General features: G+C 41.2%; 105 protein-coding genes, 2 tRNA genes and 1 riboswitch (1 of these 108 running past the window's edge). Of the genes, 69 read left to right on the forward strand and 38 right to left on the reverse strand.

Annotation, left to right across the window (positions count from 1 at the left end; translation table 11 throughout):
* The 3 genes from AAEZ18_RS06875 to AAEZ18_RS06885 all read left to right on the forward strand — a co-directional run bounded on the left by AAEZ18_RS06875 (position 1) and on the right by AAEZ18_RS06885 (position 2,800).
* A tRNA-Met gene (locus tag AAEZ18_RS06875) sits at positions 1-77 on the forward strand.
* A 563-nt stretch (positions 78-640) separates the two neighbouring features.
* Entirely contained in the window at positions 641-1,255 is a 615-nt protein-coding gene (locus AAEZ18_RS06880; RefSeq protein WP_011326851.1) for a trimeric intracellular cation channel family protein, read from the forward strand.
* A 33-nt stretch (positions 1,256-1,288) separates the two neighbouring features.
* Positions 1,289-2,800 (forward strand): YifB family Mg chelatase-like AAA ATPase, encoded by a 1,512-nt coding sequence (locus AAEZ18_RS06885; RefSeq protein ID WP_089367560.1) that lies wholly within the window; start codon positions 1,289-1,291, stop codon positions 2,798-2,800.
* Here AAEZ18_RS06885 and AAEZ18_RS06890 read toward each other — a convergent pair.
* Positions 2,797-3,516: a response regulator transcription factor gene (locus tag AAEZ18_RS06890; RefSeq protein WP_011326853.1), complete on the reverse strand. Its 720-nt coding sequence runs from the start codon at positions 3,514-3,516 to the stop codon at positions 2,797-2,799. The genes AAEZ18_RS06885 and AAEZ18_RS06890 overlap by 4 nt on opposite strands.
* 229 nt (positions 3,517-3,745) lie before the next feature.
* Positions 3,746-6,247 carry an alpha/beta hydrolase family protein gene (locus AAEZ18_RS06895; protein WP_350594287.1) on the reverse strand — a complete coding sequence of 834 codons (2,502 nt, stop codon included), beginning with the start codon at positions 6,245-6,247 and terminating at the stop codon, positions 3,746-3,748.
* A gap of 84 nt (positions 6,248-6,331) precedes the next feature.
* Between AAEZ18_RS06895 and AAEZ18_RS06900 the strand changes: the two genes are divergently transcribed.
* The gene (locus AAEZ18_RS06900) at positions 6,332-7,408 is read left to right on the forward strand and encodes a hemolysin family protein (protein WP_011326855.1); all 1,077 of its coding nucleotides are present in this window, start codon (positions 6,332-6,334) and stop codon (positions 7,406-7,408) included.
* A 13-nt stretch (positions 7,409-7,421) separates the two neighbouring features.
* Here AAEZ18_RS06900 and AAEZ18_RS06905 read toward each other — a convergent pair whose 3' ends face one another.
* Positions 7,422-8,651, reverse strand: a complete 1,230-nt coding sequence (locus AAEZ18_RS06905; protein ID WP_350594288.1) for an EAL domain-containing response regulator — start codon at positions 8,649-8,651, stop codon at positions 7,422-7,424.
* 176 nt (positions 8,652-8,827) lie between these two features.
* Between AAEZ18_RS06905 and AAEZ18_RS06910 the strand changes: the two genes are divergently transcribed.
* Positions 8,828-9,844: a metalloprotease gene (locus AAEZ18_RS06910; protein WP_011326857.1), complete on the forward strand. Its 1,017-nt coding sequence runs from the start codon at positions 8,828-8,830 to the stop codon at positions 9,842-9,844.
* Positions 9,845-9,902: 58 nt separating this feature from the next.
* Here the strand turns inward: AAEZ18_RS06910 and AAEZ18_RS06915 are convergent, their stop codons facing one another.
* Positions 9,903-11,213, reverse strand: coding sequence for a short-chain fatty acid transporter (locus tag AAEZ18_RS06915; RefSeq protein ID WP_350594290.1), 1,311 nt, complete (start codon positions 11,211-11,213; stop codon positions 9,903-9,905).
* A 179-nt stretch (positions 11,214-11,392) separates the two neighbouring features.
* On the opposite strand from AAEZ18_RS06915, the gene AAEZ18_RS06920 reads away from it, so the two are divergent.
* Both AAEZ18_RS06920 and AAEZ18_RS06925 read left to right on the forward strand, forming a co-directional pair.
* Positions 11,393-12,463, forward strand: a complete 1,071-nt coding sequence (locus AAEZ18_RS06920) for a potassium channel family protein (RefSeq protein WP_011326859.1) — start codon at positions 11,393-11,395, stop codon at positions 12,461-12,463.
* The gene (locus tag AAEZ18_RS06925; protein ID WP_011326860.1) at positions 12,460-12,663 is read left to right on the forward strand and encodes a PLDc N-terminal domain-containing protein; all 204 of its coding nucleotides are present in this window, start codon (positions 12,460-12,462) and stop codon (positions 12,661-12,663) included. Before AAEZ18_RS06920 ends, AAEZ18_RS06925 begins: the two co-directional genes overlap by 4 nt.
* A gap of 80 nt (positions 12,664-12,743) precedes the next feature.
* On the opposite strand, the gene AAEZ18_RS06930 is transcribed toward AAEZ18_RS06925, so the two are convergent.
* Positions 12,744-13,775, reverse strand: coding sequence for a hypothetical protein (locus tag AAEZ18_RS06930; protein ID WP_011326861.1), 1,032 nt, complete (start codon positions 13,773-13,775; stop codon positions 12,744-12,746).
* Positions 13,776-13,961: 186 nt separating this feature from the next.
* Positions 13,962-14,423 carry an EVE domain-containing protein gene (locus AAEZ18_RS06935; RefSeq protein ID WP_089367564.1) on the reverse strand — a complete coding sequence of 154 codons (462 nt, stop codon included), beginning with the start codon at positions 14,421-14,423 and terminating at the stop codon, positions 13,962-13,964.
* 76 nt (positions 14,424-14,499) lie between these two features.
* Here AAEZ18_RS06935 and tesB point away from each other — a divergent pair, with 76 nt between their 5' ends.
* Positions 14,500-15,357, forward strand: coding sequence for an acyl-CoA thioesterase II (gene tesB / locus AAEZ18_RS06940; protein ID WP_011326863.1), 858 nt, complete (start codon positions 14,500-14,502; stop codon positions 15,355-15,357).
* Positions 15,358-15,460: 103 nt separating this feature from the next.
* On the opposite strand, the gene plsB is transcribed toward tesB, so the two are convergent.
* Positions 15,461-17,899, reverse strand: coding sequence for a glycerol-3-phosphate 1-O-acyltransferase PlsB (plsB, locus tag AAEZ18_RS06945; protein WP_089367565.1), 2,439 nt, complete (start codon positions 17,897-17,899; stop codon positions 15,461-15,463).
* A gap of 438 nt (positions 17,900-18,337) precedes the next feature.
* Between plsB and rpsJ the strand changes: the two genes are divergently transcribed.
* From rpsJ to AAEZ18_RS07020, 15 genes are all read left to right on the forward strand, one after another.
* Positions 18,338-18,649 carry a 30S ribosomal protein S10 gene (gene rpsJ, locus AAEZ18_RS06950; protein ID WP_002957900.1) on the forward strand — a complete coding sequence of 104 codons (312 nt, stop codon included), beginning with the start codon at positions 18,338-18,340 and terminating at the stop codon, positions 18,647-18,649.
* 27 nt (positions 18,650-18,676) lie between these two features.
* Positions 18,677-19,312 carry a 50S ribosomal protein L3 gene (rplC, locus tag AAEZ18_RS06955; protein WP_011326865.1) on the forward strand — a complete coding sequence of 212 codons (636 nt, stop codon included), beginning with the start codon at positions 18,677-18,679 and terminating at the stop codon, positions 19,310-19,312.
* 17 nt (positions 19,313-19,329) lie between these two features.
* A complete protein-coding gene (rplD, locus tag AAEZ18_RS06960) occupies positions 19,330-19,935 on the forward strand; it encodes a 50S ribosomal protein L4 (RefSeq protein WP_002957897.1) in 606 nt (201 codons plus the stop codon).
* Complete coding sequence (gene rplW / locus AAEZ18_RS06965; protein ID WP_011326866.1) at positions 19,932-20,234, forward strand: 50S ribosomal protein L23; 303 nt, start codon at positions 19,932-19,934, stop codon at positions 20,232-20,234. Before rplD ends, rplW begins: the two co-directional genes overlap by 4 nt.
* Before the next feature lie 15 nt (positions 20,235-20,249).
* Entirely contained in the window at positions 20,250-21,074 is an 825-nt protein-coding gene (gene rplB, locus AAEZ18_RS06970; protein WP_011326867.1) for a 50S ribosomal protein L2, read from the forward strand.
* A 16-nt stretch (positions 21,075-21,090) separates the two neighbouring features.
* Positions 21,091-21,369, forward strand: a complete 279-nt coding sequence (rpsS, locus tag AAEZ18_RS06975; RefSeq protein ID WP_010376377.1) for a 30S ribosomal protein S19 — start codon at positions 21,091-21,093, stop codon at positions 21,367-21,369.
* Positions 21,370-21,382: 13 nt separating this feature from the next.
* Positions 21,383-21,715, forward strand: coding sequence for a 50S ribosomal protein L22 (gene rplV / locus AAEZ18_RS06980; RefSeq protein ID WP_002957892.1), 333 nt, complete (start codon positions 21,383-21,385; stop codon positions 21,713-21,715).
* 12 nt (positions 21,716-21,727) lie between these two features.
* Positions 21,728-22,429 (forward strand): 30S ribosomal protein S3, encoded by a 702-nt coding sequence (rpsC, locus tag AAEZ18_RS06985; protein WP_011326869.1) that lies wholly within the window; start codon positions 21,728-21,730, stop codon positions 22,427-22,429.
* Positions 22,430-22,441: 12 nt separating this feature from the next.
* On the forward strand, positions 22,442-22,855 hold the full coding sequence (gene rplP, locus AAEZ18_RS06990) for a 50S ribosomal protein L16 (RefSeq protein WP_011326870.1): 414 nt from the start codon (positions 22,442-22,444) through the stop codon (positions 22,853-22,855).
* Entirely contained in the window at positions 22,855-23,046 is a 192-nt protein-coding gene (gene rpmC, locus AAEZ18_RS06995; RefSeq protein ID WP_011326871.1) for a 50S ribosomal protein L29, read from the forward strand. Before rplP ends, rpmC begins: the two co-directional genes overlap by 1 nt.
* Positions 23,046-23,303, forward strand: coding sequence for a 30S ribosomal protein S17 (rpsQ, locus tag AAEZ18_RS07000; RefSeq protein WP_011326872.1), 258 nt, complete (start codon positions 23,046-23,048; stop codon positions 23,301-23,303). The genes rpmC and rpsQ overlap by 1 nt, the downstream gene beginning before the upstream one ends.
* A gap of 421 nt (positions 23,304-23,724) precedes the next feature.
* Positions 23,725-25,539: an assimilatory sulfite reductase (NADPH) flavoprotein subunit gene (locus AAEZ18_RS07005; RefSeq protein ID WP_350594294.1), complete on the forward strand. Its 1,815-nt coding sequence runs from the start codon at positions 23,725-23,727 to the stop codon at positions 25,537-25,539.
* Between the two features lie 48 nt (positions 25,540-25,587).
* Positions 25,588-27,285 carry an assimilatory sulfite reductase (NADPH) hemoprotein subunit gene (gene cysI / locus AAEZ18_RS07010; protein ID WP_350594296.1) on the forward strand — a complete coding sequence of 566 codons (1,698 nt, stop codon included), beginning with the start codon at positions 25,588-25,590 and terminating at the stop codon, positions 27,283-27,285.
* Between the two features lie 43 nt (positions 27,286-27,328).
* Positions 27,329-28,069 (forward strand): phosphoadenylyl-sulfate reductase, encoded by a 741-nt coding sequence (locus AAEZ18_RS07015; protein WP_350594298.1) that lies wholly within the window; start codon positions 27,329-27,331, stop codon positions 28,067-28,069.
* A gap of 136 nt (positions 28,070-28,205) precedes the next feature.
* Positions 28,206-28,709, forward strand: coding sequence for a DUF4124 domain-containing protein (locus tag AAEZ18_RS07020; RefSeq protein ID WP_011326876.1), 504 nt, complete (start codon positions 28,206-28,208; stop codon positions 28,707-28,709).
* A 21-nt stretch (positions 28,710-28,730) separates the two neighbouring features.
* Here the strand turns inward: AAEZ18_RS07020 and AAEZ18_RS07025 are convergent, their stop codons facing one another.
* The 9 genes from AAEZ18_RS07025 to glnA form a co-directional block, all read right to left on the reverse strand.
* The gene (locus tag AAEZ18_RS07025; RefSeq protein WP_011326877.1) at positions 28,731-28,982 is read right to left on the reverse strand and encodes a hypothetical protein; all 252 of its coding nucleotides are present in this window, start codon (positions 28,980-28,982) and stop codon (positions 28,731-28,733) included.
* A 141-nt stretch (positions 28,983-29,123) separates the two neighbouring features.
* On the reverse strand, positions 29,124-31,868 hold the full coding sequence (acnA, locus tag AAEZ18_RS07030; RefSeq protein ID WP_339684098.1) for an aconitate hydratase AcnA: 2,745 nt from the start codon (positions 31,866-31,868) through the stop codon (positions 29,124-29,126).
* 186 nt (positions 31,869-32,054) lie between these two features.
* Positions 32,055-32,489: a hypothetical protein gene (locus AAEZ18_RS07035; protein ID WP_350594300.1), complete on the reverse strand. Its 435-nt coding sequence runs from the start codon at positions 32,487-32,489 to the stop codon at positions 32,055-32,057.
* A gap of 106 nt (positions 32,490-32,595) precedes the next feature.
* Complete coding sequence (locus tag AAEZ18_RS07040) at positions 32,596-32,979, reverse strand: RNA-binding S4 domain-containing protein (RefSeq protein WP_011326880.1); 384 nt, start codon at positions 32,977-32,979, stop codon at positions 32,596-32,598.
* Positions 32,980-33,058: 79 nt separating this feature from the next.
* Complete coding sequence (locus AAEZ18_RS07045) at positions 33,059-33,517, reverse strand: Crp/Fnr family transcriptional regulator (RefSeq protein ID WP_011326881.1); 459 nt, start codon at positions 33,515-33,517, stop codon at positions 33,059-33,061.
* Between the two features lie 30 nt (positions 33,518-33,547).
* Positions 33,548-34,933 carry a nitrogen regulation protein NR(I) gene (gene ntrC / locus AAEZ18_RS07050; protein WP_011326882.1) on the reverse strand — a complete coding sequence of 462 codons (1,386 nt, stop codon included), beginning with the start codon at positions 34,931-34,933 and terminating at the stop codon, positions 33,548-33,550.
* A 15-nt stretch (positions 34,934-34,948) separates the two neighbouring features.
* Complete coding sequence (gene glnL / locus AAEZ18_RS07055; protein ID WP_011326883.1) at positions 34,949-36,019, reverse strand: nitrogen regulation protein NR(II); 1,071 nt, start codon at positions 36,017-36,019, stop codon at positions 34,949-34,951.
* Between the two features lie 92 nt (positions 36,020-36,111).
* Positions 36,112-36,633 (reverse strand): DUF4124 domain-containing protein, encoded by a 522-nt coding sequence (locus tag AAEZ18_RS07060; RefSeq protein ID WP_350550545.1) that lies wholly within the window; start codon positions 36,631-36,633, stop codon positions 36,112-36,114.
* Positions 36,634-36,748: 115 nt separating this feature from the next.
* Positions 36,749-38,155: a glutamate--ammonia ligase gene (gene glnA / locus AAEZ18_RS07065; protein ID WP_086993786.1), complete on the reverse strand. Its 1,407-nt coding sequence runs from the start codon at positions 38,153-38,155 to the stop codon at positions 36,749-36,751.
* Between the two features lie 509 nt (positions 38,156-38,664).
* Here glnA and typA point away from each other — a divergent pair.
* Together typA and AAEZ18_RS07075 are read left to right on the forward strand one after the other, a co-directional pair.
* Positions 38,665-40,488, forward strand: a complete 1,824-nt coding sequence (gene typA, locus AAEZ18_RS07070; protein ID WP_179807385.1) for a translational GTPase TypA — start codon at positions 38,665-38,667, stop codon at positions 40,486-40,488.
* 257 nt (positions 40,489-40,745) lie between these two features.
* Complete coding sequence (locus AAEZ18_RS07075; protein WP_350550549.1) at positions 40,746-41,330, forward strand: hypothetical protein; 585 nt, start codon at positions 40,746-40,748, stop codon at positions 41,328-41,330.
* A 165-nt stretch (positions 41,331-41,495) separates the two neighbouring features.
* On the opposite strand, the gene AAEZ18_RS07080 is transcribed toward AAEZ18_RS07075, so the two are convergent.
* Positions 41,496-42,575, reverse strand: coding sequence for an MBL fold metallo-hydrolase (locus AAEZ18_RS07080; RefSeq protein ID WP_350550552.1), 1,080 nt, complete (start codon positions 42,573-42,575; stop codon positions 41,496-41,498).
* A gap of 92 nt (positions 42,576-42,667) precedes the next feature.
* Positions 42,668-43,324 carry a DUF2959 domain-containing protein gene (locus AAEZ18_RS07085; RefSeq protein WP_011326888.1) on the reverse strand — a complete coding sequence of 219 codons (657 nt, stop codon included), beginning with the start codon at positions 43,322-43,324 and terminating at the stop codon, positions 42,668-42,670.
* 87 nt (positions 43,325-43,411) lie between these two features.
* On the opposite strand from AAEZ18_RS07085, the gene AAEZ18_RS07090 reads away from it, so the two are divergent.
* Together AAEZ18_RS07090 and dtd are read left to right on the forward strand one after the other, a co-directional pair.
* Complete coding sequence (locus AAEZ18_RS07090) at positions 43,412-44,314, forward strand: virulence factor BrkB family protein (protein WP_350594318.1); 903 nt, start codon at positions 43,412-43,414, stop codon at positions 44,312-44,314.
* Position 44,315: 1 nt separating this feature from the next.
* Positions 44,316-44,753, forward strand: coding sequence for a D-aminoacyl-tRNA deacylase (dtd, locus tag AAEZ18_RS07095; RefSeq protein ID WP_058372331.1), 438 nt, complete (start codon positions 44,316-44,318; stop codon positions 44,751-44,753).
* On the opposite strand, the gene AAEZ18_RS07100 is transcribed toward dtd, so the two are convergent.
* Positions 44,737-45,465: a spermidine synthase gene (locus tag AAEZ18_RS07100; protein ID WP_011326891.1), complete on the reverse strand. Its 729-nt coding sequence runs from the start codon at positions 45,463-45,465 to the stop codon at positions 44,737-44,739. The two genes, dtd and AAEZ18_RS07100, sit on opposite strands and share 17 nt — an antisense overlap.
* A gap of 162 nt (positions 45,466-45,627) precedes the next feature.
* On the opposite strand from AAEZ18_RS07100, the gene AAEZ18_RS07105 reads away from it, so the two are divergent.
* Positions 45,628-46,521 (forward strand): bifunctional GNAT family N-acetyltransferase/hotdog fold thioesterase, encoded by an 894-nt coding sequence (locus AAEZ18_RS07105; RefSeq protein ID WP_011326892.1) that lies wholly within the window; start codon positions 45,628-45,630, stop codon positions 46,519-46,521.
* Between the two features lie 88 nt (positions 46,522-46,609).
* Here the strand turns inward: AAEZ18_RS07105 and AAEZ18_RS07110 are convergent, their stop codons facing one another.
* The 5 genes from AAEZ18_RS07110 to dapA all read right to left on the reverse strand — a co-directional run bounded on the left by AAEZ18_RS07110 (position 46,610) and on the right by dapA (position 51,852).
* Positions 46,610-47,644: a phospholipase A gene (locus AAEZ18_RS07110; RefSeq protein ID WP_182684118.1), complete on the reverse strand. Its 1,035-nt coding sequence runs from the start codon at positions 47,642-47,644 to the stop codon at positions 46,610-46,612.
* Positions 47,645-47,838: 194 nt separating this feature from the next.
* Positions 47,839-48,957 carry a succinylglutamate desuccinylase/aspartoacylase family protein gene (locus AAEZ18_RS07115; RefSeq protein WP_089367575.1) on the reverse strand — a complete coding sequence of 373 codons (1,119 nt, stop codon included), beginning with the start codon at positions 48,955-48,957 and terminating at the stop codon, positions 47,839-47,841.
* Between the two features lie 49 nt (positions 48,958-49,006).
* Complete coding sequence (locus AAEZ18_RS07120) at positions 49,007-50,212, reverse strand: PLP-dependent decarboxylase (protein WP_011326896.1); 1,206 nt, start codon at positions 50,210-50,212, stop codon at positions 49,007-49,009.
* Positions 50,212-50,952: a 2,3,4,5-tetrahydropyridine-2,6-dicarboxylate N-succinyltransferase gene (locus tag AAEZ18_RS07125; RefSeq protein ID WP_011326897.1), complete on the reverse strand. Its 741-nt coding sequence runs from the start codon at positions 50,950-50,952 to the stop codon at positions 50,212-50,214. Before AAEZ18_RS07125 ends, AAEZ18_RS07120 begins: the two co-directional genes overlap by 1 nt.
* A 15-nt stretch (positions 50,953-50,967) precedes the next feature.
* Entirely contained in the window at positions 50,968-51,852 is an 885-nt protein-coding gene (gene dapA, locus AAEZ18_RS07130; protein ID WP_011326898.1) for a 4-hydroxy-tetrahydrodipicolinate synthase, read from the reverse strand.
* A 152-nt stretch (positions 51,853-52,004) separates the two neighbouring features.
* A riboswitch (Lysine riboswitch) is annotated at positions 52,005-52,202 on the reverse strand.
* A gap of 203 nt (positions 52,203-52,405) precedes the next feature.
* Between dapA and AAEZ18_RS07135 the strand changes: the two genes are divergently transcribed.
* The 6 genes from AAEZ18_RS07135 (at position 52,406) to AAEZ18_RS07160 (ending at position 60,944) form a co-directional block, all read left to right on the forward strand.
* On the forward strand, positions 52,406-53,104 hold the full coding sequence (locus tag AAEZ18_RS07135; RefSeq protein WP_011326899.1) for a DNA-3-methyladenine glycosylase I: 699 nt from the start codon (positions 52,406-52,408) through the stop codon (positions 53,102-53,104).
* Positions 53,105-53,113: 9 nt separating this feature from the next.
* The gene (locus AAEZ18_RS07140) at positions 53,114-54,523 is read left to right on the forward strand and encodes a protein adenylyltransferase SelO (protein WP_350550557.1); all 1,410 of its coding nucleotides are present in this window, start codon (positions 53,114-53,116) and stop codon (positions 54,521-54,523) included.
* A 385-nt stretch (positions 54,524-54,908) separates the two neighbouring features.
* Complete coding sequence (locus AAEZ18_RS07145) at positions 54,909-55,973, forward strand: OmpA family protein (RefSeq protein WP_011326901.1); 1,065 nt, start codon at positions 54,909-54,911, stop codon at positions 55,971-55,973.
* A gap of 296 nt (positions 55,974-56,269) precedes the next feature.
* Positions 56,270-58,867 (forward strand): bifunctional aconitate hydratase 2/2-methylisocitrate dehydratase, encoded by a 2,598-nt coding sequence (gene acnB / locus AAEZ18_RS07150; protein ID WP_011326902.1) that lies wholly within the window; start codon positions 56,270-56,272, stop codon positions 58,865-58,867.
* 199 nt (positions 58,868-59,066) lie between these two features.
* Positions 59,067-59,699, forward strand: coding sequence for a 2OG-Fe dioxygenase family protein (locus tag AAEZ18_RS07155; protein WP_011326903.1), 633 nt, complete (start codon positions 59,067-59,069; stop codon positions 59,697-59,699).
* Positions 59,700-59,708: 9 nt separating this feature from the next.
* Positions 59,709-60,944, forward strand: coding sequence for a cysteine desulfurase-like protein (locus tag AAEZ18_RS07160; protein WP_011326904.1), 1,236 nt, complete (start codon positions 59,709-59,711; stop codon positions 60,942-60,944).
* 19 nt (positions 60,945-60,963) lie between these two features.
* Here AAEZ18_RS07160 and AAEZ18_RS07165 read toward each other — a convergent pair whose 3' ends face one another.
* Positions 60,964-61,668: a 2OG-Fe(II) oxygenase gene (locus AAEZ18_RS07165; protein WP_011326905.1), complete on the reverse strand. Its 705-nt coding sequence runs from the start codon at positions 61,666-61,668 to the stop codon at positions 60,964-60,966.
* A 33-nt stretch (positions 61,669-61,701) separates the two neighbouring features.
* Here AAEZ18_RS07165 and AAEZ18_RS07170 point away from each other — a divergent pair, with 33 nt between their 5' ends.
* A complete protein-coding gene (locus AAEZ18_RS07170; RefSeq protein ID WP_011326906.1) occupies positions 61,702-62,100 on the forward strand; it encodes an acyl-CoA thioesterase in 399 nt (132 codons plus the stop codon).
* Positions 62,101-62,112: 12 nt separating this feature from the next.
* On the opposite strand, the gene glpD is transcribed toward AAEZ18_RS07170, so the two are convergent.
* The 3 genes from glpD to AAEZ18_RS07185 form a co-directional block, all read right to left on the reverse strand.
* Positions 62,113-63,618 (reverse strand): glycerol-3-phosphate dehydrogenase, encoded by a 1,506-nt coding sequence (gene glpD / locus AAEZ18_RS07175; RefSeq protein WP_089367585.1) that lies wholly within the window; start codon positions 63,616-63,618, stop codon positions 62,113-62,115.
* Positions 63,619-63,676: 58 nt separating this feature from the next.
* The gene (gene glpK / locus AAEZ18_RS07180; RefSeq protein ID WP_089367586.1) at positions 63,677-65,182 is read right to left on the reverse strand and encodes a glycerol kinase GlpK; all 1,506 of its coding nucleotides are present in this window, start codon (positions 65,180-65,182) and stop codon (positions 63,677-63,679) included.
* 202 nt (positions 65,183-65,384) lie between these two features.
* Positions 65,385-65,627 carry an HP1242/YdcH family protein gene (locus tag AAEZ18_RS07185; protein WP_011326909.1) on the reverse strand — a complete coding sequence of 81 codons (243 nt, stop codon included), beginning with the start codon at positions 65,625-65,627 and terminating at the stop codon, positions 65,385-65,387.
* Between the two features lie 271 nt (positions 65,628-65,898).
* On the opposite strand from AAEZ18_RS07185, the gene AAEZ18_RS07190 reads away from it, so the two are divergent.
* The 8 genes from AAEZ18_RS07190 to speD all read left to right on the forward strand — a co-directional run bounded on the left by AAEZ18_RS07190 (position 65,899) and on the right by speD (position 73,800).
* A complete protein-coding gene (locus tag AAEZ18_RS07190) occupies positions 65,899-66,480 on the forward strand; it encodes an anthranilate synthase component II (RefSeq protein WP_011326910.1) in 582 nt (193 codons plus the stop codon).
* Between the two features lie 45 nt (positions 66,481-66,525).
* Positions 66,526-67,686, forward strand: a complete 1,161-nt coding sequence (locus AAEZ18_RS07195) for an HDOD domain-containing protein (protein ID WP_011326911.1) — start codon at positions 66,526-66,528, stop codon at positions 67,684-67,686.
* Between the two features lie 368 nt (positions 67,687-68,054).
* Complete coding sequence (locus tag AAEZ18_RS07200) at positions 68,055-69,260, forward strand: aspartate aminotransferase family protein (RefSeq protein ID WP_011326912.1); 1,206 nt, start codon at positions 68,055-68,057, stop codon at positions 69,258-69,260.
* Positions 69,261-69,347: 87 nt separating this feature from the next.
* Positions 69,348-70,364 (forward strand): arginine N-succinyltransferase, encoded by a 1,017-nt coding sequence (gene astA, locus AAEZ18_RS07205; protein WP_086993843.1) that lies wholly within the window; start codon positions 69,348-69,350, stop codon positions 70,362-70,364.
* A gap of 16 nt (positions 70,365-70,380) precedes the next feature.
* Positions 70,381-71,850, forward strand: coding sequence for a succinylglutamate-semialdehyde dehydrogenase (gene astD / locus AAEZ18_RS07210; RefSeq protein WP_011326914.1), 1,470 nt, complete (start codon positions 70,381-70,383; stop codon positions 71,848-71,850).
* A 128-nt stretch (positions 71,851-71,978) separates the two neighbouring features.
* The gene (locus tag AAEZ18_RS07215; RefSeq protein ID WP_011326915.1) at positions 71,979-72,317 is read left to right on the forward strand and encodes a DUF3802 family protein; all 339 of its coding nucleotides are present in this window, start codon (positions 71,979-71,981) and stop codon (positions 72,315-72,317) included.
* A 169-nt stretch (positions 72,318-72,486) separates the two neighbouring features.
* Positions 72,487-72,900 carry an OsmC family protein gene (locus AAEZ18_RS07220; RefSeq protein WP_011326916.1) on the forward strand — a complete coding sequence of 138 codons (414 nt, stop codon included), beginning with the start codon at positions 72,487-72,489 and terminating at the stop codon, positions 72,898-72,900.
* An 87-nt stretch (positions 72,901-72,987) separates the two neighbouring features.
* Positions 72,988-73,800, forward strand: a complete 813-nt coding sequence (speD, locus tag AAEZ18_RS07225) for an adenosylmethionine decarboxylase (protein ID WP_011326917.1) — start codon at positions 72,988-72,990, stop codon at positions 73,798-73,800.
* 83 nt (positions 73,801-73,883) lie between these two features.
* On the opposite strand, the gene AAEZ18_RS07230 is transcribed toward speD, so the two are convergent.
* A complete protein-coding gene (locus tag AAEZ18_RS07230) occupies positions 73,884-75,143 on the reverse strand; it encodes an aromatic amino acid transport family protein (protein ID WP_011326918.1) in 1,260 nt (419 codons plus the stop codon).
* A 332-nt stretch (positions 75,144-75,475) separates the two neighbouring features.
* Here AAEZ18_RS07230 and AAEZ18_RS07235 point away from each other — a divergent pair, with 332 nt between their 5' ends.
* Complete coding sequence (locus AAEZ18_RS07235) at positions 75,476-75,982, forward strand: GNAT family N-acetyltransferase (RefSeq protein WP_341255590.1); 507 nt, start codon at positions 75,476-75,478, stop codon at positions 75,980-75,982.
* Positions 75,983-76,125: 143 nt separating this feature from the next.
* On the opposite strand, the gene cysQ is transcribed toward AAEZ18_RS07235, so the two are convergent.
* From cysQ to cysG, 6 genes are read right to left on the reverse strand one after another with little or no spacing between them, the layout of a single operon-like run.
* The gene (gene cysQ / locus AAEZ18_RS07240) at positions 76,126-76,896 is read right to left on the reverse strand and encodes a 3'(2'),5'-bisphosphate nucleotidase CysQ (RefSeq protein ID WP_350594302.1); all 771 of its coding nucleotides are present in this window, start codon (positions 76,894-76,896) and stop codon (positions 76,126-76,128) included.
* A 10-nt stretch (positions 76,897-76,906) separates the two neighbouring features.
* Positions 76,907-77,500 (reverse strand): adenylyl-sulfate kinase, encoded by a 594-nt coding sequence (gene cysC, locus AAEZ18_RS07245; protein WP_011326927.1) that lies wholly within the window; start codon positions 77,498-77,500, stop codon positions 76,907-76,909.
* Between the two features lie 34 nt (positions 77,501-77,534).
* Positions 77,535-79,259, reverse strand: a complete 1,725-nt coding sequence (locus AAEZ18_RS07250; protein WP_011326928.1) for an SLC13 family permease — start codon at positions 79,257-79,259, stop codon at positions 77,535-77,537.
* 31 nt (positions 79,260-79,290) lie between these two features.
* Positions 79,291-80,715 carry a sulfate adenylyltransferase subunit CysN gene (gene cysN, locus AAEZ18_RS07255; protein ID WP_011326929.1) on the reverse strand — a complete coding sequence of 475 codons (1,425 nt, stop codon included), beginning with the start codon at positions 80,713-80,715 and terminating at the stop codon, positions 79,291-79,293.
* Positions 80,715-81,614: a sulfate adenylyltransferase subunit CysD gene (cysD, locus tag AAEZ18_RS07260; RefSeq protein ID WP_011326930.1), complete on the reverse strand. Its 900-nt coding sequence runs from the start codon at positions 81,612-81,614 to the stop codon at positions 80,715-80,717. Before cysD ends, cysN begins: the two co-directional genes overlap by 1 nt.
* A gap of 55 nt (positions 81,615-81,669) precedes the next feature.
* Positions 81,670-83,091 carry a siroheme synthase CysG gene (cysG, locus tag AAEZ18_RS07265; protein WP_350594303.1) on the reverse strand — a complete coding sequence of 474 codons (1,422 nt, stop codon included), beginning with the start codon at positions 83,089-83,091 and terminating at the stop codon, positions 81,670-81,672.
* 267 nt (positions 83,092-83,358) lie between these two features.
* On the opposite strand from cysG, the gene deoC reads away from it, so the two are divergent.
* The 15 genes from deoC to tuf all read left to right on the forward strand — a co-directional run bounded on the left by deoC (position 83,359) and on the right by tuf (position 101,620).
* Positions 83,359-84,105 (forward strand): deoxyribose-phosphate aldolase, encoded by a 747-nt coding sequence (gene deoC, locus AAEZ18_RS07270; RefSeq protein ID WP_350594306.1) that lies wholly within the window; start codon positions 83,359-83,361, stop codon positions 84,103-84,105.
* Positions 84,095-84,595 (forward strand): hypothetical protein, encoded by a 501-nt coding sequence (locus tag AAEZ18_RS07275; protein ID WP_089367604.1) that lies wholly within the window; start codon positions 84,095-84,097, stop codon positions 84,593-84,595. Before deoC ends, AAEZ18_RS07275 begins: the two co-directional genes overlap by 11 nt.
* 175 nt (positions 84,596-84,770) lie before the next feature.
* Positions 84,771-84,847: transfer RNA gene (locus AAEZ18_RS07280), tRNA-Trp, on the forward strand.
* A gap of 132 nt (positions 84,848-84,979) precedes the next feature.
* A complete protein-coding gene (gene secE / locus AAEZ18_RS07285; RefSeq protein ID WP_011326934.1) occupies positions 84,980-85,357 on the forward strand; it encodes a preprotein translocase subunit SecE in 378 nt (125 codons plus the stop codon).
* 4 nt (positions 85,358-85,361) lie between these two features.
* Positions 85,362-85,919 (forward strand): transcription termination/antitermination protein NusG, encoded by a 558-nt coding sequence (nusG, locus tag AAEZ18_RS07290; protein WP_011326935.1) that lies wholly within the window; start codon positions 85,362-85,364, stop codon positions 85,917-85,919.
* Between the two features lie 211 nt (positions 85,920-86,130).
* Entirely contained in the window at positions 86,131-86,559 is a 429-nt protein-coding gene (rplK, locus tag AAEZ18_RS07295) for a 50S ribosomal protein L11 (protein ID WP_011326936.1), read from the forward strand.
* Between the two features lie 4 nt (positions 86,560-86,563).
* Positions 86,564-87,268, forward strand: a complete 705-nt coding sequence (gene rplA, locus AAEZ18_RS07300) for a 50S ribosomal protein L1 (RefSeq protein ID WP_011326937.1) — start codon at positions 86,564-86,566, stop codon at positions 87,266-87,268.
* 322 nt (positions 87,269-87,590) lie between these two features.
* Positions 87,591-88,085 carry a 50S ribosomal protein L10 gene (rplJ, locus tag AAEZ18_RS07305; RefSeq protein WP_011326938.1) on the forward strand — a complete coding sequence of 165 codons (495 nt, stop codon included), beginning with the start codon at positions 87,591-87,593 and terminating at the stop codon, positions 88,083-88,085.
* Between the two features lie 74 nt (positions 88,086-88,159).
* Entirely contained in the window at positions 88,160-88,522 is a 363-nt protein-coding gene (gene rplL / locus AAEZ18_RS07310) for a 50S ribosomal protein L7/L12 (RefSeq protein ID WP_011326939.1), read from the forward strand.
* A gap of 270 nt (positions 88,523-88,792) precedes the next feature.
* Complete coding sequence (rpoB, locus tag AAEZ18_RS07315) at positions 88,793-92,818, forward strand: DNA-directed RNA polymerase subunit beta (RefSeq protein ID WP_086995185.1); 4,026 nt, start codon at positions 88,793-88,795, stop codon at positions 92,816-92,818.
* Between the two features lie 104 nt (positions 92,819-92,922).
* On the forward strand, positions 92,923-97,095 hold the full coding sequence (rpoC, locus tag AAEZ18_RS07320; protein ID WP_011326941.1) for a DNA-directed RNA polymerase subunit beta': 4,173 nt from the start codon (positions 92,923-92,925) through the stop codon (positions 97,093-97,095).
* A gap of 192 nt (positions 97,096-97,287) precedes the next feature.
* Positions 97,288-97,662 (forward strand): 30S ribosomal protein S12, encoded by a 375-nt coding sequence (rpsL, locus tag AAEZ18_RS07325; protein ID WP_008165517.1) that lies wholly within the window; start codon positions 97,288-97,290, stop codon positions 97,660-97,662.
* A 98-nt stretch (positions 97,663-97,760) separates the two neighbouring features.
* Complete coding sequence (rpsG, locus tag AAEZ18_RS07330; protein WP_011326942.1) at positions 97,761-98,231, forward strand: 30S ribosomal protein S7; 471 nt, start codon at positions 97,761-97,763, stop codon at positions 98,229-98,231.
* 27 nt (positions 98,232-98,258) lie between these two features.
* A complete protein-coding gene (gene fusA, locus AAEZ18_RS07335) occupies positions 98,259-100,373 on the forward strand; it encodes an elongation factor G (RefSeq protein WP_011326943.1) in 2,115 nt (704 codons plus the stop codon).
* Positions 100,374-100,435: 62 nt separating this feature from the next.
* Positions 100,436-101,620, forward strand: coding sequence for an elongation factor Tu (tuf, locus tag AAEZ18_RS07340; RefSeq protein ID WP_011326944.1), 1,185 nt, complete (start codon positions 100,436-100,438; stop codon positions 101,618-101,620).
* A 380-nt stretch (positions 101,621-102,000) separates the two neighbouring features.
* On the opposite strand, the gene AAEZ18_RS07345 is transcribed toward tuf, so the two are convergent.
* The 3 genes from AAEZ18_RS07345 to hslR all read right to left on the reverse strand — a co-directional run bounded on the left by AAEZ18_RS07345 (position 102,001) and on the right by hslR (position 105,081).
* Positions 102,001-103,539, reverse strand: coding sequence for a phosphoenolpyruvate carboxykinase (locus AAEZ18_RS07345; RefSeq protein ID WP_089367606.1), 1,539 nt, complete (start codon positions 103,537-103,539; stop codon positions 102,001-102,003).
* A 261-nt stretch (positions 103,540-103,800) separates the two neighbouring features.
* On the reverse strand, positions 103,801-104,646 hold the full coding sequence (gene hslO / locus AAEZ18_RS07350) for an Hsp33 family molecular chaperone HslO (RefSeq protein ID WP_011326946.1): 846 nt from the start codon (positions 104,644-104,646) through the stop codon (positions 103,801-103,803).
* Between the two features lie 12 nt (positions 104,647-104,658).
* A complete protein-coding gene (gene hslR, locus AAEZ18_RS07355) occupies positions 104,659-105,081 on the reverse strand; it encodes a ribosome-associated heat shock protein Hsp15 (RefSeq protein ID WP_011326947.1) in 423 nt (140 codons plus the stop codon).
* A 209-nt stretch (positions 105,082-105,290) separates the two neighbouring features.
* On the opposite strand from hslR, the gene gspC reads away from it, so the two are divergent.
* The 10 genes from gspC to gspL all read left to right on the forward strand — a co-directional run.
* Entirely contained in the window at positions 105,291-106,232 is a 942-nt protein-coding gene (gspC, locus tag AAEZ18_RS07360; protein WP_350594309.1) for a type II secretion system protein GspC, read from the forward strand.
* A gap of 23 nt (positions 106,233-106,255) precedes the next feature.
* Positions 106,256-108,322 carry a type II secretion system secretin GspD gene (gspD, locus tag AAEZ18_RS07365; RefSeq protein WP_011326949.1) on the forward strand — a complete coding sequence of 689 codons (2,067 nt, stop codon included), beginning with the start codon at positions 106,256-106,258 and terminating at the stop codon, positions 108,320-108,322.
* Positions 108,315-109,880 (forward strand): type II secretion system ATPase GspE, encoded by a 1,566-nt coding sequence (gene gspE / locus AAEZ18_RS07370; RefSeq protein ID WP_350594311.1) that lies wholly within the window; start codon positions 108,315-108,317, stop codon positions 109,878-109,880. Before gspD ends, gspE begins: the two co-directional genes overlap by 8 nt.
* Before the next feature lie 2 nt (positions 109,881-109,882).
* Entirely contained in the window at positions 109,883-111,118 is a 1,236-nt protein-coding gene (gene gspF / locus AAEZ18_RS07375; protein WP_011326951.1) for a type II secretion system inner membrane protein GspF, read from the forward strand.
* Between the two features lie 65 nt (positions 111,119-111,183).
* Complete coding sequence (gene gspG, locus AAEZ18_RS07380; RefSeq protein WP_041454317.1) at positions 111,184-111,606, forward strand: type II secretion system major pseudopilin GspG; 423 nt, start codon at positions 111,184-111,186, stop codon at positions 111,604-111,606.
* Positions 111,607-111,655: 49 nt separating this feature from the next.
* Positions 111,656-112,240 (forward strand): type II secretion system minor pseudopilin GspH, encoded by a 585-nt coding sequence (gene gspH / locus AAEZ18_RS07385; RefSeq protein WP_011326953.1) that lies wholly within the window; start codon positions 111,656-111,658, stop codon positions 112,238-112,240.
* Complete coding sequence (gspI, locus tag AAEZ18_RS07390) at positions 112,240-112,617, forward strand: type II secretion system minor pseudopilin GspI (RefSeq protein ID WP_350594314.1); 378 nt, start codon at positions 112,240-112,242, stop codon at positions 112,615-112,617. Before gspH ends, gspI begins: the two co-directional genes overlap by 1 nt.
* On the forward strand, positions 112,618-113,292 hold the full coding sequence (gspJ, locus tag AAEZ18_RS07395; protein ID WP_011326955.1) for a type II secretion system minor pseudopilin GspJ: 675 nt from the start codon (positions 112,618-112,620) through the stop codon (positions 113,290-113,292).
* The gene (gene gspK / locus AAEZ18_RS07400) at positions 113,292-114,278 is read left to right on the forward strand and encodes a type II secretion system minor pseudopilin GspK (protein WP_011326956.1); all 987 of its coding nucleotides are present in this window, start codon (positions 113,292-113,294) and stop codon (positions 114,276-114,278) included. The genes gspJ and gspK overlap by 1 nt, the downstream gene beginning before the upstream one ends.
* Positions 114,275-115,343: the 5' portion of a type II secretion system protein GspL gene (gspL, locus tag AAEZ18_RS07405; protein ID WP_011326957.1), read on the forward strand. It continues 140 nt past the right edge of the window; 1,069 of the gene's 1,209 nt are visible here — the first part of the coding sequence; its start codon is at positions 114,275-114,277; its stop codon lies off the right edge, out of view. The genes gspK and gspL overlap by 4 nt, the downstream gene beginning before the upstream one ends.

A 115,343-nucleotide genomic window follows, 5' to 3' on the forward strand; every position in this document is an offset into this window, starting at 1 on the left:
CGCGGGATGGAGCAGTCTGGTAGCTCGTCGGGCTCATAACCCGAAGGTCGTCGGTTCAAATCCGGCTCCCGCAACCACTGAAATAAATAAGAATAAACAGACACTCTTTAAGAGTGTTTTTTTATGTCTAAAATTTAGTAAGTGACTCATAACCCGAAGGTCGTCGTCACTGCGTGATGCGTTCGCTCTTCATAAACTCTGGCTCCCGCAACCACTGAAATAAATAAGAATGAACAGACACTCTTAAGGAGTGTTTTTTTATGTCTAAAATTTAGTGAGTGACTCATAACCCGAAGGTCGTCGTCACTGCGTGATGCGTTCACTCTTCATAAACTCTGACTCCCGCAACCACTGAAATAAATAAGAATAAACAGACACTCTTAAAGAGTGTTTTTTTATGTCTAAAGTTTGGCGAATGACTTACAACCCAAAAGCCGTCGCTTTACTGTTTACCACGCTCAATTGGCTAATCAGGAAGGAGCAATAAACGGCTATAAAGGTTAATTTAACTCATAGGGTTTATAGGTTAGTTTTGAATATAAAAGGAACTTAGCAGCTTAATTAGTGCTAAAAGTAGTTATTTTTTTAAACTTAGCGTAGCTTATGTAGCAGTAACGTAAATATTTTAGCAAGAGTAGGCATGACAGAACTTTACCACTGGTTTGATTTAATAGGTGTTGCAGTATTTGCCATATCGGGCACCTTGGTAGCGTATGAAAAGAAGATGGATGGCTTTGGTGTTGTTGTACTTGCTACCGTAACCGCTATTGGCGGAGGAACTGTTCGCGATGTGATATTAAATGTTCCGGTATTTTGGCTGCACGACCAAAGTTATTTTGCTGCAATTTTAGCTGCAATACTACTAACAACGCGGCTAATAAATAAGCAAAGAACCATACCCCACTATAATTTACAAATTGCCGATGCGTTTGGTTTAGCTTTTTTTGCTGTAATGGGCACGCAAAAAGCATTGCTCGCCGGTATGCCAGATATGACAGCAGTGATTATGGGGGTTATTACCGGATGTTTTGGTGGCCTAATTCGTGATGTACTTGCCCGGGAGATCCCCATGTTGTTAAAGGGCGAGCTTTATGCAACCACCTGTATAGCGGGGGGAATAGTGTACACCTTGTGTATTAACTTTTCGCTTATCGTTGAAGTTGCGATGATTTTGAGTATGTTGATGACTCTGTTACTGCGTTTTGCTGCCATAAAATGGGGTATTGTATTACACGTTTTTAAATATCCCGACTAAACTAAAGCTAAAGGGTATTTATTAGGATAGGGAATGTCGTTAGCTCGCATATATTCTCGTGCTCAGGTGGGCATAAATGCCCCCGAAGTGATTGTTGAGGTGCATTTAGGTAATGGTTTGCCTGCTTTTCATATTGTAGGTTTGCCCGAGGCCTCGGTAAAAGAATCTAAAGACAGAGTGCGTAGCGCACTTGAAAATTCTAAGTTTGGTTTTCCCGATCAACGTATTACTGTTAATTTAGCCCCTGCCGATTTACCAAAAGACGGTGGCCGATTCGATCTTGCTATTGCCGTAGGTATTTTAGTCGCCTCAGGGCAAATAGTGTGCTCAGACATTCATAAATATGAGTTTTACGGGGAGCTGGCACTTAACGGTGAAATACGTGGCGTAAATGCTATTTTGCCCTCGGTGCTTGCTGCTAAAGAGCAGGACCGCTGCTGTTTTTTACCACTGGCAAATGATAGCTTAGCTAGTTTAGTTAACGGGGTTAAACGCAAAGCCGTAAGCTCTATTGCAGAAGTGTGGGGCGATTTACTTAATCAGCAACCACTACCGTTAAATATACAATACCCAGATTGCACGCAAGCTCCTGATTTTTTGCTCGATTTAAGTGATGTGAAAGGCCAGCCTGGGGCAAAACGAGTACTCGAAATTGCCGCTGCAGGAGGCCATAACTTACTATTTTTGGGCCCCCCTGGTACGGGTAAGTCAATGCTGGCTCAACGTATGGCAACCATTATGCCGACCATGTCAGATGATGAAGCAATTGCTACTGCAGCGCTTTATTCTATTATTGGCCAGTCGATTGATTTAACTAATTGGCGACAACGGCCATTTCGTAACCCTCACCATACCTGCTCTGCCGTTGCATTAGTCGGTGGCTCGTCAAACCCTAAACCAGGGGAAATTTCATTGGCGCATAATGGCGTGCTTTTTTTAGATGAGTTGCCAGAGTTCGAACGTAAAGTGCTCGATTCGCTGCGTGAACCTATGGAAACTGGTACTGTCACTATTTCGCGTGCGGCAAGGCAAATGGAGTTTCCGGCGCAGTTTCAGCTTATTACGGCGCTAAACCCCAGCCCTACAGGTTGCCATAATGATAAGCGGGCAACGCCTGATCAAGTAATGCGTTATTTGTCGCGTGTTTCGGGGCCGTTTATTGACCGTATTGACTTACAAATTGAATTACCAAGGCTAACGAGTGTTGAGTTACAAAGTAGCAAACCCGAAGAAACCAGTGCAGTAGTAAGAGCGCGAGTAGAGGCTGCTTATTATTTGCAGCTAAAACGCCAAGGTAAAGTGAATGCGCGGTTAAACAATAAAGAAATGAGTATACATTGTGATCTCGCTTCCACAGAGTTGCAGTTTTTAGCCAGAGCGAGTGAAAAACTGGCATTATCGCCACGCTCATACCATAGAATAATTAAAGTAGCGCGTACTATTAGTGATTTAAAAGGGGCGGAGCGTATTAGCTTAAATGAGCTAAAAGAAGCACTTAACTACCGCGCCTTTGAGCGCTTACTAGCGCAATTAACTAAGTACTAAATAGAGAGCATATAACCTTTGCCGCGTACGGTAACAATGCGCTTTTGATCTTTTTCATCATTTAATTTTTTACGCAAACGGCCAATTAACACATCAACAGTACGATCGTTTGGGCTCCAATCAGGCTGGCCTATTTCTTCAGATATTTTTTCGCGAGAAGTTGCTTTACCTGCGTTACCAATTAAACAAATAAGTACTTTATGTTCCGCTTCGGTTAAGCGCGATTCAGCACCTGTAGCTGTAATTAGTGTGCGGTTGTCGGGGTGTAATTTAAAGTCGGCATATTCTATAAACTCTTCGCCGTTATCATCGTTTTTATCATTGTCTGAATTTAAGTGTGCAATGCGTTTATATAAAGCACGCATGCGCAGCTCTAGTTCAAGTAAGTCTACGGGTTTGCATATGTAGTCGTCTGCGCCTTGGGCAAGGCCAGCAATGCGATCGGCCTGTGAATCACGGCTCGATAATAAAATTACGCCAATATCGGTAAGAGTATTTAGCTCTTTTGCAAGTTGTAAGCCGTCGCGCTTTGGTAAAACAATATCAATAATGGCTAATGAAAAAGCACCGCGCAAATTAACTCGCGACCTTATAGTGCTCAGTGCATCGGCGCCAGTAGGGTCAACTTCTATTGTAAACTCGGTATTTGTAAAATGATTTTGGATGCGTTTAACGAGTAATTCGTCGTCCTCAACCAATAAAACATGAATAGTCATAATACTTTATTGTTAATGCTTATAGTTTTCTATGGTAGCACCATTAAGTAAAGGCTGAGAAGGGCGTTTATTGTTTTTAAGTAAGCTAATGTTTCAAAAGTAGTTAATAAGTTTACAGTTTAGAAAATTTAGCACCTTTAGGGTTTTATTAAAGGTGCTATTTAGCCTGCTGTACTCAGAATAAATATCTTAATCTAAGTTCACTTAATTATTAAAAACAATTTAGCGACTAGTCGTTAGGGTAAAGATAATCCCACCATTGTGGCTCATTTTTAAGTTTTTTATCAAAATAAGCTAGCATGGTATTCCACCAATCAAAACGTTTGTCGCGGGCAATAATTTGATGGTTCGCACCTTTGTATTCTATTAACTCTACATCTTTATTAAGTAATTTAAGTGCAGTGTACATAGTTAAGCTTTCGCCAACGGGTACGTTAGTATCACTGTCACCATGAATGAGTAGCATAGGCGTGGTTACTTTATCGGCATTAAATACCGGGCTATGTTTACTATAAAGCTCGGGGTTATTCCACGGAAAGCTGTTTTTAGACGCTTCGCCAGAATATAAGTAGCCCCACCATCCTTCACCCCAGTAAGATGTGAGGTTAGAAATACCAGCATGAGAAATCGATGCGCTAAATAAGTCGGTTTTAGTTGCTAAATGCATAGTCATAAAACCACCGTAAGAGGCACCTAGGTTGCCTACCTTTTCGCTATCTACATAGTTGTATTTATTTAAAAATGCCTGCGTGCCTGCAATTATATCGTCGCTGGTGTAGTTGCCCCACGCATTAACGTGCTGCGCCGAAAACTTTTGCCCAAAGCCGGTAGCGCCTGTTGGCTGTATTACATAAACCACATACCCGTTTGCCGCCCATAAATTAAACGGATAACGTCCAGTAAAGCCTCGTGTCACTGGCGATGTGCCGCCATAGTAATAAACCAGCGCTGGGTGTTTTTTAGTTTTATCAAGGTTATTTGGGATATAAACACGCCCTGAAATTTCAACGCCATTTTTATTAGTGAAATTAAATTCTTCGAGAGTTGGAATTTGTGTATTTGCATAGCTAAGTGGCTTTGAATCCCAGACTATTTTAGCGGTGTTTTTACTTATATTAAATCGCTTTAATTGTTGTGGACTAGAAGCCGTGGTGCCACTGAGTAATATTTCAATGTTGCGCTCGTTTGAGTAGCTAAACTGCTCAACAATATCTAAACCGGTATTTAATTTTTTAAAGCGCTGCTTACTTAAATCAAATAGGTAGAGCGGTTGGGTGTCGTGCTCAGTAACCTTTAGTAATGCGTCGCCATTGTTTAATACATTCAGGCTTCCAATTGCCGGATCAAACTGTTTACTGAGTGCTTTAACGTTTTTTCCGCCGTCTGTAAGCAGGTAAAGTTGACCGTCGTAGTTATTCGCTAGCATTTCTTTTGGCAATGCTCTACCTGCCCCATTTTTAAAGTCGGGACCTGCAACAACATACACATCTTTATTGGCGTATTTGGCCTGATTAAAAGTTTTAAATTTACCCAAAGAAGTAAGCTTATTTGATTTTAAATCAAGCTCTACTAGTTCTGTTTCTGGATGAGTTGACGCTTGCATAGCGACTACAGGGCGGCTCATTAATAGTTTACCGCGCTTATTGTTAAAGTCTTCAAAGCTATGCGAAAGCGGCCCTTGGCTGAGTGTTTTTATTAAACCACTTTGTGTATCAAGCATATAAACTTGGCTTACTGAGCGTGCGTATGACCAGCGATCTTGTAACCCTTTATAATGCTTTGTAAGCTTGTCATTACCCTTGTCTGATGCAGGGTTAGACCAACTAAATATTACACTGTGCTCGTTATAAAAGGTAAAACCGCTAGCGCCTTCTAAGCGAGTAGAGAGGGTTTTTATTGATAAGTTTTTACGGTTGAGTTGTTTTAATTCACCGTTTAGTAAATACACTAAAAAGCGATTGTCTGGGCTCCAAATAAGGTTGCTTGGTTGTTCTGCCTCAAAGCGATACAGCGTTTGATTGTCGGTGTTTTTAAGCTCAGTAATATTGTTTGCTTGATTTAGAGTTTTATCATTAAAGCGGCGCGTTGTCGTAATATAGTGCTCTGAGTTTGGTGCTAATGATAAGCCGCTAATAGTGGGGGCATCAAATAACTGCTTTGCCGATAAACGCTTAGTTTGTGAAGTGCTAAGGGTAATGTTATCGCTCGGTGTTTTTGGTGCAAAGTCGAGTGTTACATCGTGCCAATTTGCAACTTGTTGCGCAACAATAATAGCAGTATGACTACCATTATTTAAGGCGAGTTTGTAGCTGCTGTTGTCTGCCTTTTGCAACTCGCCATTTATAAACAATTGCCCTTGTTCAATGCCTTTTAAGGTTAACGTACCTTGGCTAAAACGCGTGGTTTCTATATTAAACTTTAGTGCCTGTAAGCCGCCTAAAGTGAGTGCATTTATTTTATTAAATGGCTGCCAGCTGTGTTTTTTGTCAAACACCGAAAAGTTAGCTATGGGGAGTTGTAGCTGGGGTAATAAGTTACTAATTATGGTATCGCTTTGGGCCGTTTGAAAAGGCTTTAATTGCATGTTTTCAGCCAGTGGCCCAATAAATTGAATTTTAGATTTATCAAGCGGCGCTGCAAGCGTAGCAAAACTTAAGCTGCTAAGGGTAAAAAGGGCAAAGGAGTGTTTAAATAGTTTATTGCTATGACGCCAAAGTGCGTTAAGTTCCATTATTATACCTATTATTATTGAGTCTTTGGCCAAATATAGCATGTATTGTTATCATGCCCATATATTCAACTAAGCGGAGAGCAAATGACATTACTGATAGTTTATATGGTCGTTGCCATTGTTATTTCATTTTTATGCTCAGTAATGGAAGCCGTGCTGTTAAGCATTTCACCTAGTTATGTTGCATTACTGCGTAAAAAGCAGCCTGTATTAGCTAAGCAGCTCGAAAAACTAAAAAATAATATTGATCAGCCATTAGCGGCTATTTTAACGCTTAATACGGTGGCGCATACCGCCGGAGCCGCTGGAGTTGGCGCGCAAGCAGCCATTGTATTTTCGGATGCAGCAGTAGGGGTTGCCTCTGCAGTGATGACTTTATTTGTGCTGGTGTTTTCTGAAATCATACCTAAAACGTTAGGGGCAAACTATTGGCGAGTACTTACCCCAAGTGTGACTTACGGTTTACGCTTTTTAGTTATATTGCTTAAGCCTTTTGTATGGCTTGCACAAAAGCTGACAAATTTAATGGGGCCAAAGCACGACCAAGCCTATTATATTCGCCAAGAAATAGAAGCCATGGCCGATATAGGCACTGAGTCGGGGGCGCTGCATCAAGATGAGTCTGAAATAATTCGTAACTTATTACATTTTAGACATGCCAAATTATGCGATTTGATGACCCCACGTACAGTTATTTTTAAAGTTCATAAAGACTTAACCGTAAACGAATACTTGAACCTGCATGGTTCGTCGTCGTTTTCTCGCATATTGGTGTTTGATAAAGACACTGACGATATTATCGGCTTTGTGCATAAAAACGATATTATGTTGGCATGTCATCGCTTAGGTAGCGATTACAAAATTAGTAAACTAGTAAAGCCTATCTATACGGTTCCTAGTTCGCAAAATGCGTCGTCGTTGTTACAAACCTTATTAACAGACCGCACGCATATTTGTTTAGTGGTTGATGAGTATGGCGACGTACAAGGGATTGTCACTCTTGAGGACATGATTGAGGCGCTAATGGGGTTAGAAATTGTAGATGAGCGCGATCAGTCCACTAATATGCGTGCAGTTGCGAAGCAGCGTTGGCATAAACGTTTGGCAAATAGTAAAAACTTAGTCACTGAAGAGGATAAACACCCTAGAGGAGACAACTAAAGAGGTCTCCTTATTAGCTTGGGGGTTTATAGTTAATGGTATTTCCTGTCACTTTAATCCAATATTGTGCCCAGTCTATAAATTCACTCTTAGATTTAGGACGACTAAATAAAAATCCCTGTATTGCTAAGCGAGTTTTGTAATGCCTTAAGTAGGCAAGCTCTTCGGGGCGCTCAACCCCTTCTGCTACTAGTTCTAAATGCTCTTGATTGGTAATGTCGATGAGGGAGCTTACAACAACTTGAGAAAACTGATCTATTTCTATATTACTAATAAGTGTGCGGTCTATTTTTATTTCGGTAAAGGGCAAGTTTTTAAGCTGGCTCATGTTAGTAAAGCCAACGCCAAAATCGTCAAGCGATAAACCAAAACCATGCATTCTTAAGCGGTTTAATGTTTCTAATTGGCTTAGGCTTGAAAGTGCATGTTGTTCGGTTATCTCAATAATAATATCACTAGGTTTAAGCTGGTTAAGTTTTAATATAAGTAATAGCTTATTTGGGCAGCTAAGATCGTTTAACTGCATGGGAGATAAGTTAAATGCCAGTTTTAAATTTTGTCCTAGCTGTTCTTTTATATTTTCGAAATCACTGGTGGCTTTTTCAAAGAGCGCAAATGTAATTTCATTAATTAGATCATGTTGCTCAGCAAGGCTAATAAAACGAGCTGGTAAAATTATACTACCGTCGGTATTTGACACAATACGCGCTAATACTTCAGCACTTTTTATTTTACTGGTATTAATACATATTTTAGGTTGATAAAACGGCGTTATTTCGTCATTTTTTAATGCGTTAATAAGCTCTGTTTTTGAAATAGCAGGTTCTTTTATTAAAGTGTGGCTATTTAAATAGGCAACTTTATTTAACAAGGAGCCTACTTGAGTTAATTGTACGGGCTTAGAAATATTACCGATAAGGTGAGCATTATGCTGCTTGGCTAAGTTGGCAGCTAAACTAATTACCTTATGCTCCATTTCAGAAATAATAATAATGGCGCCTTGGTAATTTAGCTCTCCTAAATGGCGTATTAGCTCCATGCCATCCATTTCAGGCATGTTTAAATCGGTAAAAATGGCATCAAAATAGTTTATGTCACGTTTAACTTTTTCTAGCGCTTTTGTAGCACTTAGGCAAGTGGTTATGGTTTCTGACATATCTAACTCAGCGAGGATTGCTTCCATTACAATTAAAATAGCTTTTGAGTCATCAACGACCAGAATATTAGGCACTACTTTTTTCACTGTTATCCCTTTCAATGCATAGTGTGTATTACTATAAAAGTAGTAGATTCTCATGTGTTTGTCATTCTTTTAATGTGTATATTAGCCGGCTAATAAAAAGTTGTTATTAATCATGCTCGCTCGTGTTTTTTAGCTGAGTCGGTATACTAGCGCTATTGTTTTAAACGGTTTTAATTATGATAAGAATAGAACTTAAGTTAGCCGATCAGCCCTTTACACTTATGGTTTCTGGGCAAAAAGTTGTGCAGATATTTCATAGTCAACAAGCTATTACTTTTGATAATCCCCGCGACAACTATTATCAATTTACTTTTGATAACAAACTAATAGGTATTGATAGCTCATTGGTAAATGAGCAGAGTATTTCGTTGTTTGTAAACGATGAGTTTGCTACGCAACTTGCTTTACCTGCAGCTACTGGCGGTGAAACTAAAAAAGGCTGGCTAGGATTGGCCGCACTTGGTTTTAAGCTATTTAAAAGTGCCAAAGTAATTAAGGTGGTGTTAGCGGGAGCGTCAGTTGCCGGCTATGCCTGGTTATTCAGTATTGAGTTTGCACTTATGCTTATTGCTTGCTTAGTGGTGCATGAATACGGCCATGTGCGTGCCATGCAATATTTTGGCATTAAAACCAAAGGCATTTATTTAATTCCGTTTGTAGGCGGGCTTGCAGTAAGTGATGATAAAATTACCACGCGTTGGCAAGATGTAGTGATTTCTTTAATGGGCCCCGCGTTTGGGCTTATAACGTCAGTATTAAGTTTAGTGTTGTACTACGCTACCGAAATGGAAATATTTGCCGGTGTTGCTGTGCTTAGCGCTTTACTTAACTTATTTAATTTACTGCCTATTTTACCGCTTGATGGTGGCCATGTATTAAAAAGTATTAGCTTTTCTATGCGCTCATGGGTCGGTTTAAGTGTGTGTTTATTGGGAGTACTGTTTGGTTTATGGCTCAGTTACACCTTTGGTTTAATGTTGTTGGTGTTCTTTTTGTTTATTGGTGCGCTGGAAATTGTATTTGAATGGCGCGGCAGACACACTTCACATTTAATGCCACTTGATAAGTATGGCCAAGGTTTTTCAGCGGTGATGTATGCGCTGGTGGTTGCCGGGCATATAGCCGTAATGATGCATTTTGCAGACTCAGAAAACCCCATTTTAAGCTTGCCAATGAAAATATTATCGAGCTAATCGTATTTAAAAGCAGGGCTGTAATTGCAGTCCTGCTTAATACATTATTTTTATACAGTTAATAAAAGCTCAACATTAAGGATATAAATACTCCAGTTACAAACAACTGCACTACACAAAATCCCATAATGTCTTTGGCTTTTAGGCCTGCTATAGCAAGTACAGGTAATGCCCAAAAAGGTTGAATTAAGTTAGTCCAGGCATCTCCCCAGGCTACTGCCATTGCAACTCGTGAGATGTCAGCGCCAAGCGCTTGCGCTGCGGGTATTACAATTGGCGCTTGTACCGCCCATTGTCCGCCGCCCGAAGGCACAAACATATTAACTAACCCGGCACTTATAAAACTAAAAAATGGCAAACTGTCTGCATCCGCTATGGCAATAAAACCGCTTGATATTTGCTGTGCTAGGCCACTATCAACCATTACCGCCATAATGCCGGCATAAAACGGAAATTGAATAACAATACCAGCACCACTAGGAATTGCCTGTTGTAAGCTATTGAGTAAGTTATGCGGTGTTTGATGTAAGGTTATAGCTAAAAACAAAAACAACGCAATTACGCTATTTAAGTTTAAACCGCCGCCGGCAACTAAAAAGTAATAACCTAAATAAGTTAACCCCAATACGCCAATTGTAATACCAAGCAATTTACTTTGCTCTAAGTGTTGGGCTGGCCTGGTAATATTAATTATTGCAGGGGAGGTACTTTTTAATAGTGCGGGGTCTATGTAAACACTTTCCTGGGCGCTTGGTAGCATGTAACGGTTAACTAGCGGCATAATAATAAATAACCCTACTAGTATGGCAATATTAAAGCCAGCAAATAGCGTTTGCTCAGTGCTAATAATCCCCATGCTTGATTGCAAAAAGTGCCCATCGGTGGCTATCGTCAATGGAATTGAGCCTGCTAACCCGCCATGCCACACTACAAAACCTGAGTAGGCGCTGGCAACTAATAAGCGGTAATCAACTCGGGTGTGTTTAGCAATGGCTTTGGCAAATAACGCGCCAATAACTAAGCCAAACCCCCAGTTAAGCCAACTAGCGAGTAGTGAAATAAGCGTTACTAATATAATTGCTTTTGGTGCAGTGTTAGCAAAGGTGGCGAGCTTTTCTAGTAACTTACTAATAGGTGGAGTGCTTGCCAACATATAGCCGGTAATTAACACCAGCAGCATTTGCATTGCAAAGCTAAGTAAGTTCCAAAAACCATCGCCCCACGCTTGCAGTACTTCAATACCGGTTGTTGGAGTAAACACGCTAGCGATAACTAAGGTAATAACACGTAGCAGTATTACAAATATAAAGGGATCAGGCAGGTAGCGCTCAACGAGCTTGGTAAAGGGAGTGGCTATTTTATTAAGCATAACTAGGACTGTTGTTAGTATTATTTGCAGGGTAATTAATCACGAAAAACATTAATTGGCAAACCGCATTTAGTCTTATGGGCGTTATGTTTAAATGAGAATAGTGAAAATATTGCTTAAACCAATAGCATAAAGTAACGTGTTGTTTATAGATAATTTACTAACTAAGACTTTGTATTATGCCGGTGATATTTAAAAGGCTAGTGTTACTTGTACGGGCTCATATAGATCAGTTGAGTTGGCAAGCAGTGGCACTGGCTATTTTGACTCATATGCTTTTAACATGGGGATTGTTATATATAGCAAATGAGCAAGCACTCACCTCCCTAACAACCTTTTTTTATTATTACACGGTAACCACTTCAACCGTAGGGTATGGCGATTTTAGCCCAACCACAGATTTAGGGCGTTGGGTGGTGGCTTTAATACAAATACCTTTTGGTTTAGCTTTATTTGGCGTTCTGTTAGGCAAAACAGGGCAAACAATAACTTACTTAATTAGGCGCGCTATGACTGGTGATAAAAACTTTGCTCACAGTAGCAACCATATTATTATTTTTGGTTGGCACGATACCCGTACTAAAAAAATGATTGATTACATTCTGGCCGACACTAAACGTACCGAACGGCGTATTTTACTTGCAGTAACTGAGCAAATGGAGCACCCATTTTTAAGTAACGAAAGTGTCGACTTTGTGCGGTTAAGTAGCTTTACCGATTTAGAGGAGCTAAAACGTGTAGCTATAAGCTACGCCGATAAAGTGATTATTGACGGCCAAGACGACGATCAAACCTTTACTACCGCATTGCGCATTAGCCGTTTAGTTAAAGATGATTGCCATATAAGCGCGCATTTTTTAGATGAAACAAAAGTAGATATGCTATTAGAGCATTGCCAAAATGTAGAATGCAGCAGTGTTAAATCGGCAGAAATACTCGTACGTTCAATGCAAGATCCAGGTTCGAGCCGAGTGCACGAAGAGCTACTATCAATTTTACATGGCGATACGCAGTTTAGCTTAGCCATTCCAGAGCAAAGCAAAGAGATGGAGTTTGGTACTTTGTTTCATCATTTTAAACATCAGCATGATGCTATTTTACTTGGTGTGGCACACAATTTAAGTGCACAAAATATGGATTTAAATCCGCCACTTGATTATAAAATTAACGCCGGCGACATTTTGCACTACATAGCAGTAGAGCGAGTATTAAGTCGTGAGGTTGACTGGCCGGCTTTGGCAAAAGCATGAACGAAGTTATATTTTTAATCATTCTTTTAATTGCCTATATTTTACCTGTGGTTATTGTACTCAATAGTAAGCGTACTCAAGGCCACGAAAAAAATGCTTGGTTAATTGGCATTGTATTTTTTTCGTGGTTAGGGCTTATTATGTATTTAGCCATAGTGCCTAAACATGGGCGTAAAAAAAGGCAAAATAAAAAGCCTTAAATATAAGGCTTTTTGGCAATAGGAAGTAGTTGCCGCAGTGGTATTAATAGTATTGCAGGCCGCTAGTTTAAATTTTAGTACTATTCAAGCTCTTTCAGTTTGTGCTTCACAAGAGGGTCGTTTGGCGCTAATTGCTTGGCGACTTCGAGTAATTGGATGGCATCATCGGGGTGCTGCTCTTGATGTTTAAGCGCTACATCAATAAGTGGCTGAATATCAATGCTAGCTTGATGCTCCTGTACGTGAGCTGTTTTTTCGTCTATCAAAATATTATGTGCAGTACTTAGTAATTCTAGGCGATGCGCCGATTTTTTATTCGCTTTATTGAGCCTTTTGTAATAGTCCTCTTTAAAGCGTAAGGTTTTAGTTTGCAGGCGAAACTGCGCAATATCAATTTGTTGATGGCGCATAAAGTCCACAGCTACTTGCTTATAAAAACCAAACTTGTTTAAGTAAGTGGCGTGAGTGCCGTGACCCATACCAAATACCCGTAAATGGTTAAGTTGCTTATAGCGCTTGGCATGTAGTCGATCAATACGATTAGTGGGGTCGTAAATAATATAGCCTTGGGCGTTGCCTAAATCTAAATCGGCATAACTGCCTTCCCAATCATATTGCTGAGCTATATCTGTGCTAGAGCGGTCGTCCCATGGCACTAAGCTTTTATTTTTAGTGCTAACAGGGTGAAAAAGCAATACCTGATCTAGCTTTAATAATTTTGCAAAAGCACCAACCGCAAAGCCACCACGGCTTAAGCCATAACCTAATCGAGTCTTAAAAGATGTAAGCAGTGGGGATAATTGTTCCAGAAAAAAAATTAAATTGCGGTTACGAAACCAATTACTTTTCCCTAGGTGCTGAAAGGCAATCACATTTACGTTTTGTTTTTGTGCCAGGTGATAACCCCAGGGCGCGAAGTCTGCGTGAAGGTCTTGCTCCTGCACATCAGTACCAGCAGGCGAAAAGGTAAATAGTAGGGGCTTATTAATATCAATAAAGTCGTACTTAACATATACATCGCCAAGTAAATCTCCCCCAGACATTGGCAGTTTGGCTTGCTGCTCATCACACGAAAGGGTTAACCACTCATCTAACCAATACAGTAACTTCATTTTTCCTCCACAAAAACAAGCGGCGAATTATAGCAAATTACCATAGATAAGAAAAACAAACGTACTTTTGTATTAGTGTCAGAGAGTTATACCTGTTGCATAGAGGATTGCTTTACTTATAAATTAGCCGGTAACTAAATTTACCGCTTTTTAAATAACTAGGCTCAGGTTAAATAGTAAAATATTTTACTCCTCAGCCATGTGGGTGATTATTTGCCAATCACTTTTGGTTACGGGCATTATTGACAATCGCCCGCCTTTTTTAAGCGCTATGTCGGTGATGCGAGGGTTAGCTTTTATTTCTTTTAAGCTAACCAGAGAGTTTAAATGAGATTGATAAGTTACTTCTACTACTACCCAGCGAGGATTGTCGCTGGTGGCTTTAGCATCATAATAATCACTACTTAAATCAAACTGAGTTGGATCTGGGTAAGCTGCTTTTGTTACTACAGCAATACCTACTACGCCTACGAGCTTGCAGCTAGAATGGTAAATCATTACTAGGTCACCTACTTTTACCTCGTCGCGCATAAAGTTACGTGCTTGGTAATTACGTACCCCTTCCCAAAGTGTGGTTTGATTTTGTGCATTTTTAAGATCGTCAATCGAAAATGCATCGGGTTCAGTTTTAAATAGCCAATACGCCATATCAGGACTCGTAGAATGATTTACATCCCTCTATTGTATAGTATCATTTGGGTATTAGAGAATTGAGGAAGTAATAATGAGCCAAGTATTAGATGATTTATTGTCGTTGTTAACACTTGAAGAAATTGAGCAAGGTTTGTATCGAGGGCAAAGCCAAGATTTAGGTTTTGGTGCTGTATTTGGCGGCCAAGTTATGGGCCAAGCGCTATCTGCTGCAAAAGAAACGCTACCAGAGGGGCGTATTGTACATTCACTCCACTCTTACTTTTTACGCCCAGGCGATGCCACTAAGCCTATTGTGTATGATGTAGAAGCTATTCGCGATGGTAAAAGCTTTAGCACTCGTCGGGTTAGTGCTATTCAGTACGGTAAGCCTATTTTTTACATGACAGCGTCTTTTCAAGGAGCTGAAGAAGGATTATCGCATCAGGCGACTATGCCTGACGTACCTTTACCCGAAGAGCTGCGTTCATCGTTAGAGTTTTATAAAGAAAACGCCGAGCAAATACCCGCAGCTATACGCAATCAATTTATTAGTGAAATGCCAATAGAAATACGTCCGGTGACCTTTCATAACCCATTTAAACCTGAAGCAATGGAGCCAGTTAAGCACATTTGGTTTAAAGCTAACGGTGAAATGCCAGACGATCAACGTATTCATAATTACTTATTAGCGTACGCGTCTGATTTTGAATTTTTACCAACTGCTTTGCAGCCGCATGGTGTGTCTTTTATGCAACCTAATATGCAAGTTGCCACGATTGACCATGCAATGTGGTTTCATCGACCATTTAGAATGGATGATTGGATTTTATACTCAGTTGACAGCCCAAGTGCAAGTTCTGGTCGAGGGTTAGTAAGAGGGCAATTTTTTGACCGCCAAGGCAACTTAATTGCCTCAACAATGCAAGAAGGGGTTATGCGTCAGCGCTAACTTACGCACTAGTAACAAAGGGTAGTAGGTGCCATATAAATTGTACGGCACCTACATTTAAACAAGTAAGTAAGCGGCGTTGCACTCACTCAAAACTAAGGCTTTATTTACACTGACCTTGTACTATATCGCTAATTGACTGCCAAACACGTGCTGGCAATAATGCTTTAAGATGCATATAAGTTTCACATAATTGCACGCTGCCTATTAAGCCCGCATCACCATCGGTAATTAAAGACTGTGCGCGTAAATTATCAATAAAGCTGACCAGCACCTTTTTATCAAAAAACTCTGGGGTTTTAATCCCATGCAAAGTACCTAAGCGTTGTGCTAGCACTTGGCTTTCTCGCTCTAACTCCGCTTTTTCAATGCCGTTGCTAGTTTGTATAAAGCCAATCACAATGGCATAACGCTGCAACGTAAAGTTTAGTGCTTTACCTAACATATCTAATTTAGCCAAACAGTCGTTGGTATTGGTTATATGAATGTTATCGCCATCAAGTTCTATTAAGTTTTGATCGACAAAATTAGCCAAAATACGCGTAATGTAATCCTCATCTAGCTCTCGTAAATACCATTCTTTAGCAAACAGCGGATAAAACGCCGCAATTAGCTGCTGACACTTTGAAACTGTTGTGGTTTTTTCTCTAAACAAATGCAGTGCAATTAAACTTGGTACGGCAAAAAGATGTAAAATATTATTACGATAATAATTAAAGAGTGTTTTTTCTTTATCGTTAATCGCGATAATTTCGCCAAATTCATCACTTATCACATCAAACTTATTAAGCTTTAATGCATGCGTTAACAGTTGCTCTGGCGTTTCCTCTGGAGCTGTTACTTTATTACTGTAGCTGGCGTCGCGTTGTAAGCGTAAGTAAAAATCAAGTTGCGCTAAAAGTTTTGGCTTACTCAGTGCATGCTTGTCGTTTACCAGTAAAATCATCGCTAATAAATTAACCGCATTAAGTGCCGCTGCATTGTTAATTTTAACCATAACTTGGTCGGCTAGGTTTGCTACTTGTGGGCCTAACCACTGCGGTTTTTGTACATCGGTAGGATGTATGTCGTCACGCCAATTGGGTTGGTTGTCATTTAAGTATTGGTTTATAGAAATAGGGTCACCAAAGTTTAAATAACCTCGGCCATAGTTTTTAAGGTTTTTAATCGCTTTAAAAATCCCAAAGATAGACTCACCTTTTTTATCATTTCCAGCGAGTTCTTTAAGGTAAGTGTTAATTTCCATAACGTGCTCGTAACCAATATATACCGGCACAATAGAAATAGGGCGGTCAATACCACGCAGCATTGCTTGCATGGTCATTGCTAACATACCCGTTTTAGGCGGCAGCAAGCGCCCGGTGCGGCTACGTCCGCCTTCGGTATAAAATTTAACAGAGTAACCTTTAATAAATAACTGGCTTAAATATTCTTTAAATACCGCAGAGTAAAGCTTATTACCGGCAAATGAACGGCGAATAAAAAATGCGCCCGAGCGGCGAAAGATCCCGCCTGCCGGGAAAAAGTTAAGGTTAATACCCGCGGCTATATGTGGTGGTACTAAACCTTGATGATAAATAGCATAAGTAAGTAGTAAGTAATCCATATGGCTGCGATGGCACGGCATATAAATAATTTCGTGGCCTTTATTAGTCAGCTCATGAATTTGCTCTGTGTATTTTATATCTATACCGTTATATAGCTTATTCCACAGCCAAGTTAAAAAACGCTCAGCTACGCGTATCATCGCCTCTGAATAGTTAGCCGCTATTTCATTAAGTAACTTAACCGCATTTTGACGTGCTTGCGCTTGGCTAATGTTTTTAGCCTTTGCTTCGTCTTGTATGGCTTTTTTTATCGTTGGAGAGGCTAATAATGAGTTAAATAGCTGCTCGCGCGATGGCATTTTAGGGCCTGTTGCGGCAAGTTTTTGGCGGCGAAAGTGCACGCGGGCTACTCTTAATAGTTTTTGTGGTAGCTCGTTAACATCCGCTTTTTCGTCTACTAAAAGCGATAAGTCGAGCGGTTGGCTAAAGCGGATAAAGTTATCTCGGCCAGAAAACAGCACCACAAATAACTTTCTAAACCAACTTGGTGTTAATGAGTGTGTTATGAGCGTGCTAAGTCCGGGCTTTTCTTTGCCGGGTGCTCGGCCCCATAAAATAGTAACAGGAATAACCTGCACATCTTTTTGACCACTACTTAATAAGTGGTCAATAATTTGTTTGCCTTGCGCCAGTGCATTAGTTGGCTTTGCTATATCACCAATTAATGGTGGTGGGTTTTCAATCCCTATAAAGCGGTCTAAGCGTTGTGTGCCTAATACTTGTTGTTCTCTAGGGTCGGGTAATCCATGGCGTTTACATACCCGAGCAAGCGCCGCTAAGTCAAAGCGAGAGTTTAAGCGTACAATATAAAAGGTAGGGTTTTTAGAGTTTAATTCATATTGTTCAGTCGGCTTTTCTGGCAGTACCTTACTTCTTACAAGTAAGCGGCTTACTCCAGCTGATAAAACATTTAAGCAATAATTTACAATACGCATCGACTCACCATATAGAGAGTAATTACCCATATAATTTGGGTATATAAAAGCAAAATTGGCGCATATGATAACATAAGATCTAAAAAAGCCTTTAATTTGCGTTGCCGATTAGTCAGTACGTTATGGCTTAATATATATGCATTACACTTGATTGTAGCTGCTCTATAATAGGTTGCAGTATATTTGAGCAACCAGCAGGCTGTAATTATTTACTAATTAGCTGTTGCATTTATCACCAATGTAATTATAATACGCAGGCTTTCAAAATTCCCAAGGGAACTTGGAAGGATAAATTAAGCTAGGATTTCTAGCTAATAAACAGGAGTTCCGATTTGGAACTCAACGTAGATATAATCTAACAACCGACATCTTAATATTTAAGATTGTTTCGGTCGTTTTTTTATGCTCTTTTAAATGCTCTTTATATTGAGGTTAAGAATGTCAAATCAACGCATTCGTATTCGCCTAAAAGCTTTTGACCACCGTTTGATTGACCAATCAACGGCGGAAATCGTGGAAACTGCGAAACGCACTGGCGCACAAGTACGTGGACCAATTCCACTACCTACACGCTTTGAACGTTTTACTGTACTAACATCACCGCACGTTAATAAAGACGCGCGTGATCAGTACGAGATCCGCACCCATAAACGTCTGATCGACATCGTTGAACCAACTGACAAGACTGTTGACGCTCTTATGCGTTTAGATCTTGCTGCTGGTGTAGATGTTCAAATCAGCCTGGGTTAATCGGAAGATTAGAGAGGTTTTAGGAAAATGGCATTAGGTCTAGTCGGTCGTAAAGTGGGTATGACACGAATCTTCACTGAAGATGGTGTATCTATCCCTGTGACAGTTATTGAAGCGACACCTAACCGCATTGCTCAGATTAAATCTGAAGCAACAGACGGTTATAACGCGCTTCAAGTAACCGCAGGCACTAAAAAAGCAAGTCGTGTAAACAAAGCTTCAGCGGGTCATTTCGCTAAAGCTGGTGTTGAAGCGGGTCGCGGTCTGTGGGAATTCCGCCTAAATGGTGGTGAAGGCGATTTTGAAGTAGGCGCTGAGCTTACTGTTGAATTATTCAACGAAATCAACAAGGTTGACGTAACCGGTACTTCTAAAGGTAAAGGTTTCCAAGGTGGTGTTAAGCGCTGGAATTTCAGCATGCAAGACGCTACACATGGTAACTCTCTATCTCACCGTGCTCCTGGTTCAATCGGTCAAAACCAATCACCTGGTAAGGTGTTTAAAGGTAAGAAAATGGCCGGTCATATGGGTGCTGAGCGTGTAACGACTCAAAACTTAGAACTAGTTCGCGTTGACGCTGAGCGTAATTTGCTTTTAGTTAAAGGTGCAGTACCTGGCGCTATCGGCGGTGACGTTATCGTTAAACCAGCTGTTAAAGCATAAGTCCTGGAGATTTAGTGATGGAATTAGCAATTAAAGACGCTTCTGGCGGTCTTGAAGTTTCTGAAGCTACTTTTGGACGTGAGTTTAACGAAGCATTAGTACATCAAGTAGTTGTTGCATACGCAGCAGGTGCTCGTCAAGGTACTCGTGCTCAGAAGACACGTTCTGAAGTAAGCGGTGGTGGTAAAAAGCCATGGGCTCAAAAAGGTACTGGCCGAGCACGTGCTGGTACGATTCGTAGCCCAATTTGGCGTTCAGGTGGCGTTAGCTTTGCAGCTAAACCACAGGATCATAGCCAAAAAGTAAACCGTAAAATGTACCGCGGTGCGATTAAAAGCATCTTATCTGAATTAGTTCGTCAAGAGCGTTTAATCGTTGTTGAAAGTTTTGCTCTAGCAGCACCAAAAACTAAAGAACTAGTTGCTAAGCTTAAAGAACTTGAGCTTAAAGATGTTCTTATCGTGACTGAAGAAGTAGATGAAAATCTTTTCTTATCGGCACGTAACCTTTATAAGGTTGACACGCGTGATGTAGCTGGTATCGATCCTGTAAGCTTAATTGCTTTCGACAAGGTACTTATTACAGCCGCTGCTGTTAAGCAACTTGAGGAGGCGCTAGCATGATTCGCGAAGAACGTCTTTTAAAAGTGATCGTTGCTCCACATATCTCTGAAAAAAGCACTATTGCTGCTGAAGAAAACAATACTATTGTTTTTAAAGTAGCAAAAGATTCAACTAAAGCTGAAGTTAAAGCAGCAGTTGAGAAGCTTTTTGAAGTAGAAGTAACGGGTGTTCGCACACTTAACGTTAAGGGTAAAACAAAACGTACTGGCGCACGTTTCGGTCGTCGTAACGACTGGAAAAAAGCTTACGTTACTCTTAAAGAAGGTAGCGAGCTAGACTTTGTCGGCGGCGCCGAGTAATAAGGGGATAGAATTATGGCACTTCAAAAGTGTAAGCCTACTTCTGCGGGCCGTCGTCACTTAGTTAAAGTGGTTAACTCTGATTTACATAAGGGTAAGCCGTACGCACCACTATTAGAGAAAAACTCTAAATCAGGTGGTCGTAATAACAATGGTCGTATTACGGTTCGTCATATCGGTGGTGGTCATAAGCAACATTACCGTTTAATCGATTTTAAACGTACTAAAGATGGCATTCCAGCCACTGTTGAACGTTTAGAATACGATCCAAATCGTAGCGCAAACATCGCTCTTGTATTATATGCAGACGGTGAGCGTCGTTACATTATCGCACCAAAAGGCTTAAAAGCTGGCGATGCAATCCAGTCTGGTGTTGATGCACCAATCAAACCTGGTAATGCATTACCAATGCGTAATATGCCTGTAGGTTCGACTGTTCACAACGTAGAATTAAAACCAGGTAAAGGTGCTCAAATCGCACGTTCTGCTGGTGCATACGTTCAAATCCTTGCTCGTGATGGTCAGTATGTAACATTACGTCTTCGTTCAGGCGAAGTACGTAAAGTTGAAGCTGATTGTCGTGCGACTCTAGGTGAAGTAGGCAATGCTGAGCATATGCTTCGTTCACTTGGTAAAGCAGGTGCAAATCGCTGGCGTGGTATCCGTCCGACAGTTCGTGGTGTTGCCATGAACCCGGTAGATCACCCACACGGTGGTGGTGAAGGTCGTACATCTGGTGGTCGTCATCCTGTGTCTCCATGGGGTAAGCCGACTAAAGGTGCTAAGACACGTAAGAACAAGCGTACTGATAAGTTTATCGTACGTCGTCGTACTAAATAATAGTTGAGGAATAGCCATGCCACGTTCTCTCAAGAAGGGTCCTTTTATAGACCTACACTTGCTGAAGAAGGTAGAGAAAGCGTTGGAAAGCGGAGACAAGAAGCCAATTAAAACTTGGAGCCGTCGTTCAATGATCATACCTAACATGATCGGATTGACCATCGCTGTCCATAATGGTCGTCAGCACGTTCCTGTGTTTATCACAGACGAAATGATCGGTCACAAACTAGGTGAATTTGCACCAACTCGCACTTACCGTGGCCATGCTGCGGATAAGAAAGCGAAGAAACGATAAGAGGGGAAGATAAATGCAAGCATTAGCTAAACATAAATTCGCCTCTGGTTCGGCGCAAAAAGCACGTCTAGTTGCAGATCAGATCCGCGGACTACCGGTTGATCGCGCACTAGAAATCCTGGCGTACAGCCCGAAAAAAGCGGCTGTATTAGTAAAGAAAGTACTTGAGTCTGCTATTGCTAACGCAGAGCATAACGAAGGTGCTGACATTGATGAGCTTCGTATAACAACGATCTTTGTGGACGATGGTCCTACAATGAAACGTATTATGCCACGTGCTAAAGGACGCGCAGACCGCATCCTTAAGCGTACAAGCCATATCACTGTTATGGTTTCAGATAGCTAGGAGATATAAGTAATGGGACAAAAAGTTCATCCTACTGGTATTCGCCTAGGTATATCTAAACCTTGGGTTTCTACCTGGTACGCGAGTTCAAAAGATTTCTCTGCACAGCTTTTTGGCGATCACAAAGTACGTACATTCCTTACAAAGGAATTGAAAACGGCTTCTGTGTCTAAAATCGTTATTGAGCGTCCAGCAAAATCAATCCGCGTAACAATCCACACGGCTCGTCCGGGTGTTGTTATCGGTAAAAAAGGCGAAGACGTAGAAAAATTACGTCAAGCGGTAACTAAAATCGCTGGTGTACCTGCTCAGATTAATATTTCTGAAGTACGTAAACCAGAACTAGATGCACAACTAGTAGCAGACGGCATTGCCTCTCAACTAGAGCGTCGTGTTATGTTCCGTCGCGCTATGAAGCGTTCGGTACAAAATGCAATGCGCATCGGTTCTAAAGGGATTAAAGTTGAAGTTAGCGGTCGTCTTGGCGGCGCAGAAATCGCACGTACAGAGTGGTATCGTGAAGGTCGTGTACCTCTACATACTCTTCGTGCTGATATCGACTACGCAACTTCTGAGGCCTTAACCACTTATGGTATCATTGGTGTTAAAGTTTGGATCTTCAAAGGCGAAGTTATTGGTGGTTTACCACTAGTACAAGAGCAAGAGAAGCCAGCTAAACGCGCACCAAAGAAAGCCAAAAAAAGTGCTAAGTAGAGGTAGCGAGTAATGTTACAGCCAAAACGTACAAAATTCCGTAAAACGCACAAAGGTCGCAACCGTGGTCTAGCGCAAAACGGTAACAAAGTAAGCTTCGGTACTTTCGGTTTGAAAGCTACTGGCCGTGGCCGCATGACTGCTCGTCAAATCGAAGCAGCTCGTCGTGCCATGACGCGTCACGTGAAACGTCAAGGTAAAATCTGGATCCGTGTTTTCCCAGACAAGCCAATCACGAACAAACCGCTTGAAGTTCGTATGGGTAAAGGTAAAGGTTCTGTTGAGTATTGGGTTGCTGAAATTCAGCCTGGTAAAGTACTTTACGAAATGGAAGGTGTTTCAGAAGAGCTTGCTCGTGAAGCGTTTGACCTTGCTGCTCGTAAATTGCCATTCAAAACAACTTTCGTAACTCGGACGGTAATGTGATGAAAGCTAGCGAACTAAAAGATAAAAGCGTAGAAGAGCTTAATACTGAACTTCTAGGACTTCTTCGTGAGCAATTTAATATGCGCATGCAAGCAAGCACTGGTCAGTTAGCTCAGACACACACGCTAAGAACAGTACGCCGCGATATCGCGCGTGTAAAAACAGTTATTAACCAGAAGGCAGGTCAATAATGAGCGATAAAATTCGTACTCTTCAAGGCCGTGTAATTAGCGACAAGATGGAAAAATCTTTCACTATTGCTATCGCACGTTATGTGAAGCACCCAATTTATGGGAAATTCATTCGACGCACGACTAAGCTACACGTACATGACGAAAATAATGAAGTTCAGGCTGGTGACGTAGTTACTATCCGTGAATGTGCTCCAATTTCTAAGAGTAAATCTTGGACATTCGTAGCAGTTATTGAACGTCCAAAACAAGCTTAATTTTTAATTAAGTCTGTTTTATAAAAAGCCCCGGCATTTATTTGCTGGGGCTTTTTGTTTTTACGAAGCTGCGAGTTTGAGCTGCAAGCAATCAGCAACTCAGAGTTAATTTAGCGCTCTTTTATGGTTGTGGTATTTATACATAACAACAATATTTATCTACTCAATAAAGCTCAGGCACAAATAGCCCCTTTTATCCTTCGAAAACCCATTCCTTAATCTGTTTTTAACTATATTTACTGAAGTTAATAACTAAATAGAATATCAAAGTTGATTCTGTTCTTTTTTTAACTCTGCATTGCCCGCTATCCTACAAGCTCAGTAAACCTCAACAGATAGTCTCTGGGTGAGGTAAAACTCATTTTGAACGACGTATAACAGTACGTTGTGTTTAACTTTTAGGGTTACGGGGAATTGATTCATGTTGCTAGGTCAACTAAACGCTGCGGCAAGTCCGCTATCGCAAGAGCAAGTACAAAAGCTGCAAGGTTTAGTGGCTGAGCTTAATCCAATTCAACAAGCATGGGTTAGCGGCTATCTTGCTGCAAATGCTAATACGGCGGCCTTAGGCGGTGCAGTGGGCGCAGCTCCAAATGCTGGTGAGGCAGTTGCATTAACTATTTTATATGGCTCGCAAACAGGTAATGCAAAAGGTGTAGCTGCTAAGTTAAAAGCACAAGCAGAGTCACGCGGTTTAGCCGTAAAGCTAGTGAGCATGGCCGATTACAAACCAACTGCACTAAAAAAAGAAAAGTTTATAACTGTGGTTGTTGCAACTTACGGCGAAGGTGAACCACCAGAAGATGCAGAGGCTTTACACGAATTTTTAACCACTAAAAAAGCGCCTAAGTTAGATGGGGTGAAGGTAGCCGTGATTGGCTTGGGGGATTCGAGCTATGAATTCTTTTGCCAAACAGCAAAAGACTTTGAGCAGCGGTTAAATACACTCGGCGCAGAAACAATTTATCAACGCGCCGATTTAGATGTAGATTACGAAGACGAAGCGACAACTTGGATCACTGGCGCATTGGATGCCTTTGAACCGGATTTAAAAGCACAGCAAGGTAGTTCAGGTGGTCAAGTTATTGCAATGCCGTTTGCTGGGTCAACTACTGTGGCAAGTCAATATACTAAACAAAACCCGTTTGCCGCAGAACTAGGTTTAGTGCAAAAAATTACAGGTCGCGATTCAACTAAAGATGTCCGCCACGTAGAAATTTCGCTTGAAGGCTCAGACATTAGTTATATACCAGGTGATTCATTAGGTGTGTATTTTTTAAATGACGAAGCCCGTGTTGATGAGTTGCTTACACACACGCAAATTGATGCAGCTAGTTTAGTAAAAGTTGCAGATGAACAGCTAAGTATTCGCGATGCACTGATTGAAAAACTTGAATTAACGCAGTCGTACCCTGGCTTTGTGGAAAAATATGCAATAGCGACAGGCACACCACAACTATTAAAATTGGTTGAAGATAAAGCGGCAATGCATCAATACATTGAGCCGCGCCAAATATTTGATGTAGTTGCACAAAACCCCGCTAAGCTCGACGCGCAAACACTCGTCGATTGCCTGCGTAAATTACAAGCACGTTTATATTCAATTGCCTCTAGCCAAAGCGAGGTTGAAGACGAGGTACATTTAACCGTAGCATTAGTTGAGTTTGATGCCTTTGGTCGTGAGCATTTAGGCGGTTGTTCGGGCTATTTAGCGCGCCGTGCTGAGGAAGGCTGTAAAGTTAAGGTATTTAGTGAGCATAACGATAATTTTCGTTTACCAACGAATGATGAAACACCAATCATTATGGTTGGCCCTGGTACGGGAATAGCACCGTTTCGAGCCTTTTTACAAGAGCGTGATGCGCGTGGCGCATCAGGTAAAAACTGGCTGTTTTTTGGCAATCCACATTTTACTCAAGACTTTTTATACCAAGTTGAAATTCAAGGTTACTTAAAGTCGGGTTTACTAAGCAAAGTAGATGTTGCATTTAGCCGCGATCAAGCCGAAAAAGTGTATGTGCAAGATAAGTTACGTAGTAACAGCAAAGCTATTTTTGAGTGGCTTGAAGCCGGCGCACATTTTTATGTGTGTGGCGACGCTAATCATATGGCAAAAGATGTACACCAAGCATTACTCGAAATTATTAAAGAAAATACCGGTAAGAGCGATGAAGATGCTCAGCAGTATTTAAAAGATTTACGCAGCGCAAACCGCTATCAGAAAGACGTTTACTAAAATTAAATATTTAAAGCAGCCGTCACTGTCACTAATTTAGGATTAAACATGAGCGAACAAGATAAAAACGTAAAGCTTTCTGATAACGAGCGCATGAAACGAGAAAGTAATTTTTTACGTGGCACTATAGCAACAGATTTAAAAGATGAGATCACCGGTGGTTTTACCGCTGATAACTTCCAGTTAATTCGGTTTCACGGTATGTACCAGCAAGATGACCGCGATATTCGTGGTGAGCGCGCTAAGCAAAAGCTTGAACCATTACACAACGTAATGTTACGTGCGCGTATGCCTGGCGGTATTATTAAGCCTGAGCAATGGTTAGCCATAGATAAATTTGCAGAAGAAAAAACCAGCTATGGCAGTATCCGTTTAACTACGCGTCAAACGTTTCAGTTTCATGGTGTATTAAAGCCTAATATTAAAGGCATGCATCAATTACTGGATAGCGTTGGAATTGACTCTATTGCTACCGCAGGCGATGTTAATCGAAATGTGTTGTGTACTACTAATCCGGTTGAGTCAGAGCTGCATCAAGAAGCGTATGAGTGGGCTGCAAAAATTTCAGAGCACCTATTACCAAAAACCAAGGCTTACGCCGAAATTTGGCTTAATGGTGAAAAAGCAGAAACCACAGAAGAGCCAATTTTAGGTTCTAATTACTTACCGCGTAAGTTTAAAACAACGGTAACAATTCCGCCGAATAATGAAGTGGATGTGCACGCCAATGATTTAAACTTTGTAGCTATTGCCGAAAATGGTAAATTAATTGGCTTTAACGTACTTGTCGGTGGTGGCCTTGCCATGACACATGGCGATACAGCAACCTACCCACGTAAAGCAGACGACTTTGGTTTTATTCCACTAGAACATACGTTAAAAATTGCCGAGCATGTGGTGTCGGTACAGCGCGATTGGGGTAATCGTTCAAATCGCAAAAATGCTAAAACAAAATACACATTAGATCGAGTAGGCGTTGATGTATTTAAAGCGGAAGTAGAGAAACGTGCGGGTGTTGAGTTTGCTTCAAGTCGTCCTTATAAATTTACTCACCGAGGCGATCGTATAGGTTGGGTTGAAGGTATAGATGGCAAACATCACTTAACATTATTTATTCAAAGTGGGCGTATTTTAGATTATCCAGACAAACCACTAAAAACAGGCTGTCGTAAAATAGCAGAAGTTCACCAAGGTGACATGCGCATGACGGCAAACCAAAACTTAATTATTGCTGGTGTAGCTGCAAATCAAAAAGCCGTGATTGAAGAAACTGCCCGTAACCATGGTTTAATTGACGATAAAGACACCGAACAACGTAAAAATTCTATGGCGTGTGTGGCACTGCCAACATGCCCATTAGCTATGGCTGAAGCTGAGCGTTATTTACCTAGTTTGGTTGAAAAAATAGAAGCACTGTTAGCCAAGCATGGTGTGCCGAATGACAGTATTATTATGCGCGTTGTGGGTTGCCCCAATGGCTGTGGGCGTGCCATGTTAGCCGAAGCGGGATTGGTTGGGAAAGGTCCGGGTAAATATAATGTGTATCTAGGCGGTAACCTTGAAGGCACACGTATTCCTAAATTATATTTAGAAAATGTGGGTGAAGACGTGTATTTAGCTGCTTTTGATGAATTAATTGGTCAATGGGTTAATGAGCGTAATGACGGTGAATGCTTTGGTGATTTTGTGATCCGCAAAGGCATTGTTGCTGAAGTTAAAGTATCAGTTACCGATTTTCACGCATAATAATAAGCCAGTGCAACACACTGGCTAAGGTTTGGAATTTACCATGAGTGAATTTAAAAACATTTTACAGTTAGATAAACAAAGCCAAACTAGCTTGCTAGCAGACGCCAATGGCATACTGAAAAACATGAGCGCCGAGCAGCGCGTGCAATGGGCACTTGAAAACTTACCTGAGACACATTTTTTATCATCGAGTTTTGGTATTCAAGCGGCCGTAATGTTGCACTTAATAACATCACAACAGCCAGATATTCCGGTGGTATTAACAGATACAGGTTATTTGTTTCCACAAACGTATCAATTTATTGAGCAAATGACGGCACGTTTATCACTCAATTTAAAAGTGTACAAATCAGAGCTTAGCCCTGCTTGGCAAGAAGCTAAATTTGGCAAGTTATGGGAGCAAGGAGAGGCCGGAATTAAGCAGTACAATCAGCTTAATAAAGTTGAGCCGATGACTCGCGCCTTAAAAGAAATTAATGCTGGTACGTGGTTTAGTGGCCTGCGTCGCGACCAAGCATCAAGCCGTGCTGATAAGCAAGTAATTGAAATTAGCCGTGGTACAGTAAAAGTTTACCCAATTATTGAGTGGACAAACCGCGATGTATATCAGTATTTAACTAAGCATAACTTGCCGTACCATCCCCTTTGGGAGGAAGGCTATGTCTCTATGGGAGACATACATACTACACGTAAGCTAGAGCCCGGTATGACCGAAGAGGATACTCGCTTTTTTGGTTTAAACCGAGAGTGTGGTTTGCACATTGATGGTGATGGTATTTAATATTATTGATTATCTCGCTCAATATTTAATAAAACGCAGCCTTGGCTGCGTTTTTTACTTACACAAAAGGATTGCCTGATTGATTGCTTTTTATTAAACTTGGCCGAATAAAGGATTAATTTTAAGCAGGAAGGCTATGAAATACTTTACCTATTTAGCAGTGTCAGTAATGATTATTGCTGTTATTTCTCTATTTTATTTAAAAAAGCCAAACGGAGAAACATGGCTTAGTACATCTGTTGTGATCAACGAATCTCAGCAAATTAAAGATAAAATAATCTCGTTTACCAGCAATACGTTTGAGCAAGCCGTTAGTAGCGTGTCGAACACACCCTCAACAACCCGCAGTAAAATATTTAAGTGGCAAGATCGGCAAGGCCAATGGCATTTTTCAGATACGCCTCACCCTAATGGTAAAAGTGTTGAAGTAAAACTAGACCCTAAAGATATTAACGTGGTGGTTGCCCAAGATACGGCTATTTTATCGGGCAGTTCCAAATCCTCAGCAGTAAATAGCACTTCAGCTACACCTACAGTTTATGATCCAGTATCAATTAAAAAGGTGTTTGATGACGCTGAAAAAGCAAAACAAAAATTAGAGCAACGTACTAAACAATTAAATGATTTAAACGGTTTTTAATTATTCATTATTCATTATTCATTATTTGTGTTTATGGCTATGCGCTTTTAAATAACGCTTTTCTGCTTCCATAAGTAAAATAGTTAAATAAATTTTAGTGGGTAACGATAATAATACGCCAATAGCAATGCAGGCTGCCGCTATAATTATGCCGTTAATACCATGCTGGCGAGTAAAGTAGCTTGATACAATTAACGCATGACCAGTCACAATTAGGCATAACCCAAGTACAATTGATATTTTAAGTAGCCTAATAATTATGATTTGTGACATAGCGCCCTCACTAATAGTCTTACTAGTGTAGGGTGTTTTTAAAGCATTACCTTGATTTATCGCAACTGACGCGCATAAAAAAGCCTAACAAAATTGTTAGGCTATGATTAAATTTTAGGCGTAAGTTTAAGTTGCTATTAGTTAATCGAGCATATTACGAAGTACATACTGTAAAATGCCACCGTGTTTGTAGTAATCCCACTCTTTTGGCGTATCAATACGTACATCGGCACTAAAGCTTACTTTTTTACCTTCACTATTAGTTGCAATAACGCTAACTTCCTTGGTTTTATCAAACAAGCCTTCAATATCAAACTGCTCTTGGCCGGTTAAACCTAGCGACTCATGACTTTCGCCATCTTTAAACTGTAGTGGTAAAACTCCCATACCAATAAGGTTAGAGCGATGAATACGCTCATAGCTTTGTGCTATTACAGCTTTAACACCTAACAGTAGCGAGCCTTTCGCCGCCCAGTCACGAGATGAGCCGGTACCATATTCTTTACCAGCTAAAATAACCAATGGCGTATCGTTCTTTTGATATTCCATGGCGGCATCATAAATACTGGCAAGCTCATCATCAGGTTGCGTGCGGGTAACACCGCCTTCAGTACCAGGTGCAAGGAGGTTTTTAAGTCTAATATTAGCAAATGTACCGCGCATCATTACTTCGTGGTTACCACGACGCGAACCATAAGAGTTAAACTGCGCTTGCCCTACTTTGTTATCTTGTAAATATAACCCTGCTGGTGAGTCTGCTTTAATCGCACCGGCTGGCGAAATATGATCCGTAGTAACCGAGTCACCTAGTTTTGCTAAACAACGTGCGCCGGTAATGGTTGGAATACCCGGAGGCTCAATACTCATACCATCAAAAAAGGGTGCTTTTTTAATATAGGTTGATGCATCATCCCAATCGTAAAGTTTACCATCAGGTATTTGAATTTTTTGCCAACGGCTATCGCCTTCGTATACGTTAGCATAACTTTTTTCGAACATTTCTCTGGTTACCGTTTCCTTAACTAAATCGCTTACTTCTTTAACACTTGGCCAAATGTTTTTAAGGTAAATATCGTTACCGTTAGCATCTTGTGCCAGTGGTTCGTTATATACGTCAATATCGGTTCTGCCCGCAATGGCGTAAGCTACAACAAGCGGAGGAGATGCTAAAAAGTTCATTTTAACATCTTGGTGAATACGCCCTTCAAAGTTACGGTTACCCGATAAAATTGAGCTCACAACCAGTTTGTGCTTTTGAATAGCATCTGAAATTTCAGGAGCCAGCGGGCCTGAGTTACCAATACACGTTGTACAACCATAGCCAACTAAGTTAAAGCCTAGGCTTTCTAAATCGTCCATTAGCCCTGCTTTTTCTAAGTAGTCAGTAACGACCTTAGAGCCAGGAGCAAGTGATGTTTTAACCCAAGGTTTTACATTAATCCCTAATTGCTTGGCTTTTTTAGCAACTAAGCCAGCCGCTAAAATAACACTGGGGTTAGAGGTGTTTGTACAACTAGTGATTGCGGCAATAACACAGGCACCATCTTTTAGTTCGAACTCTTGGCCCTTAAAGTTTACTTTTGCTGCGCCTATAAACGGCGCTTCATTGCTTGATTCGTCAGGATTAGTTGCAGGGCCTTCGCTTTCGATACGTGCTTGCTCTGTATCACTGCTGCTAATTTTTGCTAAACGCTCGTCTTGAAACTCTTTTAAATGCTGACTAATTGCTTCGCCAGCTTTATCAAGTGATATTCTATCCTGTGGGCGTTTAGGGCCAGCAAGGCTTGGTACTACGTCATCTAATATCAGTTCAAGTTTATCAGTGTAATTAGCTTCATCGCCATCGTTACGCCATAAGCCTTGATGCTTAGCATAATCTTCAATAAGTTTAAGCTGTTTCTCATCGCGGTTGGTTAAACGCAGATAGTTAATGGTTTCGTCATCAATCGGGAAAATACCACATGTAGCACCATATTCTGGCGCCATGTTGGCAATTGTTGCTCTATCGGCAAGTGGTAAGTCGGCAAGGCCATCACCATAAAACTCTACAAATTTACCTACGACACCATGGTTACGTAGCATTTCGGTAACGGTAAGTACTAAGTCGGTAGCTGTGGTGCCCTCTGGTAAACGGCCGTTTAATTTAACCCCTACAACCTGAGGTATTAATAAGCTAATAGGTTGGCCAAGCATAGCGGCTTCGGCTTCAATGCCGCCTACGCCCCAGCCAAGTACGCCTAAGCCGTTAATCATAGTGGTGTGCGAATCGGTACCCACTAAGGTGTCTGGGTACGCGTACTTTTGGCCATTACGTTCATCATTAAAAACAACGCGCGCTAAATACTCTAAATTTACTTGGTGCACAATACCGGTTGCTGGAGGGACAACTTTTAAGTTATCGAAGGCAGTTTGGCCCCAACGTAAAAATTCATAACGCTCTTTATTACGGTCATATTCAAGCTTGGCGTTTAAGTCAAACGCACCCTCGTTACCATAGCCATCTACTTGCACAGAGTGGTCAATAACAAGTTCAGCAGGAGAAAGCGGGTTAATTTTTGCAGGATCGCCGCCTAGTTTTTCCATCGCATCGCGCATTGCCGCTAAATCGACAATGGCAGGTACACCGGTAAAGTCTTGCATCACAACACGGGCAGGCGTAAACGCTACTTCAGCAGAGGGCTTAGCTTGAGGGTCCCAATCTAATAGGGCTTGAATGTCTTGTTCTTTAATGTTTTCGCCGTCTTCGTTACGAAGTAGGTTTTCGAGTAGTATTTTTAAAGAAAAAGGTAAGCGTTTGGCTTTGTCGCCAAGGCCTTTAAGAGAGTGAATATGAAACTGCTCACCATTAACGGTAAGTTGCTGCTGGGTTTTGAAACTATTATTCATTATTTGCCCCTTTTGTTATTAGATAAGTGTTGTGTAGAGTGACCTTTTATAGTTTGTGAATTGCAAAGTGTATACCAAGATAAAAAACAGTGTTTAAAGCGTGATTTTTAAACAGCCATTACAATAGAGATGATGCTGAAAGTTTTTAATTCAAGGGAGCCTGCTAGACTTACCCAAAAGATATTTTTAATTTGCATACAACCAGCCTTGCTGTTTGCCTTTAAAGCTAACGCAAAGTAGCAATATGGCAATTACTACCACAAACAGTGGCATAAATACCGCACTAGATCCCATTATTTCAACGCTGTTAATAACAATAAAATTGTAATACTGTTGGATTAAAATAGCCATTAACGACACGGTAAATACGGGCAGTGCAAATGACTTTTTAGCGAGCAATAAAGCACTGCCAAGCGTGCCGCCAAAGACTGCAATAGCAAATGCAATGGTTGACCAAACGGGAATGTTAGAATATGCAGCTTGCTGATCTATAGGCATTTTGCTAATTACTTCAGGTGTCATCAGCATTTGTAGTGCGAAGGCAATAACGCCGCATAAGTTCCACATAAGCGCTACCCATGCGAGTGGTTTTAACCACTTAGGAGGGGGGTGTGCAAGCATTTAATTACCTTACTTTTTTTATAGTTAGTGAGGTAATTAAAGATCAAAAAAGCCAACTATACAAGCTGGCTGGTTTTATAAATAAAAAATCAAAAAAAACTATAATTTAACCGAATGAAATAGGGCGACGACCGGTTTTTTCATCTACTTTAGGTTTTTTAGTACGCTTACGTTTATTTTTTGCAGGCTGACTCGCTGGCTGCGGTGCTGCTTGGCTTGGCTCAGATTGCGGCTGCTCGGCAGGTCGCTCTACCGGTGTTGCATCTTCGGTTAATGCAAGTTGAAAAAGCTCACCATCAAATTCTAGTATGTCGCCACTGTATAGTTTTTTCCGTTTAATTGTACAAATTTCATGGTTAACACCCACATAACCTTCAGCAATTAAGTTTTTTGCTTGGCCGCCGCCTTCTACTAAATTTAGTACTTTTAATAATTTACACAGCTCAATCGGCTCTTCTTCTAATTCAATTTCTATATATTCTTCGTTCATGTTTGCTCTCGGTGGGGTAACGCATTAACGCTAGTATAAAGTGAAGTCACTATTTTTGCATCAAAGTGCGTATACAAATCTAACCATGGTTTTCTATGTGTTCGCTCAACTTGGCAATACGTAAGCTCATACCTTCAATTATTCTATCTTTAATTTTTTCGCGTATTACATTGGGTAAGCGAGTAAGGGCATCAGAGGTAATAGCAAGCACAATTGCATCCGTTTTAGCACGTGCGCTAATGCTGCGTGCGCGGTTATTAATAAAAGCGCCTTCACCAATAAACTCCCCAGGACGTATAGTACCGAGCTCTAATAAATGGTTGTGCTTAAACACTATTAATGCACCGCTAAGTACTATAAATAAGCGCTTATCGTTGTCGTGCTGTTTAAATAAAAATGAATTTTCGCGCACTAAATATAATAAACCAAACGACTCTAAAAGTATTTGGCGCTCGTTAAGGCTAAATTCTTTAAAAAATCCTAAACGGTTGATAATTTCCATCTGTTTAAATAGCGGAATGTTCTCTATTAACTTCATTAATTACCTAAGAGTTTATTACGCGCAAAACTAATTAATGTTGCGCTCTTTTAATTTACGGGTCAATGTATTGCGTCCCCAGCCTATTTTTATAGCGGCTTCTTGTTTGTGGCCTGCGCAATTGGCGAGTGCTGTTTTTATTAAGCGGGTTTCTAGTTGCGCTTGAATATTAGGCCAAATATTTTCCTTACCTTGTTTAAGTTCCTGATTAAGCCATAACTGGAAGGCATCTAACCAATCGCCTTCTTCTTGAGTTAGTGAGGCATTAATAATTTCAGGTGGCAAGTCTTGCTCGCTAACAAGCTCGCCAGGAGCCATAACCGTAAGCCAGCGGCAGGTGTTTTCTAATTGACGTACGTTACCGGGCCAACTGAACAAGCGTAGCTGCTCAATTGCTTTAAGGCTAAGAATTTTACTTTCTACTTGTAGATCTTTAGCGCTTTTATGTAAAAAGTGCAGTGCTAGACGCTCAATGTCTTCGGTACGCTCTCGAAGGGCTGGTAAGCGCAGACGGACTACATTTAAGCGATGAAATAAGTCATCCCTAAACTTGCCTTGTTTTACGAGCTCTTCAAGGTTTTGATGGGTTGCAGCAATAATACGCACATCTACTTTTATGCTTTTATGCCCGCCAACACGGTAAAACTCTCCATCAGATAGTACTCGCAGTAGTCGAGTTTGTACGTCGAGAGGCATATCGCCAATTTCATCTAAAAATAGGGTGCCGCCATTGGCTTGTTCAAAACGGCCTTTTCGCACGCTATCTGCACCAGTAAAAGCCCCTTTTTCATGGCCGAATAATTCTGACTCAACCAGCTCTTTAGGGATTGCGGCCATATTTAGCGCAATAAATTGGTTTTCTTTACGTGGACTATGGTTGTGCAGGGCGCTGGCAACAAGCTCTTTACCCGTTCCTGACTCACCATTAATAAGTACACTCATGCTTGAGGCTGCAAGCTTACCTATGGCCCTAAACACTTCTTGCATGGCAGGTGCTTCGCCAATTATATGTGCGCTTTTAGGGGGCGTGAGTTTACGTTTAACTTTTTTTGTAGAATTAGCTCTATAGGCGCTTTCAACTAGGGCAATCGCCTCGTTTAAATCAAAAGGTTTGGCTAAATATTCAAAAGCCCCTTTTTGAAAGGCATTTACGGCGGAATCGAGATCTGAATGCGCGGTAATAATAATAACCGGTAAGCCGGGCACTTGCTCTGCTATTAGCTCTAGCAGTGCCATGCCGTCCATACCGGGCATTCTTACATCGGAGATCAGCACACTAGGTTGGCTAAATTTTAATGCATTAAGCACACTTTGTGCTTCAGCAAAGCTTTGTACTGTAAAACCTGCGCGAGTAAGCGCTTTTTCTAATACAAAACGAATTGAGGCATCGTCATCTACAAGCCAAACTGTTTTCATGCATACTCCAAGGCGTTAATCTGCAAAAGGCAGATAAATATTAAATTCGGTGTGACCAGGCCAGCTATCGCACTCAATATAACCATTGTGTTGATCAATTAATGTTTGCGCTATAGAAAGCCCCAATCCAGAGCCGCCATCTTTATTAGTGATCATAGGATAAAACAAAGTATCGCGTACACTAATATCAATCCCTGGGCCATTATCGAGCACTTGAATTAACAAGGCTTTTTTGGGTGCCTTACCGGGCCGGCGGTGCTGATAGTTAATTCGGGTTTTAATTTTTATTTCCCCACCATTAACTAATGCCTGCTGGGCATTACGCACAATATTAAGCACCACTTGCTGCACTTTACTTTGGTCAATATAAACATCGGGAATACTCGGATCGTAATCTTTTACCAAGCGAATATTGTCACTATTATCTAGGGTACTTAATTTGATCACCGACTCTAAGGTTTGATGTATATTGCCATAAGACTTTTGCGGTAATTGGTTAGGCCCAAGCAGTCTATCTACTAATTCACGCAATCGGTCGGCTTGCTCAATAATAAGCTCGGCACATTCATTTCTTTCTTGCTGGTCTACCTCGTATTGCAATAACTGCGCCGCTCCGCGAATTCCCCCTAAAGGGTTTTTAATTTCGTGCGCTAAACCTCGAATTAAATTACGTGCGGCTTGGTATTGGTGCATTTGATTTGATGCTTGATCGAATTTAATTTCATCATCGGTTTGCCGACATTCTAATAAAATATAAAGTGCACCTTGGTATTTTATCTGTTTTGAACTGACTGCTAATTTAGCATGGCGAGAATCAACAAATACCACGTCAGCCCTATGCTGGTGGCAATCTACGCCATCAATTAAAGAGTATTGCGCTATGCGTTTTAAATCGATTGAATGGTAGTTAAATAAATCATCAAAAGACTGCCCTAATAAACGCTTAGTGCCTAAACCAAGTAGTTCACTGGTACTGGTATTGGCATAAATAAGCGTAAAGCTTTCGTTTAAAAGCATCACGGCGGTGGTTTGATTTTGCCATATGGCATTGAGTAGCTCAGGGCTAAAGTGTGTGTTATTAAGCATTGTTGCACCATTTTAGTGCGCCTGTGTTTTCAGGCAAGTAATTTAATGAAATTGCACTGCAATTGCTATTTTTAATGTGAATTAGGTGGGAGTTAATTACCTAAGCTTAAGCCTTTTCTATGCATAAAAAATACACTCAATGGGCTTGTCGCAATGACTTGGTTTTGTTTGTTGTACAGCTTAACTTGCAGAGTGTGCTCACCACGCTCTACATCTCTTAAAGCAAAGGTTGAGGTATCACTTGCTGCGCCATAGGCTTTACCATCAAGAAATAGCTGTATTGTAAAGTCGTTTTCAAAGCGGGGGGTAATGCGAGTAGATACATACACAGAGCCGGTGTTTTCACGAATAGTTTTCTGATGCTCAGGCGATGCAATACCAATACTAAATGCAACCGGCTGCGCTTTAGTTTGATTATTTAATATATCAGTATTTGTTGCAGGCATGGTTAAATCTTGGCTGGTGAGTTTTATCTCTTTGGCGCCAATATGGGGGGTATCTGAAAACACCAGTACGCCATTTTTATCTTTCCATGCGTAAATTTTTTTTTCACCAGCGTAACTACAAACACTTAATAATGAAGTAATTAGTAGTAATAAAATCTTGCTACTCACTCTGCAACCCTGCATTTTTAACATTAACTTTACTTTAGTGGAGAAAGTACTAATTTACCATTAAAAAAGCCCGCAAAGCGGGCTTAAAGGTATATTTTATAACTGTTAATTAAAATTAACAGCTGTAATACATTTCAAACTCAATTGGGTGCGTTGTCATGTTAAGTCTTTCAACTTCTTGACTCTTAAGTTTAATGTAAGCATCAATTAAATCATTAGAGAACACGTCACCTTGATTTAAAAACTCACGGTCAGCATCAAGAGATGCCAGTGCTTCTTCTAATGAAGAGGCAACGGTTGGAATTTCTGCTGCTTCTTCTGCAGGTAGGTCGTATAAATCTTTATCCATTGCATCACCAGGATGGATTTTATTTTTAATTCCATCAAGGCCAGCCATAAGCATGGCAGCAAAAGCAAGATACGGGTTAGCCGTTGCATCAGGGAAGCGTACTTCAATACGACGACCTTTAGCTGATGGTACTACCGGAATACGAATTGATGCAGAACGGTTACGTGCAGAGTATGCAAGCATTACTGGTGCTTCGTAACCTGGTACTAAACGTTTGTACGAGTTAGTAGAGGCATTAGCAAACGCATTAATTGCTTTAGCATGTTTAATAATACCGCCAATGTAATAAAGCGCATCTTCAGAAAGACCGCCGTACTTATCACCTGCAAATAAGTTAACACCGTCTTTAGCTAACGACTGATGACAATGCATACCAGAACCGTTATCGCCAACAATAGGTTTAGGCATAAAAGTGGCTGTTTTGCCGTATAAATGAGCCATGTTATGAATAACATATTTCATTTCTTGAATTTCATCGGCTTTAATCACCATAGTATTAAAGCGCGTAGCAATTTCGTTTTGTCCTGCAGTTGCTACTTCGTGATGATGTGCTTCAACAACTTGTCCCATTTCTTCTAATACTAGACAAGTAGCAGAGCGCCAATCTTGAAAGTCATCAACAGGAGCAACTGGGAAGTAACCGCCTTTAACGCCAGGGCGATGACCTGTATTGCCGTCTGCGTATTCTTTATCTGAGTTCCAAGCAGCTTGCTTAGAATCGATTTTGTACATAGAGCCAGACATGTCTGTTTTATATTTTACGTCATCAAATACGAAGAACTCTGGCTCTGGGCCAAATAAAACCGTATCAGCAATACCCGTAGAGCGCATATATTCTTCAGCACGCTTTGCTACAGAGCGAGGATCGCGCTCGTAACCTTGTAATGTAGAAGGCTCTACTACGTCACAACGTATAATTAATGTGGCTTCTTCAGTGAATGGGTCAAGCTTAGCTGATTCAGCAACAGGCATTAACACCATGTCTGATTCGTTTATGCCTTTCCAGCCAGCAATTGAAGAACCATCGAACATTTTACCATCTTCAAAAAAGTCTTCATCAATTTGGTGATGAGGAATTGAAATATGCTGCTCTTTACCTTTTGTATCAGTAAAGCGTAAATCAATGAACTTAACGTCATTTTCTTTAATAAAATCTAAAACCGATTGCGACATGTGTCCTCCAACTATAAGGTTTTGTTATTGCTGCTTAAATGCTTTGTGTTTTATAAGCTGATTTTGTGCCACTATTGTAACTTAATGTTTATAAACATAAAAAATACAAAAGTAATAACGGCTGTTTCTAATGCGCACCATTATGGTGCGTAAATGCTTCAATATAGTGCAACAGTTACAGAGTAAAAAGTTGCTCGCTATTTAATCGTGATAGACTAACATAAAGTAAATACAAAAGACTGACCAAAATAGCAATAAAGTCATTAAAGTGGAGGTTTTTATAAAAATATTAAAAATTTTATTTTTATAATTAGTTAATTTAAAACAGTAGGTTAAATAAAAAAACCAGAAAGTTTGCAAATTTATTTTGGATAAACTTTCATCCATTCCATTTATAAGGGATAATATGCGCCCTTTTAAATCCTATGCTGGGACATCTCGTGAAAACGCAGGTGAGTGCGTAAGCCCCTGCAGGATCAATGAGATTCAATTTCTCTGAGTGAATATTAATGAGTATCGAAAAGATAAGAAATATAGCAATTATCGCCCACGTTGACCACGGTAAAACTACACTGGTTGACAAACTGCTTGAGTTTTCAGGCACATTAGAAACACGCGGCGGTAATGAAGAGCGCGTGATGGATTCAAACGATATAGAAAGAGAACGTGGTATTACCATTTTAGCGAAAAACACCGCTATTTCATGGAACGGCTACCACATTAATATCGTAGATACTCCAGGACACGCCGATTTCGGTGGTGAAGTGGAACGCGTACTTTCAATGGCTGACTCAGTATTACTAATTGTTGACGCTCAAGAAGGCCCAATGCCACAAACGCGTTTTGTTACGCAAAAGGCATTTGCGCAAGGTTTAAAGCCAATCGTAGTAATTAACAAAATCGACAAGCCAAGTGCACGTCCTGATTGGGTTATGGATCAAATCTTTGATTTATTCGATAACTTAGGCGCCACTGACGAGCAGTTAGATTTTAAAGTAATCTATGCATCAGCAATCAACGGCTGGGCAACATTAGATTTAGACGAGCCATCTGATAACATGGATGCCATGTTCCAAATGATCGTTGACGAAGTATCACCACCAGATGCAGATCCTGAAGGTGACTTCCAAATGCAGATTTCTCAACTTGATTACAACTCATACGTGGGTGTAATTGGTGTTGGTCGTATCAAGCGTGGTTCTGTTGCTCCAAACCAACAAGTAACTATTATTAGTGCTGATGGTACTAAACGTAACGGTAAAATTGGTACAGTACAAAGCTACTTAGGCCTTGAGCGTATTGAAACAGACCGTGGTTATGCAGGTAACATTGTTACTGTAACCGGTATTGGCGAGCTTAAGATTTCAGATACTGTTTGTTGTCCTACTAACGTTGAAGCATTACCACCACTAAGTGTTGATGAGCCAACAGTAACAATGACATTCTCTGTAAATAACTCACCGTTTTGTGGTAAAGAAGGTAAGTTTGTAACGTCACGTAATATTCGTGAGCGTTTAGACAAAGAGCTAGTACACAACGTAGCACTTCGCGTTGAAGATACTGCTAGCCCAGATAGCTTCCGTGTTTCTGGCCGTGGTGAATTACACCTAGGTATCTTAATCGAAAATATGCGTCGTGAAGGTTACGAGCTTGCTGTATCTCGTCCAGAGGTAATTTTGCGTACTGTTGACGGTGTATTAGAAGAACCGTTTGAAACAGTAACAATTGACTGTCAAGAAGAGCATCAGGGTTCTGTAATGGAGCAAGTTGGCCTACGTAAAGGTGAGCTTACTAACATGTCTCCAGATGGCAAAGGCCGTATGCGTTTAGACTTTATTATCCCAAGCCGTGGCTTAATTGGTTTCCAAACTGATTTCATGACAATTACTTCGGGTTCTGGTCTTATGTACCATACGTTCGATCATTACGGTCCTCATAAAGGCGGTTCAATCGGTGTTCGTAAAAACGGCGTAATCATTGCAAATGCTACAGGTAAAGCACTGACTAACGCATTGTTTAACTTACAAGAGCGCGGCCGTTTATTCATCGGTCACGGTGTTGAAGTTTACGAAGGTATGGTTATCGGTATTCATAACCGTGATAACGACCTTACAGTTAACGCCCTTAAAGGTAAGCAGTTAACTAACGTACGTGCATCTGGTACAGATGAAGCACAAACGCTTTCTCCACCTTTAAACTATTCACTTGAGCAAGCGCTTGAGTTTATTGATGAAGATGAGTTAGTTGAAGTAACGCCACTAAACATTCGTATTCGTAAGCGTCATCTTACAGAAAACGAACGTAAACGTGCGGGTCGTGCGCCTAAGTCATAATCTATTAATTTAGAATAATGATTTTAAAAGCCGCTGTATTGCAAAATACAGCGGCTTTTTTGTGTTTGTGGGGGGGTGGTTTGAAGGTTAATTAAGTAAACTTTGACGATCATAAAAATCGATAACGATTGTTTATAGTATTAGGTACTGATAAGTTTTAACATTATCAAAGTATTATTATGTCTCGGAGAGAGATGTAGTAAATGGAAAATATGTTCATATTTTTTATATGATGCTGTTAAGTTAGTGAGGTGTAAATGGAAAAATATCTATATTTAACTTATGTAGAGTGGTCAGATTCTTGGGTCAATGGGGGAGATGTTCCTATATCAGTTGCAAGTACATATATCAGGGGTGTAAGAGATGGTATTTATACTCCTGATGAAAATCTAATTCACGATTCTATAGTCGATCTAAAAAGCTTATCACCTATGATTCATATTGCGACTGGGGCACAAGTGAAAGGGCTCAGCATTATAGGTAGTTCGTTTAATGGTAGGAAAATTCCAAATATAATAAATGCTAGTTACTATAATGAAGATGGTTTAATACTTTCATTTTGTAATGAGTTTTCTCCAGAAATCGCAAGAAAAATGGGTAAGAAATGTTGTGTGAAAATTCTAGACATTGAGCACCTGAGAAAAGTGATCGATAAACAACTCGGTAAAAAAGGAAAAATGAAGAATTGCCAGTACACAGACTCTCATCAACGGAATCATTACTTAAAGTCACATGAAGATAAATGGCAAAATGAGTATAGGTTATTTTGGAAAGGTACTGAAAATAAGTTGGTTACTCTACCACCTGGTATTGCAGAGTTCATTATGTCCTTTGATGAATAAATTTAACAAAATAAAATTTCGTTTTGTGATTTTATCTAAACATTTTAATACTTTTATACTGAAAGAAGAGATATATCAACAGCCGATAAGGCTAAGTACTAGTGTTTGTTGGTAGGGTATTTTTCGTTGGGTTTCGCTGCGCTCAACCCAACCTACGTGCATTAGTTAAAGTTTAATTGTTTCGCCTTCATTTAAAATATACAGCGGTACTGGTGCATTCATTTGTTTATACATATGCAGTAAGCGCGATAGCGCTGAGTGGCTGCTGTGATCGCCCATTTGCCAACTTGAGTTGCCATATCCCCATGGTATCATTACTTTGCAATTAAGCTCTGTGGCCGCATTGAGGGCATCCTCTGGCGTAGTATGAACGTATCGATACCCTTTAGCGTTGGTTTTATGGTAATAAGAGGCAATTGGCATTAGGCATAGGTCTATATCACCGTATTTTTGTTGTATGTCTTTAAAGTGTTTTGAATAGCCAGTATCGCCGGCAAAAAATAAGGTGCTGCCATTTTGTTCAAGCAGCCAGCCATTCCAAGAATCTTTATTATCATCTTCGTAAATATAGGGAATAAGCACCCGATTACTAAAGTGATGTGCAGGCACTGCGTGTATGGTTAAGTCCTCAATGCTGGTTTTTGCATACCACGCCATTTCAGTAATATTAAAGCCACCCGTTGGGAAGTTATCTGCCATGCCTAGCGGGGCTAAATAACGTGGTTGATTACCCAGTTTTTTAATATCTGCTTTATTAAAGTGATCATAATGAATATGCGAATACATAACGGCGTTAATGTTTTCAAGTGTTTGCTTATTTGGCCATGCTCCGGGTTTGCGATAAAACCCACCTGCAAGCTTAAAGCCTAAATCAACCGGTGAATCAAACTGCTCACTAACCGGATCAAATAATACATTTTGCCCATTACGTGTGCTGACCACAAAGCTGGCATGCCCTAACCAACGAACCGTATAACCGGTATTGAGCTGCGGCTTAATTTGCTTACCTTGATACTGGCAGTTGCTGCTGGGTGTTTCGCAAATCAAGTTCGGATGTGGCGGGTAGCAGTTTTGCTCGCAGGTGGTTGGGTAAACCTTTTTGCCTTGATATAAATTATGGTAACGACCTGTTTGGTTGTTAACAGCAATAACTGAGTTTTTATCAGCTATTTTTTGCACCTGGTTAGGTGTACTACACGCTGATAAAAAACAGCTTATAAAGATTATAAGGGTAATGTGTTTCATAATTAAATCCGTTTTAAATAGTGCTAAAGCAGCCATGCAGCCATAAAAAAGCCTGCAATAATGCAGGCAAATTTAAATATAATATCAGCTAATTAACCGGCACTATTCATTTGTTCAATAAATTTATTTGAGTCGGCAATCGATTTGTTCATGTCGTTCATAAGCAATTGTATATCGCGTTTAAGGTTAGTGAACTCGCCTTTAATAGCCGATACCGCTTGTGCGTTTAAGTTATGCTTTAAGTATAAAACGTTATCATGAAGCGATGTTAATACCGGCTCCATTTTGCTCTCTGCACTGCGCATTGAGCGTAATAGCTGATCAAATTGACGCTTAGTCGCGGCTAGCTTTTTACTGCTTTCACGTTTAAGTGATGCGCTTTTATATTGCTCTAGCTCATCGCTCCACTCATCAAATAAGGCTTCTGCTACGTCTTCTACTTTATTGATGTTAGTTGACACTTCGTTAGCGGCATTTAAGCTCGACTCATAGTCATCGTTTAACTGATTGTAAGTGTCTTGCAGTTCGCCACCATTAAAATCAATAAGTGTAGTTAAGCGCTCAAGCGCTGATTTAAACTCTTCTTGAGACTCTTGTTGCGAGTCTTTGGTTTCTTCTACGCGGTCAATAAGAATATCACGTTTGTGAACACCTACTTTTTCCATGGCCGAGTAATAAGCTGACTGGCAACCCGATAATGTTAGTACAAGTGCAAGTACGGTAACACTCAGTAATGTTTGTTTTTTCATTTGGTTTCCTATTTACGTGTGTTAATGCTGTAAATTATGGTGCTGATTGTTATTATGGTCAAAATTATATTAGCACAAGTCAATGTTATGAACGATAAGCTCTCTTATTATAAACAGCAAGTTGGATCTTTTTTACGGCAGCAACCCGGCTGGTGGATGCAATATATTAACCGCTGTATTGATGACCAAATAACCGTTAACGCGGGCTATTTAGCTTATGTAACTTTGCTGTCTTTGGTGCCATTAATTGCCGTAGGTGTGGCGATATTTTCGGCTTTTCCGGGGTTTGAATCAACTCGATTAGCAATTGAAAGCTTTTTATTTACTAACTTTGTGCCTACTTCGTCAGATGTTATTAAAGAGCATATTAGCTCGTTTGCGGGCAATGCAAATCAAATGACCGCAGTGGGCATTGGCTTTTTAGCTGCTATTGCCTTGTTACTTATTCGTAATGTTGATGCCACGCTTAACCGTATTTGGCGAATTAAGAAAAAGCGTCCAATGATGATTTCGTTTGCCGTTTATTGGATGGTACTTAGTTTAGGGCCCGTATTTTTAGGCGGCAGTATTGCAGTTACTTCGTATATTGTATCGTTGGTGTCGTTTGCTGATCAGGGGATTCCGGGGTTTAGTGGCTTTTTATTAAAGTTATTGCCGTACGGCATTTCTATGGTGGGTTTTATTATGCTCTACACCTTGGTGCCCAACACTCGGGTTTCGTTTAAAGCGGCGATACCAGGTGCACTATTTGCTGCCATGTTGTTTGAGTTAACTAAAAAAGGTTTTGCGCTTTATATTAGCCACTTTCCATCTTATGAAGTTATTTATGGTGCAGTTGCTACCATTCCTATTTTGTTTATGTGGATATATTTGTCGTGGATAGTGGTGTTGCTAGGCGCTGAGCTTACGGCGTGTATTAGCCCTGAAAATATTGAAGACACGCCCGAAATAGAGCTAGACGAGCAAGAAAATACAAAGGATACGCTATAAAATGCAAGGTTTAATACAACGTGTAAAACATGCCAAAGTAGAAATTAATAACCAAGTAGTTGGCGAAATTGGCCAAGGAATTTTAGTGTTGTTGGGTGTTGAAAAACAAGATGACGAGCAAGCGGCCGATAAGTTGCTGCATAAGATTAGTAATTACCGCATTTTTACTGACGAAAACGACAAAATGAACTTAAGTCTAAAAGATATTGCTGGTGAGCTGTTGGTAGTATCGCAGTTTACTTTGGCGGCAAATACTAAAAAGGGCATGCGACCTAGCTTTTCATCGGCGGCAACTCCAAGCCAAGCTAATGAGTTATACGAATACTTTGTAGCGCAAGCCAAGGCGCTCAATTTAACGGTTGCTACCGGTGAGTTTGGTGCCGATATGCAAGTGAGTTTGTGTAACGATGGGCCAGTAACCTTTAATTTAGCTGTTTAGTGATCACCACAATATGATTTATATAGCCTGCTACCTTTTGCGGGCTAACTTTATAACCAAATACATTAAGTAATACTTGCTGTAACTGTTTTAATTGCGACTCATGTTGCGATAAAAAATTAATAAATAGCGTGCCGTTGTTGTTAAGGGCTGCGTGTATTTTTTGATAAAAAGCGGGTGCGAATAAAAATCGTGGTGCGTCTATTTGGCTAAATAAATCTAAAATAATCCAATCTATGTTGCGGGCGCGCGCCAGTACTTGCTGAGCATCCTCACAAAGTAACCGCTGTGTATTATTATTAGGCACTTGCTGCGTAGTAAAAAACTTTTTATAACAACTAATTATATCTGCATTTATTTCAGCTGAGGTGATTTTTGCGTGTGGATATTGGTGCAGCAAATAATTACGAATTGCGCCGCCGCCAAGCCCCAGTTCGAGTACTTTTTTAGGGGTACTTAATGTGTGCCAATGCTGTGCTAAGCACTGTAAGTGTGGCAGTAATAAATTGCTTGGTTGCTGCTGCGTTACCACAGATTGCAGAGTGTCATTTATTAGCAGCCAACGCAGTTGCTGATGTTGGCGTACTTGAATGTGATCGCCCCCATATTTATGCCAATAAAGTAACTGGCCAATACTGTGGCTATTTTCAATAAAATAGCTATTAATCAGGCCATTTACAGGGTTTATGTATTCGCTCATGTTGCCCAGCATAAACTAGCCCAAGCAAAGCGCAATGGCTTTTGTCATTAATTTTTTACACTTTGTATTTGCCATCACCAAAGTCGTATTGGCAGTTTTTTTTAGATGGAGTATGGTATTTGCCATAATTAAGTGACGTTGTATTTTATTTACGGCTTAACAGCAGGAGTATGTATGTTTCAGGTAAGTACACCGCAAAGTAGTGAAGATTGGCAAGCCTATTATCAATTACGTTGGGAAATTTTACGTGCCCCTTGGGGTGAGCCACGTGGTTCTGAACAGGATGATTTAGAACAAGATGCCGAGCATCGCTTTATTAAAAATAAAGCGGGTAAAGTATTAGGGGTGGCGCGGCTGCACTTTAATAACCAGCAACAAGCTCAGGTTCGCTATATGGCTGTAGCTGAAGAAAGTCGTAATCAGCATATTGGTAGTCGTTTATTACATGACCTAGAAAAAATAGCATGGTCACAAGACGCTGCAGAGTTGGTGTTATTTGCACGCGAGCGCGCACTCGAATTTTATAAGCGCCATGGTTATGAAACACAAGAAAAAGCGCATTTAGCGTACGGCGATGTACAACACTATAAAATGGTAAAACAAAAGCCATCAGAGCCAGGCTGGTTTCGCCACCCTAACTGGACTCAAGTGCTGCAAAACACCTGGCGTGAATCAATCCCAATTAGTGATGCAATGGGCATTAAAGTAGAGAGCTATACCGACTGGCAATTTACGACTAGCGCAGATTTAGATGCTAATTTAAACCTGCATAACACTATGTTTGCTGGTTCTATTTATAGCTTAGCAACCCTTACGGGGTGGGGCGCAACCTACTTAGCATTAAAAGAAGCAGGGCTTGAAGGAAATATTGTATTAGCCGATGCCAATATTAAATATTTAAAACCGCTTAGCAGTGATCCACGCGGCTGTGTTGATATACAAAGCTGTAAGGGTAAGCTCAGCGAGTTAGAAACTGAAGGTAAAGCCAGCTATTTAGTACCTGTTATTATTTATGATGGTGATAAGGTAGTGGCTGAATTTGAAGGGCAGTTTGTAGTAAAAAAATAAGCTGTTAGCACTTTATAGTTAAATTAAAGCACGAAAAAAGCCAAGCGATGCTTGGCTTTTTAATTTGTTTAATTTAATCGCTAATTAATTAAAGTAAATCGGTAAGTAGTATACCTACGCCAATTCTTTCTATATCAGCGTTATAATCAATTAAGCTTTCGCCATAGCCATTAAAGTACTGTGCATAACCACGCACTCGGCCCCAAAGCGGAAATGACCAATCGAGCTGTAATGCACCGCGATTGTCTGAATTTAAGTTGTTACGGGTCATAAAGCTAAATTCATGTTCATTAAGGCGATACGCACCGCTAAACTCAAAGTAACCCATGTATTTGTAAATGTCAGGGTTGTCGTCGCCTCTTGGATCTAAAGGTGTTTCTTTCTCGCTTTCTGAAATACGATACCAAGGCTTAAAGTTAAATACAAAGCCATTTTTTTCCCAAATAAAGTTAGCGTAAATACGGTTCCATGAACGTGAATTTGGCTGACTATTACCGTTAGACTGATGCGAAATACCCAAAACAACAGCCATTTCGTCGCCCCAAGGAACGTGTTCTGGATCTAAATAGTTAACCCAAAAAACCTCTGGCTCGTAGTTAGTCTCACGAAAAGGTGATGAGCTTTCTTTGTTATAAAGCTGCCAATATGACTGTAATGTAAAGGCAAAAAATATAGCTTGGTCTTCATCTGAAAAGTCATTGAATAGAGGCACTTTAATTGAAAGCTGATATTTGGCTTCTAAGTTATCGAGTGGCTCGTCATTTTTTTCGCCAGTTAGCTCGTCAAATGTTTCAAACGAGCTATTGTTCGGATGCGATACATATGAAATAGGTAAAATGTAGTTACGTTTATGTGGCGTAATCACATTACGGTTTTTTTGGCTTACTGCTTCTCGTGCTTTGCGCTTATCGATGGCGGTAAGTTGCTTATCTTCTTCAAGAGCGGAGCACTTTTTACGAAGCTGATCGAGTGTTTGCTTGCCGTCTCCACCAATCACTTCATTTAAAATACATTGTTTTACCAGCTCAATATTACTATTTTGCTCATTGCTTTTAGGTTTTTCTTCAGCAAAAACAGTAGTACTAACTAATGTTGAAAGTATGATCAAGTATCGCCAGCTCATTGTAATTCCTTTGTGAGTATTGATGGTTTAATGCGTTAATTTAATTATAACGCCTTTTTACATATGTAACGGTGAACTTTTACTGAATTTACGTATATTTAGTATAATTAGATCAAAATAAAAGCGGCCTAAGCCGCTTTTATAATGCAAATTAACTATAGTTAACTTACTCTCACGCAATGAGAAGGGAGAGCTTAAAGCTCAAATACGTTAGTAAAAAACTTATACAGTTCAGTGCCTTGATTAACGCTCGCCGAGGCAAAATGCAGTATGGCAATAGCGTCAGATTCAAGGGAAAGTGTTTGTAGTGGTTGCTCACTTAAATAACGCTCCATGCGCAGTATTTTAGCAATTGGCTCACCGGCTTTTATATGCCCGCCTAGGGGGGCAATATACTCAACCATTCCGCCCATGGGCGCGTAGTAAGCAAAGTAATCGTTTAAATGACACGCGTAGCGAGTAATGTTAGCTGGAGTGTGGGGCGCATTTACAAATACGGCTTTATAATTTAAGTAACTTAAAATACTGTTTGCATCGTTCAGTGCTTCGCTCAAGTCTATTTTTTCTTGGCTGCCTAGCTCTACAGTAAAAGCTTCTACAGGTATGCTGAGCTCGCGGCCTTGTTTGCTCAGTGCTTCGCTTAAATGCCACCACGGACAAAAGTTTGCTTCATCCATCGCACCATCAAAGTCACTTGGAATAAGCAGTACGTGCTCAATATTAAAGTAGCGAGCGCTATTAGTCGCATAGGTTGGGCAGTACAAGTGCTTGCTTGAAATAGGACCTGTGTGTAAATCCAGTACTATATCAGCTTGGTGAGCGAGCTTTTGTAAGTTAAGCGCAATGCGTTTACCAGTATTGAGTAAATAAGCAGGGCCATTAAGTTTACTGTCAACTTCGTCAATAAGTGCCTGTTTGAACGCGCTTTTTAATATGGCATCGTCGTATTGCATATGGTTTTGTGCAAACTGAGTGACTAAATCAGTATTATAATGATACATCCTATTCCAATTAGTGCCGGTGATAGGGTCGAACCGACCTAGGGTAAATTCCCCCGACTTTTGATTGCAACCAATAGGGTTGGCATAAGGCACTAAAGTAATATCACCTTTAAGATTAAGGTGCTTTAATTGTTCAAGTAGTTGAAAAATTACCGCGTTACCTTGTACTTCAGCTCCGTGCATGTTGGCCTGAATATACACACTTGGCCCCGTGCCATCGCCTTTTAAACGATACACAGGAATAGTGAGTGGTAAGCCATTGGCAACTTCACCAACGACGATGTTTTCTTGACTAATTGGTGAGGCGATCATGAGTATCTCAACATTTTAATTTTATCTCAGGTACATTATCTTAGGTACATTATCTCAAGTAATAACTGGCATCTTCGGCTGCACGCAAACAGCTAAGTTTGTTTTGTTCTAAAACATATTCGCCAGCAAGTTCGTGGCATAAAAAGTACGGCATACTTTCACTAAAGCCATAGGCACCACATTGACTAAACACCAACCAGTCGTGCTCATTGAGATCACTTGGTAATGCGTGCTCGCCCAAGCTATCGAGTGCGGTACAAAGTGGCCCGTATAAGCTCATAGCTTGGGTTGGTGTGTGTGAATCTCGTAGTAATGCTGCTGGAAAGTCTTGACTGGTGACGGCTGGGCGCAATAAGTGGTTTATACCGCCACTTAAAATAACTTGTTGTTGGCCATAGTTTTGTTTGCGCTCTACTACTGGGGCTGCGTAATGTCCGCATTCACCCACGGCATAGCGGCCAAGCTCCATCCATAACTCTTCAACGCCCGCCTGTTTTTTAATTTTAGCGAGGGCAGTTATTAAGTCATCCCAATTAAGCGTTATGTCGTTTTGCGTATACGGAATACCTAAGCCGCCACCTAAATCTAAAATTTTAAGGTTTATATTTAAATCGCGGGCAAGTTGGCTAAGTGGTGCAATCATTTGTGACCACAACTCACTGAGTTTTTGCGTGCTGAGCATATTTCCCCATTGAAAAATATGCAGGCCATCAAAGCTAAGTGCGTCATAGTCGGTAATATTAAGTGCCTGCCACTCTGTACAACCGAGTCCGAATGGCGTGAGGCTATCGCCACCTAGTGGATTTTTTTCGCCCTCGGGCCAACGTAACTGTACGCGCAGTAATACCTGTAGTTGACAGTTTTGTAGCTTGGCTTGCTCATTGAGCCAGCGAACTTGATTAATACTTTCGGCAACAAAAGTACGTACGCCGCGCTCAATAAAGTGTTTAATTTGTTTTGGGCTTTTAGCTGGCCCGGTGTTGAGCACGCGATCGCTACTAACGCCTTGAGCAAGTACTTGCTCAAGCTCGCCTTTACTGGCTACGTCAAAATTAAACCCGGCGTTATCTAAGCATTGAATAATTTTAGACAGCGGATTCGCTTTAACCGCATACCAAAGTTTTACCTCGGTTTGTGCGACCAATTGTGCCAAGTGACTATTTAGCGTATCTAGGTCGTAAACAAAAAATGGGCTATCGAGTTGGCTTGATAATTCATTAATTGCCGTTTTAACGCCCGTGCTCAAAAAGCTCATTAACGTAAAACCTCTTCAAGTAGTAATGATGCATCACTTTGCTCATCGCGGTACTTAACAATTAACGCGCACGACATGCTTAAACCTTGTGCACGCGCCCATTCGTTTGAAGCAGGGCGAGAGCCTGGTATTACAATAGCGTACTCAGGAATTGGCTCGCCTTTGTCTAGTTGGCGCTCGTTTACACAGTCGTAAACCGGAATTGTGGCCGATAAACGCACACCAGGGGCAAGTACTGCGCCTTTTTTAATTACTACGCCTTCAACAATTACGCAGCCTGCGCCAATAAATGCATCATCTTCAACTACCACTGGGCTGGCACCAATTGGCTCTAACACACCGCCAAGTTGCACGGCTGCGCTAAGGTGGACATTTTTACCTACTTGCGCGCACGAGCCAACTAAAGCGTGACTATCTACCATAGTGCCTTCGTCAATGTATGCGCCAATATTTACATACGCTGGTGGCATAATAATAGTGCCTTTAGCTACATAAGCACCACGGCGAACGCTTGAGCCACCCGGGACCATACGTACGCCATCGGTGGCACTAAACTGTTGTGGCGCTAAGTTATGTTTATCAACAAAGCCACCGACAAATTCGGTGTTTGTACCATTTTTAAAGGCTTCTAAAATACCCTGTTTTACTGCAACGTTAGCCTGCCATTGGCCGCTTTCGTTTTGTGATGCTGCGCGTACTGCGCCCGACTCTAAATTATTTAATAGTTCTAACCAGCTCATTATAAAAACCTATGTTTAATGCCAAGATAAAATGGTGTTGTTTGCTTGTTCAATGCACGTTGTTTGCGTTAATTCGAGGTGAGTTAACGGTGGGCGTAAATACGAACTCGTTAATCGCCCTTGTAAATGCATGAGTACTTTAACGGGAATGGGGTTTGCTACAGTGAACAAGCTACTGATTGCGCTTGACCACTGAGTAAATAAATTGGGGTATTGGCCACTTAGGCTACGCTGTACGAATTCGTGAGTTTGTAGCGGCCAAGCATTAGCTGCTACCGATACCAGCCCTTTAGCGCCGGCTTGGGCAAAGTAGGGCATAAGCGCATCGTCGCCGCTAAAAATAGCTAAGTTAGGAGCCGCTTGACGGTAAGCTTCAAATTGCGCAATGTTGCCACTGGCTTCTTTAAGTGCCCATAGGTTTTTATGTTGTTGTAGGTTTTGAATGGTTGCCACTGGAATATCGACAGCGCTTCGCCCTGGTACGTTATAAAGCATACAAGGGTGTTTACTTATATTTAAAAGGCTTTCAAACCAATGGGTTTGCCCAATTACACCGGGCTTTGCATAAAGCGGCGAGCCAAGTAAAAAGCTATGAATAGGCAAGTGGTTACAGTATTCAACCCAGGCTAATTGCTGTTTGAGGTTCATACCACCTACAGCCACCATTAAGGGTACATTAGGCGATAATTGGCACACGTGCTCAACAATGGCTTGTTGCTCTTTAAGTGTTAAGGCTAAGCCTTCGCCTGTGCTGCCTAGTAGTAAAATAGCATTATTGGCAGCGGCTTGCTCAGCAACCAAAGTGGTTAAGGTACCATAGTCGATTGTACCGTTTTGATTAAACGGAGTAACGAGCGCCGTCCAGACTGAGTAGTCATCTAAATTAAAGTTTTTGATCATCTCTCGCGAACTTATAGAATGTTCGGTGAGTTAAGAAGCTATATAGGAAAGAGCCGCATTAACATCGTTCGAACAAATACCCACGTGTAGGGTATGTTATAATTCGAAGAGCGAATGGGCTTAAATAATAGGGCGCACGGCCTTATTATACTAAGACCAGAAGCTCTCCACCAAACTAATAAGCTACGTTTAAATAGCTATTGGTGACAGTCGCTAGGATTCAACCTAGTCGCCCGAAACAACAATGACACAAATATTGTTGTTTCTCGGCGTTGATTCCCCTTACGTATGCTCAATGGAGTTTGTGCTCCTAACATACGCTACCTGAATAACGCACCTCTTCCAGCCCTTTATATTTGTACTGCTAGCAATACAAATATAATTAAATAGGGTAAGTGCGATGATTAAATCATTTTAGCCATCTGGGTGTCAAGCAGCTAAGTGCAGATAGTGTCATCGATTTTGGTAACGGTTACGTATAAGGACGATTTCCCTTAAACTAGGGGGTAATCGCGGCGCGAAATTTGTAACTGCAAAATAAGGTTTCAAGCAGATGGAAAAATTTAATGATATTTATCAGCGAGCAGTAGAGCGAAAAGGCTCAACACAAATGCTACAGCAATTACTCGCTAAACCTGCATCTAAGCGACAATTAGTAGCTTTAAGTGATGATGATTGGCTGGAAGAGTTTACGCGCAAGGTTTTTCAAAGTGGTTTTTACTGGTCGGTTATTAACAGCAAGTGGGCAGGCTTTAGAGAGGTTTTTTGGCAGTTTAGCGTTGAAAAATTATTAATGATGCCACCCGATATGTTGGAGCAAAAAGCCAGCGACGAGCGCATTGTTCGTAATTATAAAAAAGTAAAAACGATCCCCGAAAATGCGTTCATGATCCATGAGGTTACCCAGCAACATGGTAGCTTTAGTCAGTTTATTGCAGACTGGCCAAGTGAAGATATTATTGGTTTGTGGGCGTACTTAAAAAAACACGGTGCACGCTTGGGTGGAAATACCGGCCCTTATACTTTGCGTGCATTGGGTAAAGACACCTTTTTATTATCGCGGGATGTTGAGAGTTATTTGCGCGCGCATAAAATTATTGATGGTGGCTTACAAACTAAAAAGTCGTTAACTGCAGCGCAAGCGTTCTTTAATGAATTACAACAACAAAGCGGTTTGAGCATGCAAGAGCTAAGCTTAATTATAGCCTACAGTGTAGGCGATAATCGTGTAGGTATAAGCCAACAACAGTAGAGGGTAGTTATGAATTTAATGCCAAGGTACAGACAAGTAGCCGACAATTTTGCAATTGAAGATCGCCCATCTAAGGTGGCCGCCCCACAGCTATTACTATGGAACGACAGCTTAGCTAAAGCGTTTAATATTAATGTAGTTCCTGAATTACGGGCCAGTACTTTTAGCGGCAACGAACAGCAAGCAATTGCAGCGGTTGCACTGGGATACTCAGGGCATCAATTTGGACATTTTTCACCTCGTTTAGGCGACGGGCGTGCTCATTTGCTAGGTGCAGTAGAGGATGCGCAAAACCAGTTGTGGGACATTCAATTAAAAGGCTCAGGTGCCACTCCTTACTCTCGTGGTGGCGATGGCCGCTGTGCACTTGGCCCAGCAATTCGTGAATATATAATGAGCGAAGCAATGCAAGCGTTAGGTATTAAAACTACGCGCTGCTTAGCAGTGGTTGGTAGTGGCGAAACCGTGTACAGAAACCCACCTCAACCTGGCGCTATTGTAACACGCTTAGCCAGTAGCCATATTCGTGTTGGCTCGTTTCAGTATTTAGCAACGCAAGGCGACGTTGAAGGGCTTAAAAACCTTGCCGACTTAGCTATTGAGCGTCATTACCCAAAAATTCAAGCAACAGGACCTGAGCGCTATTTAGCATTTTTAGCTGCAGTGATTAAAAACCAAGTTGAGCTGGTGGTTAGTTGGATGCGAGTAGGCTTTATACATGGGGTAATGAATACCGATAATACGCTGGTTAGCGGCGAAACTATCGACTATGGCCCATGTGCCATGATGAACAGCTTCGATTTTGATACCGTGTTTAGCTCTATTGATAAGCAAGGGCGTTATGCATTTGGTAATCAACCTAATATTGCTAACTGGAACTGCGCCCGCTTAGCTGAGAGTTTAATACCGCTTGTAAATGATGACGACGAACAAGCTGTGGCGTTAATGACCCCAATAATAGATGGTTTTGCTGAGCAATTTAATGTTGAATTTAGTGCAATGTGGGCAACAAAACTGGGCTTAGCTGGCACAGATACAGCCGATAAAGAGTTAATTGCAGAGCTATTACAGTTATTAAAAGAGCACCAACTCGACTATACCAACACGTTTGATGCACTAACCGAGTCTTTAACAGGTGGAGTGAGCATACCAGTGGTATTAGTTCAGTGGGCCGGTAAGTGGCAAAAACGTACCGATGATCGCAGCTATACCGTAATGCGCGCAGCTAATCCGCGAGTTATTCCTCGTAACCATGTGATCGAAAAAATACTTAGTGAGTATAATAAGACTGGCTCAAGTGAATTACTGCATGAGTTTATGCAGGTTATGCACACACCTTATGAAAATACAGACAAATTGGCAAAATTTCAGGATGCACCTAGCAGCGATAAAGAGTATTATACTTTTTGTGGTACTTAATTATTAGATTGAAATTTAAGTTGCTGATTATTAAAGGTCATTTAGCGGCCGTAGCGCTGCTTTATTATTGAGCACAATAAACTGAGCTGATATTATTGATATGCATTTAAAGCTAGGAGCTTGGAGCTCAATATAAACTCAGCTAGTGAAGTCGGTATGGTTATTTAATAAATTTAGATACTAGCGATAGTATTTATTATCTAGGGGTTGGGTAAAGTAATTAATATGTCCTAAACTTACTGATACTTGTATATAGAGTGTTGAAAACGAATTAATTTATCTTTTGTTAAGTATTGATTAATAAAGGATCAGGTAATATTAATAAAACTGGTTGAGCTAGAAAGAATTAGCTATATTTTTTAATTGTTAAAATGGGAAGAAAACAATGAAATTAAAATCACTTACAATCGCAATCGCGTTAGCTGCAACTAGCGCATCAGCATTTGCAGCAGAAAAAACTGAAGGTTTTTACATTGGTGTGTTCGGTGACTATTACGATGCATCTTGGAAAAACTTAAACATGCACCAAAACTTGGAAGTTAATGAATCTGCAAGTTGGGGTGCTGAAGTTGGCTACCGTTTCAGTGATTACTGGAGTGCACGTCTTGAGTATGCAGATATGGACTTTAATGCATTTCTTAAAAATCCGATTCCTAATGGTAATCGTAACGACGTAGACGGCGAGCGTTTTGGTGTTGATGCACTTTACCACTTTGGTGGCGGTCCTTTCTATGGTTTATTTGGTATTAAAGAAGTAAAAGTAGCAACAGATAATACTTTCTTAAACGCAGGTGTTGGTTACCAGCACTTCATTACAGACGGCTTATTTGTTAACGCAGAAACATCTGTTTATCAAGGTCTTGACCGTGGTTATACCGATGTGAACGCTAAACTAGGTATTAACTACTTATTTGGTCAAAGTTCAGTAGCAGAAGAGCCAGTTCAACCAGCTCCAGAGCCAGTAATTGTTGAAGTTGCACCAGTAGATAGCGACAACGATAACATTCCAGATGCAGATGATCAGTGTCCTAACACACCAATGACAGATGCAGTTGATGGCACAGGTTGTACATTATACGAAGATAAAGAAGTAACTGTAAGCTTATTAGTGACTTTCCCTAATAATACATCTGCAGTATCTACACAGTACTTAAACGATATCGATAAAGTAGCTGAGTTCTTAAAAGAGTACCCAGATACAACTGTTCTTTTAGAAGGTCATACTTCTTCTGTAGGTAAAGCATCTTACAACAAGTGGTTATCTAAAAAACGTGCTGACGCAGTAGCTAAAAAATTAGTAGCTGATGGCGTAGCAGAAGACCGTATTACTACAGTTGGTTTAGGTGAAGAGCGTCTTAAAAATGAAGCGAACACTAAAGCAGCACACGAAGAAAACCGTCGTGTAGAAGCGCATATCAAAACGATTAAAAACGTTAAAGTTTTACGTTAATAAAATCGATTGAATTACAAAAACCCAGCTTTATGCTGGGTTTTTTTATGCCTACTAAAAACTTAAATTAAAAATTAATACTAATGATTCTTACTTAATAAACATTCATAGAAATTGATTTTACTTTATCTACTATTCATAATACTTATAGTCGGTATAATCAGTTGCTGAACTGGATAGATTTTCATCTACCTACAAAAGCTTTATAATTAAGCGTTAGAATACTATAAGTATTGGGTAACATTGCGCTTATGAAGCGCTACCGAATATTTTCACGTCACCAAGAGGGCAATATTGTGCTACAAGAATATCGTAAACACGTAGAAGAACGTGCCGCGTTAGGTATCGTACCAGCGCCATTAGATGCTCAGCAAACGGCTGATCTTATTGAATTAATCAAAACTCCACCGGCTGGTGAAGAAGAGTTTATTCTCGACTTATTTGCTAATCGTGTACCGGCAGGTGTTGATGATGCAGCTTATATCAAAGCAGGGTTTTTAGCGGCAGTTGCTAAAGGTGAAACTAATTCTCCACTACTTTCTAAAGAAAAAGCGGCAGAATTATTAGGAACTATGCTAGGCGGTTACAATATCGCACCTATGATAGACCTACTTGATGACGACACACTTGCACCTATTGTAGTAAAAGGCCTTTCAAACACATTATTAATGTTTGATGCATTTTACGATGTAGAAGAAAAAGCAAAAGCGGGTAACACATTCGCTAAGCAAATTATTGAGTCTTGGGCAAATGCAGAATGGTTTACTAATAAACCAGCTGTTGCTGAAAAGATTTCAGTTACTGTATTTAAAGTAACTGGCGAAACAAATACGGATGACTTGTCACCTGCACCAGATGCATGGTCTCGTCCAGATATTCCACTACATGCTTTAGCTATGCTAAAAATTGAACGTGATGGTATCACTCCTGACAAACCAGGCGAAGTAGGCCCAATCACCCAACTAGAAGAATTAAAAACTAAAGGCTTACCACTAGCTTACGTTGGTGATGTTGTTGGTACGGGTTCTTCACGTAAATCTGCAACTAACTCAGTGCTTTGGTTTATGGGCGATGATATCCCGTTTGTACCAAATAAGCGTGTTGGCGGTGTATGTCTAGGTAATAAAATTGCACCAATCTTCTTTAACACTATGGAAGATTCTGGCGCTTTACCAATTGAGCTAAATGTTGATGAACTTAACATGGGCGAGCAAATTGACATCTACCCATACGAAGGTGTTGTTAAGCAGCATGGTACTGATAAAGTAATCTCTAAGTTTGAACTTAAATCTGAAGTGATTTTAGATGAAGTTCGTGCTGGTGGTCGTATTCCACTAATCATTGGTCGTGGTTTAACAGACAAAGCACGTACATCACTTGGTTTAGGTGCTACTGATATATTTAAAGTACCAACAGCAACTGAAGTATCAGATAAAGGCTTTACACTAGCGCAAAAAATGGTTGGTAAAGCATGTAACGTTGCAGGTATTCGCCCAGGTCAATACTGTGAGCCTAAAATGACAACTGTTGGCTCGCAAGATACAACAGGTCCTATGACACGTGATGAACTTAAAGATTTAGCTTGTTTAGGTTTCTCTGCAGACTTAACAATGCAGTCTTTCTGTCATACATCGGCATACCCAAAACCTATTGATGTAAACACGCATCACACGCTTCCTGATTTCATCATGAACCGTGGCGGCGTTTCACTTCGCCCAGGTGACGGTATTATTCACTCATGGTTAAACCGTATGTTATTACCAGATACCGTAGGTACTGGTGGTGATTCGCATACACGTTTCCCATTAGGTATTTCATTCCCAGCTGGTTCGGGTGCAGTAGCATTCGCAGCAGCAACAGGTGTTATGCCTCTTGATATGCCTGAGTCAATTTTGGTTCGTTTTAAAGGCGAAATGCAACCAGGTATCACATTACGTGACCTTGTACATGCAATCCCTTACTACGGTATCAAGCAAGGCTTATTAACAGTTGAGAAAAAAGGTAAAATCAACGAGTTCTCTGGTCGCGTACTAGAAATTGAAGGCGTTGAGCACCTAACTGTTGAGCAAGCGTTTGAATTATCAGATGCATCTGCTGAGCGTTCAGCTGCAGGTTGTACGGTTAAGCTTTCAAAAGAGTCTATTTCTGAATACCTAGAATCAAACATTGTTATGCTTAAGTGGATGATCTCTGAAGGTTATGGCGATGTACGTACGATTGAACGTCGTATTAATGCAATGCAAGACTGGTTAGCTAATCCTGAGCTTATGGAAGCAGATAAAGATGCTGAATACGCTCACGTAGTTGAAATCGACTTAGCTGAGATTAAAGAGCCAGTTCTTTGTGCTCCAAATGATCCAGATGACGCGCGTTTACTTTCTGATGTTGCTGGCGAGAAAATTGATGAAGTATTCATCGGTTCTTGTATGACTAACATTGGTCACTTCCGCGCGGCTGGTAAGTTACTAGATGGCTTTAAAGGTCAACTACCTACTCAGCTTTGGGTTGCTCCACCTACTAAGATGGACAAAGACCAACTAATTGAAGAAGGCTACTATGGCATCTTTGGTCGTGTTGGCGCACGTATAGAAACTCCAGGTTGTTCATTATGTATGGGTAACCAAGCACGTGTTGCTGATAAAGCAACGGTAGTGTCTACCTCTACACGTAACTTCCCTAACCGTTTAGGTAATGGTGCAAATGTATTTTTAGCATCATCTGAACTTGCTGCAGTTGCGGCAATTATCGGTCGATTGCCAACTGCTGCTGAGTATCAAGAATATGCAGCGAAGATCAATGCAACAGCGTCAGATACATATCGCTACTTGAACTTCCATCGCATGCCTGCTTACACTAAAAAAGCAGACAACGTGATCATTCAACAAGCAGTATAATTTTTACAGCTTATTTAAAAACCCGCTTTTGCGGGTTTTTTATTGGCAAAAATAAATTTTAGATAGTTAATGTTGTTTTTTTGCATTTATTGTATTAATTTTGGTGGTTAATTGTTTTGAAGTTAAATAATAAAGCAATAAATCCTCTTTGCATGCATTAAAATCTCTGCAATATTATAATTACTATAGCAGGATTTTTATGACCGCTTTAAACCCCCAGAATTTACTGCAGCTGCGTTTTATTAACCAAACAAATATTGATTTGGTTAAGCCTTCTTTTGATAACCTGCCGACTAATCCTTATGCAGATGGTGCCTTTCGTAAACGCCGTTACTCTGTAGTTAAACTACAAAATGGTGAGCTAAAGCTACAAGCAACAAAAGCATTTGTACAAGATGATGCAATTAATACCTTTCAGGGTAATGTTGAGCGTAGTTACGAAAATTTAGAGCAAAGCCTACTTGAGTCAGCGGGCATGAAAAGTATTGTGAATGAGTTTCGTCAAATTACCGGGATTGATGAAGAACGTGATATCGAAATTCACCAATTTCGTATGTTAGCCATTGATAGTGATACGCCTGCAGCGCCAGAAGGCGTGCACCAAGATGGTTTTGATCATGTGTGTGTATGTGGTGTATCGCATGAAAACTTAGAGGGCGGTGAATTGCTTGTATACGAAAACAAGCAAGCCGATCCCTGTTTTAAAATGGCCATAAAAGACGGTATGTTTGCAGTAATTAACGACCGTCAAGTGTGGCATAACGCTACTCCAATGAATAAACTTGATGCCAGTAAGCCAGGTTACCTGGATTGCTTTGTATTAACGTCTTAAGGAATGAGCATGAATATAACGCAATTACGTGAGCAATTTCCGGCATTAATGCAAAGCGTTAATGGTAAATCTCCCGTGTTTTTAGACGGCCCCGGTGGCTCGCAAGTACCGCAATCGGTACTTAACGCTATGACTGCTTATTTGGGTTATTACAACTCAAATTTAGGTGGAGCATTTTTCTCAAGCGATAAAACCGTTGAGCTAATGGCAAATGCTCGCCAAGCTGCTGCCGATTTACTCAATGCGCCCAGCTCACAACAAATTGTATTTGGTCCGAATATGACCAGCTTAACGTTTAGCTTTAGCCGCGCAATTTCACGCGACTGGCAAACGGGTGATGAAATTATTGTCACTAACGCGGATCACTTTTCTAACGTTTCGTCGTGGCAGCAAGCCGCAGAAGATAAAGGTGTTAAAGTTAATACTGCGCTTATTAACGAAACCGACTGCACACTCAATATGGCGCAGTTCGAGAGTTTACTAAACAGTAATACTAAGCTGGTAGCGGTAACTTATGCTTCAAATACCACAGGTTCAATTAACAATATTAAACGTATTGTAGAGCTTGCCCACAACGTAGGCGCACTTGTTTATGTTGATGCCGTACATTATGCACCGCACGAACTTGTAGATGTACAAGCGCTTGATTGCGACTTTTTAGCCTGCTCTGCGTACAAGTTTTTTGGCCCGCATTTAGGTATGGTTTATGGCAAAAAAGAGCACCTTGAAGGATTTACCCCGTACAAAGTTGAGCCAGCTAAAGACGTAGCGCCTGGTCGCTGGGAAACCGGCACGCAAAGCTTTGAAGCCATGGCTGGTTTTATAGCGGCGGTTGATTACATTGCAGCAATTAGCGAGCTTGACGACAGCCATTCACGCCGCGAAAAGTTAAGTGTTGCCTTTGCTAAAACCAAGCAACACGAAATGGCGCTGAGTGAATACTTTTTAACGCGCTTAGTTAATTACCCGCGTATTAAATTGTTTGGTATAGATGATTTAGATCGTTTAAATGAGCGTACGCCTACTTTTGCGTTAACTTTTGAAGGTTTAGAGCCGCGCGCTGTATCTGAATGTTTAGGTAAGCAACATATTTGTGTATGGGACGGCAACTTTTACGCGCAAGGTTTGTGTGAGCAATTAGGCGTACTTGATAAAGGTGGCGTAGTGCGCATTGGTTGCATGCACTACAACACCACCGCAGAGCTTGATCAGTTATTTAATTTGTTTGATGAGCTACTAGGTTAATATACATAAAAAAGGTGCGCTAGCTCTTTGGCGCACCGTATATTTGCTCTGCGCGGTTAAACAGTACCCACGAGGTTAAAATATACTTATCGTTAGATACTGGCTTATTGCCACGGTGAGTGTGAGTAAAGTAGCCGGGCGCTATTACCATAGTGCCTTTTTTAGGCGCAATTTTACGCTTTTGATAATAAAACTCCGTTTCCCCACCTTGTTCAACATCGTTCAAATAAAACATAAACAGCAATACTCTATGTAGCGCCTCGTTATGATTTAACTGCGGATAAACTTCGCTGTGCCAATACGGGTAACCGCCTTTATTAACTTGGTATTTTTGCGCCTGAATATTTCCTAGCCTAAAAATTTGCTGCACTAATAAGGGCAGTTGTGGTTTACCCACTTCATCAAAGTTTGCGTGTGTTAAGTCAACAGGTTCGCCACTTTTAGGGTGATACACTTTTAGGCCAAAGGCACCAATCATAATAAAAATATGTTCTTCAATGTATTTAAAAACATACTGTGCAGTGGTTTGTTGAATGTGTTTTAATTGCTCAACGTATTCCGGATGATTGTTTAAGTGCAAGTCGTGGCTATCTTTTTTATTTAAATCGATACCGCCAGATGTCATCCCTTGTTTTATATGCGGGCTTTGAGAAAAGGTAGTGATAAAGTTATCACAAAAGTCATTGCTGAGCGCGTTATCGTATACGCGAATAAAGTCCGTCATAGTTTACCTTTATATAATTATTATTGGATTATTATGTTTATTGAAAAAGTGATGCCGCGCTTTAGTGAAACAGATGCGCTAGGACATATTAACAATACCGTACTCCCTGTATGGTTTGAAGCTTCGCGTGCGCCTATTTTTAGGTTTTTTACCCCAGATTTAAACCCACATGACTGGAAGCTAATTATTGCCAAAGTCGAAGTGTCGTTTGTTGGTGAGTTATTTTATGGCCATGAAGTAACCATTAAAACCTCAGTAGAGCATGTAGGTACCAGCTCATTTGTATTACGCCAAGAAGCTCACCAGCAAGGTAACTGCTGTGCAGTTGGTAAAACGGTATTGGTACGTTACGATTTTGCAGCAAAAGCAAAGCAATCGCTTTCAGTATCTGAAAAATCGTCACTTAATGAGCATTTAGCCCCGGCTAGCTAGTTTGGTAAATGTTTACAGCGGTATTGAGCCATTATAATTTTGAATATACTGGCTCAGCGCTGTTATTTGCTCAGTATTAAAACGCAAACCTAACTTACTACGACGCCACAATATATCCTCGGCGCAGCGAGCCCACTCGCTATTAACTAAATAATTTACTTCAGTGGCGTATAAACCATGGCCAAAATGCTGGCCTAAATCAGCTACGCTTTGGGCATCTGTAAGTAGGGTATAAGTGCCAGTACCGTAACTGCGTATAAAGCGATTTAAAATAAACTCAGGCAACCATGCATACTTTACCTGTAGTTGTTGCTTTAATACTACCTTTGATGAAAAGTCGCCACCGGGTAATGGAGTATTTTTTGTCCATGTTTGGCCCATATGCGGATAAAAGCTGGCGAGTTCGTTTACTGCGTTTTCAGCGAGCTTGCGATAAGTGGTAATTTTCCCACCAAATACACTTAGCAGTGGTGCCTGGTTATTATTGCTCGATAATATCAGTTTGTAGTCGCGAGTAACGGCTTGTGCGTCGCATGAGTTATCATCTAGTAAGGGGCGTACACCACTAAAGGTATGCACTATGTCGTTATGAGTAAGTTGTTTTTTAAAGTAATTATTAGTAATGCCAATTAAGTAATCGACTTCTTTATCGCTAATTTTTACATCTGCTATATTGTCGCTGTATTCTTCATCTGTAGTGCCAATCAGTGAATAGTCATCTTCAAATGGGGTAACAAAAATAATACGCTGATCTTTATTTTGTAAAATATAGGCCTGCGGCTCAGTGTGAATACGCGGCACAATAATATGGCTGCCTTTAACTAAGCGAATATTATGTGGCGACGGCCCAGTAATTACCTCATCAAAAAGTGATGCAACCCAAGGGCCCGCTGCATTAACAACTCCTTTAGCAACTATAGAACATTGCTTTTTGCTACCTTGTTGCTCTAAGGTCACACTCCAATTATTGTTATTGCGAACTGCTTTAATACAGCGCGTGCGGCTTAAAATGGTTGCACCTTTTTGCTGTGCTGCTAACGCATTTAAAATAACTAACCTCGAATCATCAACCCAGCCATCAGCGTATTCAAAACCGCGGGTAATAGTATTATTCAATATACTATCGCGGGTAAATTTAATTGATTTTGATGCGGGTAAAGTAATGCGTTTGGCAAGATGGTCGTATATAAACAACCCAATTCTAATCATCCAGTAAGGGCGTAAATGCGCTTGATGTGGCAGCCTAAAAGATAGCGGCCACATAATATGTGGGGCATTTTTTAATAACACTTCACGCTCTTTAAGTGCCTCTTTTACTAGCCTAAATTGGTAATGCTCTAAATAGCGTAGTCCACCATGAATAAGTTTACTGCTACTTGATGATGTAGCAGAGGCTAAATCATTTTGCTCACACAGTAATACTTTTAAGCCTCTACCGGCGGCGTCAGCCGCAATACCAGTGCCATTAACGCCACCGCCAATAACCAGTAAATCATATTCATTATCGAGTAATTTCACTGAATACCTCTTTATTAATTTAAGCGATGGCATATCAATAGCCAATAACACTATCGCATTAGCAGTCGTCTTTTGTTGCGTTATTTGAAAGTGTGACTTGTGCTATACAGTGCTGCCATTTTGCGTATAAATCGTTACGTTCATCTATGCTCATGGTTGGTTCAAAACGACGGTCGCATTGCCACATAGTAGCTAATTGCTCCGTTGACTTATAAATCCCAGTTTGCAGCCCTGCTAAATAGGCAACACCCAGAGAGGTTGTTTCTGTTAGCGCTGGGCGTTCCACACTTGCGCCTAAAATATTAGCTAAAAACTGCATGGCCCAATTATTTTTTGCCATGCCACCGTCCACGCGCAAAATACTTGGACGCAGGCCATCACCTTCCATGGCTTTTTGTAAATCTTTGGTTTGATAGCCAACAGACTGCAGCGCCGCTGCTACTATAGTGCTAATGCCCGAATCACGGGTTAAACCTAAAATAGCACCACGGGCATTGGCATCCCAGTATGGGGCGCCTAAACCGGTAAACGAAGGCACTAAAAATACGCCGTGATCCAGTGGCACGTCTTTGACCATAGCCTCGCTGTCGCCGGCATGTTCAAGTAGCTTTAAGCCCTCAACAATCCATTGCATAGTGGCACCCGCCATAAAAATACTGCCCTCTATAGCGTAGGTCACTCTACCATTGAGCCTGTAAGCCACAGTAGTTAATAAGCGGTTATTAGAGGTAAGGGCTTTATCGCCCGTATTAAGCATTAAAAAGCAGCCCGTTCCGTAGGTACTTTTAGCCATGCCTTCTTTAAAGCAAGCTTGGCCAATTAATGCGGCTTGCTGATCCCCCGCCATAGCGCAAACTTTAATCGGTGCACCAAAAATTTCACTGCTGGTACTGCCAAACTCGGCTGCGCTGTCCATCACTTCTGGAAGCATAGAGTGTGGAATATTAAACTGCGTTAGTAACTCTTCATCCCAACATTGCTGATGTATATTAAATAATAGTGTACGTGAGGCGTTGGTGGCATCGGTACGGTGTACTTTGCCAGCGGTTAAATGCCACAGTAAATAACTGTCAACCGTACCAAATGCTAGCTCGCCGGCTAGCGCTTGTTGCTGTGCATCGGCAACATTATCTAAAATCCAGCGAATTTTAGTGGCTGAAAAGTACGGATCTAATAATAGCCCGGTTTTATCGCTAATTTTTTTACTGAGTTTATCGCTACGTATTTGCTCGCAATACTCGCTGGTACGGCGATCTTGCCACACAATGGCATTATAAATTGGTTGGCCAGTCTTTTTATTCCATACTAAAGTGGTTTCGCGCTGATTAGTGATACCAATGGCAATGACCTGCTCGGCTGTAACCTGGTTATTAGCCAGTACTGTTTTACAGGTACTTAGTACGGTTTGTAAAATATCGTTAGGGTCGTGCTCAACCCAGCCATTATTGGGAAAGTGCTGCGGGAATGTTTGCTGAACAGTATCAACTACCTTGGCATCTTTGGTAAATAAAATAGCCCGAGAGCTGGTAGTTCCTTGATCAATCGAGAGTATGTATTTAGACATAAGCTTAACGTTATTTATCTTAGATACAGATAGCTTGTCTGCAAGTTAAATTAATAGCAATGCTTTTTAAATATTAGGAAGGGCTGTTATAGCTATAACGCTGTAATTTATACCAAGGGTGGTGGCAGTGTATATTAAGAAGCAAGGGTAATAAGAGCCCATAAGTCAGAGGGCTCTTAAATACAATGGGTATAAATTGCGCTTAGCTGGCTTTTAACAGTTGTTGATGTAGCCAATCTTTTAACACCACACGGTCATGTTTTAATTGCAGCATTTCCTCGTCATCGATAGGCGCGTCTTGCAGCTCTAAGGTACGAATTTCTTTATCAAGCGCGTTGTATTTTTTGGCTTTATCTGCAAACTCTGGATCATTGCTATTGAGTTTTTTAATGGTATTTAGGTGCTCAGGAAAGTCTTGAGTTAATGAATGATCTTCGCCTAACATAGGTACTCCTTAACGGTGCGTGTAATAAATGTGTTTTAAAAATAACACGCTTAGGGTTTAGTTAAATTCAGATTGTATGGGTATTTATGTACGCCATAATATTAGAGCTGGGGGTTGCTTGAGTATAAATCAACACATAGCCGTTATTAATTATTATTACGGAAATACTTATATATCACTATACAAAGCACTGACACTCAAAGATGCTTAAGTTAGAATACAAAATGCAACAACTCCTCGCAAACAATAACTATTTTGAGTGCTTTATTACATGCTTTTAATGATCGACAATTACGACTCGTTTACCTATAACTTGGTACAGTACTTTCAGCGTTTAGATCAAGAGGTACTGGTTAAGCGCAACGACCAAATAACGCTTAGCCAAATTAAGCAGTTAAATCCTCAACATATTGTTATATCACCCGGTCCTAAAAGCCCAAGCGAAGCGGGTATTTCATTAAGTATTGTTGAGCAATTAAAAGGGCAGTATCCTATTTTAGGAATTTGCTTAGGGCATCAAACTATTGCCCAAGCCTTAGGAGCAAAGGTGGTGCGTGCTAAAAAAGTAATGCACGGTAAAACATCGCCAATTTACCATAGCGATCAAGGAGTATTTAAAGGTTTAGCTAAGCCCTTAACGGTCTGTCGGTATCATTCTTTAATTGTTGAGGCACAGTCGCTGCCTAAAGAGTTGCAAGTAACAGCCTGGACACAAACCCAGCAAGGTGAGTTTGACGAAATTATGGGATTATTACATACAGACTTAGCACTTGAAGGTGTACAATTTCATCCGGAAGCTATTTTAACTGAGCAAGGTTTAGCGTTACTTGATAACTTTTTAACTCGCTTCTAAGCTTATAGTATTAAGTAAATATCATTACATTAAAGACAGAGAGCCATGACCGAAATAGTGCAGCAACCGCGTATTGTTAAAATGCTTAATCAACGAGCACATGATTTGCTGCTTGGTCATAACTTTGCTCATCAACAAATTGGCTTTATTCATACGCTAGAAATGGACTATGGCGAACCACTAAAGCAACGCACATTACTTGAAGTAGAGGTTGCCGCTCAGCAAAAGCGCAAGTTAAAAAGCACCGCGCATCATAAATATCGTGCAGCAGCGAGCGAGCAACTGCATAAAGCAATAGAAAAAATGATGTCTGAGCAGCTTAGCGATATAGACAGTGTTATTCAAAACACCATAGGTGTAGAGGACAGCGTATGTGCCATGTTAGATATTTTAGCCACAAAAAGCGCATCGGTTGGGCGCTTAGAGCCCTTAGTTAACGACCTAAGCTGGCTTGGCAGAGAGTTAGTTACTTTAGTTAACTTGCCTTATTATCGTAATCAGCGCAGCAAAAATACCGCAGTGAAAGTAGATAGCCCCGCTTTAGCGCTGCGTTATATTGGCCTAGATAACTTACAGCTAGTAGTACCAACTTTTGCAGTGCGCCATTGGATGCCTTATAGCACAGAGCCTTTTTCGTTACTAAAAAGGCGCTTAAAAGAAAGCGCCATGGCGAATGCTATTGCTGCACAAAAAATTGCTGAAGTTAACGAGGTTAACCCAAGCCATGCTTTTACTTTAGGGATGTTATTAAACGTGGGGCAAATAGCCTTAGTGCGTTTATATTTAAAAGTGTTTGAGCAAATTTGGCAGCGAAAAGTACAATTTGCTCGCACTACAGCGAATAAAGGCTTGCATACTGCATTGCTAGAGCTAAAACCAGACCCTTTATTTTTAACCACCTTACTGAGCGAACAGTCGTTGGCTATTAGCGCTAAAATAATTGAAAAAATGGCCTTTAAGTATTTGCCGTTTAATAGCGTAATGCAGCAACTCGTTAATGGTGTAGAAAAAGGCGATACAGCGCTGCCTTTAACGCAGGTAATGCTAAAAGCACGATGTTACTCTCAGTACTTAACGCTAAAGCAGCATCAGCTAGTTGAACCGGATGAAACGCTTAGTTGGTTTTCGTACTTTAAGTTCACCAAAAAAGAGCTAAAAGCACTCCAAGCAAGCAATTTTAATAATCTTGCTATTCAAATTGATTAAATTTGTTAATTTTTTTGCGACTATCCATTCACTTTTTATTATCTCTTTTCAATACATTTCCCCGTTTAAAGTGAGGCGCGCTCGTTGTTCAGGCGCTTTATTGGCTAAAAACGAGTTGCATAAAGCAAGCAAATAGTTATTCACTATCTATGAAATTATATCTCAAGCCCTTTATTATCAAGGGTTACATGAAAGTTTTTGAAGAGACATAATCAATGTTTTCTGAAATAATAAGCGTCTGAAAATTGAACCACACAGCCCTTTTTATGCAAATATCGCTATACTGAGTTTGCTAAAAAACACATATGCTACAGGTTACCACACAGCTATTTACGGCTTTGTGATGTACACAATTAAGAGGAAATAAAATGACAGTCAATCGCGAATTATTTGATCACGTAATGGTTCCTAACTACGCACCTTCAAGCGTAATTCCAGTTCGAGGCGAAGGCTCTCGCGTATGGGATCAACAAGGTCGAGAGTTTATCGACTTTGCTGGTGGTATTGCCGTTAACTGTCTTGGCCATTGCCACCCTGCATTAGTAGGCGCATTAAAAGAGCAAGGCGAAAAGCTTTGGCATCTATCAAATGTAATGACCAACGAGCCAGCACTACGCTTAGCTAAAAAAATGGTTGATGCAACCTTTGCCGAAAAAGTTTACTTTGCCAACTCAGGCGCAGAAGCAAACGAAGCAGCACTTAAATTAGCGCGTCGTTTTGCCCTTGATCAATTTGGCGCAGAAAAATCACAAATCATCGCATTCAACAAAGGTTTCCACGGCCGTACATTCTTTACCGTAACTGTTGGTGGCCAAGCGGCATACTCAGATGGTTTTGGTCCTAAGCCAGGCGACATTGTACATTGTGATTACAACGACCTGGCAGCATTTGAAGCCCTTATTAGCGACAAAACATGTGCCGTAATGATGGAGCCACTACAAGGTGAAGGCGGTATTGTTTCGCCAACTGACGAATTTGCACAAGGCGTTCGTGATTTATGTACTAAACATAATGCACTGCTTATTTTTGATGAAGTGCAAACAGGTGTTGGCCGTACAGGTAACTTATACGCATACCAAGGTTTAAACGTTGTTCCTGACATTTTAACTACGGCTAAAGCATTGGGCGGCGGTTTTCCTATTGGTGCTATGATCACCACAACTGAAATTGCACAACACCTTAAAGTAGGTACGCATGGTTCTACTTATGGTGGTAACCCATTAGCGTGCGCCGTTGCCGAAGCAGCATTCGATACTGTAAATACCCCAGAAGTACTTGCTGGTGTAACAGCAAAAGCAGCATTATTTAACCAACTACTTACTGAAATTAATAATAAATACCACGTGTTTAGCGAAATTCGCGGCCAAGGTTTATTAATTGGTGCAGTAGTAAGCGAGCAATACAAAGGTCGTGCAAAAGAGTTTTTAGTGGCAGGTACTGAGCACGGTCTTATGTCATTAGTTGCCGGTGCTGACGTGGTTCGTTTTACACCATCATTAGTTATCCCAGAAGCCGACATTCGTGAAGGTATGGCACGCTTTGAAAAAGCAGTAGCCAGTGTTGTAAGCGCTTAACATAGCCAAACAATATCTATTAAGGGCAGACCTAGTTTGCCCTCTAATTTTAATTTACCGTTATAATATAAGGGAGTAAGCGGGTTTATGATGATCCTTCGCCCAATCCAACAAAGTGACTACCCTGCATTAGTGAAAATAGCCCACGAATCGGGTCATGGCTTTACTTCTTTACCTAATAATGAAAAGTTATTGCAAAAGAAAATAGATCATTCGGTTAGCTCATTTGCAAAAGCTGCTACCGAGCCGGGCGACGAAGGTTATTTATTTGTACTAGAGGACACCGAAACAGGTGAAGTAGTTGGCACCTCAGGTATAGAAGCCGCTGTTGGCTTAGATGATGCATTTTATCACTATCATTTAAGTAAAGTGATTCATTCTTCACGCACTCTAAACGTATATAAAGCAGTTGATATTTTAACGCTTTGTAACGATTACACCGGCGCTACAGAGCTATGTACATTATTTTTGAAAGACGCATACCGCAAAAACAGTAACGGTAAATTACTTTCAAAATCGCGTTTTATGTTTATTAAGCAGCATCAGCAGCGTTTTGCACAAACCGTCATTGCAGAAATGCGTGGTGTGTCTGACGACAATGGCAGCAGCCCATTTTGGCAATGGCTAGAAGAGCACTTTTTTTCAATGGACTTTCCAACTGCCGACTATTTAACAGGCATAGGCCAAAAAGTATTTATTGCTGAATTAATGCCTAAGTACCCAATTTACGTTAATTTGCTCAGCAAAAATGCGCAAGCTGTTATTGGTAAAGTACACGACAACACACGCCCAGCAATTGAGCTATTAAAAAGTGAAGGTTTTACCTTTAATGGGTATGTTGATATTTTTGATGCCGGCCCCACAGTTGAAGCAAAAGTAGATAACATTGCCACCATTCGCAATGCTAAACACTTTAAAGTTGAAATAGGTGAACCAAGTGGCGACACCATGGTGTTATTAGCCAACGAAAAGCTTACAGATTTTAGAGCAACTGTAGTGCCTATGACGTTCGATGAGCGCATGAGCAGCATAGTAATAACGCAACAAGTAGCCGATGCACTGTATTTACAAGCGGGCGATAGCGTAAGCGCAACCACGATTTAATTTAGGAGAAAGTATAATGACTCATCCTGCACAATTTATTAATGGTCAATGGTCACAAGGCCAAGGAACCGAATTTAGTTCAGTAAACCCAGCCAATAACAATGTTATTTTCCAAGCAAACTCAGCAACTGCAGAGCAAGTAGACGCTGCAGTTAGCGCAGCGCGCGAAGCGTTTTATGCTTGGGCTGATAAAACATTTGCTGAACGTTTAGAAATAGTTAAAGCATTCGCAGCGCAATTAAAAGAAAACAGCGAAGAGCTAGCCATTACTATTGCACAAGAAACAGGTAAGCCACTGTGGGAAACTCGCACAGAAGCGGGTGCTATGGTTGGTAAAATTGCCATTTCTGAAAAAGCGTTTTTAGAGCGCACTGGCGACGTAGAAAATGCAATGCCACTAGGGCGCGCAATGATCCGCCACAAGCCACACGGTGTTGTAGCTGTATTTGGTCCGTATAACTTTCCGGGGCATTTACCTAATGGCCACATAGTGCCAGCGCTTTTAGCGGGTAACACGGTTATATTTAAACCGTCAGAACTTACGCCTAAAGTTGCCGAGCTTACGCTTAAGCTGTGGGAAAAAGCAGGTTTACCAGCGGGTGTAATTAACCTTGTACAAGGTGAAGTAGCAACGGGTAAAGCCCTTGCTGCTCACAAAGGTATTGATGGCTTGTTCTTTACGGGTTCTTCGCGCACAGGTCATATTTTACATGAACAGTTTGCGGGTCAACCTGGTAAAATTTTAGCGCTAGAAATGGGCGGTAATAACCCACTTATTATTACTGACGTTGAAGATACTAAAGCGGTTGTTCACGATATTATTCAATCAGCGTTTATTTCAAGTGGCCAGCGTTGTACCTGTGCACGTAAACTATTTTTACCAACGGGTAGCAAAGGTGATGTAATCCTGGAGCGTTTAATTACCGCAACTAAAGCGATTAAAGTAGGTAATTATGACGATGCAGATCAGCCATTTATGGGCTCAATGATCTCATCAGCCGCCGCTGCCGGTATGGTTAAAGCGCAAAACGAACTTGTTGAGCTTGGTGCTCAAGTATTGGTAGAGCTTGAGCATACAGTTAATACTGGCTTTGTAACACCAGGTATTATTGAGTGTACAAATATTAGCGACTTCCCAGATGAAGAGCATTTTGGACCACTTCTAAAAGTATTCCGCTTTGACGACTTTGACCAAGCAATTGATAAAGCCAACGACACAAGCTTTGGTTTATCAGCAGGTTTACTTAGCGACAGTGCAGCCGACTACGAGCACTTTTTACGCCGTATTCGCGCTGGTATTGTTAACTGGAACCGCCCAATTACTGGCGCATCAAGTGCTGCACCGTTTGGTGGTATTGGCGCATCGGGTAATCACAGAGCCAGCGCGTATTACGCTGCCGATTACTGTGCATACCCAGTAGCATCAGTAGAGCTTGAAAAAGTTGCTATGCCAGCTACATTAAGCCCAGGCTTAAAAATAGACTAAAATTACTACTAAATAATTATAAAAGCAGCTTCGGCTGCTTTTTTTGTATTAGCTATGTCGCTAAGCTAGTAATTATTAGTGCTTTCTGCTTAAATTACTGAATTAATTATTTTTAAGGTATACGTGTAATGGTTTTAAATAGGCAAGGGTACGACGACTTAATTATGTACCTAACTCAAAACTTAGCTTTATTTGAAAAGCCGGGTGAAATAAAACCAGGTGCACCTACGGTTATGGAATTAATCGAAGACGTGATTGCACAAAACGTAATGCTCATATGTCAGCAGCACACAGAGCTCACTACAGAGCAGCGTAGCCAAATTGTGCGTGAAGTTGATGGCATAGTTTACGATTTACAAGAAGTCCTCAGTAGCATCACCTCGCGGCCTGTTACGGTAGAGCAACACATGTTTATTGATGAGTTTGGTGGTTTGGTTAAAAACCTATTTGATAACGCCGTTTCTTAGCCCGCAACCCTTCTATATTTTCCGGTAGCACGCTTTAAATGCGCTGACGGTTTTACCACCCTTGCATAAATTTAAGTGCCTTGATCAAGCTAATTTATATTATTGCTGGGCGCTCACTTATTAAAGCTGATTGGTATACAATCAAGAAAATAATTTTTGAGGTATAACAATGCAAGCAAATGTAAAATGGGTTGAAGGTAATACCTTTATTGGTCGCTCTAATTCAAATCATAATGTTGTATTTGACGGTGGTAGCGACAGTGCTGCACCAAGCCCTATGGAAATGGTATTAATGTCAATCGGTTGTTGTTCATCGGTTGATGTAGTGAGCATTTTAAAAAAAGCCAAACAAGATTTTAGCAACGTAGAAGTACAGTTAACGGCAGAGCGCGCCGAAACTGCCCCACGAGTATTTACCAAAGTTAATTTACACTTTGTAGCAACGGGCAATAATGTGTCTGAAAAGCACCTTGCACGCGCTGTTTCACTCTCTGCTGAAAAGTATTGCTCGGTCGCATTAATGCTTGATAAAACAGTAAAAATTACGCATAGCCACGAAGTTGTGCAAGATCAAGTAAAATAACGCTTTTTCCATGAGTAAAATTCGTATAAAATCCGCGAACTTTTATTCTGCTAGAGCAGATTTCACTAATTTATAGGTTGGTTTATTATGAACAAACCCTTCGATAAACTTAAACTTCATGGTTTTAATAATTTAACTAAAAGTTTAAGCTTTAGTATTTACGACATTTGCTATGCAAAGACCGAGCAACAACGTAAAGAATATATTGAATATATCGATGAGCAGTACAGTGCAGATAGACTAACCGACATTTTAGGTGAAGTTGTTGATATTATAGGTGCTAACATTTTAAATGTAGCGCGCCAAGACTACGAACCGCAAGGTGCAAGCGTAACTATTTTGGTTTCAGAAGAGCCGGTAGAAGAGCAGCAAAATTACGATGCTGACGAAGCTCCAGGCCCATTACCAGATTCAGTGGTTGCCCATTTAGATAAAAGCCATATTTGTGTACACACGTACCCAGAAGCTCACCCTGATGACGGTATTTGTACTTTTCGCGCCGATATTGAAGTGTCAACGTGTGGCATAATATCGCCACTTAAAGCGTTAAACTTCCTTATTCATAGTCTAGAGTCAGACGTAGTAACAATTGACTACCGCGTACGTGGTTTTACCCGCGACATAAACGGCGTTAAGCACTACATCGATCATGCAATTAGCTCAATTCAAAACTTCATGACAGAAGATACCAAAGAAGCGTACCAAATGATGGACGTAAACGTGTATCAAGAAAACCTGTTTCACACTAAAATGATGTTAAAAGAGACTGATTTAAATACCTATTTGTTCGGCCTTTCTACGGATGATTTGTCAGATGAAGAAGAGGAAGAAATTCGCTCTAAACTGACCCGTGAAATGCAAGAAATATTCTATGGCCGTAACTTGCCAGACCTAGATTAAATAGCAAAATATAGTCAATAAAAATGGCGCTCAATGAGCGCCATTTTTTTGTGTTAAAAAGCTTATAGCCAGTATATTTAGTATTATTTAAGCATGCTGTAAAGCAAAGCCATTACCGCCATTGAGCCAACCGCTAATATAAATAAGGTGCTTAAACGATTACGATGCTTGTGTAATGCCGGTACTTTATAAACAGCAATCATGGGCATAATAAATAAAATCATCGCAATAATAGGGCCAGATAACTGATCCATCATATCGAGTATGCTCGGGTTTTTAACCGCGCAAAACCAAATAGCAAAAAACATTAGTACAGCACCTACCTTATCGGCAACTTTAGCGCTTATGTTCGACTGCTTAGTTACTAAGCCAGTAAAGCTTTCGCGTGCACCCAAAAAGTGCCCTAAAAATGACGACATAATCGCAATAAACGCCACCAATGGGCCAAGCGTAGCAATAAACGAATTGTCAGTAATATTGGCAAGGTACGATAAAACCGACACATTTGCCGCTTTCGCCGCCGCCATTTGCTCGCCAGTTAAGGACAACACACACGAAAACACAAACAGCAATACAAAGGTAATTAACAGTAAACTGGTGCGCTTTAATATCGCCTCAGACTTAGCAACCGCTTTATTACCATAATGACCGCGTTGTACGTTTACAAAGCTCGAAATAGCCGCTGCGTGGCTAAACGAAAATACAATAATAGGAATCGACAACCACAGTGTTTTACCAAAGCTGCCTACTTCTGGCAGCGCCATATTCGGCATTTGCCAACTAGGGATTAAATACAAGGATAAAAAAAACAATATGCCCACAAGCGGATAAACTAAAATAGCAAAAGCACGAAGCATCAGCTTTTCGCCGCCCATCATTAAGCCAATCATACCTGCAACCAATACACCAGAAAGCAACACCCGCGATGGCGACTCCATGCCAAGCTGGTTCACCATAAAGCTGTCTACGGTATTGGTTAAACCGACACCGTAAATAAGTAAAATCGGAAAAATAGATAAAAAGTACAGCAAAGAGATTAGCCGACCCGCGGTCACCCCAAAATGCTCCTCTACTACATCGGTAAAGTCAGCATCTTTATTTTTTGACGACAGCACAAACCGCGCTAAACCGCGGTGCGCTAAAAAGGTCATTGGAAAGGCCAAGCACGCCATAATAATTAACGGCCAAAAACCGCCAATACCAATATTAATAGGTAAAAATAAAATACCGGCACCAACGGCGGTACCAAATAGGCTTAACGTCCACTGTGTGTCGTGTAAAGTCCAAGAAGACTGTTTTGCTGTAGATGCATTAAAATGCGTAGCATCTTGAGATGGGGGCATAAGCTCACCAGGTTTTTTTTAGAATAATAATGACGGCAAAGCATATAGTTTTTACTTAATGATTTCATTCGATAAACTAGCTTAATATTCGCTTATTTGTAGCGTACCAGTTACGCCTGTAATTAATTTGCAACAGCGTTATAAAAGTGAGCAGAGAATGGCAGTGGCTTTAGCTCAACGTTAAAAATAATAAGCAGGAAAGGTGCGATTAAAAAGGGGGTTAATAGCTTTTCCCCATAAAGTTTAAAGTTTACACACTGCAATCTAGAGTATAATTATTGTAAACCCTACTTTCCACCTAGGTTGTAAAGTGATTGAAAACAGGAGTTTTTGTGATATTTGAAACCTTGTCAGTTAAGCATTTAGCTATGTTATTGCAATTTGAATCAGAAAATAAAGCTTGGTTTGAATCAATGCTGCCGCCGAGAGAGGATTACTTTTATCGCGATTTAGGCATTAAAATGCATATTTATGATGCCATTATAAACATGCAATTAGGTACGCATTATTCGGGTGTGCTTATTGTTAATGAGCAAATTGTTGCGCGCGCAAATTTAAAAGATATAACAGGGCAAACAAACACTGCCGCAGTGGGTTATCGAGTTGCTAAAAATAGCATAGGTAAAGGCTACGCCAGTTTTTGCCTTAACGAATTAATTAGCATAGCCGCTCAGCATTATGCAGTTAACAAGTTAGAAGCCTTAGTTCTAGATAATAACCCCGCCTCAAAAGCCGTACTATTAAAGTGTGGTTTTAAAGCCCAATCACATAAAGACAACTACATGACAATAAACGGACTCACATTAGGCGTTACACACTTTTTACGCGCACCGATTTAAGTGTTTTTTGAGGTGAAATTGGAAGATTAAAATATTGTGGTTAACAGCGGTTATTCGTTGGGTTTCGCTTCACTCAACCCAACCTACGGTGTTTAAATTGACATAGAGCTGCTAGTAGCTAAAAGCCCGCAGCTCTAGGCGCTTTATTCTTCAATAGCTGAAACAATAAAATACGGATTTAAATACTCATCTTTGGTGTTATAAATTAGCGGGCTGCCATCAAGTTTAGTCACTTTTGCACCGGCTATTTCGGCGATTGCATGGCCGGCGCCAGTATCCCATTCACAGGTTGGGCCTAAGCGGGGGTAAATATCAGCACTGCCTTCGGCCACTAAGCACAGCTTTAGTGAGCTGCCTTTTGAAACCATTTCTACCTCGTCAAAGCGTTTTACAAATTCGGCTAAATCGGGTGAGGGGTGTGAGCGGCTGCCAACTACGCGTATTAACCCTGTGTTTGGCTTGGTAGTTACTTTTAGCTCTATGCGCTCATCGCCTTTGTCTTTAAATGCGCCTATGGCTTCGCTTGCTAAGTAAGATACGCCAAGGGCTGGGGCGTCTACTACGGCTAAAACCGGAATGCCATTTTCGATAAGTGCGATATTTACGGTGAATTCACCATTTTTTTTAATAAACTCTTTGGTGCCATCGATAGGATCTACTAGCCAGTAACTTTTCCATGCTTTGCGAACTTCCCAGCTTATATCAGCGTTTTCTTCACTTAATATAGGAATGTCGGGAGTGAGCTGCTGTAGCCCTGCGACAATAATTTTATGAGCTGCTAAGTCGGCGTCGGTTACTGGGCTTTCATCGGCTTTGTATTCAACGTTAAAGTCCTTTTGATAAATTCCCATTATGGCGCTACCCGCTTTGCGGGCAAGGATCAGGGTTTCTTCTAGCAGTTCGGTTTGGTTCATTGGGGTTAACCTATATTATGTGCTGTTGTTTTAGATACGTTATCAGCTGAACAACCGATTGGTCTAGGGTGTTTTTACTGGTATCTAAAATTATTTCTGGATTGATGGGTATTTCGTAACTGGAATCAATGCCGGTAAAGTGTTTAATTTCGCCAGCGCGGGCTTTTTTGTATAAGCCTTTAGGATCGCGGCTTTCGCATACATCGAGTGGGGTGTCGATAAACACTTCAATAAACTCCTTGTCATCTACTAAGCTACGTACCATGTCGCGCTCTGCTCTAAAAGGCGATATAAACGCAGTAAGCACTAACAAGCCAGCGTCAACCATAAGTTTTGCCGTTTCACCTACGCGGCGAATATTTTCAACTCGGTCTGCGTCGCTAAAGCCTAGGTCTTTACATAAACCGTGGCGTACGTTGTCGCCATCGAGCAGGTAAGTATGAATACCTTGTTGATTAAGTGCGGCTTCTAGCGCGTTTGCTACAGTGCTTTTACCTGAGCCCGAAAATCCGGTAAACCATATAATAGCGCTCTGATGCTTTTTTTGCTCACTACGTTGTGCTTTAGTGGTTGCGTAGTTATGCCAAACAATATTTTCATCCATAGTGAGTTATCTCTTTATGCTGTGCGTGCCGGTATTAAAACGGAAATACTAGCGGGATCAAGGTTAATACTGTTATTGAATAAATAATAGAAAGGGGCAAGCCCATCACTACATAATCTTTTAAACGATAGTTACCCGCGCTGTAAACCATAAGGTTAGTTTGATAACCAAACGGCGATATAAAACTTGCTGATGCGCCAAACGCAACCGCCATAATAAATGGCAGTGGGTCTACGTTAAAGCCAACGGCAAGTGAATAGGCAACCGGAAACGACAATGCTGCAGCGGCGTTATTGGTTATTAGCTCGGTAAATAATACTGTCATTAAAAATATTGCGATAAAGGCGCTGTATGGGCCAAAGTCGCCAAGTACTACAAACATAGCCGCCGATATTTGCCCAGCAAGTCCGGTGCCTATCATTAGTTTTGCTAAGCCTATGGCGCTGCCTACTACGGCGAGTAACTCAATAGGAAAGCGACGTTTTACTTCGCTAAGCTTAATAGTACCGCAAAGCATAAAGCCAATCAGTAATACTAATAAGCCTTTAACTAGCGGCACTAAGCCAATAATACTTAAGCCCAGTACAGCGGCAAAGCTTAGCAGCACAATGTTTGACTGTTTAGGCGCTAGGTGAGTTTGTAAATCAAACCCCGATATATACACAAATTCGCGCTTTAAATTAGGCAAGCTGTAAAAATTTTTACCCGGGGCGAGTATTAGTGAGTCGCCTGCTTGTAAACGCACTTGCCCTAAACCACCTTGCAGGCGATCGTGGCCGCGGCGAATAGCAATAACGGCCGCATGAAACTGCTCTCTAAAGCGGGCTTCTTTTACGGTTTTACCAATAAATTTTGAAGACTGACTTACGACAACCTCTACTAAGTGCTCTATGTCTTTTTGATGATTGTCGTGCACTACTTTTAAACCATCGAAACGCGTAAGTAGGGGGACTGATTTTATATCGCCCACAAAAAGTAATATGTCGTTTTGTTTAATTATTTGCTGTGGCGTGACCGCACAAATACGTTGGTTATCGCGAATTATTTCGCCTAAAAATAAGTCTTTAAGTTCACGCAGGCCATTTTCTTCTACGGTGCGACCAATTAGCTTTGAACCGGCTTGTACTTTACCTTCAAGATAAAAAGGCACGACTTCTTGGTCGCTTTTACCGTTGTCGGGTAAGTATTTTAACATGACTAAAATAGTGATTAAGCCCACGCTTAATGCGCCCAAACCTACTAAGGTAAAGTCAAAAAAGCCCAGTGGCGCCATGCCCGCATCTACGGCAAAACCATTTACTATTAAGTTGGTTGATGTGCCAATAAGGGTAATAGTGCCGCCTAAAATAGCGGTGTACGATAGCGGTAATAATAACTTTGATGGCGAGTGATTGGGGTTGTCTTTTATCGCGGTAATTAAGGAGGCAACCACGGCAGTGTTATTGGTAAACGACGATAAAAACGCGGTCGAAAGCCCCAATTTAGTCACTGATTTAACTAAACTACCGCTCGATAGTGATTGCGCTAATTTTTGAATAAGGGTGGTTTTTTCAATCGCAATTGACACTAATATTAATAACACCAAAGTAATTAGCGACGGGTTAGTATAATTAACTAACATGCTTTCTAAATCTATTAGCCCTGCTAAGTAGCTGCTACCAATGGCTCCCACAAATAGCCATGCTGGATTAAGCCGAGTGCCAAAAAGGCACCCGACTAAAGTAAGCATAATGCCTGTTAAAATGAGCTGATCTACCATGCTTTATATCCTATAACAGGCTAAAAAAGTATTATAACTTTGATATATCAAGCGCTTGCCAATGCGGAAAGTGCTTGCGTACTAAAGTGTTAAACTCAACTTCAAAAGCACTAAAGTTACTTTGCTGCGCTTGGCTTTGCAGTACTTGCTCTATCATACCGGCTGCAATAGTTAAGTTAGATAAGCGATCGATAAGTATAAACGAGCCGGTTTCGTGATTACTGTGATACTCATCAGCCAAAATAGTTTCGCTAAGTTCTAGCGTTACAATAGCGATTTCGTTTAACTGTAGAGTGTCGCTGCTACCATGCTCTAAGGTATTTACATCGATAGTGTGATCAATCTTAGTAACTTGAGCAGAGGTGTTTTTGCTACCAAGTTTAAAGTTATAGCTTTTACCTAGTTGCAGCGGCGTTTCGTGCATCCATACTAATTTAGCTTGTAGCTGGTTGGTAACTATTGCCGTAGAGCTTGCTGGTACAATGACATCGCCTCGGCTAATATCAATTTCGCTATTTAGCGTAACGGTAATTGCTTGGCCAGCTTGTGCACTGTCTAGGTTGCCATCAAAGGTAACAATTTCTTTAATGCTAGAAGTTTTGCCCGATGGTAGTACTTTTATTGCATCGCCCACTTGTAACTTGCCTGAGGCTAGCGTGCCCTGAAAACCACGAAAGTTTAAGTTAGGGCGCGCCACATATTGCACCGGTAAACGTGCTTCAAAGTCAGTGTCGATTTGCGCTGCTGGCGAGTCCTCTAATAACTCTAGCAATGGTTTATCGGTGTAGTAAGGCGTATGTACAGAACGAGTAACTACGTTATCGCCTTTAAGCGCCGACATAGGTACAAATTTAATGTTACTTACATTAAGTTGCTCGGCAAATTTTAAGTAGTCAGCTTTAATTTTTTCATAAACAGTTTCGTCAAAATCAACGATATCCATTTTATTAATAGCCACAACAAATTGCTTAATACCAAGCGAGTCACAAATAAAGCTGTGACGTTTAGTTTGTACTTGCACGCCGTAACGTGCATCCACCAAAATAATGGCCACATCGCTGGTTGATGCACCCGTTACCATGTTGCGCGTATACTGCTCGTGCCCTGGGGTATCGGCAATAATAAACTTGCGCTTAGCGGTCGAGAAGTAACGGTACGCTACGTCAATGGTAATACCTTGCTCACGCTCAGCTTGTAGGCCATCAACAAGTAATGCTAAATCAAGGTCATCACCTGCGTTACCTACTTTTTCGTTATCTTTATGTAGCGCTGCTAACTGATCTTCATAAATTTGGTGGCTGTCGTGCAGTAGGCGGCCAATGAGTGTTGATTTACCGTCATCTACGCTGCCACAGGTAAGCATGCGTAATAAGCTTTTGTCTTGCTGACGTGCTAGGTAAGCGTCTATACCGATTGCTTTTACTTCGTTAAATGTGTCGTTATTTTGATTAGCCATTAGAAATACCCTTCACGTTTTTTCTTTTCCATTGAGCCTGCCGAGTCATGGTCAATAACCCGACCTTCACGTTCAGATGACGTAGATAGCAGCATTTCTTCAATAATTTCGGTTAATGAGCTGGCCGTTGATTCCACTGCACCGGTAAGTGGATAGCAGCCTAAAGTACGAAAACGTACCGACTTCATCATTGGCACTTCACCCTCCAAAAGTGGCATACGTTCATCGTCAACCATAATTAAGGTGCCGTCGCGATCAACCACTGGGCGCTCTTTAGCTAGATACAAAGGCACCATGTCGATGTTTTCTTGATAAATATATTGCCAAATATCCAACTCGGTCCAGTTAGACAGAGGGAATACACGAATACTTTCACCTGGATTTACTTGGCTGTTGTACGTATTCCAAAGCTCTGGGCGTTGGTTTTTAGGATCCCAGCGGTGGTGCTTATCGCGAAATGAATAAACACGTTCTTTAGCGCGTGACTTTTCTTCGTCGCGGCGTGCGCCACCAAAGGCGGCATCAAAGCCATATTTGTCGAGTGCTTGCTTTAAACCTTGAGTTTTCATTATATCGGTATGTTTACCAGAGCCATGCTCGAATGGGCTTATACCAATTTCCATGCCTTCTGGGTTTTTATGCACTAGTAGCTCAAAGCCGTATTCTTTGGCAATACGGTCACGAAATTCAATCATTTCGCTAAACTTCCAATTAGTGTCTACGTGTAATAACGGAAACGGAATTTTTGCAGGGTAAAATGCTTTACGCGCTAAGTGCAAAAGTACCGACGAATCTTTACCAATTGAGTAAAGCATTACTGGGTTCTCAAACTCAGCGGCGACTTCGCGCATGATTTTGATACTTTCAGCTTCAAGCTGCTGAAGGTGAGTTAAAGCCATTGTTAGTCGTCCTACTAAAATAATTAAAAGTTAAAATCTAATAAATGTATAAAGCTTATGCCACATCGGTAAGTGGTTGCGCAAAACTGCTAGTTTGCGCTTTGGCACCAAACCAATGTAACTCTTGGTGCAAGGATGCTACTTCGCCAATAATAAGCAGCGCAGGAGAAACCACACTGTTACGCGTAATTAAATCGGCAAGCTCGCCCAGCTTTCCAGTAATTACGCGTTGATTTTTACGGGTGCCGTTTTCAATAATGGCAACGGGTGTATTGGCGTTGCGGCCATGCTTTAAAAGCTCAGCTTGTATATGTGGCGACTTTATCACGCCCATATAAATAGCTAAGGTTTGATTTGGTTTAGCCAGCGATTGCCAATCGAGTTCTTGGCCGTCTTTTTTACAATGCCCGGTTACAAACTGAATCGCTTGTGCGTGGTCACGATGGGTAAGCGGAATACCCGCATAGGCACTGCATCCTGCAGCGGCAGTTATACCAGGTACAATTTGATAATTTACCTTGTTAGCCGCAAGTACTTGTACTTCTTCGCCACCACGACCATAAATAAACGGATCGCCACCTTTAATACGGCATACTTTTTTACCTTGCTTGGCTAAATCGACCAGCATTTGGTTAGTGTCTTGCTGCGCTACGCTGTGATCGCCTAAACGCTTGCCTACACAAATAAGGTCGGCATCGCGGCGCACTAACTCCATGATCTCGTTAGACACTAAATAGTCATAAACCACTACATCGGCTTGTTGCATAAGTTGCAGTGCCTTAAGTGTCAGCAATTCAGGATCGCCAGGGCCTGCACCTACTACATAAACCTCGCCTTCGGGCTCGGCTTTAGCATTTAGCATGTGTTCTAACTGTTGCTCTGCGGCTTGGGTGTCGCCGGTTTGTACTTTACTAACAACAGATGAGTCGAATACGCCTTCCCAAAACTGGCGACGATCGGCAAAGTGCTTAAAGCGTTGTTTTACTTTGCTTCTAAAGCCACCCACAAGCGTTGCCAGCGGACCAATATGTTGCGGTATTAGGGTTTCTAGTTTTTCGCGTAGGCGACGTGCTAATACCGGGGCAGTGCCTGCGCTTGATATAGCAATTGTGATTGGGTTGCGATCGACAATCGATGGAAATATAAAGGTGCACTTAGGCTGATCGTCAACTACATTAACAAAAATGTTATGAGCATTAGCCAGTTCAAACACTTGGCTATTTACATGTTCCAAATCAGTAGCAGCAATTACCAACATCATATTTTTTAAATGTTGCTCGTTAAAGTACTCATGTATAAGCGTTACTTTATTTTCGCTAGCAAGTTCAATGAGCTGTTGGCAAAATTTGGGAGCGACTAAAGTAATACTGGCACGCGCTTTTAAAAGCGCGCTGCATTTGCGCAACGCAACATCTCCACCGCCAACAACCAATACAGGTTTGTTGTCGAGTTTGGTAAAGATAGGTAAATACTGCACGTTAATCACACCCCTAAAATAAATGGCTCGTTTAGCCTGATAGCCACAATATAGCGCCACATACTAAGTAAAAAATAATTAAAACCCACTCGTTATAACTAAAAGTTATAACGAGTGGGTTTTTAAGGCCGAAATCTTAATTAGTAAGGCTTTGCGGTCGGTTGCATGTAAAACTAAGGGCTTAGAGTGTTTGGTTATGAGCTATAGCAAGTTTAGGTTACTATAATTACAGGTATTAAATCACGGTATAAATATGATGAGGTTACTATGATTAAACAACAAAAAGAGGCTGCTTTGGCTGTCGCCTTAATGGATTTAACCAGCTTAAATAGCAACGATGATAGTGCCGCTATTAATACGTTAGTGAACAGCATTAACCCTAAATTAGGCACGCCCGCTGCAGTATGTGTTTACAGTGATTTTGTAGCAGAAGCAAAAATAGCCTTAGCTACCAGAGAGCTAAGCCATATAAAAGTAGCCACAGTAACTAACTTTCCAACGGGTGGCGCACCTTTAAATACCGTAATAAACGAAACACTAATTGCCATAGAGCGCGGTGCAGATGAAATTGATTTAGTTATTCCATATAAAGCGCTAATAGCGGGTGATAAAAGCCGTGTGCTTGAGTATGTTACCGAGAGCAAAAAAGTCTGTGGGTCGCGCGCTCTACTTAAAGTGATTATAGAAAGCGGCGAGTTACAAACACCCGATTTAATCGCATCAGCCACATTATTAGCTATTAAAGGCGGTGCCGACTTTGTAAAAACCAGTACCGGTAAGGTCGCCGTTAATGCCACGCTTGATGCGACAAAAACTATACTCAATACCATTAAAGAATCGGGCAAGCTAGTTGGCTTTAAAGCGGCGGGAGGGGTTAAAACAGTTGCAGATGCGAGCGATTACTTAACCCTTGCAAGCACTATTATGGATAATGACTACTTACAAGCAAATACCTTTAGATTTGGCGCATCAAGTTTATTAACTAATGTGTACGCGGTATTAAATGAAGCGTGATAGCGAACAAGAAAAACAACAGTTAGAGCACGAGGCAGCGAGGTTGTTTTTACGTTGTTATGAGCAGCAATATGGCATTCATATGCGCCATATTTGGCATAATGAGCCCAATAAGCCCGACGTTAGCTGCTACAAAGGCGATCAGCAACTTGATATTGAAGTTGCGCATTTATATGCCAGTGAAACCGAAGCAATGGCAGTGCTTGGCCGGCCACTGTCAATTCCAATGCAACGGGCATTGGCCGATATGGCGCAAGCCCCAAGTGAGCAAAGGTTACGCCTAGCGTTAGAGAGATTACTGGAGCAAAAAGCCACTAAATCTTATCATTCAGCGCGAACTTGGTTATTAATTCGCAATGCCAGCACTATTTGGCATAAAGCAGACTTTGATGCTCAGCTTAAAATGATTAGTGTGCCGCAAACGCATGCATTTGAGCAAATTTGGTTGCTATGCGATTTCTATCGTGGCGAGTTGGTACGTTTATTTTGATTTTTTTACGGTAACTCATTGCAGGAATGACTTTTTATTGCATAAATAAATATTAATTTAGCGAGTTAAGTGGTTAAATAATGCGGTGTGTAAATTAACGGTGAAGATTTTATCAGATGACAATCTTTACTCTTGTGTTAATGAACTGCGTAAGTATAATAGGCATCCACTTTGCAGGGGCGTAGTTCCAATTGGTAGAACAGCGGTCTCCAAAACCGACGGTTGGGAGTTCGAATCTCTCCGCCCCTGCCAATATTACTCGCGATGCGGGTAAGTCTGGGGTTAAAAATCGGTTTAAATAAGTCTGTTTTTAAGTTTAGATTTTAATGGATTAACCCTACCATAGCGTAGGGTTGTTGTGTCTGTAGTTAAGGTAATAATATTATGAGCACGAATGTAGAAACGCCATCAAGTGCGATGGAGTCAGTAAAGTGGTTAGTAGCAATAGTGCTACTTGCAGGCGCAGTTGTTGGTAATCACATGTTTGCAGATCAGTCTGTATTACTACGTGCGATTGGCGTTGTAGTTGCAATAGCAGCTGGTTTAGCAATTGCCTCGCAAACAGCTAAAGGACGTACTTTCCTTACTTTTGCTAAAGAAGCAAGAATTGAAGTGCGCAAAGTAATTTGGCCAACGCGTCAAGAAACTATCCACACGACATTAATTGTAATGGTTGCAACAGCGATAATGGCACTTATCCTTTGGGGATTAGATGGCATTTTATTCCGCGCTGTAGGCTTTTTAACTGGATTGGAGATCTGATCCCATGTCGGATGAGAACAACGAAATAAAGCTACGTTGGTACGTAGTACAGGCTTTCTCAGGTTATGAGAAGCGTGTTGCACAAACTATTTTAGAACACATTAAAATCAAAGGCCTTGAAGAGAGCTTTGGTGAGGTATTAGTACCAACAGAAGAAGTGATTGAGATGCGCGCTGGTCAAAAGCGTAAATCTGAGCGTAAGTTCTTCCCAGGTTACGTACTAATTCAAATGGATATGAACGATAAAAGCTGGCATTTAGTTAATAGCACAGAACGTGTTATGGGCTTTATTGGTGGTACGTCTGATCGTCCTGCACCAATTAGTGCCAAAGAAGCTGAGCGTATTCTTAATCGTTTACAAGAAAATGCTGAAGCACCTAAACCTGCTACCTTATTTGAACCAGGTGAAGTTGTTCGTGTTACTGACGGTCCATTTGCTGACTTTAGCGGTGTTGTTGAAGAAGTTGACTACGAAAAGAGCCGCGTTAAAGTGTCGGTACTTATTTTTGGTCGTTCTACACCGGTTGAACTTGAATTTGGTCAAGTTGAACAAGATAAGTAATTGATTAAAAAAGTGATGTTAAATTTTTTATAAAATTTGGCACGAAGCTTGAAAAAGGCCGGTGATTAACTTATAATCAGCGGCCTTTTTGTATTTGGGTAAATTAATTTTACGCTACAAAAAGTACGAAACAATTTTTTATATTGGGGAGCCGTTAGAGTACGCGTCCTCGCGCGCACAAGGCTGAGACCCACTTAATGAGGTATTTATAATGGCTAAAAAAGTTGAAGCTCTAATCAAGCTACAAGTTAATGCTGGTATGGCTAATCCTAGTCCACCAGTAGGTCCTGCACTAGGTCAACACGGTGTAAACATCATGGAATTCTGTAAAGCGTTTAACGCACGTACAGAGTCTATCGAAAAAGGCGCTCCAGTTCCTGTAGTGATCTCTGTTTACGGTGACCGTTCTTTTACGTTCGACATGAAAACTCCACCTGCAGCATACTTGCTACTTAAAGCAGCTGGCGTTAAATCAGGCTCAGGCCGTCCTAACACTGAAAAAGTAGGCACAGTAACTCGTGCTCAACTTGAAGAGATTGTTGAGACTAAACGAGCTGACCTTACAGCTTCTGATTTAGAAGCTGCGGTTCGCACTATCGCAGGATCTGCTCGTGCGATGGGCTTGAGCGTAGAGGACTAAGAATATGGCTAAATTAACTAAACGTATGCGTACTATCCGCGAAAAAGTGGAAGTAACTAAAGATTACGAAATCAACGAAGCGATCGCGCTTTTAAAAGAGTTAGCGACAGCTAAGTTTGTAGAAAGTGTTGACGTTGCTGTTAACCTTGGTATCGATGCTCGTAAATCTGATCAAAACGTTCGTGGTGCAACTGTACTACCTAACGGTACTGGTCGTGACGTTCGCGTTGCAGTATTCACACAAGGCGCTAACGCAGAAGCTGCGAAAGAAGCCGGTGCTGAATTAGTAGGTATGGAAGATCTTGCTGAGCTAGTTAAAAAAGGCGAGATGAACTTTGACGTTGTTGTTGCATCACCAGACGCTATGCGTGTTGTTGGTCAACTAGGTCAAATCTTAGGCCCACGTGGTCTAATGCCAAACCCTAAGACTGGTACAGTAACACCTAACGTTGCTGAAGCAGTTAAAAATGCAAAAGCGGGTCAAGTACGTTACCGTAATGACAAAAATGGCATCATCCATACTACTATTGGTAAGGTTGATTTCACTGCTGAGCAATTACAACAAAACCTTGAGTCACTAATTGTTGCGCTTAAGAAGGCTAAACCTTCTCAAGCTAAAGGTGTTTACGTGAAGAAAGTAAGCATCTCTACAACAATGGGCGCAGGCGTTGCTGTTGACCAAAACACGTTAAGCACAACTGTAGCTTAATCAGTGTTTACATGGCGTGAAATTTGTACTATAATTTCGCGCCATTTTGTTGATTAATTCGTTTTTCAGCAAAGTAAAGAATTCGGGTTGAAGTCCATAATTTCGTTGCACCTTAGGGTAAAGCGATAAATTGGACTTCCGTCCAAGACCGTAGGTGGCTTCGGCCTTAATACTCACCTACGTAGACGGTGTAGACCCCAGATAGATTTTTCCTAATCCTTCTGGCTCTCGCCGTAAAAAGCATCTCTATCTTGTTTGATAGGGAAGAGTAGAACAGGGGACACCGAGTGTCGGTAACCCCATTAAACCAGGAGTAACACCCATGGCTTTAAATCTTCAAGGCAAACAAGCAATAGTTGCTGAAGTCAACGAAGCAGCCAATGGTGCTCTATCTGCAGTTGTTGCAGATTCTCGTGGTGTAACAGTTGGCGCAATCACTGCCCTTCGTAAAGAAGCTCGTGCAAATGGTGTTTGGATGAAAGTTGTCCGTAACACTTTAGCAAAACGTGCTCTTGAAGGAACACAGTTTGAGTGCCTTTCTGATTCATTTGTTGGTCCAAGCTTAATCGCTTTCTCATCAGAGCACCCAGGTGCTGCTGCGCGTATCTTTTCTGCTTTTGCAAAAAAGAACGAGAAATTTGAGCTTAAAACGGCCGCTTTTGAAGGAAATGTTGTTGATGCAGCAATGCTTGCTACATTACCTACATACGACGAAGCTGTTGCACGCTTAATGAGCGCTATGAAAGAAGCGTCTGCTGGTAAATTGTGTAAAACAATTGAAGCAGTACGTGTACAGAAAGAAGAGCAAGCTGCTTAATTTTAAGCTGTTTAATCCCTTTCGGTGTAAAATTTATTTGGACTTAAAGTCCGTTAATTATTAGGAAATTTGAAATGTCTGTATCTAAAGACCAAATCCTTGACGCAATTGCTGAAATGTCAGTAATGGACGTTGTTGCTCTTATCGAAGCAATGGAAGAAAAATTCGGCGTAACTGCTGCTGCTGGTATGGTAGCTGGTCCAGCTGCTGAAGCAGTTGAAGAAAAGACTGAATTTGATGTAATCCTTACTGGCGCTGGCGCTAACAAGGTTTCTGCAATCAAAGCAGTTCGTAGCGCAACTGGCCTAGGCCTTAAAGAAGCGAAAGCTCTTGTTGAAGCTGCACCAACACCTGTTAAAGAAGGTATCTCTAAGGAAGAAGCTGAAGCTCTTGCTAAAGACCTTACTGAAGCTGGTGCTGAAGTTGAGGTTAAGTAATTTAGCTTTTGCTAAGTTCGCTGCCTGAGAAATCAGGCAAGGGCTGGTGATTATTTAATCACCGGCCTTTTTGCGCTATAGAGTGATGCACTCTTTTAGTTCAAATAAAATCTGGTTTTTTCTTTACTTTCAACGCTTTATAGTTTGCTAGTGTTAAAGTGGGACTAAATTAGAACAACAATCAAATGTTGTAAATCTTGGCATAGATGCCAGTTAAGTCTGTTCTTACAAGAACAGGTCGGGTCAAAGATCAGCAAGCTGAGGAACCCCATGGCTTACTCTTATTCTGAAAAGAAACGTATCCGTAAGGATTTTGGTAAACGTCCACAAGTTTTGGATATACCTTTCTTACTATCTACACAGTTAGAATCGTTTAAAAAATTCTTAGTGCCTGACGCTGATGGCGATCATGGTTTGGAAGCAGCCTTCCGTTCTGTGTTCCCAATTAAAAGCTACTCAGGAAATTCTGAGCTGCAATACGTAAGTTATCGTATTGGCGAGCCAGTTTTCGATGTAAAAGAATGTCAAATTCGCGGTGTGACTTATTCTGCTCCACTTCGCGTGAAATTGCGTCTTGTAGTTATGGACAAAGAAGCTCCAGGCACAGTTAAAGACATTAAAGAGCAAGAAGTTTACATGGGCGAAATTCCGCTCATGACCGATACCGGTACCTTTGTAATCAATGGTACAGAGCGTGTTATCGTTTCTCAGCTACACCGTAGCCCTGGTGTATTCTTTGATAACGACCGCGGTAAAACTCACTCATCGGGTAAAGTGTTATATAACGCACGTGTTATCCCATATCGTGGTTCATGGTTAGACTTTGAATTTGATGCAAAAGATAACTTATATGTACGTATTGACCGTCGTCGTAAATTACCGGCGTCTATTATCTTACGTGCACTTGAGTACTCGAGTGAAGACATTCTTGGTATTTTCTTCGACAACACTACGTTTGAAGTAACTGACGGTAAAGTTCTTATGGAACTGGTACCTTCACGTTTACGTGGTGAAACCGCCGCTTTTGATATTAAGAGCGAAGACGGTGAAGTGTTTGTTGAAAGTGGTCGTCGTGTTACGGCTCGCCATATCAAGAACATCGAGAAAAAAGGCATTAAGCAATTAGAAGTACCACATGAGTACATCATTGGTCGCGTATTAGCGAAAAACTATGTTGATGAGTCAACAGGTGAAGTTGTAGCTAATGCAAATGACGAGCTAACGCTTGAATTAATGGCTGAATTGGTTAAAGCCGGTCACACTAAAATTGATACGTTATATATCAATGAAGTGGACAGCGGTGCTTACATGTCAAATACATTGAACATTGACTCTTCAAGCAGCCGTTTAGAAGCATTAGTAGAAATTTATCGCATGATGCGCCCAGGCGAGCCACCGACGAAAGACGCGGCTGAAGCCTTATTCCAGAACTTGTTCTTCTCAGAAGAGCGCTATGACCTATCAACTGTAGGTCGTATGAAGTTCAATAGCCGTGTTGGTTACGATACTGATACAGGCCCAGGCACATTAAGCAAAGAAGACATCGTGTCGGTTATGAAAGTATTGATTGCTATTCGTAACGGTGTTGGCGATGTAGATGATATTGACCACTTAGGCAATCGTCGTATACGTAGTGTTGGCGAAATGGCTGAGAACCAATTCCGTGTAGGTTTAGTACGTGTAGAACGTGCTGTACGTGAGCGTTTAAGCTTAGGTGACCTAGATGCGATAATGCCACAAGATCTTATTAACGCTAAGCCTATTTCGGCAGCGGTTAAAGAGTTCTTCGGCTCGTCTCAGTTATCACAGTTTATGGACCAAAATAACCCGCTATCAGAAGTAACGCATAAGCGTCGTATTTCTGCATTAGGACCGGGCGGTCTAACTCGTGAGCGCGCAGGCTTTGAAGTACGTGACGTTCACGTAACTCACTATGGTCGCGTATGTCCAATCGAGACTCCTGAGGGTCCAAACATCGGTCTAATTAACTCATTATCTACGTACGCACGTACTAATGATTATGGTTTCTTAGAAACACCTTACCGCAAAGTGGTAGACGGTGTTGTAACTGATGAAGTTGATTACCTATCAGCCATTGAAGAAGGTCAGTTTGTTATCGCACAGGCGAACTCAAACTTAACCGAAACCAATGAGTTTGTAGATGAACTTATTCCATGTCGTCACAAAGGTGAATCTACCTTTATGGGACGTATGGACCAGCAATATATGGATGTATCACCACAACAGGTGATCTCTGTAGCGGCAGCACTTATCCCGTTCCTAGAACACGATGATGCTAACCGTGCATTGATGGGTTCAAACATGCAACGTCAAGCAGTACCAACATTGAAAGCGGATAAGCCGTTAGTAGGTACTGGTATTGAGTTAACACTAGCGAAAGACTCTGGTGTTACTATCGTTGCAAAACGTGGTGGTGAAGTAATGTATTGTGACGCAAGTCGCATCGTTGTTAATGTACATGAAGAAGAACGCGTTCCAGGCGAAGCGGGCATCGACATTTACAACTTAACCAAATACACACGTTCTAACCAAAATACATGTATTAACCAAAAACCAACTTGTATGGTTGGCGAACCGGTTACTCGTGGCGATGTGTTAGCAGATGGTCCTTCGACTGACTTGGGCGACTTAGCTCTTGGTCAAAACTTGCGCGTGGCATTTATGCCATGGAATGGTTATAACTTCGAGGATTCAATCTTACTATCAGAGCGCGTAGTTGAAGAAGATCGTCTAACGACTATCCACATTCAAGAACTACAGTGTATTGCCCGTGATACTAAATTAGGTTCTGAAGAGATCACTGCAGATATCCCGAATGTGGGCGAATCTGCACTAGGCAAGCTTGATGAATCAGGCGTTGTTTATATTGGTGCTGAAGTTAAAAGCGGCGATATTCTAGTAGGTAAAGTGACTCCGAAAGGCGAAACGCAATTAACTCCTGAAGAGAAGCTACTACGAGCTATCTTCGGCGAAAAAGCGTCTGACGTTAAAGACAGCTCTTTACGTGTACCAAATTCTGTAACTGGTACTGTAATTGACGTGCAAGTTTTCACCCGTGATGGTGTTGAAAAAGATAAGCGTGCGTTAGAAGTTGAAGAAATGCAGCTTCGCGATGCGAAGAAAGACTTCAACGAAGAGTTCCGTATTCTAGAAGCTGGTGTATTAGACCGTGCGCGTAAGTTACTTATCGCAGCTGGCTTTGATGAAGACAAATTAGCGTTATTAAATGCTGAGAAGCTACTTACGCAAAGCCTTGCTGAAGAAGACAAGCAAGCTGAGCTTGAGCAATTAGCAGCCCAGTATGACGAGCTTAAAGCTGAATACGATAAGAAGTTTGAAAACAAACGTCGTAAAATTACTCAAGGCGATGACCTAGCACCTGGCGTACTTAAGATTGTTAAAGTATACCTAGCTGTTAAACGTTGTATCCAACCGGGTGATAAAATGGCGGGTCGTCATGGTAACAAAGGTGTTATCTCGACTATCGTACCAGTAGAAGACATGCCATACGATGATAAAGGTCGTACGGTAGATATCGTACTTAACCCACTGGGTGTACCATCACGTATGAATATCGGTCAGATCCTTGAAACACATATGGGTCTAGCTGCACGTGGTATTGGTGAACGCATTGAAGAAATGATGAAAGAGCAACGTGAGCTGCATGAGTTACGCGCCTTCATCAAGCAAGCCTACGAAATTGGCGAGTCTCGTCAAGTAGTAGACATTGATAGCTTTACAGATGACGAAATTCGTCGTTTGGCTGAAAACTTAAAAGGTGGTTTACCAATAGCTACTCCAGCATTTGATGGCGCGAAAGAAAACGAAATCAAAGACATGCTAGAGCTTGCGGGCTACCCAAGAAGTGGTCAGGTTACACTTTATGATGGCCGTACTGGCGATCAGTTCGAACGTCAAGTAACCGTTGGTTACATGTACATGCTGAAACTGAATCACTTAGTTGATGACAAAATGCATGCGCGTTCTACTGGTTCTTATAGCCTTGTTACTCAGCAGCCGCTGGGTGGTAAAGCACAGTTCGGTGGCCAGCGTTTTGGTGAGATGGAAGTATGGGCACTTGAAGCTTACGGTGCTGCTTACACTCTACAAGAAATGCTAACAGTGAAATCGGATGACGTGAACGGTCGTACTAAGATGTATAAAAACATCGTTGATGGTAACCATAAAATGGAACCAGGTATGCCAGAATCGTTTAACGTATTGTTAAAAGAAATCCGCTCACTGGGTATCAACATCGAGTTGGAAGAAAATTAAGCCAATTAGATGCTGCAGTTAACGCTGCAGCATCTGTTACGGCCGAATAGAATGTAGGGACGAGATTATCCGTCCTCAAGATTAACTCCGACAGGAGAGCTAAGGTGAAAGACTTACTTAAGTTTCTGAAGCAACAAAATAAGACCGAAGAATTCGATGCAATTCGCATTGGTCTTGCTTCACCAGACATGGTTCGTTCGTGGTCATACGGTGAAGTAAAGAAACCTGAGACTATTAACTACCGTACTTTCAAGCCTGAGCGCGATGGCTTATTCTGTGCCCGTATTTTCGGCCCAGTGAAAGATTATGAATGCTTATGTGGTAAATATAAGCGTCTTAAACACCGCGGTGTGATCTGTGAGAAGTGTGGCGTTGAAGTTACACTCACTAAAGTGCGACGCGATCGTATGGGTCATATTGACCTTGCGAGCCCAGTTGCGCATATTTGGTTTTTAAAATCATTACCGTCACGTATCGGCTTAATGCTAGATATGACGCTTCGTGATATTGAACGTGTTCTTTACTTCGAATCATTCGTAGTAACTGAGCCTGGTATGACAACGCTTGAGCGTGGTCAGCTATTAGGTGAAGAAGAATACCTAGATGCACTTGAAGAGCATGGTGATGAATTTGAAGCTAAGATGGGTGCTGAAGCAGTTTTAGACTTGCTTCGTGAACTCGATCTTGCACAATTAATTGCTGAAATGCGTGAAGAGTTACCAACAATTAACTCTGAAACTAAGCGTAAAAAAATCACTAAACGTCTTAAGTTAATGGAATCGTTCCACCAATCAGGTAATAACCCTGAATGGATGATCATGACAGTACTTCCAGTATTGCCACCTGATCTACGCCCATTAGTACCACTAGACGGTGGTCGTTTTGCGACGTCTGATCTAAATGACCTTTACCGTCGTGTTATTAACCGTAATAACCGTCTTAAGCGTCTATTAGATTTAGCAGCACCAGATATTATCGTACGCAACGAAAAACGTATGTTACAAGAAGCGGTAGATGCGCTACTTGATAACGGTCGTCGTGGTCGTGCAATTACAGGTTCTAACAAACGTCCTCTTAAATCTCTTGCCGATATGATCAAGGGTAAGCAAGGTCGTTTCCGTCAGAACTTACTTGGTAAGCGTGTAGATTATTCAGGCCGTTCTGTAATTACAGTGGGTCCTACACTTAAGCTTCACCAATGTGGTCTTCCTAAGAAGATGGCACTTGAGCTATTCAAACCATTCATCTATGGCAAATTAGAGCGTCGCGGCATGGCTACGACAATCAAAGCTGCGAAGAAGATGGTTGAACGTGAAATGCCGGAAGTATGGGATGTGCTTGACGAAGTAATTCGTGAACATCCAGTATTACTTAACCGTGCACCAACACTTCACCGTTTGGGTATCCAAGCGTTTGAACCTGTGCTTATCGAAGGTAAAGCGATTCATTTGCATCCATTAGTATGTGCGGCCTACAACGCCGATTTCGATGGTGACCAAATGGCGGTACACGTACCGCTAACAATTGAAGCGCAGCTTGAAGCTCGTGCCTTAATGATGTCTACAAACAACATTCTATCTCCTGCGAATGGTGAGCCAATCATCGTTCCTTCACAGGATGTTGTATTGGGTCTTTATTACATGACTCGTGACCGTATTAACGCTAAAGGCGAAGGCGCGATATTTAAAGATCCAAAAGAAGCAGAAAAAGCATACCGTAGTGGCAATGCAGACCTTCACGCAATTGTGAAAGTACGTATTAGTCAATCAGTTAAAAACGAAAACGGCGTAGTAGAAGATACTATCACTGTTATTGATACAACTGTTGGTCGTGCAATTCTGTCGCTAATTTTACCAAAAGGCATGCCGTATGAGTCAATCAATCAGCCGCTAGGTAAAAAGCAGATTTCTGGCTTAATTAATGAGTGTTACCGTCGTCTTGGTCTTAAAGACACCGTTATGTTTGCTGACCAAATTATGTACACCGGTTTCCATTATGCAATGAAGTCAGGTGTTTCAATCGGTATTGATGACTTAGTTATCCCACCGGTTAAAGCGCAGATCATTGAATCAGCTGAAGCTGAAGTTACTGAAATCAACCAACAATTCCAATCAGGTCTTGTAACGGCTGGTGAAAAGTACAATAAAGTTATCGATATTTGGTCACGTGTAAATGAAAACTTATCACGTGAGATGATGTCTAACTTGTCGAAAGACACAGTTATTAATGCACAAGGTGAAGAAGTAGAGCAAGCGTCATTTAACTCAGTGTTTATGATGGCCGACTCAGGTGCTCGTGGTAGTGCTGCTCAGATCCGTCAGTTGGCGGGTATGCGTGGTCTAATGGCACGTCCAGATGGTTCAATCATCGAGACGCCAATCACAGCTAACTTCCGTGAAGGTCTAAACGTACTTCAGTACTTCATCTCAACGCATGGTGCGCGTAAAGGTCTTGCCGATACAGCACTTAAAACAGCTAACTCGGGTTACCTAACGCGTCGTCTAGTAGACGTTGCACAAGATTTGGTAATCAATGAAGACGACTGTGGCACAGAAGATGGCTTAACAATGAAACCGCTTATTGAAGGTGGTGATGTTGTAGAAGCGCTTCGTGAACGTGTACTAGGTCGTGTTGTTGCTGAAGATATTGTTATTCCTGGTACTAATACAGTACTAGTTGAGCGTAACATTATGCTTGACGAAAAACTGTGTGACCTTTTAGAAGAGCACTCAGTAGATGAAGTTCGCGTACGTTCTGTTATCACGTGTGATAATGACTTTGGTGTTTGTGCTAACTGTTACGGTCGTGACCTAGCACGTGGCCATATCATCAACGCAGGTGAATCAGTAGGTGTTATCGCGGCACAATCAATTGGTGAGCCAGGTACACAGTTAACGATGCGTACATTCCACATCGGTGGTGCGGCATCTAGAGCGTCTGCTGAGAATAATGTACAAGTTAAAACTAACGGTACATTAAAGCTTCACAACGCTAAGTACGTATTAAATACAGACGGTAAGATTGCTATTATTTCGCGTTCTACGGAAATTACTATCATTGATAGTTATGGCCGTGAAAAAGAGCGTTATAAAGTACCTTACGGTGCAGTATTAACAGTACAAGACAATGCAGAAGTTCAAGGTAACGACATCGTTGCTACTTGGGACCCGCATAGTCACCCAATCGTACTTGAGCATAAGTCAAAAGTATCGTTCAGCGATATCGATGACTCGAATACTGAAACACAGACAGATGAACTAACCGGTTTAACCCGTATAGTTGTTAAAGATCTTTCTAAAGCGAATGCGAAAGAACCTAAGCTTATCATTGAAAGTGAAGAGCGCGGCTTACAAGAAACACGTCTACCTTCATTCACTACGATTGAAGTAGTTGACGGCACGACAGTAAACCCTGGTGACGTATTAGCACGTATTCCGCAAGAAGGTTCGAAAACTCGTGATATCACGGGTGGTCTACCACGCGTAGCCGATTTATTCGAAGCTCGTAAACCGAAAGAACCAGCTATTTTAGCTGAAGTTACCGGTACAATTAGCTTTGGTAAAGAGACTAAAGGTAAGAAGCGTTTAGTTATTACACCAGATGAAGGTGATCATTACGAAGAGATGATCCCTAAATGGCGTCAACTTAACGTGTTTGAAGGTGAACGAGTGTCTAAAGGTGAAGTTATCGCCGATGGTCCAGAATCACCGCATGACATCTTACGCTTACGTGGTGTGACTCATGTTGCTAACTACATTGTTAACGAAGTGCAAGAGGTTTACCGTTTGCAAGGCGTTAAGATCAATGACAAGCACATTGAAACTATTATCCGTCAAATGTTACGTAAATGTACCATTATGCACGGTGGTGATACTGACTTCTTAGCCGGTGAGCAAATTGAAGTGGCACGCGTTAATATCGCAAACCGCGACCTTGAAGCTCAAGGTAAGATCCCAGCTAAGTTTGAAATCCAGTTAATGGGTATCACAAAAGCATCACTAGCAACAGAATCTTTCATCTCTGCAGCCTCTTTCCAAGAGACAACACGTGTTTTAACCGACGCAGCAGTGAATGGTAAGAGCGATGAGTTACGCGGTCTGAAAGAAAACGTAATAGTGGGTCGTTTGATCCCAGCCGGTACCGGCTTTTCGTATCATCAAGAACGTATGGCTCGCCGTAAGCAAAGAAATGTAGTAGAAGAGCAGACTGTAAGTGCAGAAGAGGCAACTCAAGCGCTAACTGATGCTTTAAATGCGGATTTATCTGGAAATCAATAAACCAAACCAAATCAATAGATTAGGTTTTCGCAAGGTAGATATCTTCTACCTTGCGAGCGGTTTAGGTTGACAGGTCAATCTTTGCTCATTAAAATTCCGCCACCCATTTACCTGTGCGTTTAAAACAAACTTGTAAAAACGGGCGGATTTTTTATTTTTTCAGTAGTAATTCTAATTTCAGGAGCTATTTAAATGGCAACTATTAACCAGCTAGTGCGTAAGCCACGCCGTAGCAAGGTTACGAAAAGTAACTCAGCTGCGCTTAAAGCGTGTCCGCAAAAGCGCGGTGTATGTACTCGCGTATATACAACTACACCTAAGAAACCAAACTCGGCGTTACGTAAAGTAGCTCGTGTACGTTTAACTAACGGTTTCGAAGTAACTTCATACATTGGTGGTGAAGGTCATAACCTTCAAGAGCACAGTGTAATCCTAATCCGTGGTGGTCGTGTTAAAGATTTACCAGGTGTGCGTTTTCACACCGTTCGTGGTGCACTTGACTGTGCAGGCGTTAGCGATCGTCGCCAAGCTCGTTCTAAATACGGTACTAAACGCCCTAAAGGCTAATAGTTCTCCGTTAGTAAGGCCAAGCACTAAATATTTTTAATTATTGTTTTGGGTTATTGACTCGATAAGAGCAAACCTGAATAAACCGGAGATACAAAATGCCTAGAAGACGCGTAATAGGTCAACGTAAAATTCTTCCAGATCCTAAGTTCGGATCGGAGCTTCTTGCGAAATTCGTAAACATCGTAATGTTAGATGGCAAGAAATCTACTGCTGAAAAAATCGTTTATGGTGCGCTAAATGTGGCTGCTGAGAAATCAGGCAAGTCGCACCTAGAAATCTTTGAAACGGCACTTGATAATATCCGCCCACAGGTAGAAGTTAAATCTCGCCGTGTTGGTGGTTCAACTTACCAAGTACCAGTTGAAGTACGTCCAGTTCGTCGTAACGCATTAGGTATGCGTTGGTTAGTAGACGCTGCTCGTAAGCGTGGCGAAAAATCTATGGGCTTACGTTTAGCTCAAGAAATCGTTGACGCTGCTGACAACAAAGGCACTGCGGTTAAGAAACGTGAAGACGTTCACCGTATGGCTGAAGCGAATAAAGCATTCGCTCATTACCGTTGGTAATCTGCCCTTAACCTTTAAGAGGATTTTATGGCACGTACAACTCCACTTGAGCGCTATCGTAATATCGGTATTTGCGCTCACGTAGATGCAGGCAAAACCACCACAACAGAACGTATTCTGTTTTACACAGGTCTTTCTCATAAGATCGGTGAAACGCATGATGGTGCTGCAACTATGGACTGGATGGAGCAGGAACAAGAGCGTGGTATCACAATCACTTCTGCTGCAACTACGTGTTTCTGGAAAGGGATGGACGCTCAATTTGACGCTCATCGTATCAATATTATTGATACTCCAGGACACGTTGATTTCACTATCGAAGTAGAGCGTTCTTTACGCGTATTAGATGGTGCGGTAGTTGTTCTTTGTGCTTCATCTGGTGTACAGCCGCAAACTGAGACAGTTTGGCGTCAAGCGAACAAATACGAAGTTCCAAGAATGATCTTCGTAAACAAAATGGATCGCACAGGCGCTGACTTCTTTGCAGTTGTTGACCAGGTGAAATCTCGTCTTGGAGCAACGCCTGTTCCAATTCAGTTGCCAATAGGCGCTGAAGACGGCTTTAAAGGTGTTATTGACCTGATTAAGATGAAAGCTATTAACTGGAACGAAGCGGACCAGGGAATGACTTTCACTTATGAGGCAATACCGGCAGAACTTCAGGAATTAGCCGATGAATGGCGCTCTCATTTAGTTGAAAGTGCTGCTGAAGCTACTGAAGAACTAATGGATAAATACTTAGAGGGTGAAGAGTTAAGTGAAGCCGAAATAAAAGAAGCTTTACGCCAACGTACATTAGCAAACGACATTGTTCCTATGACGTGTGGTAGCGCATTTAAAAACAAAGGTGTTCAAGCAGTGCTTGATTGCGTTGTTGAATACATGCCTGCTCCTACGCAAGTGAAACAAATTCAAGGTATCCTAGAAGATGGTACCGAAGAAGAGCGTCCTGCTGATGATAAAGCGCCGTTTGCTGCACTTGCATTTAAAATTGCAACGGACCCGTTTGTTGGCACCTTAACTTTTTTCCGTGTTTACTCTGGTACTGTTAAACAGGGTGACGCGGTATACAACCCAGTTAAAAGTAAGCGTGAGCGTCTTGGTCGTATCGTACAGATGCATTCAAACTCACGTGAAGAGATCAAAGAAGTCTTCGCAGGCGACATCGCGGCGGCTATTGGTCTCAAAGACGTAACAACAGGTGAAACACTGTGTGATCCGAAATCCATTATTACGCTTGAGCGTATGGAATTTCCTGAACCAGTAATCTCTGTTGCGGTTGAGCCTCGCACAATCGCTGACCAAGATAAGATGGGGATCGCGCTGGGTAAACTAGCGGCTGAAGATCCATCTTTTCGTGTACAAACCGACGAAGAATCGGGTCAGATTATAATATCTGGCATGGGTGAACTTCACCTCGATATCCTCGTCGAACGTATGAAACGTGAATTCAGTGTTGAATGTAACGTTGGTAAGCCGCAGGTTGCATACCGAGAAGCTATCCGTTCAACTGTTAAAGTTGAAGGTAAGTTTATACGTCAATCAGGTGGTCGTGGTCAATATGGTCACGTCTGGCTTAAACTTGAACCGATGGATATTACGGATGACGAAGCACCAATTTACGAGTTCGTTAACGAAACTGTAGGTGGTTCTATTCCCAAAGAATACGTCCCTGCGGTAGACAAAGGCATCCAAGAGCAAATGTCTCAAGGTGTGCTGGCAGGCTACCCATTACTTGGCGTTAAAGCGACTTTATATGATGGTTCATTCCATGATGTAGACTCGAATGAAATGGCATTTAAAATAGCAGGTTCATTGGCAATGAAGCAAGGCGCGCTGCAAGCGAGCCCGGTACTTTTAGAGCCAGTAATGAAGGTTGAAGTACTCACTCCTGAAGCAAACATGGGTGATGTAGTTGGTGACTTAAACCGTCGCCGCGGCATGATCGAAGGCATGGAAGATGCATTAGGTGGACTGAAGCAAATTAATGCACAGGTTCCCCTTTCTGAAATGTTTGGTTATGCTACTGACTTACGATCTGCAACACAGGGTCGTGCTTCATACTCTATGGAGTTTTTGAAGTACGCCGAAGCATCGAAACATGTTGCAGAGACAATAATTTCAGCTCGCGCTGTAATATGATTTTTAGCTTGTTTAACTCAATAGTGAGTTAGACTTTAATTTCTTTATAGGAATTTTTTAAGATGGCAAAAGCAAAGTTTGAACGCGTAAAACCGCATGTAAACGTAGGTACAATCGGCCACGTTGACCACGGTAAAACTACACTAACTGCAGCAATCACTAACGTACTTGCAAAAGTATACGGCGGTGTTGCTAAAGATTTCGCATCAATCGATAACGCTCCAGAAGAGCGCGAACGTGGTATCACTATTTCAACGTCTCACGTTGAATACGATACACCTACACGTCACTACGCACACGTAGATTGTCCTGGTCACGCCGATTATGTTAAAAACATGATCACTGGTGCTGCTCAAATGGATGGCGCTATCTTAGTAGTTGCTGCGACTGATGGCCCTATGCCACAAACGCGTGAGCACATCCTACTTTCTCGTCAAGTTGGCGTTCCTTACATCATCGTGTTCATGAACAAATGTGACATGGTTGATGACGAAGAGCTACTTGAGCTAGTAGAAATGGAAGTTCGTGAACTTCTTTCAGAATACGATTTCCCAGGTGATGACTTACCACTAATTCAAGGTTCAGCACTTAAAGCGCTTGAAGGCGAGAAAGAGTGGGAAGATAAGATTGTTGAGCTTGCAAACGCACTTGATTCTTACATTCCAGAGCCACAGCGTGACATCGATAAGCCATTCATCATGCCTATCGAAGACGTTTTCTCAATCCAAGGCCGTGGTACTGTTGTAACTGGTCGTGTTGAAGCTGGTATTATCCGCATCAACGACGAGATTGAAATTGTTGGTATCCGTGATACAACTAAGTCAATCTGTACTGGTGTTGAAATGTTCCGTAAACTGCTTGACGAAGGTCGTGCTGGTGAGAACATTGGTGCACTTTTACGTGGTACTAAGCGTGAAGACGTTGAACGTGGTCAAGTACTAGCTAAGCCTGGTTCAATCAAGCCACACACTACTTTTGAATCAGAAGTATACGTACTTTCAAAAGATGAAGGTGGTCGTCATACTCCATTCTTCAAAGGTTACCGTCCACAGTTCTACTTCCGTACAACTGACGTAACTGGTGACGTACAGTTACCAGAAGGCGTAGAAATGGTAATGCCTGGTGATAACGTTAAGATGACAGTTACTCTAATCGCGCCAATCGCGATGGACGAAGGTCTTCGTTTCGCTATCCGTGAAGGTGGTCGTACTGTAGGCGCTGGCGTTGTTGCAAACATCGTAGCGTAATAATTAGCCTAGCTAATTAGTACTAAAAAAACCGAGCTTACGCTCGGTTTTTTAATGCCTGATATAAAGTAAACCTTTTAGAACCTAGCTATAAAAAGAGTGCTTAGTGATTTTAAGAGGGGCTATTTAGGCAGGCTTACGATGGGGTAGCTAAGTGGTGTTTTGTCGCTGTGATTGATACTGTGTACTGTATTGGCATTGTAAGAAGTAAGGCTGGGCTGTAGTGCTAAATTAAAGTCCTGTTATTACCTTTGCTACATTAAGTCACTTAGGCTTGATTGGTTGGCTAATACTCTCTTTTAACTTTGGTCATTTATATTTATGGCTGGGATCAAAAACGCCAGCGTTAAGCTGGCGTTTGTTATGCGAGGTTAAAGCTATTATGCTTTAGGTCCTGCATTTTTAATTTCGTCTGATACGTCATATTTAGTGAAGTTTTCAGTGAAATCGGCTGCAAGTTTAGCTGCATATTCAGCATACTTAGCTTTGTCTTCCCAGGTATTAATTGGGTTAAGTAAGTTGCTGTCTACACCTGGAACGGCTACAGGTACGTCTAGGTTTAAAACATCAATGTGTTGAGTTTCTACGCCAACTAGTTTACCCGATACAATAGCATCTACTACAGCACGTGTAGTTGGAATATCAAAACGCTTACCAGTACCGTAAGGGCCGCCAGTCCAACCTGTGTTAACTAGGTATACTTTAGCGCCAAACTCACGTACACGCTTCATTAGAAGCTCAGCATAAACACCTGCTGGACGTGGGAAGAATGGTGCGCCAAAACAAGTTGAGAATGTTGACTCAATATCGCTTGTAGAACCAATCTCAGTAGAGCCTACTTTTGCAGTGTAGCCACTTAAGAAGTGAAATGCTGCCGCTTCTTCAGTCAATATTGATACTGGAGGAAGTACACCACTTACGTCACACGTTAAAAATACCACTGCTTTTGGCTCGCCTGCGCGGTTTTCTACTTTACGTTTTTCAACGTGCTCAAGAGGGTACGCAGCACGGCTATTTTGTGTAAGGCTAGTATCGTTAAAATCAGGTACACGATTTTCATCAAGCACTACGTTTTCTAAAATAGTACCAAAGCGGATCGCATCCCAAATAACAGGTTCATTTTTTTGTGATAGGTCGATACATTTAGCGTAACAGCCGCCTTCAATGTTAAACACACTACCAGGTGCCCAACCGTGTTCGTCATCGCCAATTAAAAAGCGAGTTGGATCTGCTGAAAGAGTTGTTTTACCTGTACCAGATAAGCCAAAGAATAAAGCGGTATCGCCTGCTTCACCTACGTTTGCAGAGCAGTGCATTGGTAATACACCTTTCGCTGGAAGTAGGAAGTTCTGTACAGAGAACATTGATTTTTTCATTTCACCGGCATAACGCATGCCAGCAAGTAATACTTTACGTTGTGCAAAGTTAATGAGTACCGTACCGTCACTGTTTGTGCCATCGCGCTCAGGCTCACATACAAATGAAGGAACGTTCATTACTTGCCACTGAGGTACGTCAGATGAGTTGTAAGATTTAGGTTGAATAAACATATTTTTAGCAAAAATATGATGCCATGCAGTTTCTGTAGTAACAACAACAGGTAGATAGTGCTCTGGATCAGCGCCTACTTCAAGGTGAGAGATGAAGTGATCATTACTTTGCACATACGCTTCTACACGTGCCCACAAAGCATCAAACTTATCTGCGTCGAATGGGCGATTTACGTTGCCCCATTGGATTTCGTTTTCAGTACTAGATTCTTGAACAATAAAGCGATCTTTTGGAGAACGACCGGTGCGATGACCAGTATTTGCTACAAAAGCACCATTGGCTGCTAAAGTACCCTCGCCACGACGGATCGCGTGTTCGACAAGTTCAGCTGCAGTTAGATCGACAAAACGAGTAGCGCTTGAAGTCATGTTTATACCTAAATTGTGTGAGATTGAACGGGATAGCCTGGGTCTTGTTAACCTTTAAGCTGCGATTATAGTAACAGATGAGCTAAGGATATTCGAGCTTATGAAGGTGTTAAAAACACATATATTGGGTAAAAAACATGAATAATTTCAATGACACCGGTATCATAAAAACGGCTATTTTTATGATACCGGTGTCATTTTAAAATTATAAAAAAAGCCGCATAGCATGTGACTTTTTTATAATTTAGATTTAATGCGTGATTAGTTAAAAATGTTTTTCACATCTTGCTCATCAAAAAGATAATCTTTTAGACAGTAATGGCAGCTAATTTTGATTTCGCCATGCTCAGCAACATCATCAAGTAGCGCTTGTTGGCCAATATTAACTAATGCAGTCATGGTTTTTTCGCGGGTACAACCACACTTAAATTGAATGCTTTGTGGCTCAAACACACGCGGGTTATCTTCGTGGTACAAACGAGTTAGTACGGTGTTAGCATCAAGCTCTAATAGTTCTTCATCTTTAATGGTATGGCTAAGAGCTTCTAAGTGGGCAAAGTCTTCAATAGATTTTTGTTTATCAACGGGTAAAACTTGTAAAAATAAACCACAAGCTTTGGCATTTCCCTCGGTTGTATCGGTTGCAAACCAAAGACGCGTTTTTAATTGCTCTGATTGCTCAAAGTAAGCCTCTATACATTCACTTAAGGTTTCATGCTCTAAAGGCACTATACCTTGATAGCGCTCCCCTTTAGTTGGCGTAATAGTAATAACCATATAGCCTTGGCCTATCAACTCTTTTACTGTGCTACCTGTTACTTCACTTTGTAAGCGAGCTATACCACGCATGTTTTGTTTATCGTCGCCATTAATTACCGCGTATTTAACCGGCCCATCACCTTGTAGTTGAACCGCTATTTCGCCTTCAAATTTTAAGGTGGCTGTTAATAAACAGGTCGCAACAAGCAGTTCACCCAATAATGCTTTAACTGCATCAGGGTAATTATGATTGGCGATCATTTCGTTGTAGGCATTCTCAATTTGTACGAGTTCGCCACGAACATCGAGATTGTCGAATAAATAACGGTGGAGTAAATCTTGTTGCATGAGCGACTATACCTAACTTAATTTCAATTTTAAAAGTTCGCGTCTTTGCTTCTTATCCGGTTTTTTATCCGGATGAGGTGCAAAAAGGCTGTTATTTTTGCGCGCGATAGAATTTTCTTCGCGTTTAGCAATACTGGCATCAGATTCTTGATACAAGGTCTGTGCAATGGGGGCGCTTTGGCGTTTTTCAAGTATTTTGAGCACAGTTACTATTTTTTCATCTACCCCTTGGGCTAATTTTATAGTTGCGCCTATTTCTACTATTTTGCCTGCTTTGGTACGCTGGCCATTATAATGTACTTTTCCGCCTTGTACCATTTCGCGAGCCGCAGCACGTGTTTTATAAAATCGTGCCGCCCATAACCATTTGTCTAATCTAATTTTTAGCTCATCTTTATGTTCTAAATTAGGGTTAGCATTACTTTTTTTAGCCATAAAGCACCTTTAATAAGTGTTTGCCTAGATTTTAAAATTTACCATAAAAGCTATTTGCGATGAAGGATTACTGCAACAGCTGTTTTTATGCAGCGGCTAAATTAAAATCAATCTGTTTACAAAGTTTAATATTAGCATGCTTGTTGAATGAAAAATGAAAAGGTACTATGCATAGCGATTAGGTAAAAACTAAAATAAGAATACTATTTATGGAACAGCAAGTTCAACAATTTAAACATTTTATAAGCCGTTTACCGCATGCCAAATTGAGTGCGGTTGTTACATTATTAGTTGTTGTTTATATTGCTTTTTTATCGTCTAAACTCGTTTGGCTTATGTGGCCAAATCCTATTGTGTCACCACTCACGCCAATCTACTACGGACAACATTCAACTGCAGCAAGTAACAATTATTCTCAACATATAATTGAGCAATTTATATTTGGTAAAATAATTGTTAAAAGCAAGAGCGATGATCAAGCTGCAAAAGTTGTTAATGATGCCCCTGAAACGCGCTTAAGTATTAATCTTACTGGTATTGTAGCGGTAAATAACGACGATAAAGCGGGGCTCGCTATTATAGAGTCACAAGGCAAGCAAGAAACCTACCTAGTAGATGAAGCAGTGCAAGGGACGCGAGCTAAACTAGCGCAGATATTACCTGACCGCGTTATTTTAACGGTAAACGGACGATTTGAAACATTAATGTTAGATGGTCTCGACTTTACAAAAACAGTATCTATGCCGGTTTTAGCTGCACGTGATGAAGCTGAAATGGGCCCACAATTAGGGCCTGCCCCAAGTGAGCAACAAATAGATGTAACTGCCGATCCAAACATTAAGCAGGCTTTAATCGAAACCCGTGAAGAGTTGCTCGAAGAGCCCGGTAAGTTATTTGACTATATTCGCGTGTCACAAGCGATGAGCGATGGGGAACTTATTGGTTATCGCTTGAGTCCAGGTAAAGAGCCTGAGCTATTTAAGCAGATGGGATTACAAAATAACGATTTAGCTGTTGCAATTAATGGCTATCAACTAACAGATTTAAAACAGGCCATGGCAGCCATTAATGAGCTGCGTAACAGTACAGATGCCACTATCACTATTGAACGTGATAACCAGCAAATAGACGTACAATTTAGTCTGCAATAACTTAGCATTGGAGTTTTAATATAATGGTTCAGGCGCTACACCTCACAAAAATTAAAAAAGGGTTAGCTAAGTACGCAGCACTTTTTCTAGCAGCAAGCATTTCGTTTTCTGTTGCTGCAGTTGAATACGCTGCTAACTTTAAAGGCACTGATATTAATGAGTTTATTAATATTGTTGGTAAAAATCTTAATAAAACAATAATTATTGACCCTAACGTACGTGGCAAAGTAAATGTGCGTAGTTATGAGTTAATGGGCGAAGCGCTTTATTATCAATTCTTTTTAAATGTATTAGAAGTTTATGGCTATTCAGCCATTGAAATGGACAATAATATAATAAAAATTGAAAAAAGCTCGGATGCTAAAAAATCAAACGTACCGCTAATTACAGATGGCAGTGAAGCCAGCGGCGATATGATGATTACCCGAGTTGTACGGGTTAAAAATGTAAGCGTGCAAGAGCTAGGTCCTTTGGTTCGTCAATTTAGCGACCAAAAAGATGGCGGCCATGTTGCTAACTTTAATGCCGCAAACGTAATGATGCTTACCGGGCATGCTGCATCGGTAAACCGCTTAGTTGAAATAATACGCTCGGTTGATCAAGCGGGCGATAAGCGTGTTGATATTGTAAAGCTTAAATTTGCTACCGCAGATGATGTGGTATCTGTAGTTGATAATATTTATAAAGACAGCGGAAAAGGCAGTATTCCAGAGTTTTTAATACCTAAAGTGGTTGCCGATGGCCGTACTAACAGCGTTATTGTTAGTGGCGAAGGCCAAGCACGCACCCGTGCTATTGAGCTTATTAAGCGCTTAGACGGTGAGCTTGAAAGCCAAGGGAACACTAAAGTATTTTATCTAAATTACGCAAAAGCAGAAGATTTAGTTAAAGTATTGCAAGGTGTTAGTAAGTCGCTAACAGATGACACTCAAGGCGGCAGCGCAACCAAAACACGTACTCGCAGTAACAACGAAACCAGCATAGAAGCCCACCCCGATTCAAACTCATTAATTATTACAGCACAACCCGATACTATGCGCTCGCTTGAGTCAGTTATTGAGCGTTTAGATATTCGCCGTGCGCAAGTATTGGTTGAAGCAATTATAATTGAGGTAATGGAAGGCGACGGTATTAACTTTGGTTTGCAGTGGATTTCTGAGCAAGGCGGTATGCTGCAGTTTAATAATGGCACAACTGTACCGGTTGGTGCGTTAGCTGTAGCGGCTGAGCAAGCACGCGATACTACCGTATCTAAAAATATAATTGGTACCGAAAGCGGCACAATTACTCAGGTTGATGAAACTACTAAGGGTGATTACGGCCCATTAGCATCATTACTCGGTGGCATTAACGGCTTAGCCATGGGGGTGATAAAAAATGACTGGGGCGCAATTGTTCAAGCCGTTTCGACCGATAGTAACTCAAACATTTTGGCGACCCCCTCTATTACTACTATGGATAATGAAGAAGCGTCTATTTTAGTGGGTCAAGAAGTGCCTATAATTACTGGCTCGCAAACCGGGAGTAATAACACCAACCCATTTCAAACAGTTGAACGCCAAGAAGTGGGTATAAAGCTTAAAGTAACCCCGCAAATTAACGATGGCTCTGCTGTACAGTTAACTATTGAGCAAGAAGTGTCGAGTGTAAGTGGTGCTACTGCTGTTGATATTTCAGTTAATAAGCGTTCAATTAAAACCACAGTAATGGCTGATGATGGCGGTATGGTGGTACTTGGCGGATTAATAGATGAAGACGTACAAGAGAGTGTATCTAAGGTGCCACTACTAGGCGACATTCCTATTTTAGGTCACTTATTTAAATCAACTAATACCACACGACGTAAGCGTAACCTGATTGTATTTATTCGCCCAACTATTATTCGCGACGGAATTAGCATGAATAAGTTGAGCTTTAATAAATATAACTTTATTCGTGGCGAGCAATTTAAGCAGCGCGAAGATGGTATAGAGTTAATGCCAAGAACCGACACGCCTATTTTACCCGAGTGGAATGATGAGCTAATACTGCCACCTACGTATGAAGAGCATTTACGCAAACAAAATGCACAAGAGCGTAAAGATGACTAAGGCGATTAAAGAGATAAATCAAGATGTGGTTCATCCTAATGCGCATCATCCGGACGAGCTATTAACCAGTGACGACTTAGTTGAGCTGCCCGTTAAACGTTTGCCTTTTTCATACGCACGGCGAGCCGGAGTGTTGCTGAGTAAAAATAAAGAGCAGCGCATAGTGTATTACCGTGGCGAACTTGATATTGACGTACTGTTAGAAGTACGCCGTATTGCAGGACATGGTTTTACGCTTGAGCAGCTTGATGATGACAAGTTTGAGCTACTGCTAGAGGCTTCGTATCAGCGAGATAGTTCTGAAACGCAACAAATGATGGAAGACATTGGCAACGAAGTTGACTTGTTTTCATTAGTAGACGAATTGCCACAAACCGAAGATTTATTGGCAGGCGATGATGATGCGCCAATTATTAAACTTATAAATGCAATGCTCAGTGAAGCAATTAAAGAGGGTGCGTCTGATATTCATATTGAAACCTTTGAGCAAGAACTGGTTATTCGCTTTAGGGTTGATGGTGTATTAAAAGAGGTACTTAAACCTAATCGTAAATTAGCATCCTTGCTGGTATCGCGAATTAAGGTAATGGCTAAGCTCGATATTGCCGAAAAACGTATACCACAAGATGGCCGTATTAGTTTGCGTATTGCAGGGCGTGCAGTTGATGTACGGGTATCAACCATGCCATCGAGTTTTGGTGAGCGTGTTGTGCTGCGTTTACTGGATAAAAATAACGCGCACTTAAATCTTGAAGATTTAGGTATGACCGCACAAAACCGTGAATTGTTTGCAAATTTAATTAGTAAACCTCATGGCATTATTTTAGTAACCGGGCCTACAGGCTCTGGTAAAAGTACCACCTTGTACGCAGGTATGGGTCAAATAAACTCTCGCGATCGTAATATTTTAACGGTTGAAGACCCCATTGAATACGAAATACCGGGCATTGGCCAAACGCAAGTAAATACTAAAGTAGGTATGACCTTTGCGCGTGGCTTACGGGCTATTTTACGTCAAGATCCCGATGTAGTGATGGTAGGTGAAATACGTGACCTAGAAACCGCTCAAATAGGTGTGCAAGCATCATTAACCGGTCACTTGGTAATGTCTACGTTGCATACAAATACTGCTTCTGGCGCTATTACTCGTATGGAAGATATGGGAGTGGAGCCATTTTTACTTTCATCGTCGTTACTCGGTGTGTTATCGCAGCGACTAGTACGTACACTGTGTAAAAGTTGTAAAAAAGAACATGTAGCCGATGAGCGCGAGTGCCAGTTATTAGGCGTACCGTTTGAAAGTAAACCAACTATACACCGTGCAGTAGGGTGTGAAGCATGTAACTTTAATGGTTATAAAGGCCGTACTGGTATTCATGAGTTATTAGTGGTGGACGAAACCATTCGTGAAATGATCCACAATGGTAAGGGCGAGCAAAGCGTTGAAAAATACATTCGCAAGCTCAGTCCAAGTATTCGTCAAGATGGCTGTAGCCGTGTACTTGCAGGTAAAACAACACTTGAAGAAGTATTGCGTGTTACCCGTGAGGAAGGCTAATAATGGCAGCGTTTGAATACCGTGCCTTAGATGGCCGAGGCAAAGAAAAAAAAGGCATTTTAGAAGCGGATACAGCAAAACAAATTCGCCAAATATTACGCGATCAAAAATTAACGCCGCTCGAAGTTGTACCCGCGGCGCAAAGTGATAAACAGGTTAAAGGCCAAAAAACGTCATTACTTGGCGGTTTGTTTAAACCTACTATATCAACCTCAGATTTGGCGCTTATAACTCGCCAGTTAGCAACACTCATTCAATCGGCTCTGCCAGTTGAGGGTGCGGTAATGGCTGTGGCTGAGCAATGTGAAAAACCACGTTTAAAACGCATGCTGATGTCGGTTCGCTCAAAAGTAGTGGAAGGGTATACCCTTGCCGACGGTATGAGTGAGTTTCCGCATGTGTTTGACGATTTATACCGCGCTATGGTTGCCGCAGGCGAAAAGTCAGGGCATTTAGACCAAGTACTAAACCGGCTTGCCGATTACACCGAACAGCGCCAATATATGCGCAGTCAAATAACGCAAGCTATGGTGTACCCCATTATTTTAGTGGTGTTTGCTATTGCAATTGTGTCGGTTTTATTAGGTACTGTAGTACCTAAAATACTTAAAACGTTTGAGAAAACCAAGCAAGTACTCCCTTGGACCACTGAGTGGGTAATGGCGGGAAGTCATTTTGTACAAAATTATTGGTTTATTAGTTTAATTGTAATAACGGCCCTAGCGATAGGGATTAAGCATGCTTTAAAACAGCCTAAAATTCGTTTTTGGTGGGATGATAAAATATTGCATATGCCCGGTATTGGTAAAGTAGCTAGAGGTATTAATACCGCTCGTTTTGCCCGAACTTTAAGTATTTTATCATCAAGCTCGGTACCGCTACTTGAAGGTATGCGTATTGCGGGTGGAGTGCTGATCAACGAAAAAATTAAAAAAGCAGTTGCCGATGCAGCGGATAGAGTAAGCGAAGGGGCAAGTTTAAGAGCGGCCTTACAGCAAACTAAATTGTTTCCGCCAATGATGCTACATATGATAGCCAGCGGTGAAAAATCTGGCGAGCTGGAGCAAATGTTAGAACGCGCTGCTAATAACCAAGATCGCGAATTTGAAAGTATGGTTAATGTATCGCTAAAACTATTAGAACCCGCAATGATCGCTTTAATGGCGGTTATTGTATTATTTATAGTAATGGCAATTTTACAGCCAATTATGGCAATGAATAAAGCTGTAGGGCTTTAACTTAAAAGTAAATTAATGGTTTAATAAACCATTGTTTAGTGTTTTTAGAATAATGAGGTAATTACGTGAATAAACAATCAGGTTTTTCTTTGCTAGAAGTGATGGTCGTACTGGTTATAATTGGCATGATCATGTCAATTGTGGCACCTAATATTATGGGTCAACAAGAAGAGGCCGCTATCGATAAAGCACACTTAGATATTCAGCAGCTTGAAGATGCAATGAGCCTTTATAAGCTTAAAAATAAAAGCTACCCAAGTACCGAGCAAGGCCTAGAAGCATTGGTTAATAAAACCAGCATAGAGCCAATACCAAAACGTTTTCCAGATGGTGGCTTTATTAGTAAATTACCAGAGGATCCGTGGGGCAATACTTATCAGTTAATTAGTCCAGGAGAAATTGGTAAATTTGATATTTTTTCTTTAGGTCCAGATGGCCAAGCCGGCACCGATGACGACATTGGTAACTGGGACGAAGAAAAACAGTAATGGCCATCAATCGCGCAGTGTATTTATATACTAATACCCAGGGCTTACTATGCAAGTAAGCTCTGAGAGATTGCGTGCAAAAAGCCGCGGCTTTAGTTTAATCGAAATTTTAGTGGTATTAGTGATCATCGCTTTTGCCACAAAAATGGTGGTATATAGCTTAGAAGGCGGCGCTGAGGATGAGTTAGATACTCAAGCGCTTAGGCTGCATACCACCATTAATATGGCATCAGAATTTGCTATTTTAAACCAAGTTGAATTGGGTTTTCATATAGACAACAACGTATTTGAGTTTTTAGTTTTTGATGGTGAAAAGTGGGTAAGCTTTGTCAGAGAAGCATTATTTGAGCCGGTTGAATTTGATCCACGCTTTAAACTAGCGCTTAACCTAGACGACTTAGCTTGGGCGCAAGATAACTTACTCGAGCAAGCAAATTGGCGTGAGCTAATGAGCGGAGACGAAGACAGCTTATTGGAGCTTAAAAAGTTTAAAATCCCGCAAGTGCTAATACTATCTTCGGGCGAAGTAAGTGCATTTCAATTAACACTCGAATTAAAAGAGCAAAGCGAGCCGGTTTACTTTATTGAAGGCGAGTTTACTGCGCCAGTGAATTTACGCCGAGAGCCCGAATAATGCGCCAGTATAATAAAGGTTTTACTTTACTTGAAGTGCTAGTGGCATTGAGTATTTGTGCTATGGCAGGTATTGCAGCAATGCAAGCAACCAGTGAACACATTCATCATCTATCTAGCATAGAAGAGCAAACTTACGCCTCATGGGTTGCCGAAAATATTATGGTAGAGCAGCGTACCAAAGGCGAACAATGGGAAGGGGAAAACGGCGTGCGCGGTAGTGAAGTTATGGCGGGTGTTGAATGGTTTTGGCGCCAAGATATAGGCAAAACCGCAGATAAAGACTTTGTAAAATTAACCATTAATATATTTAGTGATGAAAAATACGAGCACTCGGTATATGAGCTGGCAACTTATTTAAATAAAGGCAAAAAATAAGTGAAGCAACGCGGATTTACCTTACTTGAAGTGATGGTAGCCTTGGGTATTTTAGGCTTTGTTATTATGGCCACGCACCAAATATTAGATACCACTACCCGCGCAAAAGAAGCTTCGGATGATAAAATAGCCGAGCTAAATGGTTTGCAAACCACCTTTAGGTTAATGGATCAAGATTTTAGTCAAATGACCAAACGTGCTGTACGCAATGAAGCAGGCGATGTGCAAGAGCAGTATTTGCTAGCCGGACGCTATGTTTTAGATAGCCAATATGATGGCATTGGCTTTGTGCGCGACGGCTGGATAAATCCAATTAATTTATTACCACGCTCAGAATTACAAGCTGTGGGTTATCGCGTAATAAACGACAACTTGGAGCGAGTGTATCGTGTATATGTTGATCAGCTTGATAATATGGAGCCGCGTGTACAGGTTGTTTTAAAAAACATTGAAGAGCTAAAGTTTGAATTTTTAGACGATAAAAACGAATGGCAAGCTAAGTGGCAAATTAAAGCACTTCCTAAAGCGGTTGCTGTTACGCTGCAACAAATTGAGGCGGAGCCAATTAGGCGAGTATTTTTAGTGCCAGGACAAGGTAAAGAAATTCTACCATCGAGCCCATCAACTGATGATGCACTGGCCGATGAAGGTAACCCGCAAGAAGGTGGGCAGTAATGGGGCTGCGTTCTTCTCGTGGAGCCGCACTTGTTATTGTGCTGTTTATTGTTGCATTAGCGGCCATTTTAGCCGTAGAAATGAGTGCTAACTTAATGGTGCAAGTGCAAAAAAGTACTAACTTACAGGGTCATCAACAAGCTAAGTGGTATGCCTATGGTGCAGAAGAGCTTGCCATAAAAGCGCTGATTAAAAGCAAAAGAGACGATCCTGACAAAACCACGTTAGATCAAATATGGGCGCAGCAAGGCGATATACCTTACCCAGTTGATAACGGCACACTAAGCGGAAAAATAACGGATTTACAAGCATGTTTAAACTTAAATGCTATAGCCGTAGAACCAGATTTAAATAGTGCTAGCAAAACCAATCCAGCGCACAAGGCCTTGTTCGCATTACTTGAAAATATTGAAGATTTACCGGCACAAGAGTCAGAGGAAACCATGGCTGACAGTGTGTTTGATTGGCTAGACGAAAACAGTATTACATACCGTTCAGGAGCAGAAGAAGGGGAATACTTGTCGCGTCAATTTCCGTACATGACCGCCAATAGCTTATTTGCATCAACCTCAGAGCTGCGTTTGGTTAAAGGTTTTAACCCATTAGTAATGGAAAAAGTGCTGCCTTATGTTTGTGTAATACCTGGTAGCACTTTATTGTCTATTAATGTGAATACCTTAGCAGCAGAGCAAGCACTCATTTTAAGTACCCTTATAGATGAGCTAAGTGTATCGGGTGCTGAAGCTGTGATTGCTGCTCGCCCAGATGCAGGCTTTGAAAGTAAAGCTGCCTTTTTTGAACAAGTTCAGCAGCAAGGCGGGCAAAACGTCAAAGCGGTAGAAAAATTGTTTAGTATTAATAGCGAATATTTTAAATTACAAACGCAGGCAAACTTTGTTGATCTGCGTTTTTCGATGACCACATTACTGCACGCCAAAGACGGCGACGTAACGATACTGGCGCGAAAATTTGGAGGCGTACAGTGACAGAAATACTGTTGATCCGCACGGGTCAAACCGAACAAGAGTTACTTAATTGGTTAATATACTCACCACAAGAACAACAAATAATAGCCAGTGGTGAGCTAGTTAATGCCAGTTATTTAAACGAACTGAGCGAAAAATCGCTAGGGCGCGAAGTCGTTGTATTATTGCCTTGTGACCAAGTGCAATTAAAAACGGTAATGCTACCGACTAAATGGAATCGTAAGTTAGAGCAAGCTTTGCCTTATATGCTCGAAGAAGATATAGCGTGCGATATAGATGAGCTATTTATTGCTGTAGGTGAGCCAGTGATGATTGGCGAGCAGCATGCTGTTCGTGTTGCTATGACCGACCGCGAATGGTTTGAGGCGTGGCTAGCGCTATTTGCAGAGCATAATTTATCGGTATATAAAATATTACCCGATGCTTTGTTATTACCCCCAGCAGATGAGGACACAGTAACGGCAATAGCACTTAATAATCAGTGGTTATTTAAACAAGGCCCATGGCGTATAAGTGCAGTAGAGACGAGCTGGTTAAATGGTTACTTAACAGCAATGGGTAATCCAGATGTAAAGCATTTTAGTCCGGCGACTCAGTTTCCTGAAACGGTAAACTTACAGGCTCAAACCAGTGATTACGACCTACCGCTGGCCTTATTTGCTAAGCAACTAGAGCATACTAAGTTTAATCTTCGCCAAGGTATGTATCAGCTTAAAAAGAAAAGCACCTTATGGTGGGGGTACTGGAAAAGTGCTGCCATTATTACCAGCGTTGCCTTAGTAGCGAGTATTACGATTAAAGCTATAGAGTTGCATCAGCTAAATACCCAGTTAGAACTTGCTAAAGCACAGGTAATTGAGCGCTACCAAAAGGCATTTCCGGGAACTAAGGTTCGCCCACACCTTATTAAAAACCAAATTAAAGGTGCACTGGCAAAAATACAAGATACCAGCGACGCTGGATTTTTAGAGTTAACCACAGAATTAGTGGGGGTGTTTTCGCAGGTAAGTAATTTTACCCCTGAAACACTGCGTTATGACAAAAAACGTAATGAATTACGTATGA

The sequence above is a fragment of the Pseudoalteromonas sp. 19-MNA-CIBAN-0066 genome (assembly GCF_040308705.1).
In the GTDB taxonomy this organism is placed as follows: domain Bacteria; phylum Pseudomonadota; class Gammaproteobacteria; order Enterobacterales; family Alteromonadaceae; genus Pseudoalteromonas; species Pseudoalteromonas nigrifaciens.

What these genes read in the sequence shown, in the direction of transcription:
- AAEZ18_RS06880 (WP_011326851.1), top strand. Translation starts at nt 641, where the DNA reads ATGACAGAACTTTACCACTGGTTTGATTTAATAGGTGTTGCAGTATTT.
- AAEZ18_RS06885 (WP_089367560.1), top strand. Translation starts at nt 1,289, where the DNA reads ATGTCGTTAGCTCGCATATATTCTCGTGCTCAGGTGGGCATAAATGCC.
- AAEZ18_RS06890 (WP_011326853.1), bottom strand. Translation starts at nt 3,516, where the DNA reads ATGACTATTCATGTTTTATTGGTTGAGGACGACGAATTACTCGTTAAA.
- AAEZ18_RS06895 (WP_350594287.1), bottom strand. Translation starts at nt 6,247, where the DNA reads ATGGAACTTAACGCACTTTGGCGTCATAGCAATAAACTATTTAAACAC.
- AAEZ18_RS06900 (WP_011326855.1), top strand. Translation starts at nt 6,332, where the DNA reads ATGACATTACTGATAGTTTATATGGTCGTTGCCATTGTTATTTCATTT.
- AAEZ18_RS06910 (WP_011326857.1), top strand. Translation starts at nt 8,828, where the DNA reads ATGATAAGAATAGAACTTAAGTTAGCCGATCAGCCCTTTACACTTATG.
- AAEZ18_RS06915 (WP_350594290.1), bottom strand. Translation starts at nt 11,213, where the DNA reads ATGCTTAATAAAATAGCCACTCCCTTTACCAAGCTCGTTGAGCGCTAC.
- AAEZ18_RS06920 (WP_011326859.1), top strand. Translation starts at nt 11,393, where the DNA reads ATGCCGGTGATATTTAAAAGGCTAGTGTTACTTGTACGGGCTCATATA.
- AAEZ18_RS06925 (WP_011326860.1), top strand. Translation starts at nt 12,460, where the DNA reads ATGAACGAAGTTATATTTTTAATCATTCTTTTAATTGCCTATATTTTA.
- AAEZ18_RS06930 (WP_011326861.1), bottom strand. Translation starts at nt 13,775, where the DNA reads ATGAAGTTACTGTATTGGTTAGATGAGTGGTTAACCCTTTCGTGTGAT.
- AAEZ18_RS06935 (WP_089367564.1), bottom strand. Translation starts at nt 14,423, where the DNA reads ATGGCGTATTGGCTATTTAAAACTGAACCCGATGCATTTTCGATTGAC.
- tesB (WP_011326863.1), top strand. Translation starts at nt 14,500, where the DNA reads ATGAGCCAAGTATTAGATGATTTATTGTCGTTGTTAACACTTGAAGAA.
- plsB (WP_089367565.1), bottom strand. Translation starts at nt 17,899, where the DNA reads ATGCGTATTGTAAATTATTGCTTAAATGTTTTATCAGCTGGAGTAAGC.
- rpsJ (WP_002957900.1), top strand. Translation starts at nt 18,338, where the DNA reads ATGTCAAATCAACGCATTCGTATTCGCCTAAAAGCTTTTGACCACCGT.
- rplC (WP_011326865.1), top strand. Translation starts at nt 18,677, where the DNA reads ATGGCATTAGGTCTAGTCGGTCGTAAAGTGGGTATGACACGAATCTTC.
- rplD (WP_002957897.1), top strand. Translation starts at nt 19,330, where the DNA reads ATGGAATTAGCAATTAAAGACGCTTCTGGCGGTCTTGAAGTTTCTGAA.
- rplW (WP_011326866.1), top strand. Translation starts at nt 19,932, where the DNA reads ATGATTCGCGAAGAACGTCTTTTAAAAGTGATCGTTGCTCCACATATC.
- rplB (WP_011326867.1), top strand. Translation starts at nt 20,250, where the DNA reads ATGGCACTTCAAAAGTGTAAGCCTACTTCTGCGGGCCGTCGTCACTTA.
- rpsS (WP_010376377.1), top strand. Translation starts at nt 21,091, where the DNA reads ATGCCACGTTCTCTCAAGAAGGGTCCTTTTATAGACCTACACTTGCTG.
- rplV (WP_002957892.1), top strand. Translation starts at nt 21,383, where the DNA reads ATGCAAGCATTAGCTAAACATAAATTCGCCTCTGGTTCGGCGCAAAAA.
- rpsC (WP_011326869.1), top strand. Translation starts at nt 21,728, where the DNA reads ATGGGACAAAAAGTTCATCCTACTGGTATTCGCCTAGGTATATCTAAA.
- rplP (WP_011326870.1), top strand. Translation starts at nt 22,442, where the DNA reads ATGTTACAGCCAAAACGTACAAAATTCCGTAAAACGCACAAAGGTCGC.
- rpmC (WP_011326871.1), top strand. Translation starts at nt 22,855, where the DNA reads ATGAAAGCTAGCGAACTAAAAGATAAAAGCGTAGAAGAGCTTAATACT.
- rpsQ (WP_011326872.1), top strand. Translation starts at nt 23,046, where the DNA reads ATGAGCGATAAAATTCGTACTCTTCAAGGCCGTGTAATTAGCGACAAG.
- AAEZ18_RS07005 (WP_350594294.1), top strand. Translation starts at nt 23,725, where the DNA reads ATGTTGCTAGGTCAACTAAACGCTGCGGCAAGTCCGCTATCGCAAGAG.
- cysI (WP_350594296.1), top strand. Translation starts at nt 25,588, where the DNA reads ATGAGCGAACAAGATAAAAACGTAAAGCTTTCTGATAACGAGCGCATG.
- AAEZ18_RS07015 (WP_350594298.1), top strand. Translation starts at nt 27,329, where the DNA reads ATGAGTGAATTTAAAAACATTTTACAGTTAGATAAACAAAGCCAAACT.
- AAEZ18_RS07020 (WP_011326876.1), top strand. Translation starts at nt 28,206, where the DNA reads ATGAAATACTTTACCTATTTAGCAGTGTCAGTAATGATTATTGCTGTT.
- AAEZ18_RS07025 (WP_011326877.1), bottom strand. Translation starts at nt 28,982, where the DNA reads ATGTCACAAATCATAATTATTAGGCTACTTAAAATATCAATTGTACTT.
- acnA (WP_339684098.1), bottom strand. Translation starts at nt 31,868, where the DNA reads ATGAATAATAGTTTCAAAACCCAGCAGCAACTTACCGTTAATGGTGAG.
- AAEZ18_RS07035 (WP_350594300.1), bottom strand. Translation starts at nt 32,489, where the DNA reads ATGCTTGCACACCCCCCTCCTAAGTGGTTAAAACCACTCGCATGGGTA.
- AAEZ18_RS07040 (WP_011326880.1), bottom strand. Translation starts at nt 32,979, where the DNA reads ATGAACGAAGAATATATAGAAATTGAATTAGAAGAAGAGCCGATTGAG.
- AAEZ18_RS07045 (WP_011326881.1), bottom strand. Translation starts at nt 33,517, where the DNA reads ATGAAGTTAATAGAGAACATTCCGCTATTTAAACAGATGGAAATTATC.
- ntrC (WP_011326882.1), bottom strand. Translation starts at nt 34,933, where the DNA reads ATGAAAACAGTTTGGCTTGTAGATGACGATGCCTCAATTCGTTTTGTA.
- glnL (WP_011326883.1), bottom strand. Translation starts at nt 36,019, where the DNA reads ATGCTTAATAACACACACTTTAGCCCTGAGCTACTCAATGCCATATGG.
- glnA (WP_086993786.1), bottom strand. Translation starts at nt 38,155, where the DNA reads ATGTCGCAATCGGTTTTAGATTTTATTAAAGAAAATGACGTTAAGTTC.
- typA (WP_179807385.1), top strand. Translation starts at nt 38,665, where the DNA reads ATGAGTATCGAAAAGATAAGAAATATAGCAATTATCGCCCACGTTGAC.
- AAEZ18_RS07075 (WP_350550549.1), top strand. Translation starts at nt 40,746, where the DNA reads ATGGAAAAATATCTATATTTAACTTATGTAGAGTGGTCAGATTCTTGG.
- AAEZ18_RS07080 (WP_350550552.1), bottom strand. Translation starts at nt 42,575, where the DNA reads ATGAAACACATTACCCTTATAATCTTTATAAGCTGTTTTTTATCAGCG.
- AAEZ18_RS07085 (WP_011326888.1), bottom strand. Translation starts at nt 43,324, where the DNA reads ATGAAAAAACAAACATTACTGAGTGTTACCGTACTTGCACTTGTACTA.
- AAEZ18_RS07090 (WP_350594318.1), top strand. Translation starts at nt 43,412, where the DNA reads ATGAACGATAAGCTCTCTTATTATAAACAGCAAGTTGGATCTTTTTTA.
- dtd (WP_058372331.1), top strand. Translation starts at nt 44,316, where the DNA reads ATGCAAGGTTTAATACAACGTGTAAAACATGCCAAAGTAGAAATTAAT.
- AAEZ18_RS07100 (WP_011326891.1), bottom strand. Translation starts at nt 45,465, where the DNA reads ATGCTGGGCAACATGAGCGAATACATAAACCCTGTAAATGGCCTGATT.
- AAEZ18_RS07105 (WP_011326892.1), top strand. Translation starts at nt 45,628, where the DNA reads ATGTTTCAGGTAAGTACACCGCAAAGTAGTGAAGATTGGCAAGCCTAT.
- AAEZ18_RS07110 (WP_182684118.1), bottom strand. Translation starts at nt 47,644, where the DNA reads ATGAGCTGGCGATACTTGATCATACTTTCAACATTAGTTAGTACTACT.
- AAEZ18_RS07115 (WP_089367575.1), bottom strand. Translation starts at nt 48,957, where the DNA reads ATGATCGCCTCACCAATTAGTCAAGAAAACATCGTCGTTGGTGAAGTT.
- AAEZ18_RS07120 (WP_011326896.1), bottom strand. Translation starts at nt 50,212, where the DNA reads ATGAGCTTTTTGAGCACGGGCGTTAAAACGGCAATTAATGAATTATCA.
- AAEZ18_RS07125 (WP_011326897.1), bottom strand. Translation starts at nt 50,952, where the DNA reads ATGAGCTGGTTAGAACTATTAAATAATTTAGAGTCGGGCGCAGTACGC.
- dapA (WP_011326898.1), bottom strand. Translation starts at nt 51,852, where the DNA reads ATGATCAAAAACTTTAATTTAGATGACTACTCAGTCTGGACGGCGCTC.
- AAEZ18_RS07135 (WP_011326899.1), top strand. Translation starts at nt 52,406, where the DNA reads ATGGAAAAATTTAATGATATTTATCAGCGAGCAGTAGAGCGAAAAGGC.
- AAEZ18_RS07140 (WP_350550557.1), top strand. Translation starts at nt 53,114, where the DNA reads ATGAATTTAATGCCAAGGTACAGACAAGTAGCCGACAATTTTGCAATT.
- AAEZ18_RS07145 (WP_011326901.1), top strand. Translation starts at nt 54,909, where the DNA reads ATGAAATTAAAATCACTTACAATCGCAATCGCGTTAGCTGCAACTAGC.
- AAEZ18_RS07155 (WP_011326903.1), top strand. Translation starts at nt 59,067, where the DNA reads ATGACCGCTTTAAACCCCCAGAATTTACTGCAGCTGCGTTTTATTAAC.
- AAEZ18_RS07160 (WP_011326904.1), top strand. Translation starts at nt 59,709, where the DNA reads ATGAATATAACGCAATTACGTGAGCAATTTCCGGCATTAATGCAAAGC.
- AAEZ18_RS07165 (WP_011326905.1), bottom strand. Translation starts at nt 61,668, where the DNA reads ATGACGGACTTTATTCGCGTATACGATAACGCGCTCAGCAATGACTTT.
- AAEZ18_RS07170 (WP_011326906.1), top strand. Translation starts at nt 61,702, where the DNA reads ATGTTTATTGAAAAAGTGATGCCGCGCTTTAGTGAAACAGATGCGCTA.
- glpK (WP_089367586.1), bottom strand. Translation starts at nt 65,182, where the DNA reads ATGTCTAAATACATACTCTCGATTGATCAAGGAACTACCAGCTCTCGG.
- AAEZ18_RS07185 (WP_011326909.1), bottom strand. Translation starts at nt 65,627, where the DNA reads ATGTTAGGCGAAGATCATTCATTAACTCAAGACTTTCCTGAGCACCTA.
- AAEZ18_RS07190 (WP_011326910.1), top strand. Translation starts at nt 65,899, where the DNA reads ATGCTTTTAATGATCGACAATTACGACTCGTTTACCTATAACTTGGTA.
- AAEZ18_RS07195 (WP_011326911.1), top strand. Translation starts at nt 66,526, where the DNA reads ATGACCGAAATAGTGCAGCAACCGCGTATTGTTAAAATGCTTAATCAA.
- AAEZ18_RS07200 (WP_011326912.1), top strand. Translation starts at nt 68,055, where the DNA reads ATGACAGTCAATCGCGAATTATTTGATCACGTAATGGTTCCTAACTAC.
- astA (WP_086993843.1), top strand. Translation starts at nt 69,348, where the DNA reads ATGATGATCCTTCGCCCAATCCAACAAAGTGACTACCCTGCATTAGTG.
- astD (WP_011326914.1), top strand. Translation starts at nt 70,381, where the DNA reads ATGACTCATCCTGCACAATTTATTAATGGTCAATGGTCACAAGGCCAA.
- AAEZ18_RS07215 (WP_011326915.1), top strand. Translation starts at nt 71,979, where the DNA reads ATGGTTTTAAATAGGCAAGGGTACGACGACTTAATTATGTACCTAACT.
- AAEZ18_RS07220 (WP_011326916.1), top strand. Translation starts at nt 72,487, where the DNA reads ATGCAAGCAAATGTAAAATGGGTTGAAGGTAATACCTTTATTGGTCGC.
- speD (WP_011326917.1), top strand. Translation starts at nt 72,988, where the DNA reads ATGAACAAACCCTTCGATAAACTTAAACTTCATGGTTTTAATAATTTA.
- AAEZ18_RS07230 (WP_011326918.1), bottom strand. Translation starts at nt 75,143, where the DNA reads ATGCCCCCATCTCAAGATGCTACGCATTTTAATGCATCTACAGCAAAA.
- cysQ (WP_350594302.1), bottom strand. Translation starts at nt 76,896, where the DNA reads ATGAACCAAACCGAACTGCTAGAAGAAACCCTGATCCTTGCCCGCAAA.
- cysC (WP_011326927.1), bottom strand. Translation starts at nt 77,500, where the DNA reads ATGGATGAAAATATTGTTTGGCATAACTACGCAACCACTAAAGCACAA.
- AAEZ18_RS07250 (WP_011326928.1), bottom strand. Translation starts at nt 79,259, where the DNA reads ATGGTAGATCAGCTCATTTTAACAGGCATTATGCTTACTTTAGTCGGG.
- cysN (WP_011326929.1), bottom strand. Translation starts at nt 80,715, where the DNA reads ATGGCTAATCAAAATAACGACACATTTAACGAAGTAAAAGCAATCGGT.
- cysD (WP_011326930.1), bottom strand. Translation starts at nt 81,614, where the DNA reads ATGGCTTTAACTCACCTTCAGCAGCTTGAAGCTGAAAGTATCAAAATC.
- deoC (WP_350594306.1), top strand. Translation starts at nt 83,359, where the DNA reads ATGATTAAACAACAAAAAGAGGCTGCTTTGGCTGTCGCCTTAATGGAT.
- AAEZ18_RS07275 (WP_089367604.1), top strand. Translation starts at nt 84,095, where the DNA reads ATGAAGCGTGATAGCGAACAAGAAAAACAACAGTTAGAGCACGAGGCA.
- secE (WP_011326934.1), top strand. Translation starts at nt 84,980, where the DNA reads ATGAGCACGAATGTAGAAACGCCATCAAGTGCGATGGAGTCAGTAAAG.
- nusG (WP_011326935.1), top strand. Translation starts at nt 85,362, where the DNA reads ATGTCGGATGAGAACAACGAAATAAAGCTACGTTGGTACGTAGTACAG.
- rplK (WP_011326936.1), top strand. Translation starts at nt 86,131, where the DNA reads ATGGCTAAAAAAGTTGAAGCTCTAATCAAGCTACAAGTTAATGCTGGT.
- rplA (WP_011326937.1), top strand. Translation starts at nt 86,564, where the DNA reads ATGGCTAAATTAACTAAACGTATGCGTACTATCCGCGAAAAAGTGGAA.
- rplJ (WP_011326938.1), top strand. Translation starts at nt 87,591, where the DNA reads ATGGCTTTAAATCTTCAAGGCAAACAAGCAATAGTTGCTGAAGTCAAC.
- rplL (WP_011326939.1), top strand. Translation starts at nt 88,160, where the DNA reads ATGTCTGTATCTAAAGACCAAATCCTTGACGCAATTGCTGAAATGTCA.
- rpoB (WP_086995185.1), top strand. Translation starts at nt 88,793, where the DNA reads ATGGCTTACTCTTATTCTGAAAAGAAACGTATCCGTAAGGATTTTGGT.
- rpsL (WP_008165517.1), top strand. Translation starts at nt 97,288, where the DNA reads ATGGCAACTATTAACCAGCTAGTGCGTAAGCCACGCCGTAGCAAGGTT.
- rpsG (WP_011326942.1), top strand. Translation starts at nt 97,761, where the DNA reads ATGCCTAGAAGACGCGTAATAGGTCAACGTAAAATTCTTCCAGATCCT.
- fusA (WP_011326943.1), top strand. Translation starts at nt 98,259, where the DNA reads ATGGCACGTACAACTCCACTTGAGCGCTATCGTAATATCGGTATTTGC.
- tuf (WP_011326944.1), top strand. Translation starts at nt 100,436, where the DNA reads ATGGCAAAAGCAAAGTTTGAACGCGTAAAACCGCATGTAAACGTAGGT.
- AAEZ18_RS07345 (WP_089367606.1), bottom strand. Translation starts at nt 103,539, where the DNA reads ATGACTTCAAGCGCTACTCGTTTTGTCGATCTAACTGCAGCTGAACTT.
- hslO (WP_011326946.1), bottom strand. Translation starts at nt 104,646, where the DNA reads ATGCAACAAGATTTACTCCACCGTTATTTATTCGACAATCTCGATGTT.
- hslR (WP_011326947.1), bottom strand. Translation starts at nt 105,081, where the DNA reads ATGGCTAAAAAAAGTAATGCTAACCCTAATTTAGAACATAAAGATGAG.
- gspC (WP_350594309.1), top strand. Translation starts at nt 105,291, where the DNA reads ATGGAACAGCAAGTTCAACAATTTAAACATTTTATAAGCCGTTTACCG.
- gspD (WP_011326949.1), top strand. Translation starts at nt 106,256, where the DNA reads ATGGTTCAGGCGCTACACCTCACAAAAATTAAAAAAGGGTTAGCTAAG.
- gspE (WP_350594311.1), top strand. Translation starts at nt 108,315, where the DNA reads ATGACTAAGGCGATTAAAGAGATAAATCAAGATGTGGTTCATCCTAAT.
- gspF (WP_011326951.1), top strand. Translation starts at nt 109,883, where the DNA reads ATGGCAGCGTTTGAATACCGTGCCTTAGATGGCCGAGGCAAAGAAAAA.
- gspH (WP_011326953.1), top strand. Translation starts at nt 111,656, where the DNA reads ATGCAAGTAAGCTCTGAGAGATTGCGTGCAAAAAGCCGCGGCTTTAGT.
- gspI (WP_350594314.1), top strand. Translation starts at nt 112,240, where the DNA reads ATGCGCCAGTATAATAAAGGTTTTACTTTACTTGAAGTGCTAGTGGCA.
- gspK (WP_011326956.1), top strand. Translation starts at nt 113,292, where the DNA reads ATGGGGCTGCGTTCTTCTCGTGGAGCCGCACTTGTTATTGTGCTGTTT.